Raw genomic sequence first — 115343 nt, 5'->3', positions numbered from 1 at the left:
GAGAACATTTTTTTAGGAGAAACTTATGCGAAAGTAAAGGACAACTCCTTAAAATTAGGTCTGGATTTAAAAGGTGGATTAGAAGCCATTCTTCAAGTGTCTGTTAGAGACATCTTAAAAGGATTAGCAAATAATTCAATGGATCCAACGTTTAATAAGGCTTTAGATGCTACCGATGAACTTCAAAAGAGTAGTCAAAATGATTATATCGATGATTTTTACGACGAATTTGATAAAATAAAAGGAGACAAAAAATTAGCTTCACCAGATATTTTTGCCACGCGCTCTTTATCTGAAGCTAAAATTGTTACCATAGGAATGTCTGATGACGAAGTAAAAGATGCGTTATCTAAAAAAATTGACGAATCAATTGTTTCAGCATTACAAGTATTACGTACCCGTATTGACCAATTTGGTGTAGCCTCACCAAACATTCAACGTTTAGGAACGTCTGGGAAAATTTTAGTTGAATTACCAGGGGTTAAAGATATTGAACGTGCAAAAGCTTTAATTACTGGCACAGCCGAATTAGAGTTTTGGTTTGGCTATGATTCAGCAAAATTAGGAGAATTTTTTCAAGCCCTTAACGAGTCACTAAAAGAAAAAGAGACGACTGAAGAAGCTACGGCGGAAACAGAAGAAGGTGAGGTCGCTGATGTAGATCAGGAAGAAGTGGCAGAAGCGTCAGATGTAATTTCTGAATTAACAGGAGAAGACAATGAAGTTGAGGTTGTCGTTAATCCGTTTTTAGATTTAATAAAAGGACCAGGTTTTGGTTCAACAGTGGGCACCTTTAATATCTCAGATACTAAGAAGGTATTAGCAATGTTGTCTTCTAAAGAGGCTAAAGCATTATTACCATCAGATGCTAAAAACGTAAAATTCTTATTTGGAAAGCCAGAAAAAGGAAGCGAGCAAGTTGCGTTATATTCATTAGAAGGGAACAGAGAAGATGTAGCGCCTTTAAAAGGAAGTATTGACGATGCAAGACAGGATTATGATTTAAAAAATGAGGTGATTGTAAACATGCAAATGGATGCACAAGGTGCAAAAATTTGGGAAGAAATGACAACAAGAGCTTTTAAAGAGCAAAACCAGATTGCGATTGTTTTAGATAGCTTGGTGTATTCTGCACCTGGTATTAATAATGGTCCAATTGCAGGTGGGAATTCTCAAATCTCTGGAAATTTCACAGTAAATGAAGCGGTCGATTTAGCGAACGTACTACGTGCAGGTAAGTTACCAGCAAAAGCAACCATTATTCAAAGTGATGAAGTAGGGCCAACATTAGGTCAAGAAGCTATAGATAGTGGTACTATGTCATTTTTAATTGCATTAGCATTAGTATTAATCTGGATGGTGTTTTATTACGGTAAAGCAGGTTTGTTTGCAGACATCGCGATGTTATTAAATATCTTATTAATTTTCGGTATTCTTGTAGGCGCATTTAAAGCGGTATTAACCTTACCTGGTATTGCCGGTATTGTATTAACTATCGGTATGTCTGTTGATGCAAACGTACTTATCTTTGAGAGAATTCGAGAGGAAATCGACAAAGGTAAAGATCAAAAAATAGCGATTAAAGATGGCTTTAGTAATGCATTATCTTCAATTTTAGATGCCAACATTACTACAGGTCTAACGGCATTAATCTTATTCTTATTTGGTACAGGACCCATAAAAGGTTTTGCAACCACTTTATTAATAGGTATTGCAACGTCTTTATTTACAGCAATCTTTATTACTAGATTATTAGTAGACTGGTATGTTGGAAGAGGAGGAAAATTAGAGTTCACTACAGGGATTACTAAAAACTTGTTTGTAAATATTGATATCGCTTTCCTTAAAAAGCGAAAAGTGGCTTTCATTATTTCAGGGATTTTAATTGTAGGAAGTTTGGTGTCATTAGCAACAAATGGTTTAGATGAAGGTGTGGATTTTGTTGGAGGTAGAACCTATCAAGTGCGTTTCGATCAGCCAGTAAGTGCCTCAGAGATTACAAAAACATTGTCAGACCCAGCAGTATTTGGTAGTGCAGATGCTAAAACGTTTGGTGAGGATAATCAGTTAAAAATTACAACGAAATATAGAATTAACGAAGCTTCAGAAGAAGCAGATGAGGCCATAAGACAAACCTTATTTGATGCTTTACAACCACATTTAAATGGTATGGATTATGCAGCCTTTATTGATAATACAGAAGGCAAATCAGCTGGATTAATGAAAAAATATAAGGTAAGTCCAACCATTGCAGATGATATTAAATCGGCGTCTTTCTGGGCGGTATTAGGGTCATTAATTGTTGTGTTCTTATACATTTTATTACGTTTTAAGAGATGGCAATTCTCACTTGGTGCGGTTGCAGCAGTTTTTCATGATGTATTAATCGTATTAGGTGTATTTTCTTTGACCTACAAATTTATGCCATTCTCTTTAGAAATCGATCAGGCTTTTATTGCCGCGATTCTAACAGTAATTGGTTACTCATTAAACGATACGGTGGTGGTCTTCGATAGAATTCGTGAATTCTTTAATGAGCACAGTTCATGGCCGTTTGATAAGGTTATCGACAAATCATTAAGCTCTACATTAAGTAGAACATTAAACACCTCTTTAACAACATTAATCGTGTTGTTAGCGATCTTTATTTTTGGTGGAGAATCAATTAGAGGATTCATGTTCGCTTTAATTGTAGGTGTTATTGTGGGTACTTACTCATCATTATTTATCGCAACACCAGTTATGTACGATACAGTGAAAAAAGGAGATGCTACACAGGCGCTTAAAAACAAAGTAAAAGAAGAAGAATCAGAAGAAGTGAAAGCTTAGTCTAAATCGTTTTAATATTTAAAAAGCCTTTCAGCTAATTAGCTGAAAGGCTTTTTTCTTTAGTAGAGTTACTCGAAAAAGGTTTAAGCATTGTCTCTTGGCTGGTGCACCTCCTTTTTATCCTTAATTTGGTGGTTAATTTCCTCACCGTCTGTTGGTACACCTTTTTTGTTGATTGCTTGCGCTTGTTTATCTTGCTTGTTTTGTTTTGGCATTTTATTTTTAGAATCCATAATGATATGTTTTAAATGAAGCCATAATTTACGAATCTCAATAAAAATAATAGCGTGCGATTAAATAAAATGGAAGTGTTATTAATTAAGATTTAATTCTAAAATAGTTTATGGGTTTTTGGACCTTACTTTTTCTTTAACCCTCATGTAGACCTACCAAAACTTGACGATACAATAAAATCTTACAAGAGAAAACGTTAGGCGTTTCCCGATGTCTATTGCAGAGAAAAGAGCGTACCATCATCATGCCTGTTTGTTCACAGCTAGGTGTAGCGCATTAGTCTAGGTGTGTTTCTCAATCCAATCTTCAGCAAGTTTCCAAAGTGAGGTTTTAAATCTTTTTCTAAAAAAGCCAAAGTGCTGTACATCGTCAATATTTAAGGCTTCTGGCTTAAGGTGTTGTCTGTCAACAGTAGCGTTTTCAAATCTGTCAGTTAACCAATCAACTGCCAGTTTAGGTGCAAATTGGTCTCTTGGAAAGCTTAATGATAATACATGGCACTTAACGTTCTTAAAATATAAATCACTTGTGTTAAATTCCGATAGCATATAATCAGGTTTTACGCCCCATTTGCGCCATTGGTAGGTCACGTGTTTTGGTAGATTTTCAAAAAGACCTAATATTTTAGCCGGAAAATAGCCAAATAAAGGCGTGGTGATTGGTATCATGACATTCCAAAAGGCATACATTCTTAAACGACTATACCCTTTAAAGAGTTTCCAGTAGCCACTTTGTGAACAGACCATAATTATGGCATCAGCCAACCCTATATTTGGATTGAGACCAATCAATTGTCCGCCAATACTGTGTGTTAAAAGAATTACTTTATGCTCAGGACATGTCGTTTTAGCGAAAGCTAATACTTCAGCCTGGTCTTTTGCCCAATCGTTTAAATTACAGGTATTCTTCTTAATAGTATGAGCTTCAGAGTTTCCAATACCAGAATAATCAAAAGTATATACCGTAAAACCTAAAATAGAAAAATGCGCAGCAAATTTGGTGTAATATTTTCGTATAACACCAGTAGCAGAAGATATGACAATACTTTTAGCGTTGGACCGTTGCGGTTCGAATTTTGAAACCGAAACACGCCTTTCGCCGTTTATCTCTATTTCAAAATAGTGAACAGACATACCTGTTAGTTTACAATCTTATACTCAAAGTAATCCATTTTATCACCAACTTCAAGGCGCCATTTTTCAGCTAAACCAGCATTAACCTCAAGTACAAATTGAGCTAAGGCATGAGATGGTAGTGAAGATTCGTTTAAAGGCTGAGCATTTTCTTGAAAACTAACGACCGTTTTGTTATGATCTAAAAAAATTAAATCTAAAGGAAAACGTGTGTTTTTCATATAAAAATTACGTTCTCTAATCTCATTAAAGACAAACAGCATGGCCTGATTGTCTTTCATTTTTTGCCTATACATCAAACCTGTTTGTATTTCAAAGTCGGTTTTAGCAAGTTCAATATCTAATTTTGTAATAACCGTATCTGTTATGGCTTTATACAAAGTGAGTTCTCCTTCTTTACTAAAGGTTATCTCAGGTTGTTCAATACTTTTCGGCGCATCTTTGCAAGAAGTAAAGCAAAGCATTGTAGCGCAAATAAGTGTAAAAAACAGACGTGTTATAACCCTCATTAGTTAACAGGTTTTTTTTGTTTGTATATAAACATAAAGTAAAGGCCAATCAATATAAATGGGATACTCAACCATTGTCCCGTTTTTAAACCAAACCAATCAATATATTCCTCGCCTTGAGGAATTTTTACAAACTCCACGAAGAAACGAACAGCCCATAATAAGACTAAAAATAAACCAAAGAGAAACCCAGGTTGATTTCCTTTATTCGTTTTTAAATAGAAAAACAACAATATTAAAAACACGAAAATATAACTGAATGCTTCGTATAATTGCGCGGGATGCCTATAAGGAACGGCTTCTAAAAGGTTTTGAAACTGCGGATTATTAGTCACGGCTTGATAAGCTTCTTTATAATCTGCAATACCTGTTTCCTTTACAATTCTATATTTATTGTAATAATCTTGAACAAAACGAACGCCAAAATCAGAATCTGTTATAACACCGTTAATTTCTGAGTTGATAAAATTTCCAATTCTAATAAATACGGCGCCAGAAGCTACAGGTATTACAATGCGGTCTAAAATCCACATCAGCGATTTATAATGGTATTTTTTACGGTAGAAATACATGGCGACAACAATACCAATAGCAGCACCATGACTCGCCAGACCTTGAAATCCAGTAAACTCAAACCCATTCTGAAAGCTAAAGGGTAAAAAGACACTAAAAAAGTCCTCTTTAAATAATTCTGGTTGATAAAAAATGACATGACCTAAACGTGCGCCAAGCATGGTTGCTAGAACAGTATAAATAAAAAGAGGGTCTAAGTATTCAATATTAACCTGTTCTCGTTTAAAAATACGTTTCATGATATTCCAGCCAATAATAAAAGCTAAAACCCACATTAAACTGTAAAAATGAATTTTGAAATTTCCAACGATGTCGATTCCTGTTAATGGATTCCAATCGAATTCTAAAAAGTGCATAGATTTGTTTTTATAACTGTAAATATAGTATAACCTTTGGAGACTACAATGATTATTTTAGAACGGAATTATTGATTGGTGCATCAAGCCTCTCTTTGGGCAGACAGGGTTGAGCGCTGTGTTTACTCTCTTTTATTACTATGTAAAACAGTGAGACTTGAGGGCCAAACTTTTTGCCAGCCTGAAAGGTGTCTTAAACCTGGCAGGGATTAAAAAAACCGACGAAAAATTATTTTAAAGAACTGGGTCGCATCCTTTACCTCCCCAAGGCGAAAGCGCGTTAGAAAATGTAAAGTGTACATTTATAGTGAATGTGCGAGTTGGAACGCTGGCTAGTTGTCATCCGTGTCGGGGACTGGATCGTATCCTTTACCTCCCCATGGCGACAGAGCGTTAGAAAATGTACGGTGTACATTTTTAGTGAATGTGCGAGCTGGCGTGCTGGCTAGTTGTCATCCGTGTCGGGAACTGGATCGTATCCTTTGCCTCCCCAAGGATGACAACTAAAAATTCGCTTAATGCTTAATTGCATTCCTTTTAAGAAACCGTGTTTTTCTAAAGCCTCTTTAGTGTAATGAGAACAGGTTGGTTGGTACCGGCATGTTGCGGGTGTAAAAGGCGAAATAAAGGTTTGGTAAACCTTTATTATAAATAGGAAAGGAGCGATTAATAGTTTTTTCATAATCCATAAGTCTGCGCCTTTGTAGCAGATTTAGGTAAGTCCTTAATTCGTTGAAAAAGTCGTGCCTTCTCGACCGTCATTTAATTGTATACCTACAGCCTCAAGCTCATCACGTATTTTGTCAGATAAAGCAAAGTCTTTGTTAGCTCTGGCTTCTTGTCTTAATTTAATAAGTAATGCAACAGCTCCAGATAATTTATCGGTACCAATTAAACTATCTTCAGCAGTACTTTTTAGCCCTAAAATATCAAAAACAAAAGTAGTAATGGTATTTTTAAAAATGTCTAAATCTTCTTTAGTGATGGTCGTACTACCCTCTTTTATAGCATTAATATGATTCACGGCTTCAAACAAATTCGCAATTAGAATTGGCGAATTAAAATCGTCGTTCATGGCATCATAGCATTTCTGTTTCCAATCTTGAATATCGAAAGAGGTCGTGTTAGCGGTGTTTAAGTTTTCTAAATCAGTAACGGCGTTCATTAAACGGTTAAACCCTTTTTCGCTGGCCAAAAGCCCATTATCTGTTAAATCCAAAACGCTTCTGTAGGCAGATTGCATCATGAAAAAACGGATAACACTTGGATTATAAGCTTTAGACATGATATCATTTTGGCCAGAAAGCAAGGCTCCTGGATTTATAATATTCCCTGTAGTTTTAGACATGCGTGCTCCGTTAAGCTCAAGCATATTAGCATGCATCCAGTAATTTACTGGATCTTTTCCTATAGCTGCTTGATTTTGTGCAATTTCACACTCGTGATGGGGGAATTTTAAATCCATTCCTCCGCCATGAATGTCAAATTGTTCTCCTAGATATTTTGTGCTCATCGCGGTACATTCTAAATGCCAACCAGGAAAACCATCACTCCATGGCGAAGGCCAACGCATGATGTGCTGTGGTTCGGCTTTCTTCCAGAGCGCAAAATCTTGTGGATTTTTTTTGTCACTTTGTCCGTCTAGAGCCCGTGTGTTATGGATTAAGTCTTCTAATTTTCGTTTGCTTAAAATGCCGTAATCATTGGTCTCATTATATTTATGCACATCAAAATAGACCGAGCCATTAACGGTGTAGGCAAAGCCATTCTCAATAATTGTTTTAATAAGTTCAATTTGTTCAATAATATGTCCAGTAGCCGTAGGCTCAATACTTGGAGGTAATAAATTGAACGTATTGATGACATTATGGAAATCTACAGTGTAACGCTGTACTACTTCCATTGGTTCAATCTCTTCCAACCGTGCTTTTTTTGTAATCTTATCTTCACCAACATCTGCGTCGTTCTCTAAATGCCCGGCATCTGTAATATTTCGAACATAGCGCACCTTATATCCTAAATGCTTCAAATAGCGAAATACCATATCAAAAGACATAAAGGTTCTTACATTGCCTAAATGTACATTGCTGTAAACCGTTGGGCCACAAACATACATGCCTACATAGCCCTCATGAATGGTTTTAAAGGCTTCCTTTTTTCCGCTTAGAGAATTATAGATTTGTATCTGCTGATTTTGGTAAAGCTGCATTGGTCTTTTTATTATAATGGTAATGACTGTAGTGTTGAAAATGGAAACTAAAGGACTAAAACTTAGTGTCTAAGTTAATGTAATCCAAAAACTCGCGTTTGGTTTCTTTATTTTTGAATTGCCCTCCAAATTCTGAAGTGACCGTACTACTTTCAATATCACGAATACCACGAGAATTTACACATAAGTGCTTGGCATCAATAACACAGGCAACATCTTCGGTGTTTAATACATTCTGAAGCTCCTTGACCACTTGAATCGTTAAGCGCTCTTGCACTTGAGGACGTTTTGCAAAATAGTCCACAATACGATTCATTTTAGATAAACCAACAACAGTACCGTTAGAAATATAAGCAATATGTGCTTTTCCAACAATAGGTAATAAATGGTGTTCGCAAGTAGAGTAAACCGTAATGTTTTTTTCTACAAGCATTTCTCCATATTGGTATTTGTTGTCAAATGTAGAAGCGCTAGGTTTTTTATCAGGATTTAATCCGCCAAATATCTCATTAACAAACATTTTGGCAACACGTTTAGGTGTTCCACTCAGGCTGTCATCTGTTAGGTCTAAGCCCAAAGTGTCCATAATACGACGCACATCCTCTTGAATGCTTTCAATTTTTTCTTTATCAGAAAGTTTAAAAGCATCAGCTTTCATAGGTGTTTGAGAAGATGTTCCCACATGATTTTCACCTAAATCATCGTGAATATTTTCTATATTTTCAATTTTCATATATTCAATAAAACATTAGTCCGCAAAGATAAGTAATAAAAAAATTAGAGTTTAGTATAGCAGTTTTTTAATTTCAACTGTTTTATTTGTCTGAGGACTATTTCTTAATAATTATTATTTCTTTTTATAAGTAGCCTTTTATTGCATTCATTTCTTGAATTTCATATATAATGATTCAGTTCTTACTTTTGACGTAAATTTTACAAAATGAATACCGGCTTTTGCTAATAGTAAAACACAGCATAGAAGTTGGTTAGTTGTTATAAAAAAGGCCTAAGTATACTTAGGCACTTATTCATTGTTTTATACTTAACAATCTTATAACTGAAATCCTAAAGTTAGTGTGATGTTAGAATGTATCGCATCAATTGTAGTGGCATCAGTTAAACCCGTACTGTAGAGTTGGTGATTATTAGTTTGTTGCGCCTGATCGTAAGTTAAATCTAGCTTTGTGTTTCCAAAATTATAGCCTAAGCCAAGAGAATAGCCATTTAAATCTCCAACTGTTGTGCCATTTTTGTAGGGGCTCTCTTCAAAACGATAGCCACCTCTAAAACTAAATTGATTGTATTTGTACTCGCCACCGAGTTTGTAGGTTGCAGCAGTCGTTAATTGATTAGAAATAATACTATTTTGTGCTGAAAAGTATCTGTCAGAGGTAGGTTTGAATTTTGTTTTACTAAAATCTCTTCTAGAATAATCAAAACTAATCAATCCGTCTGTTCCAAAGATATAGGCTAAGCTTCCAGTGACTTTTCCTGGTGATTGTAATCTATATTGTGGAAATAAGTTTACGATTTGTGGATCAACAACTTGTAATATGTTTTCGCCAGATTCAACGCGAACGGTTTCAATATATTGAGTGGTTTCTTCTTCTATAGTCATCCATGTTGGGGAATCATAAGTTAATCCAACTCTAAATGCCTCTGATAATTTAAAGATACTCCCTAATTGAAAAGAGAATCCGTTACCAAAAGTAGAAATATAATTTTCAAATCCAACTTCATTTACTACAGATGTTGCATTATCATTCTTTTCGTATAAAAATGTGGAGCGCTCATAGTTTAAAAAGTGAGAATTTAAATTCAAACCAAAATAGGCGTTTTCACCATATTGAGCACCAATATTAAATGCGATTTTTCCATTATAACCAGTTGCTGCATAGGAATATTCCTGATCAAAAGTTCCAGTTCCAATATTAGAACTATAGCTCGTATTATCATCGTCAAAAGTGTCTGGCTCTAAAATAAAAGAATCATAACCTAAATAGGCTTGTTGATGAACATACCCGTAAGTATTTCCAATTGCGGCATAGGCCTCAGAGGTAGATTCACCAGATATAGCAGAGATTTCACCTAAAGGCAAACCTTGCGCATTATTCAAAAAATAACTATCAATAGAATTCGTGTTTATTCCCCTTGAATACCAGTTATCCTCATAGTTTTTAGTGTTATCGTAGACAATACTTAAAGCAAATTTCTTCCAAGGAGAATTTTCATTTCTATTTTTAAAAACAAAAACACCTCCACCTTGATTTAAAGAGATGTCTGAGTCTGATGAGGCATTTGTTCCTCTGAAGTAAAAGGTTTGATTATCTGTACTTTCAGTGGCCAAAGATACAGAGGCAAAACTATTAGTAAAAACGGCTGAACTAGCAGGATTGGCATTAACAGCACTTAAATCACCACCTAAGGCTCCAAAAGCCCCGCTTAGTGCTCTATAACGCGCTGAGCCCATGATTTCTCCATTGCTGTATCGCAAGGCATCATTAATATTTTGAGCATTTAATGCAGTCATAGATAAGGCACCTATGAATAGTAATAGTAACGTTTTCATATTAGATTTTTTATATGTGTATTGCAATTTTATCCTCTTCTTCTTGAGCCTCCAGTTGATCTTGATGAAGATGAACCTGAACTCCTTGTAGAAGAACCAGAGCTTCTAGAAGAGCTATTCGATCGCGGTGTTGTTGCTCTGGAATTACTTCTTGGTGTTGATGTTCTGGTTCTAGGTGTTGTTGTTCTAGTTCTCGTTCGAGGTGTTGTTGTTCTCGTTCTCGTTCGAGGGGTTGTTGTTCTCGTTCTCGTTCTAGGGGTTGTTGTTCTCGTTCTTGGTGTATCAGACGCCTCTCTGGTTCTCGTTCTGGTTGACGAGTTTGTTCTAGGGGTAGTAGTCGTTCTTACCCGTGGCCTTGTAGATGTTCTGGTACGTGTTGACGTCGAATTACTTCTCATGCGATTAGCATCGATTCTTCTACTTAAAGCAGAAGTTCTTCCGTAAATAGCACCTCTTCTTGTAGAATTAAAAGCTAAACCGCGACGATAAAATCCGTTTCGACCATAATAACCATTATAGTAAGGATGTCCATATCCATAACCATACCCGTACCCGTAACCACCGAATCCGCCATAAGGAGAAACCCAGAAGGGATCATAGATGCCGCCATATCCATAGCCAGAATAGTAATTTCCAAATCCAAATCCTACATTCCAAAAAGGTCTGTTCCATCCCCAGTTATTCCAGCCATAAAATGGCGTATTCCAATAATTATTGAAACCAAATCCAGAATTATAAACATTTACAGAGACCTCTGTGCCGTTATCTCCCCAAGAACCATAGCCTTGCCCTTGTTCATTTTCGTTGGCATAAGTACTTTCATAAGAATCAATATCAACAAAAACCTCTTCTTCCTCTTCTTGGGTTTGGGTTAAAGCTTCCATCTCTATAGATTTTGCTTTGAAGTAGTCTTTATAATAATTATTATCAGTAGTTGTTTCTGGATTCTCTTGTTCAATAATTACAACTTGCTCATTATCTTCGCCATAGATACCATCAGTATCTTGTCCAACATACTGATATGAACCACAAGAAGTCATTGCTAATGCCAAACCTAGAACGGTTAGCGTTGGTAATTTTGTCTGTAAGTGTTTTTTTAATTTCATAACTGTTGTTTTTATTGTTGAACATAACAAAAATAGTTAGTTTTGTGCAACTATTTTCTTTATTTAACAGAGTCACAATATTTGTGCCAAAATACTAAGTATGAGCAAAAAACTAACGAGTAGAGCAGAAGATTACTCAAAATGGTACAACGAACTGGTTGTAAAGGCCGATTTAGCAGAAAACTCAGCGGTTAGAGGGTGCATGGTTATTAAACCATATGGCTATGCTATTTGGGAAAAAATGCAAGCCGAATTAGATCGCATGTTTAAAGAAACAGGCCATCAAAACGCTTATTTTCCGCTTTTCGTGCCAAAAAGTTTGTTTGAAGCTGAAGAAAAAAATGCTGAAGGTTTCGCAAAAGAGTGCGCGGTGGTTACTCATTATAGACTAGAAAGTGATCCGGATAATCCAGGAAAATTAAGAGTAGATCCAAACGCAAAGTTAGAGGAAGAGCTTGTTGTGAGACCAACGAGTGAAGCTATTATATGGAATACCTTTAAAGGCTGGGTTCAATCTTACAGGGATTTACCACTATTAATAAACCAATGGGCAAACGTGGTACGCTGGGAAATGCGTACACGTTTATTTTTGCGTACAGCGGAATTTTTATGGCAAGAAGGGCATACCGCTCATGAAACTAAGGCTGAAGCGTTAGCGGAAGCAAAAACAATGAATAACGTCTATGCAACTTTTGCCGAAAATTTTATGGCGATACCTGTTGTGCAAGGCGTAAAATCTGAAAGTGAGCGTTTTGCAGGAGCAGACGAAACCTATTGTATTGAAGCACTAATGCAAGACGGAAAAGCCTTGCAAGCTGGAACCTCGCATTTTTTAGGACAAAATTTTGCTAAAGCTTTTGATGTAAAATTCACCTCAAAAGAAGGTAAACAAGATTATGTTTGGGCGACTTCTTGGGGAGTATCGACTAGGTTAATGGGGGCTTTAATAATGACACACAGTGATGATCAAGGTTTGGTCTTGCCGCCTAATTTAGCGCCGAATCAAGTCGTTATCGTGCCAATATATAAGACTGATGAAGAACTAGGGGGAATCACAGCAGTCGTTGATGACATTATAAAAGAGTTGCGCGCAAAGCATATTACAGTAAAATTTGATAATAGAACAACGTATCGTCCTGGAGCAAAATTTGCACAGCACGAGTTGCAAGGCGTGCCTTTGCGTATCGCAATTGGAGCGAGAGATTTAGAAAATGGTACAGTAGAATTAGCGAGAAGAGACACCTTAACAAAAGAAGTCATTGCTTTAAATGCTTTAACGGATAGAGTAGAAGGGTTGATGACCGAAATTCAAGAGGCGCTATTTAAAAAAGCTTTAGACTATAGAAATTCTCATATTACTGAAGTTGGAACTTTTGAAGAATTTAAAACGGTTTTAAAACAAAAAGGAGGTTTTATATCTGCCCATTGGGATGGCACTGCAGAAACAGAAGATAAAATTAAAGAAATTACTAAAGCAACAATAAGATGCTTGCCTCTAGATGGACCCTTGGAAGATGGCGTTTGTGTGTATTCTGGAAAGCCTTCAAAACGTCGAGTATTGTTTGCTAAAGCATACTAATTAATTTTTTTTCAAAAAAAATTAATTAGTTCTTGCTAAAGTAGAAAATAGTTGTATTTTTGCCATCGCAATGGAGACGTTGTAAAGTTATTTGAAAAGTGTTGCAGGAATAAAATATATAGTATATATTTGCAAACTCAAAAATAAATGGCCCGTTCGTCTATCGGCTAGGACGCCAGGTTTTCATCCTGGTAAGAGGGGTTCGATTCCCCTACGGGCTACAATTTTTTAATATAAGAAAACAAGAACAAATGGCAAATCATAAGTCAGCGTTAAAAAGAATCAGACAAAACGAATCTAAGCGCGTAAGAAATAAATATCAGCACAAGACGACTCGTAATGTAATTAAGAAATTACGTGAGTTGACTGATAAGAAAGAAGCAGAAGCATTATTGCCTACGGTTTATACGTTGTTGGATAAATTAGCTAAGAAAAATATTATTCACGCTAATAAAGCAGCAAACCTAAAGTCTGGTTTAACTAAGCACGTAGCAGCTATATAATAAGCTTTAAAGTTATATAAATAAAGAGGAAAGCCTATCGATTATTTCGGTAGGCTTTTTTTTTGTTTTTATACTGTATTAGAGTGGGCTGCCTGCGATAAGGGATTATCGGGATTGTACTAAAAGTTTTGTTTATGCAAATCGTGAGGTTCATCTAAAGAAAAAAATGGAGCATTCCAAATTACTGTACTTGGAATCTAAAGCGTTGTTATTTATAGAAAATAAAAATCTTAAAAAAGTGTCTGTATTTGATTTCTAAAAATATAAATTTGCAATTATAAAAAGTTAACTACATACATAATCTTACTCCTTTGGAAAATACAAAAGCAATTAAATCAATCGATAAAATACTTAAGAATCTTGATGATACAGGTATTAATACAGACACACTCATTGACGATATTAAAGAATTACGAACTTATGCCTTAGAGGAAGAACAGCCGTTAGTGGTAAAGGTACTTAGGTATACTTATGAGCATATTGAGAAACACAAATCATTTCTTATTCCGCTTCTTGACGATGAAGCTATAGATGAAGAAAATGCTACTGCAGAAAACGAGGCAGCTTCTCCTGTAGAGAGTCTAAAATATTTAATAGCACTCACAGGAAACCTTAAAAATAAAGGTAATATTTCCGACTTAAAAGAGTATAAAGCGCTTTTAATAGCTTATTAATTATAGATACAACACTTTTGGTGTATAAAAAAAAGCCTTGACTTAGATAAGTCAAGGCTTTTTTATGTTTTATTTCTTGAAGAAATTTAGTCTGAACTTTAACCGTTCATAGAAATTAAAAACTCTTCGTTATTTCTGGTTTTTTTGAAACGATCGTTAATGAATTCCATAGCTTCTACAGGATTCATATCTGCAAGATACTTTCGCATTACCCACATACGTTGGATAGTTACATCATCTAATAAAATATCATCTCTACGGGTGCTTGAAGAGGTTAAATCGATAGCCGGGAATATACGACGGTTAGAAATCTTACGATCTAACTGAAGCTCCATATTACCAGTTCCTTTAAATTCCTCAAAAATTACTTCGTCCATTTTAGAACCTGTTTCTGTAAGCGCAGTAGCAATAATCGTTAGTGAACCACCATTTTCTATGTTACGGGCAGCACCAAAGAAACGTTTTGGTTTGTGCAAAGCATTTGCATCAACACCACCAGAAAGAATTTTTCCTGAAGCCGGCTGTACAGAGTTGTAAGCTCTTGCCAAACGTGTGATTGAATCTAGTAAAATAACAACATCATGACCACATTCGACTAATCGTTTTGCTTTCTCTAATACAATGTTAGCGATTTTTACATGTTCATGAGCTTCTTTATCAAAAGTAGAAGCAATAACTTCTCCACGAACATTACGTTGCATATCGGTTACCTCTTCAGGACGTTCATCGATTAATAAAATCATTTGATAAACTTCTGGGTGATTTGCTGCTATAGCATTCGCCACATCCTTTAAAAGCATGGTTTTACCTGTTTTAGGTTGCGATACAATCATACCACGTTGTCCTTTTCCTATTGGTGAAAACAAATCCATGATACGCGTTGAAATAGTGCTTTGCTTTTCTGCAATATTGAATTTCTCTTGAGGAAATAATGGTGTCAAGTGCTCAAAAGAGACGCGATCTCTAACGACATCTGGACTTTGTCCGTTAATTTTATTAACTCTAATAAGCGGGAAGTATTTTTCTCCTTCTTTAGGAGGTCTTACATTTCCTAAAACGGTATCTCCTACTTTTAATCCAAATAAGCGAATTTGAGATTGTGAGACATAAATATCATCTGGTGATGATAAATAGTTGTAGTCAGATGAGCGAAGAAAACCGTAACCATCCTGCATAATGTCTAATACGCCTTCACTTTCTATGATCGCATCAAATTCGAAATCTGGTTCACGGTAACGGTTACGACTGTCTTTATTTCCATTACTACTGTGCGTATTACCGTTTTTGTCCTGGCTTCTATTTTGATTTGACTTCGTGTTTTTCTGACGATTTTGATTAGGGTTATTACTAGTATTCTCGTCCTTTTTATGACTATGAACTGGTTTTTTATGCTGCGGTTTTGGTTGTTGTTGCTTTTTTTCAGGCTTTACCTCTTGCTTGGTCTCTGGCTTTCTTTCTTGTTTAGCCTGGGGTTTGCTATCTTGTTTAACTGGTGCTTTTTCCTCTTTATTATCTTTAAAAGCTAAGGTTTCTTGCTTAGTTTTAGGGTCCGTTTTAGGGTCAGTTTTTTTCTTAGCCGGACGTTGAACACGCTCCCTTTTTTGTTTTTGAGGTTCTGATTTGTCTGCTTTTGGAGCTTCTTTTTTGACTTCTGCAATAGCTTGAGGGTTGGCAGCTTGCTTATCTAAGATTTGGTAAACAAGGTCTAGTTTTTTTAATGTGCGAAACTTTGAGATGTTTAATTTTTTCGCCATTTCCTGCAACTCAGGAAGTTTCATTTCTTTTAATTGTGTGATTTCAAACATGTAATAAGTTGAATTGAATATTTTTTGTGAAATATATTTGTTGAAATTTTTCCGTAGAAAATAATAATGTAATTCTGAAGATTAACGTATTGCCAATGTGGTTGTTGCAAATGGTCATTGCAATAATACAACTTTATTTTAAGTTTTTCACTTAAAATTAATAAAAGAAGTTATATTTTTGTGCTATAATTTTTTGAAAGAATACATGATACAACGCATACAATCTATCTATTTACTTTTGGCGGCTGGCGTTTCTGGAGGACTGATATTTTTGTTTCCTTTATGGATTACTGAAAACGCTAAAGTATTTGCTCAAGACGAGTTGGTTTATTTTGGTTTGTTTTTAGCGTCTGCATGCTTGTCGTTGTTATCTATTTTTATGTTTAAAAACAGGAAGTCACAATTTGTATTGGGGCGACTTAACATCATATTAAACTTTATTTTACTAGGATTACTTGTATATCAATCTCTAAAGGTATCTGGAGAAATTAATTTTTCTGAGAAAGGTATTGGGATTTTTCTTCCTATTGTGTCTATCGTGTTATTAGTTTTAGCTAATAAGGCCATCAAAAAGGACGAAGATCTTGTAAAATCTGTAGACAGGTTGCGATAAGCCTAACATCTTAGTAGTATTAGTGCGTGAGCCCAAGGTGAAGATCTTGGGCTTTTTTTAATACCGCCTGGGGAATTCTATGACTTCTAAATTTTCAATTTTCTTACCATCAATAGTAAAACGCAGCATGGTTCTTACTTTATGAAAACCATGAGTACCCACAGCACCAGGATTCATATGAATAAGATTGAGTTTTTTATCAGGCATGACTTTGAGAATATGTGAATGACCGCATATAAAAATACGCGGTGGATTGTTATAGATTGCTTCACGAACCCGAGAATTATATTTGTTTGGATACCCGCCAATATGTGTGATCCAAACATCGACGTCTTCACACATGAAGCGATTGTGTTCTGGAAACTCTAACCGCGCTTTCGCATCATCAATATTGCCATAAACCCCTTTTAAAGGTTTTAGCTTTTTAATAGCATCCGTTACGCTTAAATCACCAATATCTCCAGCATGCCATACTTCATCTGCTCCTTTTACGTATTTTAAAATATCTTCATCAATATAGCTATGTGTGTCTGAAAGTAAGAGGATTTTTTTCATTGAATTTCTTTAAATTCATTCCCTTGAAAAAGGGAATCTATAGTGTTCATGACTTCCGTGAAGGCGGGAATCTTTTTCTAATGTTAGTATTCTTTATGACTTCCGCAAAAGTGGTGATCTCATTTGTATTTGTCTTTAAAAACCCTGATTTTTAATAGTAATTTAGGATTTCTTTAGAAAGAAAAACAATTATCTTTGTCAATCTTAAAACAAAAATACCACATTATTGCGCTATTTTATAGAATTATCTTACAATGGAAAGGCATACCACGGTTGGCAAATACAACCCAACGCTATTGCTGTGCAAGAAGTTTTAGAAAAAGCATTGTCTACTTTGCTGAAAGAAAAAATTGCTACTATGGGAGCAGGCAGAACAGATGCAGGAGTTCATGCTATGCAAATGTTTGCACATTTTGAGACGCATGTAATTTTTGAAATTGAAACCCTGATTTTTAAACTCAATTCTTTTTTACCAGAAGATATCGCAATTAAAGACCTCTTCAAGGTTAAGCCTGAGGCACATACTAGATTTGATGCTTTAAGTAGAACATATTTATATAGAATTGCTGTAGAGAAAAATCCCTTTAATACAAATCAGGCATTTTATGTAAAGCACAAAATTGATGCTGTTAAATTAAAAGAGGCGACCAAAATTCTATTGGAGTATAAAGATTTTCAATGCTTTTCTAAAAGTAATACAGATGTAAAAACGTATAATTGTAATATTATGAAAGCCGAATGGCTACTGGTTGAAAACGAATTACAATTTACTATTAAAGCAGATCGCTTTCTACGTAATATGGTGCGTGCTATTGTAGGAACACTTATTAATATAGGTTTAGGGAAACTAGAGGTAGCGGCATTACATGACATTATTAAGTCTAAAAATAGGAGTGAAGCTGGTTTTTCGGTGCCTGCGCATGCATTATATTTAACCGAAGTGGTTTACCCAGAGCATATAAAATTATAAAAAAACAATTAAAATGGCCTGTTTTTTCAGGAATCCAAGATGTCCAATAATAAAGAAAATATATTCGATTTAGACTTATTTAAACGTCTGTTTGAATATACAAAACCATACAGAAAGGTCTTTTATGGCGTGCTACTCTCAGTAATCATTATTGCGGGATTGAGTATCTCTGTGCCATATATTTTAAAAATTGCCATTGATAATAATATAAAGCTGCAAAAAAAAGACGGCTTCTTGTTTTATATTTTATTGATGATTGGCATGCTGCTTTTAGAAACCGTTTTTCAATTTCTATTTACCTTTTATGCTGCTTGGTTAGGACAAAGTGTGGTTAAAGATATTCGGGTAAAGCTCTTTAATCATATGCTAAAATTCAAAATGAAGTATTACGACACGTCTTCTGTTGGTGCACTTATTACGCGTGCTGTGACAGATATGGAGCGTATAGCCGATATTTTTGGGCAAGGTTTGTTTATGATTGCGCGCGATATAGCAGTAATGCTAGCGATTGCCGCGGTTATGTTTTTTACCAATATTAAACTCAGTTTAATCGTATTTGTAACCATGCCTATTGTTTTATACGCTACAAAAGTATTTCAACGTTATATGAAGAAAGCTTTTGAACAGGTACGTGCCGAAGTTTCAAACCTTAATTCTTTTGTACAGGAACGGGTAACTGGAATGAAAATTCTTCAGCTATTTACGCGTGAAGCCACCGAGTATAAAAACTTTAAAGCTATAAATGAACGGCATAAAAAAGGATGGTTAAAAACCATATGGTATAACTCGATATTCTTTCCAATTGCAGACTTTTTATCGTCAATAACCTCTGGTTTAGTTGCCTATGTTGGTGGGTTAATGGTTGTTTTATACGCTACAGCGAGTGTGAGTGAGTTATTTATGTTCATTATGCTTATACCAAAACTGTATAGACCTTTACGGCAAATTGCAGATAAGTTCAACACATTGCAAATGGGAATGGTAGCTGCTAAACGTGTATTTAAAATTATTGATACAGATTCTCAAATTGATGATTTAGGAACTTCGGAGGTCTCTCATTTTAAAGGCGATATAGATTTTAAGAATGTACATTTTAGTTATGTGGATGATGAGGAAGTACTTAAAGATGTTTCGTTTAGTGTGAAAACAGGACAAACCGTTGCGATTGTAGGTGCAACTGGAGCTGGAAAATCTACGATTATTAATTTATTAAATCGCTTTTATCAAATTAACAGTGGACGTATTTGTATTGATAACATAGATATTACAACGGTTAAATTAGCATCATTACGCAGCCATATAGCGGTTGTTTTACAGGATGTGTTTTTGTTTGCAGATACAGTTTTGAATAATATAACCCTTAATAATCCGAATATTACTGAAGAAGAGGTTATTCAGGCAGCTCAAGATATTGGTATTCATGATTTTATTATGAGCTTACCTAACGGTTACCACTATAATGTAAAAGAGCGCGGTGTGATGTTATCTTCCGGACAGCGACAATTGATTTCTTTTTTACGGGCTTATGTCACTAATCCTAGTATTTTAGTTCTGGATGAGGCCACATCTTCTGTCGATTCTTACTCAGAGCAACTCATTCAAAATGCAACCGATAAAATAACAAAAGACAGAACCTCTATAGTTATTGCTCACAGATTAGCTACGGTACAAAAAGCAGATAAGATTATCGTAATGGATGCAGGTAAAATTGTCGAGATTGGTACGCATAATGAATTGCTTAAAAAGAAAAATGGCTATTATAGAAATCTGTACGAAGTACAGTTTTTAAAGGCTGAAGTGGCTTAGTTTTGGGGTGCGAAATCTTTAAAAGACATGTCACTAAAGACAAAAAATAAAAGGACTATTGCCAAAGATATGCCTATGTAGAATAAGAAAGATAGGGGAATGAAAATAAGAATCTTTAGAAACAGTTGTTTTATGCTCAAGTTAAATAATCTTTTAAATAAAACGGCATGGTATATAAACAATAATAGATATTGAAGTAAACTTAAAGTCATAAAGTAACTGGTATCTATGGATAGAACAATTAAGCCTGTTACCATAGAAAGGATACTAAATAAGGACATACTATATAGGTAAACGATGATATGTTCAGTATAATTATATTTTTTATTGTAAAATACGATAATAGAGATTAGGGCTAAAATTGGTATTATAATTGAATTTACTAATGAACCATAATCATAGAAGATGGCCATTATGCTTTCTTGCAGTTTTACCTGCGCCTCGCCTTGTTGGCCTGACAAGGTTGCGAAGTTCATGGCATCGTTAAAGTATTTACGAAGAATGAGAATGTAAAGCCCCGAAAGGGTTAAGTTGATAGCGAAAAAACTAATAGGATTAACATAGGTTTTTCTAGTGCCTTCGACATAGCTATCTATTACTTTTTCCGGTGTTTTTAAAAGCGCTATGATCGTTTGCAAAAAGAGGTTGTCATAATTGAGAAAACGATAGGCAAAATCCTCAAACAGATTACGCATCGTTAATCTGTTTTTTATCACTTTTGCGCCACAGCCGTTACAGTAATTAATTTGCTGGGGTAATAATCTTTTACAGTTTTTGCAAATCATTAATCCAAATCATCTTTAATAATTTCAATCAACTCAGTAGAGTCTTTAAAATCTACAAAAGTTCCATTTTTAAAACAGGAAATTTGTCCGGTTTCTTCGCTTACGGCAATGGCAATGGCATCTGTACGTTCTGTAATACCAACAGCGGCTCTGTGACGTAAGCCAAAGCGTTGCGGGATAGTTTTTTCATTATTTACAGGTAAAATAACACGGGTAGCTTTTACGATATTGTCTGAAATAATAATAGCACCATCATGTAACGGACTATTTTTAAAGAAAATACTTTCTATAATAGGCTGTGTGACCTTGATGTTCATTTCGTCACCGGTTTGCACTAAAAAGTCCAGATTGTTATTGCGTTCTAAAACAATTAAAGCACCTGTTTTTGTGGTTGACATTTTATTGCAAGCGGCTATAATAGTATCAATATCTGTCAACGATTTGGTTATACCTTCTGTTTTTAAGAATTTTAAATGCTTAAGTACCCCGCGTTTAGAGGCGAAATTGGTAGAGCCAATCATTAATAAAAATTTTCGGACTTCCTGTTGAAAAACAACAATTAAAGCGATAAAACCAACACTAATAAAACCGCCTAAAATTTTAGTAAGTAATACCATTTGTAGCGCTTCAACTATTAAATAAATAAAGTAAAGCACTACGATGCCTATAAAAATATTAATGGCTACTGTACCACGAACAAGTCGGTAAGCATAGAATAAAAGTAAAGCGACTAAAAAGACATCTATAAAATCTTTTATTCCAAAATTAAATACGGTGTTAAAAATTTCCAATGGTTATGTGTTTGGGTAAATTTAGTAAAATATGATTAATCAAAAATGAATTCCATTGGACTTATTCTAAAATCATTATTAGACAAGTGTGATAGAATGGATTTGAATGTAATATAATCCTGAAATGATAATTGGTCATTAAATTCTAAGAATAGAATGGGGTTTTCTTCTTCTGAACTTTTGTTTTGAAATAAGTCTTTACCTAAATCTGAGATATTAGTTTTAATTAATTTTTCACGGTTGGTTGTAATCTGTATTTCATCTGGTGAGGTAAACAGGATATGAAAAGTAATTGTAGCAAGATCAACGTGGTCATCGACATAAACCACATCGGTAAAATCAATAAAGCCTAAATTTTTAATGCTGGTGTCATTACAAGTAAAGTAGTTTTTAGCATTTTCATTTTTATGCAGTGTAGCCTTTCGCTTTTTATCTTGTAATTTTATAATAGAAGGTAGTGCTTGTTTTAACGTTAAGCGCTTATCGACATTTACTAACCAGTTAGTAGAAATTATCAGGTTTTTTCTGTTCAATTCTACACTATCAGGTTTTGTTTCATCGTAAAAAATATAAGCAGGAGAAACATCTGTAATAGTGGTAATCTTTGCATTTTGTATTTCGGGTAACTGTATGACTTTTTCATTTCCGCAAGACAGCAGAAATAGAAATAAAAAAAGAACTCTCATATTAGGCATGTAATTGGTTGTAAAGTTTAACACATTCGACAGCTTCTTTTACATCATGTACACGTAAAATTTTTGCGCCTTTTTCTAAGGCAACCATGTTTAAAGCGGTGGTGCCGTTAAGTGCTTCGGATGAAGTCGTTTGTAATGTTTTGTAAATCATAGATTTTCTCGAAATCCCAGCTAACAAGGGTAGCTCGATTATTTTAAAACCTTCTAAACTATTTAGCAATTCAAAATTTTGTTCACGTGTTTTAGCAAATCCAAATCCAGGATCAATAATAATATCTACGATTCCTAAAGCTCTGGCTTTCGCTATTCTTTCAGAAAAATAAAACAGAATTTCTTTTAAAATAGATTTATAATTTGTCTGCTGTTGCATTGTTTCTGGGGTGCCTCTCATGTGCATCATAATATAAGGCACGTTTAAGTGGGCAACGGTTTCCATCATTTTATCATCTAAATGCCCAGCAGAAATATCATTCACTAAGGCAGCTCCTTTTTCAATACATTGTCTGGCAACTTCTGCACGAAAGGTGTCAACAGAAATCACGAGGTCAGGAAAGTGTTTCAGCAATAAATCAATAATTGGGAGTATGCGCTTTAGCTCATCCTCTTGAGAGACTTTATCTGCATTAGGTTTCGAGCTGTAGGCACCAACATCGATAAAAGTAGCTCCAGCTTCAAGCATTTTTTCTACTTGTTTTAAAATTAAAGAGGGGTCTTTGTAAAAGCCGCCATCGTAAAAAGAATCTGGCGTAACGTTTAAAATGCCCATTACTTTTGGTGCGGTTAAATCGATAAGTGATCCGTTACAATTAATCGTCATAGATAGCTTTATGTTTACTGTTTGTCAGGCATTTAGAAACTATAAACGCTAAACCTTGAATTTTAAACAATTTTATGCGAAATTTACACAAAATTCATTCAATTTATGCAAGATACTTCAAAACAATATGATGCTGTAATAGAAACGTGTCGTAGTTTGTTTATTAATAAAATGAGCGACTACGGAAGTGCTTGGCGTATATTAAGATTGCCATCGCTTACCGATCAGATTTTTATTAAAGCACAGCGCATTAGAAGTTTGCAGCAAAATGAGGTTAGGAAAATTGATGAAGGGGTGCAGAGCGAATTTATAGGCATTATCAATTATTGTATCATGGCACTTATTCAGTTAGAAAAAGGGGTGGTTGAACAACCCGATTTATCTCTTGAACAGGCCACCAAGCTTTACGATGATAAAGTCACTAGTACTAAACAGTTAATGCAAGATAAAAATCATGATTATGGTGAAGCCTGGAGAGAAATGCGTGTGAGTTCACTTACAGATTTAATCTTACAGAAACTGTTACGCGTTAAACAAATTGAAGATAATTTGGGTAAAACACTAGTAAGTGAAGGTATTGAAGCTAATTATCAAGACATGATTAATTATGCTATTTTTGCAATGATTCATCTGGCTAGTTCAAATTCCAAATAATAAAAACTAAATTCCAAAGCTATTGGGAGAAGAAAAAAACATATAATCTTGAACGACGCACTTTTGAATTCGCAAGAGACTGTAGATTTTTAGTTAAAGAATTAAAAAATACAATTTCAAATATAGAAGATGGTAAGCAGTTGGTTAGGTCTTCAGGCTCTGTTGGTGCAAACTACATTGAAGGAAATGAAAAGCTAGGTGATAAAGATTTATTGTTTAAATTGAGAATATCGAGAAAAGAAGCAAAGGAAAGTGAATATTGGTTAAAACTTCTGAAGGAATTAAATGAAAATGAATCAGAAAGAATTCATAAGCTACTGATTGAAGCAAACGAATTAAGAAAAATACTATCATCAATAGTAAATAAATTAAGATAATTTTAGAAATTTTAATTAAAAACTGAGGACCTTTTGGGATTTAGTTTTTGTGATTTAGAATTTTAAAATGTAAATAAAATTTTATGAAATACATAATACACATTTGCCGCTTTTTAGTTGGTGCATTATTCATCTTTTCAGGATTAATAAAACTAAACGACCCTATAGGTTTCTCTTATAAATTACAAGAATATTTTAGCGCAGATGTTTTAGATTTACCCGTTTTTATGCCTTACGCATTAGGAATTGCGGTGTTTGTAGTGGTTTTAGAAGTCGTTTTAGGTGTTTTTTTATTGATAGGGTATAAACCGAAATTTACCGTATGGAGCTTACTGGCCATGATTGTGTTCTTCACCTTTCTAACCTTTTATGCAGCCTATTTTGAGAAAGTTAAAGACTGTGGCTGTTTTGGTGATTTCTTAAAAATGGATCCTTGGGAAAGTTTCTTTAAAGATTTGATTCTTTTATTATTAATCCTCGTTTTAGTCTATGGTTTAAAACATATAAAACCCTTATTCGGAAGGTTCCCAAATACCCTTCTAGCCTTATTAGGTTTTATTGGAAGTCTTTGGTTTGGCTATCATGTACTAATGCATTTACCCGTTTGGGATTTTAGAGCCTATAAAGTGGGTGCAAATATAGCAGACGGTATGACTGTTCCTGAGAACGCGCCAAAAGCAATTCAGGAATTCACCTGGACCTTTAATGTAAATGGTGAAGAAAAAGTAATCGTAACAGACGGTAGCTACCCAACAGTAGAAGGTGGAGCATATGTAGGTGTAGAAACTGAAGTTGTTAGAGCGGGTTACGATCCGCCAATAAAAGATTTTTCCATAGAAACGGAAGATGAGAATCTTACCGATACATTTTTAGCAGAAGACCATCTCATTATGGTGGTGTCTTACAGTTTAGAAACGGCAAATGCTGAAGGCTTCAAGAATGTTAAAGACATTACAGATTTGGCAATAAGGAGAGGTTATACCGTAATAGGCTTAACCGCATCAGGAGCTGAAGCAAAAGCAAAAACAAAAGACATCTATAATTTGAATTTCGATTTTTATTTATGCGACGAAAAAGCATTAAAAACAGTTATTCGCTCCAATCCAGGAGTCTTAAAATTAGAAAAAGGAACGGTGGTACAAAAGGTGCATTTTAATGATGTGGATGATTTAGAATTGCCAGAAGTACCGCGTAAGCCAGAACCAATTGCCGAAGAGAAGATCACCTTGTATTTTATTGATGATGAGCCCGCGACGGAAGAAGAGGTTGAGGCTTTGGATCCTGATACTATAGAGCAAATGAATGTTATAAAAGATATCATTCAATTGAAAGAGCTAAACATGCAAAACAGTAGTGTTGTAAATGAAATTATAAAAATTAAATTAAAAGAAAACTAATCTGATAAGCTATCTTCTAAACAAAACGTTCTACGCATTACTTACATTATTTGGAGTTGTTACTCTTATATTTTTTTTATTTAATGTCTTGCCTGGTGATCCTGCATTAATGATGTTGGGGCAGAATGAAGACAGTGAGCAATTGGCAATCATAAAAAAAAAGTATGGCTTTGATAAGCCTATTGCAACGCAGTATTTATATTATTTAAACGATTTGTCGCCCCTTTCATTTCATTCTACTAAAAGAGGTAATTACACCTTTTTTCGCGACAATAAATATACGGGGACAACACTTTTTACTATTGGGGAAACCACTACTGTTGTAAAGTTCCCTTATTTAAGAGAGTCATTTACAAAACAAGGGAAGAAAGTAAGTCAGGTGTTAGGTGAAACCTTACCCAATACTTTTGTGCTAGCGGTAACAGCGATACTCATTGCTTTGTTATTGGGCATCAGCTTAGGTGTCGTTTCAGCCTTAAAAAAAGACACGTTTTTAGATAAGTCCATTCAGATATTAAGTACTATAGGCATGAGTGTGCCTTCCTTTTTTAGTGCCATCTTGTTCGCCTGGTTTTTTGGATTCGTACTCCATAAGTACACCAATTTAGAAATGACAGGTAGTCTTTATGAGTTAGACGATTTTGGTGAGAATATGAACATCAAATGGAAAAATTTAATACTACCAGCTATCGTTTTAGGTATTCGCCCATTAGCAGTAGTGATACAATTAATGCGAAATTCGTTATTGGAAGTTTTTAACCAAGATTACATTCGTACTGCGAGAGCTAAAGGCCTATCTGAGTTTCAAATCATAAAAAACCATGCGCTTAAAAACGCAATGAATCCAGTAGTCACGGCAATCTCTGGTTGGTTTGCCAGTATGCTAGCAGGCGCCGTATTTGTAGAGTATATTTTTGGTTGGAACGGCTTAGGAAAAGAAATTGTGAATGCGCTAAACACACTAGATTTACCAGTAATAATGGGTGCTGTTTTAATAATAGCCTTACTTTTTATTATCATTAATATTTTTGTGGATATTATTTATGGTTGGTTAGATCCTAAGGTAAAGTTCGAATAGATTTTTATCAAGGAAGGCATTTATTTATAAAAAAATAATTAGAGATTTAGTAATAATTTGAATGTAGATATAAATATTGTAAATAATAATTACTAATTTTTAGGTCTTAAAATCAGAACGTTAAAAAAACAAAGTATAAATTAAAAGATACCTGTGTTGGCAGGCATTAATTATGAGACAAAATATAGTGGCAGGAAACTGGAAGATGAATAACGATTTATCACAAACTGAAACCTTAATCACCGCATTAAAGAAGCAAAAGCACAGATCAGATGTCGAGGTAATGATTGCGCCAAGCTTTACTAATTTATGGAATGCTTTTGAGGCTTTAAGACAAAGCGATATAGAAGTTGTTGCGCAAAACATGCACTTTGCAGAAAACGGGGCATATACCGGAGAAGTAAGTGCGGCAATGTTAAAAAGTATTGGCATACAAACCGTTATTTTAGGGCATTCAGAGCGACGTGCTTATTTTAATGAAGATGATGCGCTTTTAGCAAAAAAAGTGGATGCTGCCTTAGCTAATGACATGCGTGTTGTTTTTTGCTTTGGTGAAGAATTAGCCGATAGAAAAGCAGGAAACGAAGAAGCTGTAGTTGAGAGTCAAATTAAAAATGCCTTATTTCATTTAGAGGCGTCAGCGTTTAAAAATATAGTATTGGCTTATGAGCCCGTTTGGGCGATTGGAACAGGTGAGACAGCGAGTCCGGAGCAAGCACAAGACATGCATAAATTCATAAGAGAAACGCTTAGTAATAAATACGGTAAGGCACTAGGCGATAACATGTCTATCCTTTATGGCGGCAGTGTTAAACCTGCAAATGCCAAAGAAATTTTCTCAAAACCCGATGTAGATGGCGGTTTAATAGGAGGAGCAGCTCTTAATGCAGCAGATTTCTATGCCATTGTGAATGCGTTTTAATTAAATAACCAGAAAGAGTAACTATTTTTTTAGAATGGCGTTACCACGAGGGTCGGGCTTTCAGTAGTCGCTCTCTGCGAGGAGCTCCAACAAATACTTCAATCCCTAACGCAAATTGAGCGTCTAAGGAAATTCGTAAATCAAAACATATAATTCGTAAATTAAAACATGTCAAATACTATATATTTAGGTTATTATTTTAAAGTCCAACCGTTACAACCAGGAACCGAAATTTTGATAGCCGAGCTCGGCTATGCAGGTTTTGAAAGCTTTGTCGAAACCGAAGACGGGGTGACTGCTTACATTCAAAAACACGAATGGTTTGAGGGTATTTTAGATGATATCTATGTGCTTACTAGTGATGAATTCAAAATCACCTACACGTTTGATGAAATCGAGCAAGTTAATTGGAATAGTGAATGGGAAAAGAATTTCAATCCTATCATTGTTGACGATTTGTGTTCAGTAAGAGCGCCTTTTCATGAAAAGCCAGATACGAAGTACGATATCATTATCGAACCTAAAATGAGTTTTGGAACAGGACATCACGAGACGACACACATGATGATTCAGCATATTTTGAAAAATGATTTTGAAGGAAAATCAGTTTTAGATATGGGCTGTGGTACTGGTGTTTTGGCAATTCTTACAGCGATGAAAGGCGCAAAAAGTATTGATGCCATAGATATTGATAATTGGTGCTATTTAAATAGTGTCGAAAATGCAGAACGTAATAATACGTCTCAAGTTAATGTTTACGAAGGTGACGCCAGTTTGTTAAAGGATAAAACCTATGATGTTATTATCGCAAATATTAATAGGAACATACTGTTACAAGATATTTCTGTCTATACGACTTGTTTAAATAAAAATGGAACCTTGTATTTGAGTGGGTTTTATAATAGTGATATTCCTTTCATACAAGATGAATGTACTAAAAACGGACTAACATTTCAATCAAAATTTGAAAGGAATAATTGGGTGGCGCTACAGTTTAAAAATTGATTATGTTTAATATTTTGCCTTAAAAGTTAATAATAATGTAATATTTTAATAAAAATTATGCATTTTACGGTTAAAACCGTAATTTTTTTAGTTTCTATTACTTACATTTGCCTCAGAAATAAATTTATTTTAAAAGTATAGTTTGTTAGTATTTAATTTAAATAACTGATGCATGTCAAGCTATGCCCATTGTTTACGTAGACCTTTAATTTATTATTAATTAATCACAATTACCCAAAACAAATGAAAAATTTTAGAATATTTTTAATGGCAATTATTTCATTATCGTTCTTTTTCCAATCTTGCCAAAAAGAAGATATTAACGAATCTCAACCAGAATCTAAAGTCCTTCCAGATTCAAATACTAACGATGTTCCGGAGGTTATCGTTAATAAGCTAGCAGAGTTTTATTTAAATACAGACGGCGTTAAGAAAGTAGATTTTATGTTGCCTGATGGCACAACAAAAGAAATGTATCAAGTCGAAGAAGACATCATTATGAGCGAGAAGCAAATAATGGAGTTGGAGATAGGTATGGGTGTTACAGACCGAAATTACCGCACCAACAATTTAGTGTCGCAAGGTCGAAACATCTCTATCATTGGTTATACTGGTGGCAGTCAAGGGCTATCAAGTAAAGAAAGAACCGCATTACAATGGGCTGTTGCTAATTACAATCGTTTGAGTGGTGTTTCTATTTCATTCACATTAACTTTTGGCACAGATTATCAAAACAAAGATATGGTGGTTTACCGTGGTAGCGGTGGAGGTGCAGGTGGATCTGCTGGTTTTCCAAGTGGAGGCTTTCCAAATAAGTATGTTCAAATCTATGGTTTAAACAACTATGATACAAATGTTATAGAGCATGTAATTACTCACGAAATTGGTCACTCCGTTGGATTTAGACATACAGATTGGGACACGAGAAGAAGTTGTGGTCAAAATGTTAACGAAGGAACAGCTGGTGTAGGAGCAATTGCTATCCCAGGTACATCTTCAGGATACAACGCTAATTCAATCATGGTGGCTTGCTTTAGCTCTGGTGAAAATGGTGAATTTGATAACGATGATATTATTGGTTTACAATATATGTACTAAATAAATATAACGAAAAGTTAAATTTTTTATAAAGGGCGCCAATTTTTGGCGTCCTTTTTATTTTTATTCATTAAAAAAAATTATTTTAGTTTAAAATATTGAAAATGAGTACCAAAGAAGAGGTATTAGAGCAGGTTGATACTGTAACTAAAGAAAAGAAGAACAACGAGATTGTTGTTTATAATGACGATGTTAACACATTTGATCATGTCATTGAGACCTTAATAAAAGCTTGTGATCATACTCCAGAACAGGCAGAACAATGTACTATTTTAGTTCATTACAAGGGTAAATGCACCGTAAAAACAGGAGATTTAAAAGATTTGAAACCAAGGTGTTCCAGGATTTTAGAAGCGGGTATAAGCGCAGAAATTATATAAAAATTACGTTTTTAGTTTTAATAGCGCTTAGGTTAAGTTTTCATTCCTGTTTAAGTTTTCATTCCTGTACTTATTTCAAAAAAGTACAAACGTAAATTTTATTTATTCGCGTTATTAAACGGGAAATGAATTGTTTTAATTAATTATAATGAAAAGAATAAAGTTAAAGGTTTCTGCTATGCAATGCTTAGGTATTACGACCTTAATTTTAATTACTGTGGTCTTCTTTGCTGCACTAAACATTGCTTTCACTTGGGTGTTTTACTTAATAGTAATAGGTCAAGGTTCATTAATATTTACGGTCTTTAAAGTCTTAAAAGATGATTATATTACAGCTAAAACATTTGAAGACTTTTATGAAGACAAACCAATTGCTAAAGCGTAATTTTTTCTTCTCTTTGCTCAAAATTTAATTCAGGCATATATGCTATCTAAAATAGCTTTTGGAGGAGGCTGTCATTGGTGTACAGAAGCCGTGTTTCAAGCACTCGTTGGTGTTGAGAAAGTAGAACAGGGTTTTGTCGCTTCAAATGGTGAGAACCGTTCGTTTTCTGAAGCTGTTATTGTCCATTTTAATCCTCAAATAATTACATGGACTTTGTTAATAAATGTTCATTTATTAACGCATAAAAGCACGTCACAACATGCCATGCGAAAAAAATATCGTTCAGCAGTGTATGTGTATACCCAAGAGGAAATGAACAAAGTAAAGACTATTCTAGAAAAATTTCAGAACCAATTCAATAAACCCATTATTACTAAAGTTTTATTTTTTAAAGCTTTTAAACCTTCACAGGAGTCCTTTAAAAATTATTATTTAAAGAATCCTGAAAAACCGTTTTGCAAAACATTTATTAAACCAAAATTAAAAGTGTTGCTACAGCAGTTTCCAAAGCATGTTGATACGATGCTGATAGGAGAGTGAGGTGTATTTCTTTTTAAATATAGTATTTGTAATACATTTTTACTCAAAACACCTTATAAAAAAGGGTTTGGCACCTGCTAATTTATGAGAATTTTAAGACCATTCATTTTATTAGAAATCTGGATGGTAGTATATTTAACTTTAATCATAAAAAATATTAACATGAAAACATTATATGAAGCAACTACTAGCGCTTTAGGAGGCAGGAAAGGACATGTAAAATCTGAAGATGGACCTATTGATATGAACCTATCGGTTCCAAAATCAATGGGAGGCGATGGCGGTACGGGTACCAATCCAGAACAACTTTTCGGAGCTGCATACGCTGCCTGTTTTGGAGGAGCCATACAGTCGGTAGCCAAAAACGAGGGGATTACTATTGATGAGGAAGCCTTAAATGTAACTGCTATCATAGGGTTTTGTAAAGATGAAGAGGGCTTCTTTTTAGAGGCAACCTTAGATTGTTACATTCCTGGAGTAGATATCAAAACAGGAGAAGATTTGGTAGAAAAAGCGCATGAAGTGTGCCCGTTTAGTAAGGCAACACGGGATAATATTACAGTAACATTAAATTTATTATTAGACGAGTAGATTCGTGTATTACTGTAAAATAGCTTAAAAATGGAAAAAAAAGCTCACCAATTGGTGAGCTTTTTTTTTTTTGACCGCAAATGGATTGAAACGTAGTCCTTCCCTTTGAGTCGCAACCAGGCACCCCTTAAGCCACATCTAGCATGCGTGTTTTAGGGGCTCTAAAATTTAAAAACAAGCGTAAAAGTAGCACATTATTTAAATAATATTGAAGACTAGAAATGAGTAGAAAATACACCTTCTAAAATTCAATAGTACCTTACTTTGTAAGTTTTACTAGCGTTATATCTCATTTTTTTTTAGAGGAATTCGTTCATCCGTCTCCCTTATGCACTGCTGTGCATTGGATTGGTGTATTTGTAGGGCAAGATATATTGTTTCTTCAAGGTTTTGTTACTAATCTCATTGCTTGAAGGTATAGAAGTGGTAGAAATTGTGCCGAATATGAAACAGTGCAAAAAAAAGATAATGAAGGGGTGCAGTTGAGAATGATGCAATGATGAAAGAATTAAGTCACTATATCAATTTCATAGGAACAGTCGACACGCTCGCGCTAGCAGGGGAGTTATTTGTTCATTTTAGTACAGAGGAATTGTTTAAAAAAAAAGTGATCCTATAAAAAAATCTCAAAATACATGACTTTATTTTCGGAAATACTGCAATTATCTACTTGTTATAAAGTCAATGGCACAAGCTATAAATCCTTGTAGCAAACGTCTTCGTTTAATGATTACTTTCACGATATCTTTTTACAAAACAGGTGTAAAGCCTTATTGTTTAGATCTTTTGGGTTAAACCTATTTGGTCAATTCTTGATTCTTATTAGAGGCATCCACAAAAGCGAATAGAGAAAAAACTTAATGTTTACTATATATTTTAACACGAGTATAGCATTTTTTTAATTATCGATTATTAACAATAAAAACCAACAAATTATGAAAAAATCCATTAATCTTTTAGTGATAGCAATGCTGTTATTTATGAGTTGTGAAACAGAAAATGTAACGTCTGATGATCCATTGGCTAATAAGGAACTAGACAGCGAAGCTGTTTTTAAAACCTTATTTTTCTATTTAGGAGAAGAGGCTAATTCTATTTCTACTTTTGATCAGCAAGTAGCATTGTTGAACAAAACAAAAGCAGAAGATAAAGCGTTTTTTGAACACTATAAAGCTTCTGCAGAGGCTTGCTTTAATATGGTAAAACAAAAGAATCCAGTTTTTATAGAGCGATTAACAGATGCTGTTCAGCACAAAGATTTTGAGCAAATAAAAGAAGAACTGGTTTATGGACGTAGCTTGCTAATGGCTATTGTTTCTATAGATATTTTAAAGGCAGCGACAGATAAAAATATATTAGAACAGCTAGAGAATCTTGATATTGATCACTATAACCTTTCTAGTAGTGAAACATTAGAAAAGTTAAATAGGGAGCTAGTAGTCATTATGGATGCATTTGAAGTAAGTAAAGAACAAGATGAAAATTCATTGAATCCTAACCAAAACAGGACAGATCCTAGTCCTCATCCTGATTTATTACGTTATCAATTAGCGTACAATTATAGCCTTAAATTGATTGAGGTGACTAACAATTTTGCAAGAGTACTTATTTACCCATATAATCCTACTTTTCCTTTTGCGTCACCTTTGGCTTTATCTAGTAATCATTTGTGTTTGCCTCGTGTTCACGTGAAAAAAGCGCCTATAACGCATTCAGATTATGAAAATTATTCCGGCGAAAAACTGATTAAAGAAATTGTCATGGCTTTTGAACAATAGCAGAAATACTTAAACCCCTTGAGCTTTAGTAATAGCTCAAGGGGTTATTTAAAAGCACTAGACAATTGTAAAAAAAATAATCTTATGAAACATGTACTTCTTTTGTTTGGATTTGTAATAGTATTTGGATACTTGCATATTAATTTCATTACCAGTTTAGGTGATAATGTCATGAATGTCTCTACAGCGGAAACAAAAACAATTCAGACCTTCTTTCCACAGGGTTGGGGTTTTTTTACCAGAGACCCTCGGGAGCCAAAATATAGACTGTACAAAATTGTGGCGGGAGAACTACACTTAGTAAACTTCCGTATTACTTCTTCAGATAATTACTTCGGACTCTCACGCAAAGGTAGCCGCATCGGGCTGGAAGTGCTTCGTATTAAAAATAAATTGCCTCAATCAGAGGCCTGGGAACCTTCTACTATTCCTCTTGAAAAAATGCCCCTGAAAAAAATGGCATATGAGTGTGTAGACCCCATATCCGGTTTATTATATATAGAAGAAGGAAATTATATACTCAAAGAATATCAAACCACGCCGTGGTCTTGGGCAAAGTATCAGGGACCCTATTCTAAAAACTATAAATACATTCCATTTCAATTGGTTAAATCATGATACAACACTATAAAAAAGCTTATAATACTATAAGTAATCACATGTTTTCTAATAATCCATTTACCTGGGTGTATGGATTATCCAGAACAATACTTGCATTGTGCGTCTTAATTATTCTTTCATTTAGTGATACACTTGTATTATTTGACCAAGGGATGTACAACGGTCAATTAGGAGAGAAATTATTTAGCAACTATAACTTATTTTATGTCTTTGGTTGGGAGAACTTAGGGTATTCCAAAGCGATAGCAATTGTCATTTTACTAATTGTTGCCTCTGGATGGCGCCCAAGATTTACTGGAATATTGCATTGGTGGGTTACAGCTAGTTTTTTTCACGCTTCCAGTTTGTTAGAGGGCGGAGATCAAATAGCAATGATTCTTACCTTGTTATTAATTCCTGTTACTCTATTAGATCATAGAAAGTGGCACTGGCAGGCAAGCGATAAGTTTTCTGAATATAAAAAGTTTGTCGGAAATTTGATGTTTGTATTGGTTGCCATTCAGATGTCACTCTTGTATCTCAATGCAGTAACAGATAAAATCTATGTGTCTGAGGAATGGAAGGTAGGCAGCGCATTTTACTATTATGTTAATGATGCCTTCTTTAGCTACCCAGAGTGGATGGACCCATTTATGATGAATTTATTAAACAGTTCCATATTTGTCTCAGCAGCGACTTGGGGGACCCTTTTGTTAGAACTCGTATTATTTGCTGTAATTTTTTCTAATAAAAAAACCAAACTTTTAGTCTTTCCTCTCGGCGTTATGTTTCATTTTTTTATTATCCTATTCTTGGGATTGGTTAGTTTTTTCTTTGCTATGTTAGGCGGACTCATTCTATATTTAATCCCTTCAGAGACACCCCCGCCGGTATTAAAATTAAAACCAATACCTTTTAGAATACGAAATGATAAAAGAGAAAACCAAGTACTTTCTTTTTTTAAGTGGAAAAACCATCTAGGAAAACAGGGCATAAAAACAAATGTTGCTGGAAAAGGATGATTGCAGATTAGAGGGATATCATTTAGTGTTCACGATTCTATTTAATATCGCAGAGAACTGGTAGAGATTATGGTTAATTATTCATTTTATTAGGGTGATTGTAATGACTGTTATAAAGGATAATACTTCATTAATGTTTACTCCAAATAAAGGCTAGCAACTCTACTTTAAGGGTTAAGTTACTCATTGGTTTTCTAGCGCTATGATGAAACGTTCTGCCTATTGAAGGCAAATAATTATGTACATATGAGTAATAAAAAAGTGGATTCATCTTTTCTTCATTTTCGTGTTATTATTAATGCGTTTTGAAACAGAATAGTGTGCGTCTGACGATTACTTAATAAAGCATTAGACAGTGAAGCTGTTTTTAAATCAATCTTTATCACGATTAGATAGCAATCGTTTCCCACAATAAAAGGGTCTGATTTTTTCTTTTTATTTATAGCTATTAGCGTTCTAAATTATGTCGTTTACCTTTTGCACTATGTTAAAAAAAACAGATATATTTATATGATTTATAGTTATTTAGTGTAAACTATGTCCTTAGTATTATATAAATTTTATAACTTAGTATGACACATACAAATCAACAAAAATGCTAAGGGCAATTATAGTAGACGATGAACAACTCTCCATTGATAGTTTAAAATGGGAGCTTAGCACACATTTTTCTGAAATCGAAGTTGTTTTTTCTACAAAAAGCAGCAACGAAGCTATAAAGGCCATAAATGTTTTTCAACCAAATTTACTTTTTATAGACATCCAAATGCCTGATATGGATGGATTTCAGTTATTAAATCAACTTGAATTTAGAGACTTTGACATTATTTTTATTACAGCTTTTGATAGGTACGCTATTAAGGCACTGAAAGTAAATGCTACAGATTATTTATTGAAACCCATCGACAAAGAAGAATTGGGTATTGCCATCAAAAAAGTTATTAAACACCAAAAAGAAGAAACGCTCGGAGAAAATTTAAAAGAAATATTAAGAAACACGAGAAGTAACAATGATGTAAAGCATTCCAAAATAGCCCTTCATATGGAGAAAAAAATAATCCTTGTGGAGCAAAAGGAAATACTGTATTGTAAATCTCAAGGAAGTTATACTTATGTTTTTATGCATAACGGGCCAAAACATCTTATCTCTAAAAACTTGAAACAGTTATTTTTAAGCCTTGACCATAATGAGTTTTTTAGGATTCATCAGTCGTATTTAGTGAATCGAAAATATATTGTAGAATATTATAGAGGTGATGGTGGAGAAATAATTTTAACCAATGGAAAAAATTTACCAGTGTCTAGAAGCAAGAAAAATGAATTATTGCAACACATTACAAATTAAATAAATCATTGGATTTTTTTAATGACAATTTTTATACGCTGTTTTATGGATGGACACTAGGAAGTATTTTTATACTTTCCTTAATTACATTCTTTATTTATCTTAAAATAAAAGAAAGAAGTTTTCTGTTCTATTCACTATATGCTTTTTGTTTAAATATTTACATTGGTATACGTGCCCTAGATGCAATATCACATAGTGCAAGTATTGCTGTAATGGAAATTAATCTGTATATCAACTGGCCGCTTCAATTTGTTTATTATACGCTATATCTTCTTTTTATACGTTCCTTTTTTAATTTTAAAATAACCCAACCTAAAGTTGATACACTTATCATTAAATTTCTTTGGATCTTAGGGTTCACGTGTTTTGGGTTTACCCTAATTAATGTCTTCGTTCTCTCCAATACTAATACAGATTTGCCTTACTATTTTAGTGAATTTATAATATATTTCTATATCCCTACATTTCTGCCTTTTGTGGTATATATTATCTATAAAATCCTACAAACAAAAAACCCAGCGAAATACTATATAATTTTAGGAGGCACCAGTTACGTCGTATCTGCACTTGTTTCTATGTATTACTCTGTAAATGATGGGTTTGATTTTCCAATCTTTTTTTTTATGATTGGAGTTCAGGTTGAATTTGTATTTTTTATTATTGCACTAGGTATAAAAGTTTATGGCATATTTAAGGAAAAAAATAAGTATCAAAAACAATTAATAAGCCAGTTAAAAGAAAATAAAAAACTTATTGAGTATAATAATGAGATCCTTTTAGAGCGTATTGAATTGTTTGCTGAAAAGGAAATAGAGCTTGAATTGAAACATAGTATCAGCGTATTAAAATCTAAGGTATTTAGAAGTCAGGCCCACTCTCATTTTATCTTTAACATTTTAAACTCTATTAAAGGGACAATAATCAATGATGAAAAAGAAAAATCAATTGAACAAATCAATAATTTTTCAAAGTTGATAAGAAGTATCCTTAATCATTCTTGGGAAGAAGAAATCTCTTTGGAAAAGGAAATTGAAATCACACAACTTTATTTTGCTTTAGAAAATCAAAGGTTTAACAATCAAATTACATTTAGCGTAACACTACACAATCGCATTAACTCGCCAGAGCTTATTATGGTGCCTCCGTTTATTATACAGCCTTTTATTGAAAATGCCATTTGGCACGGATTAGCCAATATGGAAGAAGATAGAAAGCTCGATCTTAGTATAGAAAAACAAGACCAGTATTTGTTAATTAAGGTAAGGGATAATGGTATTGGTATTTTAAAATCGTTGGAAATAAAGCGTAAAAGAAGTATCAATCACAAATCGATGGGGATTGATATCACTAGAGAAAGATTAAAACTTTTTGCTCAGAAGTGCAATGAAAACTATGATCTTTTTTTAGAAAATATTGGTGACGAACAGAACTCTAAAGGCACTCAAGTTACGATTCAAATTCCTTATAAAACGGTATAATTATTTGGTGTTTGTTAATGATTAAAAAGAAAATTGAAATTTTAGAAGTAAAACCAATAAATAATATAAATAGTTAAAGGATAAGTAAGTCCTAGGTGTTTGAAAACTAGAAAGTAGTCATTACTGTAGGCTTCCCCATAAATAGGACAGTTAATAATTCGAATGTACTAACTTTAAAGCTTAAAACACCCAAACCATCTTATACAAATACGTTGTTCATCATTCAAGAAAATCGTGAGATACAAATTATATTTTCAATTTTTAATTAATGATACAGACCAAACTATAATTTATCAATACTTCGTGTTCGCACTATTTGATTTGAAAACGCATTATTTGTTGATAGCTACTTCGTATTGGATTGCCATCTTCTTTCGCTGGTGAATGCATTTTAGGTATTAATGCTACTATTCTTTCTAATTCCTCAAATAACGTGGGAAATTGTTTACGTATTCTTGCGTTCTCATACCATTCCTCGGGCAAACTAGTAGTACCATCTGTTTCAATCAATATTCTAGGGCGTACATTAAATAAAGAACTTTTTTGACTTGCTTTTATTTCTTCTTCTATACCGTTAATTATCTGGTAATTAAAATTACTCGTAATGAATTTCTTTATTGATTTTTCAAAACAATTTATGTTTTTTTCTCGATTTGTTGCATTCGCACATCCTTCATAAACTGGAGGATTTTGAACAGTTAATTCAGAATAATCAACCCTTGTATTTTCCTGACTAATACCAAATGGGCATATTACGATACCAAAAATTAGGAATAGAATATTTTTCATCGATAAAAATTTTGTTAGAAAAAAGTGGATATAAGTCTTGAAAGATTATCAATTACAGACGTAAAAAAACACCTAATACAGGGTCTTTCAAACGAATCACAATTTTGGTGTTCTATATATTAGCTATATATTAGTTTTCTGATTCAAGTAAATTTGTGAAGCCAATAGTTAAATATTCAGTTTTAAAATTCAAACTATTATGAAAATCCTATTTATTGTTACCCTGTTTTTGTGCTCATTTTCCCTCTATGCTCAAGATACAACAGTGAGTTTTGCCACTGTAGAAAATTCACCTGTTTATCCCGGTTGCGAAAAAGAATATAGTAATGCTGCTCGTAAAAAGTGTATGGTTGAAAAAATCGATAGTTACTTTATAGAAAGTTTTGATAGAGAACTAGGAAGAGAGTTAGGCTTAAGTGGGATAATATCGATCAGAACAGAGTTTGAAATTGATAAAAGTGGTAAAGCTATAAATATTCTTACCAAAGCTCCACACCCTAGAATAGCTGAAGAAGCTAAAAATATATTAAAGTCTTTGCCCGATATGCGGCCTGCTACGCAAAGAGGGAAAGCAGTTGCGGTAAAACTTGCTAATCAATTTAGCGTCGAAATAATTGAAGTTGAAGAAATAAATGAAAGTATAAATAAAGTAGAAAAATATTATGATAACGGATTGCTATTTTCTGAAGGACAGGAGAATGAATACGGAAATAGAATAAGCTTGTGGAAGTTTTATGCCGAGGATGGGAGTTTAGCAATAACCGTCAATTATGATACAATGATTTCAGAAACTTTCATGGATGGAAGTGTTAAATCTAGAGGTAAAGTGGCGCCTGGATCTGGCATGGCAAAAATAGGCGTCTGGCAAAAATTTTACAACACTGGAGAACTCGAAAGTGTAGGTGAACATAATGGTTCTGTAGGTTTTTCCGATAAAAAAGGAGAATGGAAACATTATCATAAAAATGGACAATTAGCACAAATAGGCTATTATACGGATACAGAATCAAACCGTAAAGGTCAATGGAAATATTATCACGAAAATGGACAGTTGAGTGAAATAAGAAATTACAATAGTGTAAATGGGGAGCAATCTGGAGAATATAAATATTATTATGATAATGGACAGTTGGGAAAGATAGGCAAATATAACGGTGAGAATGGTGAGCGTATAGGTTTGTGGAAAGAATATTATGCTACTGGTCAACTAAAAAGTGTGGGCAAGTATGCGGGTGAAGGCGGAGGATTATTTGGTAAACCTATAATGATGGGTGTATGGAAAGAATATAACGAAGATGGTACTCTTAAATCTGAAAAAGAGTATTAAAAATTTCCATTCATTTATAAAAAAATAAAACAGTAATTAATTAAAATCACACTGCATAAATATGAAAACCATACTAATCACGATTGCAACTACCATTTTAATTTCCATTACAGGGATTGCCCAGTCTAAAACATTCATACCTTATTGGGCAAAAAGTTATGATGAGAGTGAGATTGAAGGAAATAGACCTTATAATAGTAGTGGGCAACCTACGGGCGAATGGGAATATTTTTATAATAGATTAGGATCCTACAGGTATGCCACATTTAATTATGATACTTACATCTATAAGGACTTAGATTATAATAAAGTTACCGAGATGATAGGAAAACTCGATAAGAACTTTAATAAAACAGGTATTTGGAAAATCTATCATAAGTATGGATCCGATAAAATAGCAGAAAGTGGTATGTATAGCAATGGATACAAAGAAGGTACCTGGACAGAATATGATTTAAGAGGCAATACTGTTGGTACAACAAATTATGTAAAAGGAAGTAGAGAAGGCACGCGTATTAAGCTAAAAAAGACTGATAGTGGAGCCACCATAAAAACTACAGAAGCTTGGTTAAACGATAAACAAACAGGTCCTTACAAAGAAGAATTTCTAATTGAGGATAAAGTAATACTTATGAAAACGGCAGACTATGAAAACCACCTTATAGTAGGCGATGAAATAACGTATTATGAAGATGGTAATATTGCTACAAAAACAACGTATAACGGCGCATATGATGCTAGTATTATAAAATATTATCATGAAAACGGAGAGATTAAGGCTATCGAAAACCTAAAAGAAGGCTATATGAGAGATGGTAAGTTCACTATTTATCATAAAAATGGTGAGGTATACACAATACAAGATTATAGTGATAATAAGCTACTTAACATTATTACCACAAATGACAGCAGTGGTAAAAGTCTCGATAAAGGAACTTTAAGCAATGGAAATGGAATTCAGTTCAATTATGACGCAGAAGGAAATTTAAGTGAGAAGTTGAAATTTGAAGATGGCCTTAAAACACATAGCTCTCAATTTCAAAATGGAGAACTAGTATATGAGGAATTTTATGACGATAAAGGAAACGTTATAAGATGGATTGGTTACCAAGATACTGTAAAAATGGTGGAGTTTAACATGGGAAAGAACTCTAATTTTTATACCAAGATTAGTTACTTAAATGGTAAAAAAAGTCAAGAGGAAACACTTACATCAAAAGGACTTATTTTTATTGATTATGAAGATGAGGTTGTCAAAGAAAAGCGATTTCATTTTAGGAGTAGAGATGTAGTTTCAAAAAAAGAAATTTATGAAAATGGAAAACTCATCGAAGAGATAAATTATGATAAAAACTAACCGTTTCTGTTTACAGCATAATTTTGAAAAAGCAGTTGTTAAAATTTAAGTAAGTTCATTTAGACGCTGCTTCCTTATTTCTATTTTCGAGTAAATTAGTTTAAAAAAGCAAGGTAAATGGATCTAATGTTTTCAAGCTGGTGTTATAATCCCATTATATTAAGTTTGGCTAAAAAAATTTTATAAATGAACGTATGAAATTGAGAAGACTATCAGTATTTAATTCTTTAAAACCATGTTGTATTAATAGATGTTCAATGAAAAATATACTATATATAATTTTTTTCTTCACCACCTCTGTAATGAGCAGCCAAGAAGTCAAATTAGTAGATTTTAAGTCGTCTAATTGTGACGAAGAAAAAGAAATTAAAAAGACAATATTGTCTAGAGACTATGAAAAGAATACCTTTAAAATAAAAATCGCTACAATAAGAAACTGTTGTAGCAGTGTTTCTCCTGAAGTAAATTTTAAAAAAAAGGTTTCTGAGGAAAAATATACTATACATAGAAAATACTGAATATTCAGATAATCCTTGCATGTGCTTGTGTTATTACGAATATGAATATACTATTACAGGTCTTGAAGATGATAATTTTCTACTATATATCAATAATAAAAAGATTGAATAGTTAAAACGTTAAACTATTATTGCTTGCAGGCTATGCGCAACTTTTTTAAAACGATATGCATTTTTAAAATATACAATTACAAACTGCATGAAATCTAGATGATATGAAATACTACGAAATAGCACTCTTTTTTCTGATAGCTTTGTCCGCAAAAGCGCAACAACTAATTATAAAAGACGGCCTTAAAGCGCAATATGTACAAGAAGCTATCTTACCGGTTTCAAACAACGCCTATGTAGTGTTAAAGGATAGCACCGCTTATCTTTATAATGTAGCTAATATACTGCCGTACAAAACACAGCAGCTTAAGGATAGCTATGTTTTAAATGTGATTGAAAATAGATTGTATAAGATAAGATTGCTGCCACAGTATTTCGATCAAATTGATGCAGATACCCAGGAGCTCATTACACTGGTAACCTATACCTATGAGACACATTATAGTGTTCTAGGTAGCAGTAAAACAAAGGCGTTCAGTGAGAAATATGGATACTTAATTCCGAAAAATGCAGTTTCAGAAGATTTGCCCTTTAATGAATCCTTTAATATCGAAGATAATTATACTGCTGCTATTTATGATGATTCGCACTTCATGCTACCTTCGAATTATATACGTGCTGATAAAACTAATATCATAGCAGTTCACAGAAATGGAGATCTTGTTCTCACAGCTGCCGAGAATCATAAAGTCACTAAAAAGAAGATATGGTCTCAATTTAACGGATCTCTAAGTCTGGTGAATTGCGTGAAAATTGGTGATGTGGCGCGTATCACTTTTCAAATAGATCCATCAGAAACAGATCAAATAGAGGCTTTCTGGAGCATTATAAATCTAAAAACACAAGCTTTTGTGCCAATAGATTTAAAAAAATTCAATGCTAATCTAGCTAACCTACAAGAACAGGACGCAGTATTACTTAATAGTGTCCCATTTTTTTATAAAGGGACAAACAATAGTAATATCAGGATGTTTGTACTACCCAACAAAAATTTTGTTTGGTTAGATGATGAATCATACTATTATGGTTCTGATGAATTGAACAATTATGCCACCATGCAAAAGGAAGATAAAAGCTTCAGCCTTAATGCACATGGGTATATCTATAACCATCCTTCGCGAATTTTAAGTGCGATTGCGCCACAAGAAAAAGATAGAATTAGAGCGATTGCAAAAATTTATGTCAAAAACAAATATAAAATAGAACTAGAGCGCTGCAATAAATAAACGTTATGCTTTATATCAAATTTGAAATACAAGATTCATCAAAGTTTGAAGATTTTCAAAAATTATACGACCATATGGTTAAAGTAAGACAACCTGGTTTTAAGTTTGATGAAGAAGGTCCTGAATTTGATTGGGATACTATGCCCGAGGAAGAAGTAGAAGCTGCATTAGAGGAATTAAATACTTTTTTAGACCAACAGGTAGAACCTGAAAAACATAGATGCAATGAATTACTGCCAATTTATGCAAAGGTATTTCTAGAAAGCTATTTGCAAAGCGAGAGTGAAAATTTAGAATCATTTGGTAGCCAAGATGTATTTTCCATATTTAATTATTTAGAATTCGGTTTCGAGGTGGATATGGATCATCTTAAAAAAATAAATGAACATGTTGGCATCGTTGAATTTTCCACGGGAAATTATCCCTTTGGTGGTATGGAGCGTTTTATCATGACATTGGCCGCCTATAATTTAAAACCCGTAGCGTGTTTTGACGGCTTCAATGAATGTGCATTTAATTGGACTTCTCCATTTGAATATGAAACTAGTATTATACCAAAAAAAAATATTTTGCAAATGATTAAAAAAGTGATTCGTAATAATTTCTTTAAAATATTTCTTTTTTTAATACTTATATTAATTTCAAATAATGCTGTAGCCCAAATTAGCAGTCCTGATTACCAATTGAAAAAAAACTTTAAATGAAAACAAATTAAGTGAGACATTAATTTTAGAAAAACCAGAATTCGTTTCACCAGAAAAAGAAACTTTATTTTTCTTTTCAGAAACCTATTTTTTCGATCTTCAAAATTATTATGGCAGCGTAAAAGAAGTTGAGAATACACATATTGTTTATGAACCTGATGAAACAATTATAAGTGCCGATACTTCAAAAATTGCATTTAAAAACCACTTAATTAGAAATGCAACAATAAGTAAAAAACCAATTTTAGATCTTATAGGCATTGATAGTATTTCAAAAAAAGGGAAGATGGTTCAACTATTTCATTTTGATGAAGAATCAAATTATATCTATCAAGCTTATAAAATAAAAAACGATCAAATTATAAGTGCAGTAGATAACACCAGTGTTCAGTTTTATAAAACAATGTACACCTATAATAACAACCACAGCTTACTAAAAGCTGAAACTACTGATGACTATGGTATTCACGCAATAGAGACAGCAACTTATAATAAAAATAACACAATCAGTTCTAAATAAAGATTTGATACAAGCGACGGAATAAACGTTACAACCACTGCCTATACATATGAAGATGATTTATTAATAAAAGTAGAAAAACGCAATATTCTTTATTTCGTTCCTTTAGATCAAGTTAAAAAACCACTAGACAAAATAGACTATTCAGAATACACAGATGAAGATACTTTTATAAACTTAAACACGGTGAATTTCACCTTTAATAATAAAAAAAAATTGATCAAAATAGAGGAAACTAGCAAGGGTTTTTCTGAAAATGAAGGGGTTAATTATGAAAACACTTTAATATTCACATTGCATCATAAACCAAATAAGCTAATTGTAGAAGCTCATTTGCCAGAAAAAAGAACCTACGAATATATTTTTGATGACTTAGGAAACCCAAAAGAAATAAATTCCTATGTTGTTGATACCAATAATACTTGGCTTCATAAAAAAACAACGTTTAATATTTTATATAATGAGTAATAATTGGTTTATAAAAAATTACATGAATATATATGGCTGTATATCAGAATGTAGCGAGTTTTAACTAAGAAAATATAGTAAGTGGCAGTTATTGCTACCACTATAATTTTTACCTACCTATTAACTGCCATTAAACTTACAATCAATTGGGAATAACTGAGATCAATAAAAAAAAACCACGTAATTCTTATGAATTACGTGGTTTTTTTTACTGTTTATAACAGCTTTTAGTGACCTCGACTGGATTATTTCATGATCCTGATAAAGCGCCGCTTTGAAAATAGTATAAACAAAAAAAACGCTCAAGCAAGCTTGGCGTTTTTCCTTATTTTACTATTTATTCGTGACCTCGACTGGATTCAAACCAGTAACCTCTTGAGCCGTAATCAAGTGCGCTATTCAGTTGCGCCACGAGGCCTTTTTTGTGGGTGCAAATATATTCTTTTTTTAGAAACTCTTCAAAATAAAAGCAGAAAATATATTAATCTAAGGCATTTTTAGTCACATATAGCTTCCAGCCAAATATAGCCATCTGTAGTTTTGTAGCTTTGCTTAGGTCTAAGCCTTGTTTGCTATAGCTAGGTAAAACTGATTTATTCAATTTAGCTAGTGTTTTAAATAGTTGTTTTTTCATTTATATTTTTCTTAAAGATGAAAACTTTAATCCTTAATACGATAATGACTCAAAATTATTGTTTTAATAATGGTTCGCCAAATTTAAGTTAGTGATTTAAAAATAGTAAAACTTATTCTAGACTAAGTTTTACTTTTTATGCTCACAACAATATCCATATAATGATATCGATAGTAATTTTGGCTAGTGCAATCATAGTATTGGTTTTAAAGGTTAATATTAGTAATCATTTTTAGAATTATTTTTTGAATATATATTTTTTGAATACTAACTACCAAGCAAAAACCCAAAAATCAATACGTTTGACTTTACTTATGTAAGTGAATAAATGCTTTGCATTTTGATTTTAACCACGTTGTCTTCAAGTAAGTTTTAATATGTAACTATTATTTATAGTTATGGTTTTATATTAATACAATTCTAGTGCCTTTTTAGACCTGTTTATTTTTACTAAGGGCTATTTCATTTAAAAAAGTAATTGATTTTAGGTTTTCATTGTTTTTAATCTTTAAAAGTTAATTGTTTGTCCAGAGAAATTTTAGCTTAGATTAAGTCGTATATTTGCAAAAAAAAAATAATAGTATGAAAAGCCTGCCTTTTATAGTTTCATTTCTTTTTGCCTCACTCTCTTGGTCTCAAACAGTTGTTATTAATGAATTAGATTGCGATACGCCGGGAATAGATGACAAAGAGTTTGTAGAGTTATTGTCTAGTATCCCTAATTTTCCATTAGACGGTTATGTTTTAGTATTTTTTAACGGTTCTGCTTCTGGAGGAGACTCAAGTTATTTTACTATAGATTTGGATGGTTATACTACAGATGTAAATGGCTTGTTGCTTATTGGAAGTAATACGGTTGTTCCTTTTCCACAGTTAATAATAGCGCCTAATGTGATACAGAATGGTGCAGATGCAGTGGCTATTTATCAAGGAAACGACACTGATTTTCCTGAGGGAACATTAGCAACGCAAACCAATCTTGTGGACGCCTTAGTGTATAGCACGGGAGATCCAGAGGATACCGTTTTAATGGCTTTACTTGGAGTGACGGAACAAATTGATGAAGGTGCTGGTAATAACACAAACTCAATTCAGCGTTTTGATGATGGTATGGGAAGTATAACCTTTACGTCTACTGTGCCAACACCCAGAGCTTTGAATGATGGGAGTGGTGTAACTTTAAATGGCATCTTAATAACGGTATCACAAAGCCAATATAATGAAGGGGCTATTTTTGACATTACGTTTACTACAGAGCAAAATGTAACTTCAGATTTGGATTTAAGTTTCACATTAAATAATGGCGGTTTTAATGCTTCAGATTTTACAGGAAATACAACCGTAACTATCCTAACAAACCAAAATACCGTTTCTTCAACCATAACTCTAATTGATGATACAGATGATGAAGGTGATGAAGAGTTGAAAATCAGTCTCTCTGCTACACCATCGGGTTATTTACTATTGAATAATAATGTAAAAATTAGAGTCGTCGATAATGATTTTACAGTAGCTCCCTTTGGAACACCTTTAAATCCTACCTTCGGTGTTGTTTCAAGTACGCAACCAACAGATTACTACAGTAGTATAGATGGATTGTCGGGGTTAGCGTTAGAGCAGGCCTTACAAGATATTGTCGCAGATCCTAATAGTGTAAGAGCTCAAACCTATAGCGATATAATTGATATATTGGAAGAAGCAGATCAAAACCCAGCGAATTCTAATCAAGTTTGGTTAGTGTACACCGAGCAAGGGCGTCCTAAATTAGATTTTCAAACCACCTCAAATAATACAGGGACTTGGAATAGAGAGCATACTTTTCCGCGTTCTCTTGCAGGATATCAAAGTATTGATTTGGATGATTTTAGAGATGGTAAAGAGGTGTTCTGGACCACTAATGCAGATTCCCTACGTCATGGAAATAGTGATGGTCATGCATTGCGTGCAGCAGATGGTCCAGAAAACAGCTCGAGAGGAAACCAGCACTATGGACAGTACAATGGGCCAACAGGAACCGCTGGAAGTTTTAAAGGCGATGTTGCTAGAAGTGTTTTGTATATGCAAATTAGATATACTGATTTAAGTATAGAAAATGGTTTTCCAAGCGTAACTGGGCAAATGGGAGATTTAGTGACCTTATTAGATTGGCATAGAAATGATCCGCCAGATGATTTTGAAATGAATAGGAACAATGTGGTCTATACCTGGCAATTTAATAGGAATCCACTAATTGATATGCCCGATTTAGTAGAATATATCTGGGGAAATAAAGTTGGTGATGTTTGGAATAACTCCTTAAGTACTGAATCGTTTCTAGCCGATACTATTAGGCTTTATCCTAATCCTGTGACGAATCGTCTATTTATTTCAGGTTTAAAGGAGTCATACACTTTAGAGATTTTCTCTTCTGAAGGACGAAAACTACAATCTAAAACAGTTGAACACAATAAGCCTATAAATTTACAGCTAGCGAGCGGCATGTATTTTGCGAAAATTTCGTCTGAGGGTAAAACGCAAACAAAAAAATTCCTTGTTAAATAGTATCTTCGCCAGTTAAAAATAAAGCATGAACTTTTTATTAATTGTTGCAGGACTCGTGGTATTAATTTTAGGGGGGAACTGGTTATTAAAAGCTGCCGTTGCCTTGTCTTTAAAATTAGAGATACCCAAAATTGTTATCGGTATGACGGTGGTGTCTTTTGCGACGTCGGCTCCAGAACTTATAGTGAGTGTTAATGCTGCTTTAAGTGGCGCTGCAGATTTAGCACTGGGGAATGTGATAGGTTCTAATATTGCTAATTTAGGATTAGTGTTAGCCATAACCTTAATGCTAACAAAAATAGATGTAGAAAAAAGTTTTTATAAAACAGACTGGCCAGTCATGATGATTGCCTCGGCGGTTCTGTATTTCTTTGTAGCAAGAGATCAAGTAATCTCTTTTTCTGAAGGGGTAATTTTATTTAGTTTACTCTTGTTTTTTCTAATTTACTTATTGCGTTTTCAAAAACCAGCAGTTGTTGTAGATGAGGTTCTTGAAGAAAAACCATTACCATTATGGAAGTCTGTCGCTTTTTTGACGCTTGGGGGATTGTGTTTATGGGGAGGGTCTGAATTTTTAATAACAGGCTCCGTTGCCGTTGCTCAAGATTTTGGTATTAGTGAGCGAATTATTGGGGTTACAATTATTTCAGTGGGCACTAGTATTCCTGAATTGGCAGCGTCTGTTATTGCAGTAATTAAAAAAGAAAAAGGGATTTCTTTAGGTAACTTAATAGGGTCGAATATTTTTAATATTCTGGCTGTTTTAGGAATTACCTCAATGATAACACCAGTATTGGTAACCGATCAAGGGTTGTTGACTAATGATATTTTTTGGATGTTAGGCTTTTCTTTTATTGTTTTACCCCTAGTCTTTATCCCTAGCAAGATGCGTTTGGATTGGAAGGATGGTCTAATATTAATAGTGGCTTATGGTGTGTTTGTATACTTCACCATTAAATAAAAAAAAAGCTTTCGATCCCGATATAACAGGTGAAAGCTTTTTTTTTGAATTTAACTAGTGTATAATTTAGTTAATATTAGCAGATTTTACAGTCTTTACAATACGGCCTGCAATTTTGTATGGGTCTCCGTTAGAAGCAGGTCTCCTGTCTTCTAGCCAACCTTTCCAGCCTTTTTCTACCGTTATAATTGGAATTCTAATAGAAGCACCACGATCAGATATTCCGTAGCTAAAGTCGTCTATAGAAGCGGTTTCGTGATCTCCAGTTAAACGTTGGTCGTTAAACTCACCATAAACTGCGATATGTTCTTTTACAACAGGTCTGAAGGCTTCACATATTTTTTCGTAAATTTCTCTAGAGCCACAAGTTCTTAATGTTGTGTTAGAAAAGTTGGCGTGCATACCAGAACCATTCCAATCCATGTCTTTTCCAAGTGGTTTAGGGTGGTATTCAATATAATAGCCATATTGTTCAGTTAAACGATCTAATAAATATCTGGCAACCCAAATTTCATCCCCAGCTTTTTTGGCACCTTTAGCAAACAGTTGAAATTCCCATTGTCCAGAAGCCACCTCTTGGTTAATGCCTTCAAAATTAAGTCCCGCAGCAATACATAAATCAGCATGTTCTTCAACTAAACCTCTTCCATGGGTGTGTCTTCCACCTACAGAACAGTAATACATGCCTTGCGGTGCAGGATAACCACCAATAGGAAAGCCTAATGGTAATTGTGTAGCGGTATCCATGATAAAGTATTCTTGCTCAAAACCAAACCAAAAATCATTATCCTCGTCTTCAATAGTCGCCCTACCGTTAGAGATATGTGGTGTGCCGTCTGCATTTAAAACTTCGGTCATTACTAAGTAGCCACCTTCTCTAGCAGGGTCTGGATAGATTGCAACAGGCTTTAGTAAACAATCTGAAGCACCTCCTTCGGCTTGCCTTGTAGAACTTCCGTCGAATGACCAAATAGGACAATCCTCTAATTTGCCACTAAAGTTTTCTTCAACTTTAGTTTTGCTTCTCATATTTTGTGTCGGTTTGTAGCCGTCCAGCCAAATATACTCTAGTTTAGATTTACTCATAAGTTTTAAATATTGATATTAATTTTAAGTTGCAAATATAAATCATTTTTAAAATAACCTATAAAAATTGATAGCAAAAAATTTTAATTTTATTAATATCGTGTTGATAACCCTATTTTTTTTAGGGTCTACCTGTTTTCAAATAAAATATCTGGCATAAATTATTATATTTGTAAAAAAAAATACATTTATGTCTACATTACGCTTTTTCGCTTTAAAAGAAACTTTAAATAGAAAACCAAAAAAGATTGTTGAAGAAAAAAGGCGCTCAGAATTATTCGGGCAAAACGTCTATAGTCTTTCAAAAATGCGGCAAACCCTTACATCAGATGCTTTTGAAAGTGTGACCAACGCTATTGAAAAAGGTGCTAAAATAGACAGAAACATAGCAGATCAAATTGCTTCAGGGATGAAAGATTGGGCGCTCTCTAAAGGGGTAACTCATTATACACATTGGTTTCAACCTTTAACTGGAGCGACTGCCGAAAAGCATGATGCTTTTTTTGAAACTATTGAAAACAACGGAGCTATAGAAAAATTTGGAGGAAGTCAATTAGTACAGCAGGAACCAGATGCTTCTAGTTTTCCAAGTGGTGGCATTAGAAATACATTTGAAGCAAGAGGTTATACGGCGTGGGATCCTACCTCTCCGGCTTTTATATACGGGACAACATTGTGTATTCCTACGGTTTTTGTATCCTATACAGGCGAGGCTTTAGATTATAAAACACCACTACTAAGAGCGTTGCAAGCGGTCGATAGCGCCGCCGTTGCTGTCTGTAAATATTTTGACAAAAATGTACGTAAAGTTAATGCTTCTTTAGGTTGGGAACAGGAATACTTTTTAATAGACAGCGCACTGGTATCTTCAAGACCAGACATTCAGTTAACAGGAAGAACACTGTTGGGGCATGCTCCAGCTAAAGGTCAGCAATTAGATGATCATTATTTTGGAACCATTCCAAACCGTGCCATGGCGTACATGCGTGATTTGGAAACTGAATCTATGTTATTAGGTATTCCTGTGAAAACAAGACATAATGAAGTTGCTCCCAATCAATTTGAATTGGCACCTATTTATGAAGAAGCAAATTTGGCAGTAGATCACAATTCTTTATTAATGGATGTGATGGATAGGGTTGCAGAGCGTCATAATTTTAAAGTCCTGTTTCATGAAAAACCATTCAAAGGAATTAATGGCTCTGGGAAACATAATAATTGGAGTTTAAGTACAGATACTGGTGTAAATTTATTAAGTCCAGGAAAAACGCCAATGAGTAACCTTCAGTTTTTAACCTTTTTTATTAATACCATTAAGGCCGTTTATGAATATGAAGAATTACTTCGAGCAGCCATAGCATCAGCAAGTAACGATCATAGATTAGGAGCAAATGAAGCGCCTCCAGCTATTATTTCAGTATTTATAGGAGAACAACTAACGCACGTTTTAAATGAGCTAGAAAATGTAACTGACGGAAAGTTGTCACCACAGGAAAAAACAGATTTGAAATTGAATGTTGTTGGGAAGATTCCGGAAATACTTTTAGATAACACAGATAGGAACAGGACCTCTCCTTTTGCCTTTACAGGAAATAAATTTGAATTTAGAGCAGTAGGTTCAAAAGCAAATTGTGCTAATCCAATGACGGTATTAAATTCAATCGTAGCAAAACAATTGATGGAGTTTAAAGTTGAAGTTGATAAACTTATAGAAAAGAAAGACCTTAAAAAGGATGAAGCAATTTTTAATGTGTTAAGGGAGTATATCAAGCAGTCAAAAAACATTTTATTTGAAGGTAATGGTTATGGTGAAGCATGGGAGAAAGAGGCGAAAAAACGTGGCTTGAGTAATAATAAAACAACGCCTGAAGCCTTAAAAGTAAAAATCTCGGAGAAAGCATTGGCTTTATATAAGGAGTTGGGGGTTATGAATGCAATAGAAGTTGAAGCACGCTACGAAATAGAAATGGAAGATTACATCATGCGCATTCAAATTGAAGGTCGTGTTTTAGGTGATTTAGCAAGAAACCATATCGTGCCTACTGCAGTAAAATATCAAAACATACTCATTGAGAATGTGAAGGGGTTAAAAGAAATCTATGGTGATGCATTTAAAAAAGTTGCTAAGGCCCAATTAGACTTAATTGAAGAGATTTCAACTCATATTGAAACCATAAATAATATGGTAACAAAAATGACAAATCATCGTAAAAAAGCAAATGAAATTGAAGAGGTTGAAGCAAAAGCAAATGCATACTGTACTAAAATAAAACCGATGTTGGAAGAGATAAGGTACCATTGCGATAAGTTAGAATTATTAGTTGACGATGAGCTGTGGCCACTTACTAAATATAGAGAATTGCTTTTTACTAAATAGTGAAGCATAAGGTTTCTATCTAAAAATCACTCAGAGAATCATGCGATATAAAATGTTGCTTTGTATGCTTTTCATGTCTAAATAGATTCAGTGATAGCTGTCTTAAGTTAGTCAAATGACAAAAGTAAAAAGGTGTCACTGCTGTTATTGCGCCATCGTCTTTTGGAAAAAGAACGACACAAGGTTTAGCATCTTATATTTGATGTTTTAGAGAAAGACAATCGTAATACACAATTTTTAATCAGTTCAGGAGCGATTTAAGCAAGTCGCTCCTTTTTTTTTTTTTTTTTTTTTTGGATAAACTGATGGTTTTTATCCCTATTTAAAATTTAGTTCTAGCATTGGAAGAGCCTGTGTTTGCTCAAAACTACGTAAATTTACGTAGTTTTCGTGAAGGGCGAAAAAAACAATTTATAATCTTTTTCTTACATGAAAATGCATTTCACCGAAGTTAGGTATGTGGTAATCGAAAATACTGTTAAAATGTTAAAATTTTAAGAATAATGAAAAATTGTGTTGAATAAATTCTTTATCTTTGAATTGCTATTAATCAATTTATATTTAACATGAAAAAATTATTTTTCGGTGCTGCGGCACTATTATTCACGGGCGCAGTATTCGCGCAAAACACATCAAATTCTACTCAATCTGGCGACGATCAGAGAGTGTATGTAAGACAAGCAGGAACAAACTTAGCATCTGATATTACGCAAGGTAATGGCAGTGGCTTAGGTTCACACCGTGCTATGGTATGGCAACGAGGAGATGGCAGTTCTTCTGCTATTGATCAAGAAGGGACTAACAACCAGGCCTATGTAGATCAATCTGCATTTACGCCTCCAACGAGTGCTTCCTCTACTATTAATCAAGGTAAAAACAATACGGCTAGTGCAGATAACAAAGCAAGCGTAAGACAACATGGAGGTACAGGTAGTGTTGCTACTTTAAATCAAGATGGAGATGAGAATGAAGCTTCTACACATCAAGATGGTACATCGGGTGTTGTAGATATTACTCAAGATGGTACTGCAAACAAATCGTTAGTGCTACAAAGTCTTCTTAATTATTCAGCTGTTGGTAATGTTGCTACGATCAACCAAACAGGAACAGATAACAAAAGTTGGGCATCACAAGATGGTGATAACAATGCCTTATCTGCTACACAGTCAGGAACTAGTAATAAAGTGGACCAATACCAACTTGGAAATGGTAACACTGCTAATTCAACTCAATCTGGAACCAATGGTAAAGTTAAGCAAGTCCAAGTCGGAGACAATAACATAAATAATCTTGTTTTCCAAACGGGTAATAATAATTATTCAGAGGATAACCAATATGGTAACGGAAACGAAATCTTCAAAGGTCAGCAAGGTTCTGATAACTATGGACGTATTGACCAAACAGGAGATGACAACTATACTTCTTTTGGACAGTATGGAACTAATAGCCTTGGTTACGTAAGACAAATTGGAGACAATAACAGTATGATTATGGGACAGTTTGCAGGAAATGGAAACATAGCTAGTAGCTACCAAGATGATAACAATACTGGTATTGTACAACAAACAGGTGATGACAATCAAGCATTGTTAGTTCAAAAATCTCAAGGTGGTGCAGGTCATAATGCTGGTATTTATCAATCTGGCAATGGTAACATGGCCGATGTATTACAATTAGGTCCAGGTGGTGATTTCTCTGCTGACGCTGAAAACTGTGATTTCCAAGAGAAAGTTGACTTAAATTGTCCAACTCCATTACCAGAAGTTGTAATAGGAGCTCCATGTCCAGCACCATGTATCTAATTTTAAGATATTAGTTAAGGACTAGAGTCGTATAGATTTTATAAAAATCATAATACATTAAATAAAAAAGAAGGAGGGTGACTATATAGCAAGCACGCTCCTTTTTTTTATTTTAATAAAAAAATGAAACACTAAATTGTATTCATTTTAATATTTAACAAAAACGAAAGATCATGAATCAAAAGAAAAATAAGCTTATATACTTATTAGTACTTTGCTTTTTAGTGACTCAGATAAGTTTAGGTCAGACTTATTCTTCTGAAGAGGGAAGTAATAACGAAGCAGTAACATTAAACGGTACAAATGTTTCGGAGGGAGTGTTTAATTCTTTTTTCGATACGAATACCGCACCAACACCAGTGCAAGGAAGCGCTGTGTTTTTAACACAAATAGGCGAAGAAAATCAAGCCAGAGTACGAGTTTCAGCTCAGGCTTCAGACATCAATATTCTGCAAAATGGGAATGATAATGATGTCAATTTGAAATATCAAGTAAAGTCTGTCTTTACAGATTTACAACAAAATGGGAATAATAATTATATCCTGGATTATTCCATTGAAACCAATCAGGACATTTCATTAAATTTAAAGCAAAATGGAGATAATTTAAATTTTGAAAGGTTTGGGACTAACGAAATATCAAAAAACATTAAATTTACTCAAACAGCAGCCTCTCCCACAATTATTATCAGGAGTTTTAAATAAAAAATGAAATCAAAACAAGCGTTACTTAGTATTCTACTTATGTTTTTGAGCAGCCATGTCTTTGCCCAAAAGTATTTTAATAATGAAGTTAAAGCGGTAATTAAAATAGATAAAACAAGTGAGTTTGTAACCTTCTCTGCAACAGTTGAGAATTTAACACTCTCAGATCTTAGCCTGCGTTATGAGTTTACGGTTTATAAGACAGATAGTAATGGTAATTCGTCTAATTCTAAACAAGAAAACCGATTTTTTTTAAAGGGGAGTGATAAGCAGGTATTAGCTTCATTTGACCTAAACACGAATGCAAAAGGGAAAATTATCATATTATTATTAGTGTATCCTATTAGTAATGACGAAACACAAGGAGCTATTGGAAAAGATCGTATTGAGGTAACGAGCAATGATAACGGAGCAGGGCTAAATATAAAATTAAGTAAAGAAAGAGAACAAGAAATAGAAGCGGAAAAAAATTCTCAAGACCAAGATACGGCTTCTAATGATGGTGTTTTTCTTGAAGGCTTGGTGATACAAAAAACATTAACAAAATCTGGAAGAGATTTTTATCGCTATTTTTATTCAGAATATTATAATAGACAAATTAGAACAACAAAAAATATTATAATTGAAGAAGTTCCAGGTCAAAGAAGAAGTACAAGGATAACTGTAAAAGTAGATGGACAAGTAGTTTGGCAATTTTTCTCAAGGCCTAAAAAAGAGTTTTTAAAAGAAATGGCATTAACCAGCATACAAAGAAGTCTACGCTATCTGCAACAATTAGAAAAACAAAAACAAACCTTAATACGCTATTAATAATGAAAATTAAATTATTTATATTGCTTTTTTTTATAACCACAACCGCCGTTATCGCGCAACAGTTTAGTTATAAACCTACTAATCCTGCATTTGGAGGAGATACTTTTAATTATAATTGGTTATTGAGTTCTGCTACCTCGCAAAATGGATTTAAAGAGCCTACAGCAGCTAGAACAACACAATCTGCCCTTGATAGATTTGGAGCAACTTTAAATCAACAGGTATTAAGTCAAATTTCGAGATCGCTATTAGCGCAACAATTAGAGAGCGTTGGGAATTTTAGCCAAGAAGGGTCATTTACCTTTGGATCTCTTAATGTTGAAATATTTGACTCGAATGAAGGTTTGGTAATTAATATCTTGGACACTTCTAATGGAGAAGAAACTCAAGTTATTGTTCCAAATCCTTAATAGAACTTTTGTTTATGAATAACCACCACAAATTTGCTGCCTACTTACTAATATGCTTATTTTTAAGTTCTTGTGGCACCTATTTTAATCAGCCATTTAGCCAAGAACCTGCTAGAATTGGAGAGCAAACTAAATCTACAAATATTCTTTTAGATTTGCCACCAGCCAAAGATCCAGTTGAAATTGCAGTATATAATTTTAGTGATCAAACAGGGCAATATAAAGCCGTTGAATCTGGAAGTACATTTAGTACAGCCGTGACTCAAGGCGCTACCACGATTTTAATAAAAGCCTTAGGAGATTCGGGGTGGTTTGTTCCCGTAGAACGAGAAAATTTTAATAATCTTTCTACTGAAAGAAATATTATTAGAAATACTAAGCAAGAATACGTAAAAGGACTAAATCCGAACGAACCACCGTTACCCCCGTTATTGTACGCAGGACTGATGCTGGAAGGAGGTATTATTTCTTATGATACAAATATAGTTACTGGAGGAGCAGGCGCGCGTTATTTTGGAGTTGGAGGTTCTGCAAAATATAGACAAGATAGAATTACAGTATACCTAAGAGCCGTGTCAACCAGTAGTGGAGAGATTTTAAAAACAATTTATGTCTCTAAAACTATATTATCTCAAGCGGTAGATGTGAGTTTATTCCGTTTCGTAAAATTTCAAAGATTACTGGAGGCAGAAACTGGATTTACCCAAAATGAGCCTGTGCAACTCGCTGTAAAAGATGCCGTTGAAAAAGCAGTACATGACCTAATTGTTGAAGGTATTAGAGACGGTTATTGGTCAACAAAGGACGGTGAAGAAAAAGATAAACAAATAGTAGATGACTATAACAGAGAAGAGGAAAGGGCCAACCTTACACATTTATATAATAGATTCACCTTTAAAAGGCGAACAGAGAATGTGATACATGGATCTTTAGGCGCGGCATTAATTAATGGAGATTATACAAATGCAGCCTATAAATTAAACACAAGGCTAGGCTATAAAAGGTACATTAATTCCCATTTTAATCTAAATTTAAATGTGAATAAATTTAATCTTGCTAACACAGATATTTTCAATAAAAGTTTTGTTTCAATAGATGCTAACCTAGAGTATAATGTTATACCATTCGATAAACTGTCTCCATATATTTATGCCGGTGGAGGAACAAGTATCTCCAACGACTTTAATAATATTAATCCAAAGATTCAGTTTGGTGCAGGGTTGGAGTATTTAATCACAGATCGGGTGGGAATTACTGTGTTTGGTGAAAACAATCTTGTTTTTAGTGATTTAGTAGATGGATTAGAAAGAGGAAAGAGAGACGACATGTATCTGCGCCTTGGTTTGGGGTTGAATTTTTACATTGGAAACTATAATACTAAAAAAGACTTGGAGCGTGCTGCTGAAAAGGAAAGAAAAAAAGAGCTTAAGAGAATTAAAAGAGAAAATATTGAAAAGGGATTGTATCGTTCAAAGTCTAGTCAAAATGAAGTGAAATCAAAAAATGATAGTCAGAATTAATAAAAAGGTGAAAAATGAAAACAATTAAAAATATACTCTTTCTTTCTATTACTATGCTATTGTTTACGACTTGTAGTGAAGACCAAATTGGTGGTGTTACCGTAGGGTCTATAAATGGTAAGGTGGTAAGCTCAGGTACAAATACAGCTTTAGAAAATGTTAAAATATCAACAAACCCTTCTTCTAGTACGGTTTTTACAGACGCTGAAGGTAATTTTGTTTTAAGTAATGTAGAAGTTCAAACTTATTCTGTTCAAGCAGAACTTAGTGGGTATGTCACCTCTTTTGAATCCGTAACAGTTATAGAAGATGCGGCAGCAACGGTCGCGTTTGAATTGATTACCTCTAATTCCAATAATCAACCACCTACCATGCCTAATTTAGTGTTCCCTGAAGATTTTTCAACGGGAGTCGCTCTAGATGTTGAATTTACATGGGAGGCATCAGATCCAGATTCTAACGATGAATTATCTTATGTTTTAGAATTGAGAAACGGAAACACTAATACAATAGAACGTTATGAAACTGCGCAGGACACCTTTTATCTCGCTACCAATTTACAATTATCTACCACTTATTTTTGGCAAGTAAAAGTGAGTGATAATATAAATGATGAAGTGGTTTCTTCGGTTAGCCAGTTTACAACCATAACAGCTCCAGATAACCCCTTGTTATTTGTTAGAGAGGAAAATGGGAATAGTGTTATTTATTCTGGTAAAGAAAGTTTTGATGATGGTGCTGGTATAACTATAGATGTCGATTTATTAAAGCTTACTAGTGTAAGTAATAACAGTTTTAGGCCAAGAGGCAGCGCAGTATTAAATAAAATAGCCTACTTAAGAAACCTTGGTGGTAATACGCATCTTTTTATAATGAATAGTGATGGTTCAAATAAAACACAAGTGACCACTTCCATTCCAGTCACAGGATTTAGAGCAGACCATCTAGATTTTTGTTGGGCACAAAATGCAAGCAAACTATACTATCCTAATTTTGATAAGTTATACCAAATCAATACAGATGGCAGTGGGGTTTCTCAAATTTATCAAACCACTGATGGTTCTTTTGTGTCAGAAGTGCAAGAAGTTCCATTTGATACAGATTTGTTACTGTTGAAAACCAATACCTCTAACGGTTATAATGCGCGAATATTTACTTATAGACTATCAACGGGATTAGAAGAAACAGTGGTGGCCGAAAATTTTTCAGGCGCCTTAGGCGGCATGGATATTACAGCTAATGGAAATCAAATTGTTTATACTAGAGATTTATCGGGTTCAGAGAATGTTGAGTATCGTCAATTTCAAAGTAGAATCTTTCTTTTTGATACAGTAAGTTTGGTGAGTACGCAGTTGCCAACTAATGTTATACTAGGGGAAAATGATCTAGATGTAACGTTTTCACCAGATGAAGGATCGGTAATATTTACAAGAGTGTCCAACAACCTATCTGCGACACCAAGAGTGATGACCTATCAATTTGGAGCGGTCACTGAAGAAAGTCCGCAATTTAGTGCAGCATCAATGCCAGATTGGGATTAAAACGCATAGTTGTAAACAGCATTAATTACAAAGAAGCGCGCAATAATATTTGTGTGCTTTTTTTTTACAGTTATCTTTGCAGCTCAATATATAATTATGAGCTCGGAAATAAGTAAACGATATAGTCAAAGAGGTGTTTCAGCATCAAAAGAAGATGTCCATAATGCTATAAAAACAATAGATAAGGGATTGTTTCCTAAAGCCTTTTGTAAAATAGTACCAGATTATTTGACGAATGATAGTGATTATTGTCTTGTCATGCATGCAGATGGAGCAGGTACAAAAAGTGCTTTAGCTTATATGTATTGGAAAGAAACAGGAGATGTTTCGGTATGGAAAGGTATAGCTCAGGATGCTTTAATTATGAATATTGACGATTTATTATGTGTTGGAGCAACTGATAATATTATGCTGTCTTCAACTATAGGGAGGAATAAAAACCTAATTACCGGAGAAGTTATTGCAGCAATAATTAATGGAACTGAAGAATTAATTTCCGATTTAAAAAAACACGGAGTCACTATTCACTCTACAGGTGGAGAGACCGCAGATGTTGGGGATTTAGTACGTACTATTATTGTAGATTCAACAGTGACTGCTAGAATGAAACGTAGCGATGTCATTGATAATGCAAATATAAAAGCAGGCGATGTTATTGTTGGTTTAGAAAGTTTTGGGCAGGCAACCTATGAAAAGGAATACAACGGTGGTATGGGGAGTAATGGATTGACTTCTGCGCGACATGATGTGTTTCATAAATATTTAGCTGAAAAGTATCCAGAGAGTTTTGATGCTGCTGTACCAGAAGATTTGGTGTATTCAGGTCAAATGAAATTAACAGATGCCGTTGAAAATAGTCCTATAAATGCAGGGAAATTAGTGTTGTCTCCAACAAGAACCTATGCCCCAATAATAAAAGAAATACTTTCAAAGTATTCGAGTGATGCCATTCATGGTATGGTACACTGTTCTGGTGGCGCTCAGACAAAAATTCTTCATTTTATTGATAATTTACACATAATAAAAGATAGCTTATTTCCAGTACCACCATTGTTTAAATTAATACAAGAACAATCAAAAACAGACTGGAAGGAAATGTATCAAGTGTTTAATTGCGGACACCGAATGGAGCTGTATGTTTCACCTGAAGTAGGAGAAGACATCATTGAAATATCAAAAAGTTATGATGTTAACGCTAAAATTGTAGGACGAGTAGAAGCTTCACAGACCAAAAAACTGACAATAAAAAGTGAATTTGGTATTTTTGAGTACTAATAAAAGCCTATAATTAATAGGTGCTTTAAATGTTGTTAATTCATGAGTTTTTTTAAACTTTTAATTACATGTTTTTTTTTATTATTTTTAATTTCAACAGACTCTTTTTCGAGCCTATAATAATAAACATTTCTTATTTTAATAGTATGAATAAAGTTGTATTGCTAATGGCTATTGCTTTTGCCCAATTGGTCTTAGCTCAATCTCCAATAGTTACTGTGAAAAATGATACAGTAAACCTAAAATCAAACGACTCTTTAAAAGTTACTTCTCCATGGAAACAAACCAATGTGGGGACTTTGGATATCAATGAAGTTACTTTTGTAAATTGGAATGCAGGAGGAAGTAATTCGATTTCAGCATTAACGGGTTTAGTCTCAAATTTAAAATACAAGTACAAGCAGTTAAAGTGGAATAATTTAATGCGTGTCCGTTATGGCATTAATAAGCAGGAAAACCAAAAAATAAGAAAAACTGAAGACGAGTTTGAGCTTAGTTCTACTTTAGGTTATAGAAAGGATACGATAACAAACTGGTATTATTCTGCTCGATTTAATTTTAAAACCCAGCTAACAAACGGTTATAGTTATCCAGATCGCGATAATGAAATTTCTAGACTAATGGCACCTGGTTATTTATTTGTTGGAGGAGGAGCAGAATATGGTAAAAATCTAGAAAAACTCTCTCTTTATTTGTCACCTTTAACCATTAAAGGGACATTTGTTTTAGATAAAACATTGTCTAACGCAGGAGCATTTGGTGTTGCACCAGCAGTGTATGATGCAGAAGGTAATGTGTTGCAAGATGGAGAGCGTGTAAGAACAGAAATGGGAATTTTGTTGACTAGTACTTTTGAAACAGAGTTGTTTGAAAATATTCAACTCCGAAATGTATTTAGTTCATATACTGACTACCTTAAAGATTTTGGTAATATAGATATAGATTGGGAATTGGTTTTAAACTTAAAAGTAAATCATTATGTTCGAGCCACTTTAGGCTCACATATAAAGTATGATAATGATATAAAAATACAGCAAGAAACAGTAGTGGAGGATGAATTTGTACAGCGTGGCGCAAAAATACAATGGAAACAGCTTTTAGGTGTTGGCGTAATTGTAGAGTTTAGTTAGCTAAAGCATAGTTTATAAGACCTTGTTTTTTTAGAGCATACATAGGTGTGTCTTAATGTTTTTTTAATCACTATGCCGCGTTAAACCTTAATTCAGCGAAATAAAAATTACGTAATAAGTTTTTGAGAATTAACTTTAATTTTACTACATTTAATTCGATTAACAGCTAAACCTACTATAGTGTTAAAAAAAGTACTTATTATTCTTACGGTAATACTAGTGCTTATTAATTTCTTAGTAATTACCAATTCTGGTTATTATGAAAGACGATTAATACGATTGATTTCAATAGGTTGCTATGGGCTTGTTTTTTTAATTTTTAAAGGATACAAAGACAAGAGAATAGCACTAATTTTTATTTTTTTAGCTCTTGTTGATTTTCTAGGCTTATTTTACGAGTATGGAATAATTGATATTATTGGGCCTGTAGTGAAGTTGACAGTTTATCTTCTAATAATCAGTGAGGTAATTAAAAAAGTTAAGATTAAGAACATAAATAAGCCTGTTACTTTATTTTTAGCAATAATAATTTTACTTAATATCTTTCTTATATTCCAAACAGTATGGGCCACGTTTATAAGACTCAATGATTACGCAGAAAGCGTCGTTTATCTCCTTTATGGTGCTGTAAATGTGGCCGCTTGTATTGTTGCTTTAAATTATAATTTCATCTATGGTACTAAGCACTCTATCTGTTATTTATATCTTGTTTTTAATTTAATTTTATCAGACGCCTCTTGGTTTATAGGGTACTATCTAAATTATAAAAGCGCATTTTATTTTGATGCATTATTCTATCTTTTTGCGTTATATTTCTTAATAATTTATGCTTTAGATACCGATAGAAATGAGGAGGTACTATTAGAAGAATAACGCAGTATATAGCGCCTTTAATCAAAAGCAGAACACTGTAAGTATAAAAGCGGTCTAAAAGAAAGCGTATCACCAATAACTTGAAATGAGAAACACCAATGGTGTTATAGAATCCTAGTTTTGTAAGAATGCCGCGATCACTAATCTTAATTAAAAATAAAGAAATTAAAAAAGCTTTGCTAAAAGCGCAGGTACAATTCCTACACTCAATGATGCTAATATAATTGTTGTTGTAAAAGACCATAATTCCAGCGTTCTATAATAAAATAGTATAGTGCGAAATTGGTTTAGTATGTATTTAACAACGCTAAAAAAGGCTGAATATTTTTCAGCTATTGAAACCGTGCAGAAACTATTGCATGTTCATAAATTATCGTATTTTTGTTCTACAATTTTTAAGAGAGATGTTAGAGAAATTACAAATAGTAAAACAGCGTTTTGATGAGGTAAGCGATTTAATCATTCAGCCAGATATTATTACAGATCAAAAGCGTTATGTTGAGCTAAATAGAGAATATAAAGATCTAAGAACGCTTATGGATAAGCGGGAGATTTACCTTGAGTTTACCAATAATTTAGCGGAAGCCGAAGAAATAATTGCAGATGGAAGCGATGCTGAAATGGTGGAGATGGCAAAAATGCAATATGAGGAAGCTAAAGAAGGGATTCCTAAATTGGAAGAAGAGATAAAAATGCTTTTAATCCCAAAAGACCCTCAAGACTCTAAAAATGCAGTAGTAGAATTACGTGCCGGAACCGGTGGTGACGAAGCGAGTATTTTTGCTGGTGATTTATTTAGAATGTATAGCAAATACTGTGAGAGTAGAGGTTGGAAAGTGGATACTGTCGATTACAGTGAAGGCACAAACGGCGGTTTCAAAGAAATTCAATTTGAAGTATCTGGTGACAATGTCTACGGGACTTTAAAGTTCGAAGCAGGGGTACACCGTGTACAGCGTGTGCCACAAACCGAAACACAAGGCCGTGTGCATACTAGTGCTGCAACAGTAATGGTGTTTCCTGAAGCTGAAGAGTTTGACGTGGAAATTAACCCCAAAGAGGTGAGAGTAGATTTCTTTTGTTCATCCGGGCCAGGAGGACAATCGGTTAACACAACCTATTCAGCAGTGCGATTAACACATATCCCAACAGGTTTAGTGGCGCAATGTCAAGATCAGAAATCGCAACATAAAAACAAAGAGAAGGCGTTTAAGGTCTTACGTTCGCGTTTGTATGATATGGAGTTAGCTAAAAAGATGGAAGAAGATTCAGCACTACGTGGAACTATGGTAACCAGTGGAGACCGAAGTGCGAAAATTAGAACCTATAACTATTCGCAAGGTCGTGTCACTGATCATAGAATTGGTTTAACATTATACGACTTGTCAAATATTGTAAATGGAGATATTCAAAGAATTATAGACGAATTAATGTTGGCTGATAATACAGAGAAGTTAAAGACTAATAGTGATATCATTTAAATAATTAGCCTCTTTTTGAGGCTTTTTTTATAACTATAATCAGAACATTTGTCATTCCGCGCTTGACGCGGAATCCATAACATAATCACATAACAGTTTCCTCCTGTTGGAGGATGAAGGCGGCAGAAATGACAACACAACAACTAACCAAACAAATAAAAAAAAAGAACTCTTTCCTTTGCATAGGCTTAGATGTCGATTTAAATAAAATACCAGAGCATCTGTTAACCCTTGAAGACCCTATCTTCGAATTTAATAAAGCGATTATTGATGCCACACACCATTTATGTGTAGCATACAAACCTAACACGGCTTTTTATGAAGCCTATGGTATTAAAGGCTGGAAAGCATTAGAAAAGACTATAAAATATTTAAACCAAAACCATCCAGAAATCTTCACTATCGCCGATGCTAAACGAGGCGACATAGGGAATACCAGTACCATGTATGCCAAAGCCTTTTTTGAAGATTTAGCATTCGACAGTGTCACGGTTGTACCCTACATGGGAAAAGATTCGGTAGAGCCTTTTTTAGCCTTTAAAGATAAACACACGATACTATTAGCATTAACCTCGAATGAAGGCGCTTTCGATTTTCAGACAAAAATTGTAGAGGGAAAAGAACTCTATAAACAGGTGCTAGAAACTTCTAAGACCTGGAAAAATTCAGAAAACTTGATGTACGTTGTTGGTGCGACAAAAGCGGAATACTTAACAGCTATTAGAAAAATTATTCCAAATAGTTTTCTATTAGTGCCTGGAGTTGGCGCACAAGGTGGAAACTTGCAGGAGGTTTGTAAATATGGCATGAGCGACAATATAGGGTTGCTTATTAATTCTTCAAGAGGAATCATTTACGCTTCAAAAGAAAAAGACTTTGCTGATGCAGCGGCTAATAAAGCTCAAGAGTTGCAACAACAAATGGAGTCTATATTAACTAATTAAGGTCATTGCGAGGAGCAAGCGACGCGACACTCTCTAAAAATGGTAGTTAAGGATCAAATAGGACGAAAGATTGAATTAATTTCAACACCTAAACGAATCGTTTCACTAGTCCCTTCTCAAACCGAACTACTCTACGATTTAGGTTTGGAAGATACTCTTGTTGGGATAACTAAATTCTGTGTACACCCGTTTCATTTTAAGAGTATAAAAACAGTTGTTGGAGGTACTAAGAGCATTAATATGGATAAATTAAAGGCGTTACAGCCAGATATTATCCTGTGTAATAAAGAGGAAAACACTAAGGCTATTGTTGAAGCCTGCGAACAAATCTGCCCAACACATGTTTCAGATATTTTCACTATAGCGGATTGTTTGGAGCTCATCATTCAATATGGCGTGTTATTTAACAAAAGAACAAATGCCAACAAAATCAGTAATAAAATTGAATTTAATTTAAAAGACTTTCAAGCGTATATCAAAGAAAAACCAGTATTGAAAGTGGCTTATTTTATTTGGAGAAAACCTTGGATGGCCGCTGGAAATACAACATTTATAAATCATTTGTTGCAACTTAATAAATTTGAAAATATCTACGCTAATAAAGAACGTTACCCAGAAGTAACTATTGAAAAAATACGACAAGAAGGCGATCCAGAAATCATACTGTTATCTAGCGAACCTTATCCATTCAAAGAAGCTCATGCTTTTGAGATAGGGAGGCATTCGCATCACGCAAAAACGATATTTGTAGATGGTGAGTATTTTTCTTGGTATGGCTCAAGATTAATTAAAGCCTTTAATTATTTTAAAACACTAAGAGATAGGTTGTGAGTTGTTGTCTCGGGATAAAAATTTTATCTGATTTAATTTGTGAAGTAATTTCATTGCTTTAAACTCAGAATCGTCACTAAGTGCATGATCTGTCTGGCTCAAATTATAGGCCTGCTCAACTAATTGTTTGTAACGTCTGTTGAGTTTTTGTTGGTGGTTTTGTAAAAGCTCTTTCCGACTCATCGTGCTGGTTTTAAGTCTTTTAAATGTACATTAAATATTAATAATTACAACCATAAAAATGTTAATTTTTGCTTTTTTAACTTCAATTGTGCTTTTTTCAATAAAAAAAACCAGCCTTTAAGTATTTAAAGATTGGTTTTTAGACTGTCATAAACTAAATCAAGTAATGTGAGAAAACGACTTGATTTGCAAAATTACAGTAACGATGGATTTTTAATGTTATGCTAGTATTAGCATTTAATCATATAATTTGTGTAACTTTAATTAAAGACCAATTGTTATGAAGTTTATTGTATTGTGTTTTACACTATTCATTTTTAGTACTATATCTGCTCAGAAATCGTGTAATTGCTGCACAGAGCAACATGCCGCGTTCGATTTTTGGATTGGCACTTGGGAGGTAACCAATTCTAATGGTACAACATTAGGGAGAAATAGAATAGAGAAAGTTCAAAACAATTGTGCTTTAAGTGAAAACTGGACAAGCGCAACAGGTAATTATACGGGAACCAGTACTAATTTTTACAATTATAAAACAAAACAGTGGGAGCAACTCTGGATTGATAACCAAGGTGAAAGTTTAAAACTAAAAGGCAATAGAACTGGGAATCAAATGATCTTACAAACCGATGAAGCTAGAAATAAAAAGGGAGACTCCTTTATTCATCGTATTACCTGGACGTTAAACACCGATGGTTCTGTACGCCAACTTTGGGAAACCATTACCAACGGAAAAGACAGCACTGTTGTTTTTGACGGCTGGTATAAAAAGATATAGATCCCTAAATCAATATATTAAAGCCTAACTCCATCTAGTCTCATTAATCCTGTAAAGCAAATACTTTTCGTAGTAAATCGGTAGTTCGAGCACTTACCCGTTCTCTAATTTGTAACTCCTCAACAGCAATCATCGTAAAAACCCCTTTTAAGGCTTCATTAGTTACATAATCGGTTAAGTCAGGGTTTACATTAGTCGTAAAGGGGATTGCATTATATCTATTAATTAAGTTCTCCCAAATTTGATCTGCACCAACTTTAGCAAAGCTGGTTTTAATTACAGGATTGAATTTATCGTATAATGCCGTTTGAGTTCTGTTACTCAGATACTGTGTTGCAGCATCGTTATTTCCTAATAAAATGGTCTTCGCATCATAAAAAGTGATGCCTTTTACAGCATCAATAAAAATAGGCGTTGCTTCACTTACCGCATCTTCGGCAGCGCGATTTAAGGCTTTTAAACCTTCGTCAGCTAAGCTTCCTAAACCGATGTCACGAAGTGCTTTATCTACTTTTTGTAATTCTTGAGGTAATAGAATTTTAACCAGTTCATTTTTATAAAATCCATCTTCTAAGGTCAATTTACTTACTTCTTTATCGATGCCTAAGTCTAATGCCTGTCGTAACCCATTGGCAATATCAAATTGAGAAACACCGCCACCTTGCGGTAATTGGTTAACAACCTCTTGTAACTCTGCACAAGCAGTGAACGTAAAAACAGTAAGAATTAGTAAGATTTTTTTCATAGTGTATATTTTTAAATGGGACATTTTGAGGTGTAAGATAGTGATAATTTGGTCGCGTTTTTTTTATATAAAAAAACCGTGCTATCTACTATATCTTTTTTGTGTATAAGTGCACATAAAAAAAGGATAAGCCTGCTCTGAGTAAAGTCGAAGGATTGCTATCGCTATCGCAGCAATGCATCATGAGAAAATTACCGTTTTATTATTAAAAACCATCACTTTTCTGGCAATATGTAGTTTTATGGCATTGGAGAGTACAATCTTTTCTAGATCTCGGCCTTTGGCAATTAGATCCTCAATAGCATGCGTATGCGAAACTCTTGCCACATCTTGCTCTATTATTGGTCCAGCATCAAGTTCTTCAGTGACGTAATGACTTGTTGCTCCAATAATTTTCACACCGCGTTTATAAGCCGAGTGGTAAGGTTTTGCGCCAACAAAAGCAGGTAAAAAAGAATGATGAATGTTAATCACTTTGTTTGGAAATTTGCTAATCACTTTGGCTGATACAATTTGCATGTAACGGGCTAAAACAATAAAATCTATCCCCTGTTCTTCGCAAAGCTTGAGCTGTTGTGCTTCCGCCTCAAATTTTGTGTCTTTGCTTACCGGAATATGATAAAATGGAATGTTAAAACGCTCTGCAATATGTTTTAAATCATTATGATTACTAATAATAAAAGGTATTTCAGCATACAGCTCACCAGAATTATAACGTCCTAGAATATCATACAAACAATGGTCGTATTTTGAAACAAATAAAGCCATTTTTGGTTTGTAATCAATATCATATATGCGCCATTTCATATTAAACTTTTCGGCTAATTTACTTTTAAAATTAGCTTTAAAAGCGTCCATAGAAAATGAACTAAATTCACTCTCTAAACGCATAAAGAAAATATTCTGTTCTCTGTCCACGTGCTGATCGATGTAGATAATATTTCCGTCACTACTAGCAATAAAGTTTGTGACTGCAGCTATAATTCCAGCTTGATCGTTGCAATGTATTAGTAAGGTGATTTTTTTCATGTGTACTTTCCGTGCAAACGAAGTCTTTTAATTAATATTCTTTTCAATTCCACAACCGAGGCTATTTCATGTTGCTATTAGTAGTTTAGCGTTAAATGTAAGCCATTTGAACGACACTTAATTTCACGAGTATTAACGTACACTAAGTTAAACTAAATGCTTAGCAAATTTTTAAGTGTTTAAACTTTTAGATAATTTAAGATAAATACGCTTAATTTTTGAATATTCCTTAAATTGCAAGCTCAAAAAAGACCACATTTTAAGAATGAAACAAGCAACACCTTATAAGCCAAAACATAAAGTTAGAATTGTAACAGCAGCAGCCTTGTTTGATGGGCATGATGCCTCAATAAATATTATGCGCCGTATTATCCAATCTACAGGAGTGGAAGTGATTCATTTAGGTCATGACCGTAGTGTAGATGAGGTTGTAAATACTGCCATTCAGGAAGATGCTAATGCCATTTGTTTAACTTCTTATCAAGGCGGTCACAATGAGTATTTTAAGTATATGTACGATTTGCTTAAAGAACGTGGCGCAGAACATATTAAAATCTTTGGTGGCGGAGGCGGTGTTATCTTGCCTTCAGAAATTGAGGAACTAATGGCGTATGGCATTTCGCGAATTTATTCGCCAGATGATGGTCGTGAAATGGGACTACAAGGCATGATTAATGACTTAGTAGAACAAGCAGATTTTGCTGTTGGCGATAAGTTAAATGGTGAAATAGATGCGTTACCATCAAAAAACCCAAAAGCCATTGCTAGAATTATTTCTTCAGCAGAGAACTTTCCGGAAGTAGCGAAAGAGACTTTAGCAAAAATTCACGCTAAAAATAAGAATTCTAAAACACCAGTCTTAGGAATTACTGGAACAGGTGGGTCTGGTAAATCATCATTAGTAGATGAATTGGTGCGTCGTTTTTTATTCGATTTTCCAGAGAAAACCATAGGTTTAGTCTCTGTCGATCCTTCAAAACGTAAAACAGGTGGGGCTTTATTAGGCGATCGTATTCGTATGAATGCTATTAATTCACCACGGGTTTACATGCGCAGTTTAGCAACACGCCAATCTAACCTAGCCTTATCAAAATATGTAAACGAAGCGGTTGAAGTGCTAAAAGCGGCTGAGTATGATATAATCATTTTAGAAACTTCCGGTATTGGGCAAAGTGATACCGAAATTATTGAACATAGTGATGTGTCGCTTTATGTTATGACTCCAGAATTTGGTGCAGCAACCCAACTGGAAAAAATAGACATGCTTGATTTTGCAGATTTAGTCGCGATTAATAAATTCGACAAGCGTGGTGCTTTAGATGCGTTGCGCGATGTGAAAAAACAATTCATGCGTAACAATAATTTATGGGACATACCTCAAGAAGAGTTACCTGTTTATGGTACTATTGCTTCTCAATTTAATGATCCAGGGATGAATACGCTGTATAAAGCCATTATGGACAAATTGGTGGAGAAAACGGATAGTGACTTAAAATCGACTTTCGAAATTTCTAAGGAAATGAGCGAAAAGATTTTTGTGATTCCACCAAGTAGAACACGTTATTTGTCTGAAATTGCAGAGAGTAATCGAGCGTATGATAAAACAGCAATGTCACAAGTTGAAGTGGCTCAAAAACTCTTCGGAATTTATAAAACAATAGAATCTGTACTTAATGTTATTTCGAGCGAAGCGAAGCAATCTCTTCTTGATAAACATGGATTAGACAGTGATTGGATCTTGCAACAAACCAAGGATGAGAATAAAGATTTTATTAAACTTTTAGTGGGTGAGTTCGATCGTGTAAAACTAAACTTAGATCCCTACAACTGGGAAGTGATTACGGGTTGGGATGAAAAAGTAAATAAATATAAAAACCCGATTTACTCGTTTAAAGTTAGAGATAAGGAAATTAAAATTGAAACCCATACAAAATCACTCTCTCAAACAGATATTCCTAAGGTAGCACTACCAAAGTATGAAGCTTGGGGAGACATTTTAAAATGGTGTCTACAGGAGAATGTGCCAGGAGAATTTCCATATACTTCAGGATTATATCCTTTTAAAAGAACAGGTGAAGATCCAGCACGTATGTTTGCAGGTGAAGGTGGGCCAGAACGTACAAACCGTCGTTTTCACTATGTGAGTGCAGGCTTGCCAGCGAAACGTTTATCTACGGCATTCGATAGTGTCACATTATACGGAAATGATCCAGATTACAGACCAGATATTTACGGAAAAATAGGAAATGCAGGGGTCTCTATTTGCTGTTTAGACGATGCTAAAAAACTGTATTCCGGATTTAACTTAGCACACGTATTAACGTCGGTAAGTATGACTATTAATGGTCCGGCACCAATGTTATTAGGCTTTTTTATGAATGCTGCTATCGATCAACAATGTGAGCTTTATATTAAAGAAAACGAACTAGAAAATGAAGTAGAAGCTAAAATAGCAAAACTTTATAAAGGACAGGAGCGTCCAAAATATAAAGGAGATCTGCCAGAAAGTAATGACGGTTTGGGCTTAATGTTATTGGGAGTTACTGGAGATCTAGTATTACCTAAAGAGGTATATGCTGAAATTAAAAAGAATACTATAGCCCAAGTTCGTGGTACCGTACAGGCAGATATTTTAAAGGAAGATCAAGCACAAAACACCTGTATTTTTTCTACTGAATTTGCCTTAAGATTAATGGGTGATGTACAGGAGTATTTTATTGAAAATGATGTACGTAACTTTTATTCAGTCTCTATTTCTGGATACCATATTGCAGAAGCAGGTGCTAATCCCATTACTCAGCTAGCGCTAACCTTGTCTAACGGATTTACTTATGTAGAGTATTATTTAAGTCGTGGTATGGACATTAATAAATTTGGTCCAAATTTATCGTTCTTTTTCTCTAACGGAATCGATCCAGAATATGCGGTTATTGGTCGTGTGGCTCGTAAGATCTGGGCAAAAGCGATGAAACACAAATATGGGGCGAATGCAAGAGCGCAGATGCTAAAGTATCACATTCAAACCTCTGGACGTAGTTTGCATGCACAGGAAATTGATTTTAATGACATTCGTACAACATTACAAGCCTTGTATGCCATTTACGACAACTGCAACTCGTTACATACTAATGCTTATGATGAAGCGATTACAACACCTACAGAAGAATCTGTGCGTCGAGCCATGGCCATTCAATTAATCATCAACAAAGAATTAGGATTAGCTAAAAATGAAAATCCAATTCAGGGCTCTTTTATTATCGAAGAATTAACCGATTTAGTAGAAGAAGCAGTATTATTGGAATTTGATAGAATAACAGAAAGAGGTGGTGTTTTAGGGGCTATGGAAACCATGTATCAAAGGTCTAAAATACAAGAAGAAAGCCTGTATTATGAAACTCTAAAGCATAATGGCGAATTCCCAATTATTGGTGTGAATACCTTCTTGAGTTCAAAAGGATCGCCAACGGTAATCCCTAAGGAAGTAATTCGTGCTACCGAGGAAGAAAAAGAATTTCAAATTAGAACACTGCAGAATTTACATAAGGCAAATGACACAAACGCCTTGTTAAAAAACCTTCAGCAAAGAGCTGTCAATAATGAAAACATCTTTGAGGCGTTAATGGAAGTTTGTAAAGTGTGCTCTTTAGGAGAAATTACAGCATCCTTATTTGAGGTTGGCGGACAGTATAGGAGAAATATGTAAGCAGAGAGCCACTTTTTGCTTTTTTGCAAAAAGTGTGCGAATCGCTTATCCCAAATTGATTTTGGGATCTTATAAAATAGAGTTTGTATTATAGAACATGTTTTAAAGCGCTTTGGTTTACATCATAATATAAAATGTGTGAAATAGATATAAACCGGTAATCATCTATATATTAATTCAATACATCTGGTTTTCTTTAATATTTAAATGATTACTATCACTTGTTAAATAGAAGGTTTTAAACAATCCACAATACAAGCATGGGAATCTAATATTATAATTTAAAGATAAGTAAGACCTCCATCGGTAGCCGTTTCAAAATGACTAAAAATGAAATATCTAAGTATGCTACAAAATCATAACTTTTTTGATAGCTAAAATAGAAGTGGCTTAACAATTTGGGAATGCTTATTGGTTTACTAAAACTTTTTTCAGAAAGGTAGAACTTACGAATCAGAAAAATTATTATACAGAATATACGAGTAATAAAAATAGTGTTAGGGCTGTAATTTTTGAAAAAATGAAAACATTTAGAATGCTTGGTAATTAATTTAATGTATAGCGTGAAGTTAAACTTAGAGAAGCTGTAATTGAATATTAGGTCATTTAAACTTTTTTATATTTAGTTTTTTTACATTATTTATGGTGTTTTAACATAAAAGCGAATTTATTTTTAAAAAAAAAGCCTAAAATAAATATTATTATGTATCTTTATATAAGTTAAAACCCTAAATCACAATTTAAAACCCTTATCACAATGATTAATCCTACTTATTACAGCCCCAAGAATTCATTTTTGTTATCCCTTTACTCCATAAAAGTATGATGTCATTTTTTTTTTTGTTTGTTACAAGTAATTAGTGCTATCTAATTCGTGAATAACAAGTAAAAAAAATAAGATTTCATTTATTAAAATTTGAGAGTAAATAGAATAATGATATTAGTTTAAAAAAAGAATAAACAATCTACAACATTCTTATTTTAAATAATATAAGCGCACAAATTAATAAAAATGCTCTTATATCAAACCTTCGTCATTAAAGTCAATTTACTGTTCCTAAAGGTGTATTATTAATTATACTACACCAAAAAACTCGCTATTAATTACAACTTTATTACTATTTAAATTATTAAATGGACAAGACAACTTGTGTTATTTAATAACTATTTAGTAGTGATGAATTATAATAATATAAACACAGATTTGTATAAAATAATAGTAAACAAACATAGACCTACTTAAAATATAATCCCTTAAAAAAATATCAATCATGAAAAAAAGCGTTTTATTACTAGTCACAGGCCTACTTAGCTTAATTAGCTACGGTCAAACGGGTTCAGAAATTTTAGAAGAAGCAAACTGGCTTGAAAATTGGACTAATTTTAATCCCGCAAAGGAAGAATATAAAAAAGCCGATAAAATACTCCTGGGATTAATTACGGACAATACGACATTGTCAAATAGACATACTTATTTATTAAAAGGTATTGTTTATGTAACAAATAATGCGACCTTAACAATAGAGCCAGGAACAGTGATAAGAGGCGACTATGAGACCTCTGGAACATTGGTAATTACTAAAGGCGCAAAAATAATTTCTGAAGGAACACATTTAAACCCTATTGTCTTTACATCCGATAAGGAACGTTCCCTTAAGAAGCCAGGAGATTGGGGAGGCATAATACTTTTGGGTGATGCGCCAATTAATACTTTTGGAGGTGTTGGTGGGGTGGATCTTGGTTTACAATCAAAATTTTCGATTTACGGTGGCGAAAATGCAGAGAGTTCATCTGGCATTCTAAAGTATGTAAGAATAGAATATAGCGGACGAAGTATGAGTTCAGATAAAAAATTAAGCGGTATTCTATTTGCAGGTGTTGGAAATAAAACAATTATAGAAAATATTCAGGTGAGTCATGCCGGTGATGATTCTTTTGAGTTTTATGGTGGTAATATAAAAGTGAACAACTTAGTGTCATACAAAGCTACAGATGATGATTTTGATTTCACTAAAGGAACTCAATCGATCATAAATAATAGTCTCGCTATTAGAAGTCCATATGCTTCAGGAAACGACTCACCTAGAGCTATTGAGATTGATAGTTATGATCAAATTAAAAATTTTGATCCTTCAAAAAATAAAACGAACGTAAAAGCAAATAATTTAACTTTGGTTAACATGCAGGATAATGATCAAGGCTTAGTTAAGGAGGCTATTTATCTAGAAAAAGACAGTTATTTAAATCTTATTAATGGCAATATATATGGCTTTAGAGATTTTATAGTCGTTAATGATATATTTATTTTAGAGGAGCTCGAAGAATTTGTGAAATTAAAGGACGTTAGAATAAGTCATTGTAAGAATGATTTTAGTCTCAATTTCGATAATGAAATACATGATTTACCAGTAGAGAATTATAATTATTCAATGCATAATGTGAGAGTTACAGATGATAAAATTGATGATTTTTTCATAAATCCAAAGTTGAAATATACTCCAGATTTTAGACATATTAGTGTAATGAATGATATTAATAATATAGTAGGTAGGTAATTAAGAACAGCTACTATTAATAAAAAAAGCAAAACCAATTATGGTTTTGCTTTTTTTATTCTAGGGGATTTTTTTAAAACTCAAATAATTCAAAAGAGATCACGTTTTATTAGCCTTTTTTTAAGTCATTGAATGGTAAGAGTAATAAATTCTTAACTCAGACTAAAATAAAAGTTTATAAAAAAAATTGGCATTACTACTTGCCCAAAAGTAAATATGAAGAATAATCTCTAGACTTAATTTGAATATGTTACAACTGTTTATTAGGATCTTATGTCTATTTTTTGAAACCTGACTTTAATTAGAGCGTCAATACCCAATTCCGCTTTATTCTATTGAATTTATTAAGCTCTTTTCTTAAAATAGGGAAATAATCTCTTCCATTACTTTTAGATTTTTCCAAACGGTTACAATTACGATGTAAGGCATTGGTTAAGCGTTCTAAAGTAGCAATGTGTTTTTGTTTCTTATGGTAGCAATGTTCAGATACTGCCCTAAGAATTTCAGGTGCCAAAGAGACTGACTGTTGGACAATATCTCCCGAAAAATAAATATGTTCATCTTCAGATCCATCAGATTTTAAATAGGCTAGATCTTGATTCAAATACGTGCAAATGCTTCGTGATAGCACAAAAATTTCCATAGCCTTTTTGTAGATAGGCAATTCAGAAAAAGGCGAAGACATATTTGCAGACATTTTATTTTAGGTTTTAACCAAAAGTAATGACAAGAAACGAGCTTCTTCTTTAAGTTTTAAAGTAAATATGTATATTTGCTTTAGATTTTGATTTTTTTAAACTGATTTTATTTTAAATGAACATAGATGCACTTAACTGGAAGATTTTAAGCTGTTTACAGGAAAATGCGAGGATGTCTAATACAGAAATTGGACGTAAAGTAGGTGTAAGTTCGCCTGCAGTTTCCGAACGTATAAAAAAGATGGAAGATTTAGGGGTGATAGAGAATTACCATACTACAATTTCGTCTTTTGAAGCTGGTTATCAACTAAAAGCACTAATTACCTTAAGGGCTTTTATGGGCAAACTAAAACCTTTTTTAGAAAAAGTAAAAACCTATGATGAAGTGGTTAACTGCTATCGCATTACAGGAAACGAAAATATCGTTATGGAAGTGGTATTAAAAAACCAAAAACATTTAGAAAATTTTATAGACCAATTAATAGTTTACGGCGAAACAAAAACACAAATTGTATTGTCTCATGTAGTTAAAAATAAAGCAATAAAAAAGCCTTAAAAGGCTTTCGTATTATCCTTAGATTAAAATGATTTAAGAGATCTAAGTACTAATTTTAATTATCTCAACAAAGCACTTGAATTAAAAAAGATAGCAGCCTCTAAATCAATAGCTGTATTTTAAATAATTTTACTAAATGTTCTACCATTTCGTAAATGACTTCCGCTGATATAAAAACAGGCAATTGTTCCCACTGGTCTTCCATATCAATCCTTGCGATTAAGAGCTATATGCTTCGTTTTTTTTAACGTATTCGGGAGTAGCTTACTAAGCTTAAAACTATCGCACTATAAAAAAACACAACGATTTTTTTCATAAGAAGGAAATAGACAATTGTTTTTGTAAATTTAGTCCGTCATAAACAATTAATTCTACTCATGAAAAACCTTTTTAAGTACGCCTTCATTTTAATATTGCTTTTAACTGCTTGCAAAAAAGACAAAAAAGTTGAAACTTCAGACATAAAAACAGAAACAGAAGAAAAAGAAACTTATGTTCAAGATCACTACAGGAAGCAGGAAGTCGCAATAACAATGCGTGATGGGATTAAGTTGCATACTACTATTTATTCTCCTAAAGACACCAGTGAAACGTATCCTATTTTAATGATGCGAACGCCATACAGCAGTCAGCCCTATGGCGAGAATGAATTTATGGAAAACATTGGGCCCAATAGTCACTTAATGAAAGAAGGTAACATTATCGTTTACCAAGATGTGCGTGGCCGTTGGTTGAGTGAAGGTGTTTACGATAATATGCGCGCTTACATTCCGAATAAAAAAGGGGATAAGGATATTGATGAGTCGTCAGACACTTATGATACCATAGAATGGTTGATTAATAATGTTGAAAATAATAATGGGCGTGTTGGTACCTGGGGCATTAGTTATCCCGGGTTTTATTCAACCTATTCCACAATAGATGCCCACCCAGCCTTAAAAGCAGCTTCGCCTCAAGCGTGTATTGGCGATTTCTTTTTTGATGACTTTCATCATAACGGCGCTTTTTTATTGAGTTATTTTAAAGTAATATCACTATTTGGAACGGAGAAAAATAAACCCACAGATTCTGTCTGGTATAAATCACCAGATTTAGGGACCGAAGATCAATACCAATTTTTTTTAGATGCAGGTCCTTTAAGCAATTTAAACAGCTATTTTCAGTACGAAAAACCAGACGATGTATCTGTTTCAAAATCTGATAAAATTGACGACGTGTTCTGGAAAGAAATAATAAATCACCCAAACTATGATAGTGTTTGGAAACCGAAAGGATTAATCCAGCATTTAAAAAATATAAAATCATCTGTTGCGACTATGATAGTTGGCGGGTTTTATGATGCGGAAGATTTATATGGCCCTTTGGAAACGTATAAAACCATTGAAAAAAATAACCCAGATAATTATAATACCATTGTATTTGGGCCTTGGGATCATGGACGTTGGGCAAAAACCGATGTTAAAAATTATGTTGGGAATTACTTTTTTGGAGATTCGATTTCATTAAAATTCCAAAGGGATGTGGAGACTAAATTTTTTAATCACTTTTTAAAAGGCGATGGTAGTCAAAATTCAGGATTACCAGAAGCGTACGTATTCGATTCAGGAAAAAAAACATGGCGTAGTTTTGAAGCTTGGCCACCAAGAGCGATTTCAAAACAAAAAATGTATTTAAATGCGAATCAGGAACTAGCCTTTTCTAAAAACGGAGCTACAAAAGAAGTTTTTGTGAGTGACTTAAAACGTCCTGTACCTTATTCTGAAGATATAAAAACGGTTTTTACACCTAGGAAATACATGACAGACGATCAGCGCTTTGCTGCAAGACGTCCAGATGTACTGGTTTTTGAAACCAATGTGTTAGAAAAAGATATGACTTTAGCTGGAGATATTTTGGCCCATTTAAATGTGGCAACCACAGGAACAGCTGCGGATTGGATTGTAAAAATCATTGATGTACATCCTTCAGCTATTGAAGAACAAGAAGATGGGATGCAAGATCATTTAAAGCTAAGTAATTATCATATGATGGTACGTAGTGAAGTCATGCGAGGGCGTTTTAGAAATAGTTTTGAAAAGCCAGAACCGTTTGTACCAAATAAGAAAACGGAGGTAACCATTAAGTTGCAAGATGTGTTTCATACCATTAAAGCAGGGCACAAATTGCAAGTACAAGTGCAGAGCACCTGGTTTCCACTAATTGATTTGAATCCACAAACATTTGTACCCAATATTTATAAAGCCAAAGAAAGTGACTTTAAAAATCAGACACATACGGTGTTTAATGATTCTAACATTGAGTTTTCTGTATTAAATTAAAGAGGAGGTATCTTAAAGCAAGAGACTTCAATCCAAATGCTGCCAGTAAAATAGACTAATAAGGAGAAGTATTCTTAAAAATAAATTTCCATGAGTTTTAAATGATACTATAGTATTTAGGTTAAAAAATACAGAAGAATTTAGGAGCTTATGTTTTGTGAACAAGGTTTTAAAGCCTATTGGCTATAGCTTGAGCAATTTTTTTTGCGTGTATTCTAGAGTTTTCAATAAACCATTTGTGTGTTTCTTGGCCTCCGCAAATAACACCGGCAAGGTATAAGCCATTGATATTGGATTCCATTGTTTCTGGAGTGTATTCAGGAATTCTTTTGTTATCCTTAGAGAGCTTAATACCACAATGTTGTAATAAATCGAAATCCGGAAGATATCCTGTAAGCGCAATGACGTAATCGTTTGAAAGTGTGATTTTTTTAGTGTTGGTTTTAATCACGACACTATCAGCATGTATTTCGCTGATTTCAGAATCAAAAAAGGCAGTTATACTTCCTTCTTTAATACGGTTAATGATATCTGGTCGTACCCAATATTTAACGCGCTCACCAATTTGTTTTCCTCTAATTACCATAGTTACTTTTCCGCCTTTACGCCATATTTCCAAAGCGGCGTCTACTGCCGAATTACTCGCACCAACGACAACCACATCTTGCAAGGCGTAGTTGTGTGCTTCTTTATAATAGTGTGTTACTTTTGGAAGCAGTTCTCCAGGAATATTTAATAAATTAGGGATGTCGTAAAAACCAGTGGCAATAATGACATATTTAGAGGTATATTCTATTTTGTTTGTTTTAATATGAAAGTGGTTTTCCTTTTTATCGATTTTTTTTACATTTTCGTATAATGATATGTTCAGAGCATTAGAGGTAACCACACGCCTATAATATTCTAAGGCTTCGTTTCTAGTGGGTTTTGGCTGATTACTAATAAAAGGAATGGCGTCAATCTCTAATTTTTCAGAAGTTGAAAAGAAGGTCATGTTTCTAGGGTAATTGAATAGTGAGTTGGTAAGTGCTCCTTTTTCTAAAACCTTGTAATCCCATTGTCTTTTCTCGCATTCTAAGGCACAAGTAATACCAATAGGTCCTGCTCCAATAATAATGATATCTTTATTCTGTTTCAATTTTTATTTTTTAAAAAGTTAAGATACTTATTTTAATTAGTATCTAATAGTTGGATGAACATGAGTTTTCAATTTCATGAAGTGAACATGTGATGTTCATATCTGGCCATTAAAAACGCGCCTGTTTTGCTAAAGCATCAATACTAACTGTCAAACTTAGTAAAACATAAAAGGCAACTGCTTTGATCGTGTTTACTATTGGTATAACTTAAGTCAAAGTCATCTAAAGACTATTTTTATTCATATATAATTTTAAACTAAATAGTAATAAAACACATAAACCAGCAAGCACCGTCATAATTGTCCAGGTATTATCAAAGCCTAAGTTTTCGGCTAATTGCAAACCAATATTATGGCCAAAAATACTACCCACAGAAAAAGCCATCGCATACATCGCCATAAACTCACCTTGTTTGCCGCGTTTTGCTCTATCTATTGCAAACCCATTTGCGAAAGGAAAAGCAATCATTTCTCCTATTGTCATTAATAACATACCAATAATTAAAATACCAGACCAGGGCGTTAGGTTGAGTACTAATAAACTCAAACCTGTTAATAAGGCTCCGAATAAAATAAGACCAATTTTTGTGTATTTTGTTTTCTCCAGCCATTTAATTAAAGGCATTTCAAACAGAAAAATAAAGAGTCCATTTCCACCTAGAATAAGCCCTACTTGCAACTCGCTTAATTGGTGTGCTTCTCGATAATAAATAGGCATTACAGAAAAGTATTGAAAAAATACAATCGCAAATAGAATCATAGCCACAAAAAAGATTAAAAAGGGTTTGTCTTTGTATGCCGATTCTGGATTTATGGCAATAAAAGCATCTTGTATTTTTGCTTTTTTGGGATTTAATACAAAAAATAAAACAAGAGTAGCCATCAGACAAGTAATACCATCAACCCAAAATAATCCGGCGTAACTTAAGTGCGTGATAATTAAGCCGCCAATAGCAGGTCCAGCTGAAAAACCAAGGTTTATAGCTAAACGAATGAGTGTCACGCTTCGTGTTTTGTTTTCGGGTTTACTATAAGCACTCATAGCAACAAAAGATGCAGGCCGAAACATATCGGCAACACACATGGTTAAAAAAACACCAATACAAAGCGATTTAAAGGTTGTTAAGTACTGTAAGCCAATAAATAGAAAGCCAGTAGCAAGTAAACTAAAGACCATGATTTTATAGTAGCCAACACTATCTGTTAGTTTTCCACCAAGCCAGGTACCAATTAATGAGCCAACACCAAAACAAGTCATGATCCAGCCAACATTTGACATAGAAATATCTAAATCTTCAGTTAAGTAAATCGATAAAAACGGAATAACCATCGTACCCGCACGATTTATTAAAGTAATTAGTGCGAGCCACCATATTTCTTTTGATAAGCCGTCAAAAGCATCAATATAGTTATTAAATAATTTTTTCATAAGGTTTCCGCAATAGCGGTAATGGTCTGGTTGGTTATATAAATGTAAAAAGTCCAACTACGAAGTTGGACTTTTTAATATTGTATTAGTTGATATTTTAGATCATCATAGAATATAAGAAGTCCATCTTGTAACTCTACAAGTGGTTTTTTGCTTATAATTTTTAATGACTGAATTCATGTTTTTCCTTTTGATGTCCCAAAGCTAAACAAAAAAAGTTTTAACTTGTGTTTTTGAAAGCGAATATTTTTAGTTAAATAAAAATAAGGCAGCTCTAAAAGTTCAATATCAGCTATTTATGTTAGACCAAAAACCAATTACAATTAAGGATTTAAAATCTCCAAAAAGGGCATTTTTATTAGGGCATTTGCCTCAGTTTAACACCTATAATAAACATCAAGTATTAGAGCGTTGGGTTGAAGAATCTGGTGATTTGTTTAAAATACATTTTGTAGGAAAGGAATTTATAGTCTCTGCCAATCCAGAGATTAATAATAAGATCTTGAGACAAAGACCAGAGACATTTATACGTTATTCTAAAATAGATGAAGTGCTAAGAGAAATTGGAATAGACGGTGTTTTTAATGCTGAAGGTGACCGGTGGAAACGTCATAGAAAACCAATAGCTGAAGCTTTGAATGTGAAAAATGTAAAATCGTTTTATCCCATTATTCAAGATAAAACAAGAAACATTCTTGCGAAATTTAAAGAGCATGCGGTAAAGGAAAATGTCGTAGATGTTCAAAAGGAGTTTATGGCATTTACTATTGATATTACTACTGAAATTGCTTTCGGACTCAAATTAGACACGATAAATAATCAGTCCAATGGCTTTCAAGAACATCTTGAAGTTATTTTCCCCATAATTAATGCACGATTGACTGCGCCTATACCTACTTGGCGGTTTTTTAAGAGTAAAAAGGATAGGTTGCTAGATCGTTCATTAAAGGCTATTGAAAAAATCATTTATGAAGGTATCGCTACTGCGAAACGTGAAATGGCAACAAGCTCTGGCTTAAACGAATCGCCCGCTCATTTTTTAGAAGCTTTACTTTTAGAAAATAAAGATGCAAGGTTTACTGATGACGAAATTTATGGAAATATTTTCACGCTCCTGTTGGCTGGAGAAGATACCACCTCAAATTCACTATCCTGGGCGATTTATTATTTAGTACAACACCCAGAAATTGTAAATAAAGTTAGAGCGGAAGCGCATGCTGTATACCCAAAAGACGAAGTGCCTAGTTATTACAGGCAATTGGAACTCTTAAAATATGCCGATGCAGTCGCTCAAGAAACCATGCGGCTAAAACCTACTACACCGCAAATGTATATGGAGTCGAATGCCGATGTGGTTATAAACAACCTATCTATTCCTAAAGGCACAAATATTATTCTTCAAAATAAGGTGCCACAAACTCAAGAAGACTATTTCTCAAATGCTCATATTTTCTCTCCAGAGCGCTGGCTGGTTAGTGAATGCCCAATGCATAAAAACCACTCGCCAAATGTGATGAGAGTCTTTGGAGGAGGTACGCGCTTTTGCCCTGGCATGTTTCTGGCTAAAAGTGAAATGGTAGTCCTCATCTCTGTTTTATGTAAGCATTTCGATTTTAAATTAGCATCGAATCTAAATGAGATTAAAGAACGCTTTGACTTCACCATGTATCCAGAAAATTTGAAAGTAACTTTTAAACGGGTTGAAGACGATTAAATTAGTATAAGTTGTATTTTTGAATCTAATAAAAACTAAAATGAAGAATATTTTCTGTCTGTTATTACTGTGTGCGTCACTATTAAGTTGTGCTCAAGATAAACAACCTTTATTAGGAGAAACAGAATTCCAAAGAGAGATAAATTCAGAATATAAAGATGCCACTAAATCACCTCTTAAGGCTAAAGACTTAAAGGATTTTGTAGGACTCGATTTTTTTAAGTTTGATTCTACTTTTGTAGTCAAGGCGAAGTTAGAAAGAACACCAAATACCGAATACTTTAAAATGAAAACAACAACAAGTAGAGTGTCTTTAGAAAGAATTTATGGTGTCTTAACTTTTAAGATAAAAGAGGTGACTTATAAACTAAATGTTTATCAGGGAAAAGAATTAATAGAACAGGAAGAATACAAAGACTATCTTTTTCTGCCATTTTTAGATGATACCAATGGAGATGGAAGTTATGCTGGTGGGCGTTATATTGATTTGAGAATTCCTAAAGATGATAGCCTAATTATAGACTTTAATACGGCATACAATCCCTATTGTGCGTATAATTATAAGTATTCTTGTCCTATAGTGCCAAGAGCTAATTATTTAGCAACAAGAATTGATGCAGGAGTTAAGGCTTTTGATAAGCACTAAAGCAATTCTATTTAGCCAAATACATACCTGCAAAAACAGCTAGAAAGCCAACAACAAAACTTGCAATGGTGTAAATAGCAAAGCTTGTAAAATCTCCAGCTTTTAAAAACACATGGTTTTCGTAAGCGAAGGTAGAAAAAGTTGTAAAACCACCGCAGAACCCAGTGGCTAATAACAGGGTGTGACTTTGCGTGAGGGCGTTGTTTTTTAAGGCCATTCCTAAAATAACACCAATTAACAAGCTCCCTATAATATTAGCAGCAAAAGTACCATACGGAATACCTGTTTCCGTACTATTTAAATATTTCCCAATAAGATAGCGAAGGACACTACCAAATCCACCACCAACGAACACCAATAAAAGGTTTTTCATACGTACTTAAGACTAGTTAAGGTTACAATATTATCTCTTTTTTTAATGGTATTCTATAAAAAACTTAGAATATCCACTTCAATTTTAACATTTTAAAAGTTGACTTTTCATCGCTAATTCATTAATACATTTAGTGAATGCTTTGTTTTTGAAGTATCACTTTGGCGAAAACCGAAAACCTAAAATAGAGTAGGTGGGCTATAAGACTCCTATATTAAGGATACAGGTTTAAATGTGAGGAAGTAGTATTACTATACCTGCATTCTTGTATACACTATAGAAAATAGGCTGTCTAAATGATGACAATTAATTTGAGATAATCTCATTAAAAAAGCAGTTCTATATTTAGAACTGCTTTTTGTTTAAGAATTGTTTTGACAAATTTATTTTACAGCAATATAAATCTCTGTTTTAAGATTTGCTGGATTTGGTGTTTCCATTGGGGTATTTAAATAGGCCTCAATCATTGGTCCGTCTTCATCTTGCTCTAAACTACTTTCTTTAATTGCTTCCATACCCATTTCCCAGGCTTCTTTTAAATTAGCATAGTCTCCAGTTAAAGTTACTTTTAGGGCCTTAAAAGGCTCAATTTGACCAGTAAGAATATCACTTCCAGTAGTAATTACACGAGATGCTGTAGGTATACAGCACGAAAACATTACGGCATTATTTGCTTCATCCCATTGGTGATAGAGCACAAAAGGTGCGCCAGCTATAGTGATGTTGTTTTTTTGTGCATAATTCATAACATCAGGAAGCATCTTTTCCATTTTAGATGGAAAATTTTCAAAAGTAGTTGCCGTAGAATTGTAGACATAAAAACCACCACTGTGCTGCGTTGGGGTTTTATCTACTATAATGCTGTATTTTCTCATATCAACTTGAACAACACTATCTAGTTTTTCTAAGCTATGCTCATATTCAGGACCAATTTGCTCTTCCATTGAGCCATTTAAAAGGGTTGATAGTTTAAATCCAAAAGGTAAATCTTCGCCAGAAATAGTTCTGGTGACATCGGTAGATCCATCTGCATTTGGATTGAATTTCCAGGTCACATTAGACTTAGGGTAATCATTAATTTGTATTTCCTGTTCTATTGTTTTATTTGGGTTTACTTCTATGGTTTTTATTGTGCTCACGCCATCAGCATCTTCCCAAGAAAAAGACCCTTCTAGTCCACTTGTATGCTCTGGAAGTGTAATTTTTATATTTGGATCTTTTTCTGACCAAGAGGACCAAGAGGCCCAATTTTTATAATCATTTACATTTTCATAAATCACAGCGGCAGGTGCTTTTATTGTTCTCGTTCGTGTCACGCTATAATCATTAGGTTGTACAGCAATATAAATAGCTATGGCTATGATGACAATAAGAAAAAGGAAGAAAATATATTTTAAGGCTTTCATTTGGTTATAGGTATTTATTAGTTTATCAAAGTTACTAAAATAATAGTATACAAGACTTAATACCTATTTTAAAAAGAGCTATTTAAAGAAGAATTTAATAGCAGCTATTAAAGCTATAAACCCAATAAAAGCTAAGAGTACCCAAACAGTGCCTTTATAATGTTGCTTATGAAGTTTTAAGTCTTTTCTATAAGTGTAAATGATAGCTATAATAAATACAACAGCGAAACAAATGGCGAATATTAATTGTCCTGTACTAAACATATATTTACTTTTAAATTTTTATAAAAATGACAACGTTTCAATACTTCAAAAATACTACTAAAATGCCAAATGCCATAATTTATGGAGCCACTTCTGGAATAGGAATAACGGTCATAAAATACTTAATTAAAGTCGGGTATGCTACTGCCATTAAAGGAAGAAGACAAGATGCTTGCTAATAGAAAAGCGTATTTTATGAAGGGATTGGTGTTTACATGCATAACGTGCAGCACATTAAAGCGTCATAAAGGATTTTTGAAATTATAGCTGTAGCGTTAAAACTGTAGCCCTGGTCATTTGTAGTTTTGGTATTGGTTGAAAAAAAAACAGATTTAGTATCTTAAAAAGAATACAATACGCATAAAACGAATGTGGTTGGAGCCACTTGCAGTTACAATTTGGTTTTTAAGCAGTTCGAAAAACAAAACGATGGCCGTGTAATAGCCATTTCTTCAGAAGTCAACTTTTGTGCGCCTGCCTATTTTGTCTACAATCCTATCAAATAAATTATTTAGAATCTTTATATTTGAAAACTAAAGAAATAAATTAGAGAAGATTTATATTACTGACATTAGACCTAGTTTTTTGGATACAAAAATGGGTCTTGGTGATGGGGTTTTATGGAGGATACCTCTAGAGAGAGTGGCGCGTTAGATTTATTCAACAATTAAAAACAAAAAGACTGATGTATATTTCTAAACGCTCGCATCTTATTGCATGGGAATAAAGGAGTGCCCCTTCTTGGTTGCTAAAGAAAGTAATTTAATTAGAAAAACAACATTGTTTTTTTCTCAAGTCTCAAGGCTTTAGTATTAGGACAATAAAATTATAAAAATTTAAATAAAAACAGGTTTCCGTTGTCACGGAAAAAAAATATATTTTCAATGAAAAACAAAATAGAAGCAGTAAAAGCTTTTCATACAGCATTTAAAATAGGACATTTAGAAGCGCCAAAGGCGCATTTAGGAAAAGCAAAGAATACATTGCGGTACAACTTAATGAAAGAAGAGAACGAGGAGTATTACGAAGCCGCAAATAATAATGATCTGGTTGAGGTTGCAGATGCATTGGGTGATATGTTATACATATTATGTGGCACTATTATAGAGCATGGCATGCAACATAAAATAGAAGAAGTGTTTAATGAAATACAGCGCAGTAATATGAGTAAGTTAGGCGAAAATGGAGAGCCTATTTACAGAAACGATGGAAAGGTATTAAAAGGACCCAATTACTTTAAACCAGATATCGCTAAAATTTTAAAATCTTAATTGTACTGAACCTTAAAAATATCGATTAAGACATCTGCGGGCACTATCATATTGGGAAAACCTTCCATTAAATACAATACTTTTGTAATCGATTCGTGATTAAGCCCCATTCTTAATCCATAATTATAGAGCTTTACAATTTCCGCTTTTGTGCGTTCTTTATCTATATGCATCAAAAGGACTAACCGATGAAATTGTACAATGCGCTCACTATGAGATTTTAAATTTACATAATTGATGGGATGCTCTATTAAATAATCGAAATCCTCACGGGAAACTTCCAATTGTTTGGCGACACCTATAAGAAAATGATATTCAATTTTCTTGATCTCCTTGTCTGTTTTAGCAAAAGCTATCATCTCTGATAATAAACTTAGCTTTTCTACTCTATTTGGCATACTGTGAGACGATTAAATTAGATGGTGTAAAATTAAGCATTAATCCTAATTAATAATCGTCGAAAGCGCGTCGCTTATCGAAAAAAGAGTAGCTTTACACCGAATTTAAATGCTTTTTGTCAAAAATTTGACAGCTGTAAATAAAAAACAAGAATTTAAATAGTTAATATTCAGTACCTTATATTATGACAAATAACGATATTTTTAAAAAGCTAAGAGTAGCACATAAGCTTCGAGATACAGACATAGTTGAGATATTAGCACTCGTAGATTTTAGAATAACCAAGACAGAATTAAGTGCTTTTTTTAGAAGAGAAGATCACCCTAATTATGTAGAGTGTGGAGATCAGATTTTACGAAACTTCTTGAATGCTCTAATTATTCATCTTCGAGGTCCAATGCCAAAGAAAGGAGAAACACCAGAAAAGCAAATTCCTGAAAAAGTAAAGCCTAAGAAGTTTGATGATAAGAAGAGTTTTAATAGACCTAAAAGCAAAAAAAAGAGCAACGATTAGTTGCTCTTTTTAGTTTATTTAGATTCTTCGCTTTGGCTCAGAATGATATGTTCATTGTTTAAGCTAATACGGCTTGTACCTTATCTGCTGCTTCTTGAAATTCAGTGGCACTCATAACATCTAATCCAGAGTTATCAATGAGTTCTTTAGCGATGTCTGCGTTAGTACCTTGCAGACGAACAATAATTGGAACGTTAATAGCGTCTCCCATGTTTTTATAGGCGTCTACAACCCCTTGTGCTACACGGTCGCAACGTACAATACCACCAAAAATATTAATTAAGATTGCTTTAACGCCTTTGTCTTTTAGAATAATTCTAAAAGCAGCTTCAACACGTTTAGCATCTGCAGTACCACCAACATCTAAAAAGTTTGCTGGTTCTCCACCTGCCTGCTTTATTAAATCCATCGTAGCCATCGCTAAACCAGCACCGTTAACCATACAACCAACGTTTCCATCAAGGTCTACATAGTTTAGGCCTAACTCTCCAGCTTCAACTTCTATTGGGCTTTCTTCACGTAAATCACGTAATTCGGCTAAGTCTTTATGTCTGTATAAGGCATTATCATCTAGTGTTACTTTTGCATCTACTGCCATTATTTTATCATCACTGGTTTTTAAAACCGGATTGATTTCAAATAAAGAGGCATCCGACTTATCATAAGCGGTATATAAAGCAGTAACAAATTTTGTCATGTCTTTAAAAGCAGCACCAGATAATCCTAAATTAAAAGCAATACGACGCGCCTGAAAAGGCAAAATACCCGTCGCAGGATCTATTTCTTCAGTAAAAATTAAGTGAGGAGTTTCTTCGGCTACGGTTTCAATATCCATACCACCTTCAGTAGAATACATAATCATATTACGTCCTGTACCACGATTTAATAAAACCGACATGTAAAATTCAGTAGGCTCAGAAGCGCCAGGGTAATATACATCTTCAGCAACTAAAACCTGGTGAACACGCTTCCCTTCGGCAGAAGTTTGAGGTGTTACTAAATCCATTCCTATAATTTGTTCTGCAATACTTTCAACTTCTTCTAGACTTTTAGCTAGCTTTACACCACCACCTTTTCCACGTCCACCTGCATGAACCTGTGCTTTTATAACATGCCATCCTGTTCCAGTTTCAGCAGTTAAGCGCTTTGCAGCAGTTACCGCCTCGGCAGCATTTTTAGCAACAATACCGCGTTGTATACGTACGCCAAATGTGCTTAATAATTCTTTTCCTTGATATTCGTGTAAATTCATCTTTGATAGATTTATTTTTTCTATTGCCTCAAAAGAGGTAATCTGTAAAATTTTAGAGCCACAAAAGTAAATAATCACAATAACTTACCCTAATATTTAATTGTGAAAATAGCGTCTAATATAGATACATGCGTTGTTAAATAATTAACAAAATGTTTAAAATGTGTATAATTATAGGTCATTTATTTTTTTGTACTTTGGATATAAGCAACTTTGTAAAAAATAATTTATGCAACACAACCAATTACTTAAAATAGCTAAAGACTTTGGAAGTCCCATTTATATCTATGATTCTGAAGTGATTTCTGGTCAATATAAGCGTTTAATGTCAGCGTTTAGTAACGTTAAACAGGTGAAAATCAACTATGCAGTTAAGGCTTTATCTAACATTTCAATCTTAAAATTAATGCGTACTCTTGGTGCGGGATTAGACACCGTATCCATACAAGAGGTAAAATTGGGCTTGACTGCAGGATTTCCAGCAGAAAAAATAATTTTCACTCCTAATGGCGTGTCACTAGAAGAAATTGAAACCGTTGCTAAATTAGGGTGTCAGATAAATATTGATAATCTGTCCATTTTAGAACAGTTTGGTACAAAGCATCCCGAAATACCAGTGTGTATTAGAATCAATCCTCATGTAATGGCCGGCGGTAATACGAATATTTCAGTCGGACATATTGATAGTAAATTTGGGATTTCAATTCACCAAATTCCTCACATTCTGAGAATCGTTGAGAATACTAGAATGCATATCAATGGTATTCATATGCATACGGGAAGTGATATTTTAGATATTGATGTTTTTTTATATGCTAGCGAGATATTATTTGAAACAGCCAAAAACTTCAAAACTCTTGATTTTATAGATTTTGGTTCTGGTTTTAAAGTCCCATATAAGGCTGGTGATATTGAAACGAATATTGAAGAATTTGGCGAAAAGTTAACCAAAAGGTTTAATGAATTTTGTGAAGAATACGGAAAAGACTTAACCATTGCATTTGAACCAGGAAAGTTTTTAGTGAGTGCAGCGGGTCAATTTTTAGCTAAAGTTAATGTTGTAAAACAGACTACTTCTACTGTTTTTGCACAAGTAGATTCTGGGTTTAATCATTTTATTAGACCCATGCTATATGGCTCGCAGCATGAAATTGAAAACCTATCAAATCCTAGTGGGCGAGAACGATTTTACAGTGTTGTAGGTTACATTTGTGAAACAGATACCTTCGCTAATAATAGGCGTATTGCTGAAATTAATGAAGGTGATATTCTAGCCTTTAAAAATGCCGGTGCGTATAGTTTTACAATGGCTAGTAATTATAATTCACGTTATCGCCCTGCTGAGGTGCTGTGGCATAATGGGGAAGCCCATTTAATTAGAAAGCGTGAAACTTTTGATGATATATTAAGAAATCAAATTGAAATAGATTTAAAACCAAAGAAAAAAAGCGTTAAGGCTTAAGCTAGTTGCATTTTCCCTATTAAAAGTACTCAAGAATTTTTATTTATGAGTGCTTTTTTGTGTCTAGTTTTTTTCAATGTCTCTTAGTTTGAATCATTTCAATAACTGCAGTTTAGGATTAACTACTCATACTATTCGTATTGGTTTAAAAGTTGTTTTTTTTTAAGTTTTAAATTTTGTTAATTGGTTATATTTTGGTGTAAATTTAACCACCAGCTAAAAAAATATACAAGTGGAAAAAATATCATCAATTCTTATTCGCCAAATTTTCATAATCGCACTTATCCTTCTGGTAGGGAGTCTTATCTTTAAAGAGATGTTGCCTTATCTTGGTGGCATCCTTGGAGCTGTTACATTGTATGTGCTTTTGCATAAATGGATGCTTAAAATGGTTGAGAATAGAAAATATAATACAAGTCTTTCTGCTATTCTTTTACTTCTATTTTCTTTTGTAGTTATTATTATTCCTGTCTTGGGCATTCTTTTGATGCTAGGGAACAAAATTAGTGGCTTCGTTGATAATAGTGAAAAGGTCATAAGAGCAATTAAAAGTCAATTAGAAAAAGTAGAGCAGTTTGTTGGTTATGATTTGAGTTCCCAAATAAATACAAGTAATATCACAGGATGGCTAAGCAAAAATTTAGAGAGTCTGGCAGGTGGTACTTTTAATCTTTTTATTTCTGTTGGTGTTATGTCTTTTATTTTATATTACATGCTCACGAATAGTAAGGTCATGAAGGAATCCCTTTTAAAATATGTCCCGTTAGCTGCTGATAATATGAGTGAAATAGGTAGCGAAATAAAATCTTTGGTAAGAGCGAATGCTCTGGGTATTCCGCTAGTTGCATTAGCACAAGGTGTCATTTCATTAATTGGTTTTTTTATTTTTGGAATAAAAGATCCGTTTTTCTGGTTTGTAATAGTCACTATTGGTTCTATGGTACCATTTATTGGTACCTTACTAGGTATTCTTCCTGTTTTTGTACTCACTTTATCCTCAGGGGATGATTTTCAGGCTTATGGAATTTTGCTTTATGGTCTTGTTATTGTGGGTTCAACAGATAATATTATAAGACTCTATGTCCTTCAAAAATTAGATAAAGTACATCCTTTGATAACACTAATAGGTGTGATTATTGGCGTGCCATTATTTGGTTTTATAGGCTTAATATTTGGACCCTTGCTTGTGAGTTTATTTATTATATTGGTGAAAATTTACAGAAAAGAATACGGAACGCATTCAAGAAAAACAGATAAAAAAATACTATAAATTTTGGTAAAATGTTAATTCGTTGTTATACAAATCGGAAACAGTAAATTCTCGCGTTTGCCACTCGGTTTCTTGTAGTTTAGTATTCTCACTGAACACTTCTTGATATTCGTATTCCTTATATAGATTTTCAATATGCTCAGTGACGATGCGCAATCTTGGTTTGTTAAACCCGACATCCCATGCTTTTGCATCATACCATTGTAGATGAATTTCTATACCATCACGACGAATACCTGCATAAGTTGGGTTTTTACTATCGTCTGCAAATGCGATAATAAAACCCAATTGTTTTACGTAATAGCTAAGTGCTTCTACTACATTTTGTACTGGCAGGATGGGGTGGATTTGATGTAAAATGGGTTTCATTAATTAATAATTTATAGGTTTCTATGCTATGTTTTATCAATAAACAAAAAAAAAGAGTCAGTGTGAAATCGAAAAATGATTTTATGTCTTATTAAACTATAGCAGATAAAGAGCTGTTGGCAAGAAAAAAAACGCAAATACGATAGATTATTTTCTAATGGTCCCCGAAAAGTGATTCACTTTGGGGTTAATCGGGTTGCCAGTTATTCTTCTAAATGAAGCTAATTGCCCGCAATGCCAAATAGCATCACTAATTGGACCATTAATAGTATTCCAATAAGGAATTTCATTAGTGCCAAAAATAATTTTATATTCTGAAATATTATCGCTGACTTTTAAAATGTCTGCGGCTTGCTTTAAATTCAGCAAGGTTTGTTTTCTTAATTCAGAAAAAGACATTTCTGCTCTTTCATTTTTAGAATTTGATTTTTTTAAAGTTGAATTAACAATCATAAGGGATAGGTCGTAAATATGTTGCACGGTTTCAAGAGACGTCCTTACAGAGTCATTTGGTTTATAGCCTAAATCCTTTTCAGTTAATCCTTCACTTGCCCAATAGAACCTAAAGCCCAAAGCTTCTACCTGCCTGGCAGCTACCGTACCAGCAGTATATTTTTCTGATGCTTCGGGAAGTTCATAATAAGGGAGTGTTTCTTCTGTTTCTTGGGCGAACATAAAAGAGGAGACTATTATTGCGAATACCGTTATGCTATTTTTCATTGAATGTTTTATACAACTCATGCTGAATTTAATTTTTTGTAAGTCAGAACGCCTTAGTAGAGGCATTAATAAATGGCCGTTTTTTTGAAATCCATGATTCTTTTAAAGTAGGCTTTCTACCTGTTTCTTCTACCTTAATTTTAAGGCTTTTGAAATTAATAGTAGTGCTGTAAAAAAAAACTACAGACTAGGATGCTCACTAATCTTTCAATTCTTTAGCGCTAACTAAAGGGTTTGTTCCATATTTATCAAATAAATAGACGAGACTCGTCATCGTTGCTGCGCCTAATTCTAATTCTCTTTTGTTAACAGCATCAAAGGTGTCATTACTGGCATGATGATAATCAAAATAACGCTGTGAATCTGGACGTAATCCCGCTAAAACGTTACTGTCATTTTTTAAAGGGCCAACATCTGCGCCACTGCCGCCTTTTTCAAAATAGTGAATCAAATAAGGTTTGAATAAGGGCTTCCAACTTAACACCTGTTCAAAATTGGCATCACTACAGTCGAAATTAAAACCTCTTGGTGTGAATCCGCCAGCATCACTTTCTAAAGCAAAAACGTGGGTTTCTTTGTTTTTTTCTGCTTCTTCAGCATATTTATTTCCACCTCTTAAGCCATTTTCTTCATTCATAAATAAAACGACACGAATGCTTCGTTTTGGTTTTATGCCGCTTTCCTTTAGGAGTCTTAAAACATCCATAGACTGAACAACTCCAGCACCGTCATCATGTGAGCCATCGCCTAAATCCCATGAGTCTAAATGACCACCAACAATCATATACTCGTTTGGAAATTCACTGCCTGTGATTTCACCAATAACATTGTATGACTTTACATCTTCTAATTGTTCACAGCTTTGTTTGAAGTAGAATTCCAAATTTTCATCTTTTTTTAAAGCATCAGATAGTTTTTCTGCATCATTAGTGCTTATTGCAGCAGAGGGAATGCGCTGGTCGTTTGGTAAATCGCCATAACTCATACTTCCTGTATGTGGAAAATCGTCTAATCGTAAATTCATAGAACGCACAATAACACCTGCTGCTTGGAATTTAGCAGCTTCCATCGCGCCAGCATAACGTTGGTTAACACAGCCACCATAAGCTGAAAAGGTGGTAATTAAGTCGGCCTGCATTGGGCGATTAAAAAATACAATTTTACCCTTAATTTTCTCTTTACCTAAAGTTGTTAGTTCTTCAAAATTTTGTACTTCGATAACTTTTGCCTTCAGACCTGAACTTGGAGTTGCGATAGAGCCACCAAGCGCACAAACATTTACAGGCGCTTGTGTTTCTGAATTAGTTTGAAAATAAGCCGACTCTTTTTCGCCTCTTATCCATTTTGGCACCATAACTTCTTGGAGCCAAACACTGTCTAAGCCCAGTTTTTCTAATTCAGTTTGACCCCAAACCACTGCTTTTTCAGCATTAGCTGAACCAGATAAGCGTCCGCCAATTTTATTAGATAAATAGTCTAGCCACTCGTATGATTTTCCGTTGGTTAAAGATTGTGTATAAATGGTTCTCAGCACCTCTTCATCTGTTTGAGCGAATGAAATAGAAGTAAAGATTGAGCATACTAGTAACAGTAGTTTTTTCATGTAAAAATGTATTTGTTGTTTTTGCGAGAGCAAATTTTTATTTAATTGTTGGATCTGGTCTATTGGTTATTCATTATTTAATTCCTGACGATACAAATCGATATTGGCTTTCGTTTTAGTATCTAATTCAGGTTCTTTAATATCCTTATATTCTTTAAGTGTGTCGTATAATATAGTAGCAACTGTTAAACGTGCTGCAGGTTTGTTATCTGCGGGTATATTATACCAAGGTGCGTGGTCTTTAGAAGTGCGATTTATAGCCTCTTCATAACAATCCATATAAGTACCCCAAAGTTTTCGCTCGACTAAATCACCTGCAGAAAATTTCCAGTTTTTTTCTTTCAAATTCAAGCGACGTAGTAATCTGTGTTTTTGCTCTTCTTTAGATAAATTCATGAAAAATTTAAAGATGATAGTCCCATTTTCAGCAAGATGTTTTTCAAAATTTAAAATTTGATTAAAGCGTTTCTCCCAAAATTCAGCGTTGATATCATCTACGGTTCTGATACTAGGCAAGTTTTCTCCTAAAATATAATTAGGGTGTACTCTGGTCACCAGAACATTTTCATAATGTGTTCTATTGTGCACACCAAATTTTCCGCGTGCAGGTAGCGCTAAATAATGACGCCATAAAAAATCATGCTTTAGCTCAAGCGCTGTAGGCACTTTGAAGCTCATCACTTCAACACCACGAGCATTGAAATCTTTAAAGACTTCACGTATTAAACTGTCTTTTCCAGAAGTATCCATACCTTGTAAGCAAACTAAAACGGAGTATTTTCCATGAGCATACATGGTATCTTGAAGTTTCCCCAACTGACGTCTTATTTTTCGTAATTCATCTTCTATAGTCTCTTTGTCTGCTTTTAAATCCACTAATGTTGGTAGTGTTTCAATTTTAATTTTTGAAGTTATTTTATAGTCTTTAATCTTTATTTTTTTCATTGTATCTTTCTTTCTGAATAAATATACATAATGTTATCAAATATTTTTATTAATAATCCTGAAGTATTAAATTTGCGCTTTAAATTTTGATTATATTGGCTAATAATGTTTTTTTTGATTAATCAACTAATAACTTCGGTAACGGTTGATGTTATTGGTGATTTCAGCAAAACTGCTGTTTTATTGAATTTGAAGACACTATTTGAAATGTTAAATTTTATGCATTTCATCGATTAAATGCATAAAAAAACGATGTAACGTATTTATTTTACTATATTAGATTAAAATTAATCAACAGAACTATCTTATTAATCAGAAATACTCTCATATTATGTCAAAAAACAACCTACTTTTATTCGTGTTCATTGTATTTATGCAATTTAGCATACAAGCACAAACAGGAGATTCAATCGCCGATGCTGTTGCCTATAATGACGAAAAAGATTTATCTGAACAGAAGCCAGCTGATTCAGCAGATAAAGTTCTAACTCCAGAAGAATTAGAAAATAAAGAACTATTAGAAAGAGAAGCTAAACTTTATGCTGCGAGACAAGCAGTCTTAAAAAAACTTAGTTTTATAGAAACCAATCAAAATGCGTTTACAGCTCAAGTAAACAACTTTAATGCTTCGCTAGAGGCGTGTAGATGTGGGAAAGAAATATCAGATCCTAATGATGAAAGAGAATTAGCCAAAATGACTGTTTTAGAAATAAGAGCTTATTTTATTGCTAAGAATATTAATATCACTAAAATATATATGACTAGTCTTAATAGTTGTAATAAATAAAAACTTTAAAATATTATTTGAGTTTTTCAGATGCTTATTAACCTTAAAAACCATCACAAGATAACTTTTGATGGTTTTTTCTTTGCTTATTGCTTATTTTTTAAAAGAGTATTTTTTATAGTTTACACTAAAAAATTATTGAGCGCTATGCTTTCTCTAAAAAATAAACAACGACTACTTTTTAGTCACAACAAGATTTTACAGTAAACACTAATGCTGATATTCAAACAGGTTTTGGTTTAAGTATTAGTTTACAAGACGCTTTAGTCGTAACGACATGTAAAATTTAGGCACTTATTTCTTCGGTTTAGAGACTACTATATTTAAAGAATCGCATGTTTCAGTGTTAAAATGCTAAAAATCGATGGATTTCATCGATTAAATATACTTTTACTCCGATTAAATGTATATTTTTTATACTTTTGTGTTTCGACTTAACATTTTAATATCCAAATCATGAAACAAGGTTACTTATTATTTTTTTTATTTACTTTCATTTTTAATGCGACTTATAGTCAACAGTCTAATACTAAAAACGTGCGTTTTAATCTTGGTGTAGTGAGTAAAAATGTAACTGCTGGTATAGAATCATATAATTTAGAAGATTTAAAATATCACGCTAGAATTTGTAAAGATGCAATAGAGGTCGTAGAAAAATTAGTTGTGGAAGAGCAATGCTTTAATACACTTGATTTATCAAATAGTATTGCTATTTATTTAGAAACAGCATTATTGGCAGAAGAATTAGTGACTGCCAGAACCTATCTAAGTAAAACAGAAAATTTGATCCTTAAAGCGTTTTACGAATATGATATTTGCACTACTAAAGAAGTGAGTTCAGAGCCCAGTAATTATGGAGAAAATGCTTTAAACGAATTGCAACAACAGCAGGCCGATTTAAAGGCACAGCAGGCTGAGTTAGAACAAAAAGCAAAAGACATTAAACTTCAATTGGCTGAACAGGAAAAAAAAGAATCTCTTTTAAAGAAGCAACAGTTTATTACTTCCAATGAAAGAGCGATTACTAGCAGTATAACGGCTTATAATGATTTATTGAAGTCATGTGATTGTCAGTCTACAATATCTTATTCTTCAGAAAGTGCCTCAGTTTTGACGGCTAAGAATTTACAGGAAATTAAAACGTATTACTTGGATATGAGTATTAGTATTTCTCAAGACTACACCAGTAAATTGAAGGCATGTAAAGAATAAAATAAACGATTCAATCTTTATAGATTAAGAGGCTCAATGATATAAAGTTGAGCCTCTTTTTTGTGCTATAATTATTTTTTCGAATATAATGCTGAGAACCACTCACTCTAATTATTTTTTATCATTAATGAATAGGTTTTGGTGACTGAGCAAAACTTTTAATTTTATACTCCTGTCTGTCTTATAAAGCAGTATAACCTTTTGTTGTTAAGCAAGGCCCTTGACAGCACTCGCTAAAATGCCATTAAAAAGAGCGCTTAATAATGAATAGAACGTTCTAATTGGGTGCTATTATTTACTCGCAAATAGTTTAACATCCGTTTCACTAACTTCTGTGCCACCTAAAATGATTAACCGCTCAACAACATTACGCAATTCACGAATATTACCAGTCCAATCATACTCCTGCAAAAGTTTTATAGCTTTTGCTGAGAAGTTTTTTTGTGCGGTTCCTTGTTCTTCAGATATTTTATTAGCAAAATGATTTACCAATAAAGGGATGTCATCTCGTCTATCGTTTAAAGCGGGAACCTTAATTAGGATTACTGCCAATCTATGATATAAATCTTCACGGAATTTACCTGCTTCAATTTCTTCTTTAAGATTCTTATTTGTGGCTGCTATTATGCGAACATCTACTTTAATGTCTTTATCACTGCCCACGCGTTGCACACGACTTTCTTGGAGTGCGCGTAACACTTTTGCTTGTGCAGATAAGCTCATGTCACCAATTTCATCTAAAAAAATGGTGCCTCCATTGGCGGCTTCAAATTTTCCAGCCCTGTCTTTAACCGCACTTGTAAAGGCTCCTTTTACGTGACCAAATAACTCACTCTCTATCAATTCGCTAGGTATGGCGGCACAGTTTACTTCAATCATTGGGCCTTTAGCACGTTCACTTTTTTCATGTAACCAATGGGCTACTAGTTCTTTACCAGTTCCATTAGGTCCTGTAATTAATACACGAGCATCAGTTGGTGCGACTTTGTCAATAATATCTTTAATTTGAGAAATGGCATCACCTTTGCCTATCATTTCATATTTTTTACTAACTTTTGTTTTAAGAATTTTATTCTCTACCACCAGTTCTTTTCGGTCTAAAGCATTACGAACCGTATTTAACAGGCGGTTTAAATCTGGTGGTTTGGATATATAATCAAAAGCACCCAAGCGCATAGTATTTACCGCAGTATCAAGGTCGCCATGACCAGAAATCATAACTATTGGTATTTCGGGTTTAATCTTTTTAACAGCCTCTAATACTTCAACACCATCCATTTTTGGCATTTTTATATCGCAAAGGATTAAATCGAAATCTTCTTTTTTGATTTTTTCTATTCCAGCTAGTCCATCTTCCGCTTCTTCCACTTCATATTTGTCATTCTCTTCAGAAAGAATTTTCACTAAAACCCTTCTAATCGCTGCTTCGTCTTCTATTACTAATATTTTTGGCATTATATTTTGAATTTAATTCCTGTTCTAAAATAGATTGTAGGTTGATCATCAATAGTATAAATGTCATTTCTTTCATTATCTCTCAACCTGAAATCATTTGAAATGGTATAGGCAATGTAACCGTAATATAACAAATGATCTGTGAAATAATGTTCGTAGCCTAAACCACCTAAAACAGTGGTCATAGAAATATTTTCAGCTAATTTTTCGTCTACAATTATATTTTTCTGAATGTTTCCAAAAAAGTTATCCAACGTAAGGAAAGCTTGTACATGATTGATCTCGTCAAACTTATAGCGCACATTTGTCTTTGGCACCCCTAAGGTATAGGTCCAATTTGGATGAAACTCTTTGTAATAGTTAATAATTGGAAGAGGGAAGTCTCTACCTGGAGTTGTTGAGTAGCTTAATCCTAAAATTAACCGGTTAGGTTTGCTGCCTTCTTTTGGGTTTTTAGTGCGATCTCGAATGGCATATGCATTAGTAATATAGATATAGTCATCTGAAACCATTTTACCAGTAAAATTCGAGGCTAATCTTAGCCCTCCGTTTGCTGCAAAAATCCAATCGCCCTGCGTTTTATGAGCATATCCTAGGGTAGCTTCAATGGTTTGGATAGTGCTAATATCTTCAGTTGAAAATGGTACATTTTGCCAATCAAAATTTACGCTTCTATAATCAGCTCCTAAAATAATAAAATTATTCTCTTTTATTTCTAGAGGTAATTGAAAAAAGACGCGAAAACGTTCAATATTATTTTTAGAGCTATTATTTGGAATATTTAAGTATTCTAATCTTAACAAATCAGAAGTTTGAGAAAAACTAACCATAGAAAGAAAGAGTGCTATGGTGGGGATTACTAATTTGGTAATGTTTTTTTCTATGTACATACGAAGTATACTAGTCGTTGGTGTTTAAATGTGAATTGTTCTTCATCTTTAATTGAATGTCTTGATCTGGTTTTTGAATGATATGAATGTCACGTTGAGGGAACGGAATGCTAATATTGTTTTCTCTGAATAACCTGTCTATAGCAAAGCGAATTTCACTTTTTGGTATTCTCGAGTTGAAACTATCTTCTACAGTAAAAGCAACTCTAAAATTTAGTGAACTCTCACCAAAATCATTAAATATAACGGTTGGTCCAGGTTGTTTAAAAACCAATTTACAAGACTCTGCAGCTTTAATTAATAGTTTTTTTACCAGCTCGATATCACTACCGTAAGCAACCCCAACATCAACAGTTTCTCTTGTCGAGGTGCCATTTTGTGTCCAATTGTATAAACTATTGGTTAAATACAAATGATTAGGAATCACTAATACTTTGTTATCAATAGTTACCGCTCTTGTGGTACGTAATTTAATTTCTACTACACGACCCACTTTGCCTTCAAGTTCTATAACATCTCCAACATGAACCGATTGATCTACGAGTATAAACACACCGGATATAATATCTTGAAACAAGGTTTGTAATGCCAGACCAATACCAATTAGTAACGCAGCAGATGCAGCAAAAACGGCAGTAACATCGATGCCTATAGAATCTATGACGATAATAAAAATGATGATGTATATCAGCCATCTAGCGAATGAGAATACTGTGGTAAATTTGGCAGCATCCTCAGCTGGCATTTTACGGGTTAATAATCTTTTTACCCATCTTAAGATGTAGGTTGTTACTATTAAAATAGCAATGACCAATAAAACATATTTTACTTTGATTACAGCTCCAGCGCCACCATCGTCATTAGTAAATTCATAGATTTTATAGTTTAAAAATTCTATGAACTTTCCCCACGCGTTAGTGTCAGTAATCACATCGCTTACTTTTCCAACTTCCTTTTCAATTTTATCTGTTACGTTATCTTGCATCATTAATATTTAATCCACTTAATTAATTCCCTATAACTTGGCTTTTTTCCATACATTAAAATTCCTACACGATATATTTTTGCAGCAAACCAGACAGTAAAGATAAATGTACCAATTAAAATTAACAACGATACCACCTGCTGCCATAACGGCACTCCAAATGGAATACGCATAAGCATAACCACAGGAGACGTTAAGGGTATAAACGAAAATATGGTTGAAATAGTACCATGAGGATCTTCTATCACCGTAAAAATACCAACATAAACAGCTAGTACTAAGGGCATGATTATAGGTAGCATAAATTGCTGTGTATCTGTTTCATTATCTACAGCCGCACCAATAGCTGCATAAAGCGAGCTGTATAGTAAATAGCCACTAATAAAAAAGAGTAAAAAAGCAATGATAAGATTTAGTAATGGTAAATTTTGAAAGGCTAAAATAATATTTTGAAGTTCCATGGTACCATCTTGATTCTGTATGGCCTGCTGCATCATTTCCTGTTGTGGTGTTTGCATGGTTGCAAAATCGATACCGAATAGAAGAGAGGCTATAATCATTAAAATACCACCCACAATTAGCCAAATTACAAATTGGGTGACACCAGCCAAAGAGGTGCCAATAATTTTACCCAACATTAATTGTATGGGTTTTACTGAAGATATAATGACCTCGATAATGCGACTCGTTTTTTCTTCAATAACCGAACGCATGATCATGTTTCCATAAATAATGATAAACATGAAGAGTAAATAGCCCGCAGCACCACCAAAAATAAGTTTTACTAAACTATCTAATTTCGAAGATTTTTTACCACTAAAATTCTCCTGATTAATAGCTATCGTTACTTGTGCATCGTTAATCATGGCAACATCAACATTTTTACTTTCTAGATTAAGATTGGTGAGCCGTTTTTCAATTTTAGATTCTAATGTTCCAATTATTGATAGTGATGGCGATTCTGAAGAATAAAAAGCTATGCCTTTTGCAGCATTAGCAATACTATCAAATTTTGAAATATGAAGTAAGCCGTAATTATTTTGCTCTTCAACACGTTTCTTAGCGGTCTCTAAAGTTACATTATTTAAAAAATTATAATGCAAAAATTCAGCGTTTTCAAAAGACTCGCTAAAAAAACCCGACTCGTCTAAAACCGAAATGGTTCGTTCTGTATTACTATTTATTTGTGACAAATAACCTACGACAGTGAAGAGTGCAATAAATATTAAGGGACTCACAAACGTCATTACGATAAAAGCCTTATTTCTCACTTTAGTAAGATATTCTCTTTTAATTATAAGTGGTAAATGATTCATAATTTAATGGTCCTTAATAGTTTGAATAAAAATATCACTAACACTTGGTATGACTTCCACAAAGTGAGACACTTGGCCTTGCGTGAGTAAATAACTTAATAAATTATTAGCAGTTTCATGATCTTGAAGTTTAATATTTAGTTTTAACTCGTTGTCTAAGGTTTTAAAATGTGCCGGAACTACCGAAAATTTATCAGCTAAAGTCTGTTGTAATGCTGAATGGTTTTCTGCAGAAATCCCTACTTCAAAGGTATTCGATTTATACTGTCGTTTAACAGTATTTAGATTTCCATCTAATATTTTATTCGACTTATGAATTAAGGCGATATGATCACACATTTCCTCAACAGATTCCATACGGTGCGTTGAAAAAATAACTGTGGCCCCTTCGTCACGTAATCTTAGGATTTCATTTTTTATAATATCAGCGTTTATTGGGTCGAAACCCGAAAAAGGTTCATCAAAAATCAACAATTTGGGTTGATGTAAAACGGTCACCACAAACTGAATTTTTTGAGCCATACCTTTAGATAATTCTTGGATTTTCTTATTCCACCAATCGCCAATTTCTAAACGCTCAAACCACATGAGTAGTCTTTTTTTAGCTTCGGCCTTTTCCAAACCTTTAAGTTGTGCCAGATATAATACTTGTTCACCAACTTTCATCGATTTATATAAACCACGTTCTTCTGGTAAATAGCCTATATTTTGAATATGATGTCGCAGTAATGGCTCGCCATCTAATATCACATGACCAGTATCTGGCATTGTAATTTGATTAATAACACGTATTAAGGTCGTTTTTCCGGCGCCGTTTGGCCCAAGAAGCCCAAAGATACTGCCTTTTTCAACGGCAATAGAGACATTGTTAAGTGCTGTAAAATCACCAAATTTTTTAGAAACTGAGTGTGCTTCTAATAGGTTGCTCATATATTTTGTGAAGTTTAAATGATATTAGTGACGTAAATATAGAAAATGTTAAAACAGTACTAGGATGCTTTACATTTATTTTAACGATTCATAAAATAAATAATTAAGTAAATAGCAGTTATAGTATTATAGGTCTATAAATGAGATGCTAACTATAGTGTTTTCTTGCAGGGAATTTAGATTGGTTTATTTTAAAATAAGGAAAATAAAGAGGCCCATAAAATTAAATAGTTTTCCGGTCATATGCTTAAGATAATGAGACCTTTAAATAAATGTGTTTAACAGGAACAAAAAAAACAGAAATGAAAAACAGTTTTCCGAAAATTAGATTTTTAGGTAGTGATTGTTTTATAACCTTATTGCCAATACTGCTTGAGTGCATGAAAACAGTAGGCCATTAAAAAACAAAACCCACCCTTAACGCAAATTAAGGATGGGAAAAAATTGCTATGAAAAAGAAAAATTACCACTGGCTTACGCCAATGATAAGTCAAATATACTATTTTTTGTTTAACTAAGGTATAAAACAGTAAATTACTTGTGTTTTTAACATAAAAAAAGCCCGTTTTAGTAAACGGACTTTATGTAGTATTTGTTCAATTATTAAGAGAACATATCTTTAACTTTTTCAAAGAAAGACTTGTCACTTTTTTCTGGTTTTGGAGCAAAATGTTCGTCATCCTTCATCTCTTCAAAGAATTCTTTTTGAGTTTTGCTTAAGGTTTTTGGTGTCCAGACATTTACATGAACTAATAAGTCACCTTTACCGTAACCATTAATACTCGGAATCCCTTTTCCGCGTAAGCGTAAAATCTTTCCAGACTGCATTCCTGCATCTATTTTAATACGTACTTTACCGGTAACCGTATCAATTTCTTTTGAAGTACCTAACACGGCATCACTTATACTTACATACAAGTCATAATGTAAATTATCACCTTCACGTTGTAAGGTCTCATGATCCAGTTCTTCAATGGCAACCAATAAATCGCCTGGAATACCATTTCCTGGGGCATCATTACCTTTTCCAGAAACTTTAAGTTGCATTCCGTCAACAACACCTGCTGGAATTTTAACCGAAATGGTTTCGTCTTTGTTAACTAAGCCTTGATCATCTGCATCGGCTGGTTTTTTATCAATGCTTTGTCCCGCTCCACCACATGTAGTACAGGTAGATGCTGTTTGCATGCGGCCCAAAATGGTATTAGTAATTCGTGTTACTTGTCCAGAGCCATTGCAGGTTGCACAGGTTTTATAAGTAGTACCTTCAGCTTGAACTTTACGTTTTACTTTAATTTTCTTTTCTACCCCGTTAGCAATTTCCTCTAGTGTTAATTTAACGCGAATACGTAAATTACTACCTTTTACGCGACGTTGCTGGCCACCGCCAAATCCGCCGCTAAATCCTGAAAAGCCACCATTACCACCAAAAGCACCACCAAATATGTCTCCAAACTGGCTGAAGATATCATCCATATTCATGCCGCCACCGCCAAATCCACCGCCGCCTTCGAAGGCTTGATGACCAAACTGGTCATAGCGTGCTTTTTTATTGGCATCGCTTAGTACTTCATAAGCTTCAGCAGCCTCTTTAAATTTAGCTTCAGCATCTTTGTCATCAGGATTTTTATCAGGATGGAATGCTATCGCCTTTTTTCGATATGCTTTTTTGATTTCTGCGGCATTTGCATTTTTGCTAAGCCCTAGTATTTCGTAATAATCTGTTTTTGCCATTCTCCGTCCTTGACCTTCCCAAAAGGGAAGGAGATTGTTAATTTATATTTTTATTGACCAATAACCACTTTTGGGAAACGAATTACTGTATCTCCAAGTTTGTAGCCCTTTTCTAAAACGTCAATAATTTTACCTTTTAGATCATCAGTAGGTGCGGGCGTTTGGGTGATTGCCTGATGAATTTCAGCATCAAAAACATCGCCTTGTTCTACTTCCATTTTTGATAATCCTTTTTGTTCTAAAGTATTTAAAAGCTTTTGGTAAATTAATACCACACCTTTTCTCAATTCTTCTGCTTCTTTGTCATCTTCAATGTGCATTAAAGCACGCTCAAAATCGTCTAAAATAGGCAGCATAGAAATCATGACATCTTTATTAGCCGTTTTAAAAAGCTCTATGCGCTCTTTAGATGTTCTTTTTTTATAGTTTTCAAACTCTGCGAACAGGCGTAAAAACTTATCTTTTTCCTGGCTTAACTCTCCTTTTAGTTGGTCTTCGATAGATAATTCCTCCACGTCAACGGTTTGTTGCGTTTCGTTTGATTCTACCTGATCTTCTATAGTGGTTTCTTTTTTATCTTTTGCTTTACTCATTTCTGTATTTTTTTAATACGATTAAAGTTTGGCAAAAGTATTGCCATTAATGTAAAAGTGTCAAAATGTCATCAATTTTTTTTAAGAAACATTTAAGTATTTTCCTAGGAATATTTATTTACCTTTGTTACTTAACCAAAAATAAAAACTTATAATGAAAACAATAGTATTAAATATTTTAACGGTAGTGGCTTTAGGTGCAGCAGTAACCGGATGTAAAAATGGAGCAGAGGAAGCAAAAACAGGAGACGCAGAAGTAGTAAAAGAAGTGATGGTAGAGGCTAGCTATAAAGCCATTCCAGAAGAGTCAATGATTATGTGGACCGCTAATAAGGTTGTAGGTGGTCACTCAGGAACTATTAACGTTGCTAACGGAGTTGCGCAAACAAAAGGGAATGAATTAGTAGGAGGTAATTTTATTTTTGACATCTCTACATTAGAAAATACAGATATTGAAGATGCTGAAGAAAAAGCCAAATTAGAAGGACATTTAAAGAGTGCTGATTTTTTTGATGCTGAAACATTTCCAAATGCTACTTTTGAAATCACTAATGTTGATGGAAATATGGTAAGTGGAAACTTAAAGATGAAAGGTATTGAGAAGAATGTTACTTTTCCTGCACAAATAGGTATGAATGGCGACATGATGACCATTATAAGTGACACCTTTACTATTGACAGAACGGAATGGGATATCAAGTATAACTCTGGTAAATTTGCAGATCCTGCAAAATTAGGAGATTATATGATTAAAGATGACGTCGAATTAAAAGTGTCTATCAAAGCTAAGAAAGCTTAATTAAGATTTTTAAAATATAGTCAAAGGCCATATCGAAAGATGTGGCTTTTTTTCATGGTTTTTATTAGAAATCCTAAATCAAAGTAATTCCTCTAAAGCTTTATCCAAGGTGACATACTCAAAAAAGAAACCAGTATTCTCAATCTTTTTAGAGCTCACACGTTGGCTTTCAAATAAAATAATATGCATCTCACCTAAAACTAATTTCAAAGCAAATTGTGGCACATTAGGCAGAAAAAGTGGCATATTTAATTTGGTAGCAGCAGCTTTTGTAAGCTCTTTATTAGTGACAGGGTTAGGGGAGACGCCGTTATAAACACCTTCAAGATTTTTTTCTATAACATGGAGAAAAAGTCTTGCCAAATCGTCAAGGTGAATCCAACTCATCCACTGTTCTCCCGTTCCTAAAGGTGCACCAGCACCATATTTTATTGGCTGTATAATTTTTGGGAAAGCACCACCTTTTTCTGAGAATACCAAGCCAATACGTACTTTCGATACGCTAATATTTAAAGTTGTAAAGGCATCTACAACGCGTTCCCAAGATTCGACTACCTGTCCTAAAAAAGAACTACTAACTTGAGTTTGATCTTCTGTATAATAATTAGTGAGTGAGTCTGGGTAAAAACCAACAGCACTGGCAGAAACGATTTGTGTAATGTTATTAGGATTGTTTTTTACTGTTTCGTGAAGTAATGCGGTAGTTTTAAGTCGGCTATCCATTATAGCCTGCTTGTGCTTTTTTGTCCAACGTTTAGAAATGCTTGCACCCACTAAATGAATGATCGCATCGACGTCTTTAACGCAGTTAGTATCTATTTCATTTTCATTGGGATTCCAATAAAAGCCTTTGTAATTATCTTCATTTGAGAGTTTAGATTTACTTGTGGTTAGATAATTAACATCTATCGCTTTGGTATGACATAGTTTTACGATGGCACTTCCCACTAAACCTGTAGCTCCTGTAATTAATACGCGCATCTTGTTTTTTTATAAAAATACGACTTGATTTAGTCAATTGGAATGGCTTTAAGTAAGGTTTAACACAAATAACAATGGTATCGTATTAAAAAAATCTGAGATTTTGACAACGACAAGCGTGACTATTTTTTTATTGCCCTTGCTCTTAGCATATGGCGTTTTCCAGGTGGGCCATTCACTCTTTCCACTGTAAAACCAGCGGTCATCATGGCGCGTCTTGCATTACCTTGAGCGCAATAAGTAACTAAAACACCATTTGGTTTTAGTGCCTTGAACATGGCATTAAATATGGTTTCCGTCCATAATTCTGGTTGTACTCGTGGCCCAAAAGCATCAAAATAAAGAATGTCGAATTGGTTTGTATCGTCAATTTCAGAAAACTGTTTGCGTTGTTTTTTTAGCTGGAAACCTTCTGAAATGTTACAGAATTTCTCCCAATCACAATTGTGGAGTTTTTGAAACAATGCGTTACTGTTCTTAATGGTAACAGCTTCTCCATAATTGAGTTGATCAATTTCTGAATGAGAAACAGGAAAGCCTTCAACACCAGTATAATTGATTTTTATTTGTTGTTTTTCGGCTTCAGCTAAAGTTAATAACGCATTTAAGCCTGTGCCAAAACCAATTTCTAAAATGGATATAGGCTGAGCCCCTTTATAAAAGCTTTCTGAGTCTAAAAAAAACGCTAAACCTTCTTTTAAGTAAACGTGTAGCGCTTCTTGAATTGCTCCGTGAGTGGAATGGTAGTGTTCATTCCACTCAAGAACATGTATGGTTTTTGAACCATCATGAGTGGTGATGATTTCGCGTTTCAAATTATTGCTTTAATAACACGCCATCAGCCTCAAAAGAGTAGGTGCGTTTTGGTGCTGTAATCGCTGCAATTTCTTCTTGAGTAGCACCTTTGTCTTCAGCATAATGTCTTTGATCATCGACAGAAACCTCTTCGATGTATGCATTTCCATTAATAATCACTTCTTTACCATCAATGTCTTTTGGCATGAAAAAGGCATAATCTTTAAATTTCACCATGACTTCTTCTCCATTTTCTAAATCTAATGTCATCCAGCACCCTTTGGCTTTACACACTTCGCTAACCTTGGCAATCATTTTAGACGGAATACTATCGCCAACCTGCATATTCTTATAGTGCTCAGCCATCGATTTAGCTGCTATGGCATCGTCTGCTATAATTTTATCTCCAAAAGATTGGTACTCAACTTGCGTTATTTCGCTTGTGGTATCTGCTTCAAGAGGTGCTTTTTTTTCTTCTTTACAAGCGAAAACAGTAATTGCTAATGCAATGGTCAGAATGTAATTTTTCATGTTTATCATTATTGATTTCTATAAGTCAAAGATAGTTTTTTATGGTTAATTTAATATTTTCTAATGCTTAATTCTGTATTTTTACAGCCTAAAGTTAACCAGATTTTATGAAAACCACTACGAAAAGCGATATCAAAATAACTAAAACCAACCATTCTAAAATTCAAGATACTGATTTTGATAACCTAGCATTTGGGCAGGTCTTTTCAGATCATATGTTGGTGTGTGATTATAAGGACGGGAAGTGGCATGCGCCAGAAATTGTACCTTATGGACCAATTACGTTAGATCCGGCAGCTAAGATTTTCCATTATGGTCAGTCAATTTTTGAAGGGATGAAAGCCTATAAAGACGCTAGTGGTGGTGTGTTTTTGTTTAGACCTATGGAGAACATCAGACGCTTAAATATTTCTGCTAAACGATTAGCAATTCCTGAAGTGCCAGAAGATTATTTTTTTGAAGGTTTAAAGACCTTATTAAAGGTTGAAAAGGACTGGATTCCTACTGCTGAGGGAAGTTCTTTGTACATAAGACCCTATGTTTTTGCAACTGGTGCTGGTTTTCATGCTTCTCCAGCAAATGCCTATAAGTTTATTATTGCTTGTGCACCATCTGGTGCTTATTTCTCTGGAAAAGTAAACGTTTTAATAGAAGAAAAGTATTCACGTTCTGCTAATGGTGGTGTTGGTTTTGCTAAAGCGGGAGGTAATTATGCAGGGCAGTTTTATCCTACACAATTAGCTAAAGATAAAGGCTACCAGCAAGTGATTTGGACAGATGATACCTCTCATGAATATATAGAAGAAGCTGGTGCAATGAATATTTTTGCTCGAATTAATGACACGTTAATTACTGCGCCTATAAGTGATCGTATTTTAGATGGTGTTACAAGAAAAAGTATTTTGGACATCGCAAAAGCGGAAGGCATAAAAACAGAGGTAAGAAAAATTAGTGTTAACGAATTGATTGAAGCTTCTAAAGATGGAAGTTTGAAAGAATTATTTGGCGCTGGAACTGCTGCAGTGATTTCACCTATTTCTGGTTTTGGATTTAGAGACGAGGATTTTGAATTACCAATATTAGAGCATACGTATGCTGAAAAATTAAAGAAACTCATTATTGATATTCAAACTAATAAAGCAGAAGATCCTTTTGGTTGGAGAGTAGAGGTGATGTAGTTTTGTCATAAGTTAGATATTGTATGACGGGCGTTTTTAATTTTTTACCGAGAACAGCAACTGGCCAATAATTACACTTTCAATGCTTCCAGTTTACCTTGATAGGCTTTAATTTCATCACGTAATCTTGCAGCAACAATAAAGTCAAGTTGCTTAGCGGCTTGTTCCATTATCTTCCGTTTTTCACGGATTTTCTTTTCTAACTCAGCTTTGCTTAAATAGTCACTTTCAGGTTCTGCAGCTCTTGCGGCTTCCAATTCGTAACTGTAAGTACTCACTGAATTTTTACTCAAGGCATTATTTAAACTCTTATTTAAAGCGGTTGGCGTAATGTTGTTTTCGGTGTTGTAAGTAATTTGTTTTTCACGTCTGTATTCCGTGTCATCAATCGTTTTTTGCATGCTATTTGTTATTTTATCCGCATACATAATCGCTTTTCCATTTAAATGTCGAGCAGCACGACCTACAGTTTGTGTTAGCGAGCGGTTTGAACGTAAAAAACCTTCTTTATCTGCATCTAAAATAGCGACCAGAGAGACTTCAGGTAAATCTAAACCTTCACGCAGTAAGTTTACACCCACTAAGACATCAAAAATACCAGCACGTAAATCCTGCATGATTTGTACCCGTTCTAAAGTATCAACATCACTATGAATGTAACGGACGCGTATACTAATACGACTGAGGTATTTTGTCAATTCTTCAGCCATTCGTTTGGTTAATGTCGTGACTAGAGTCCGTTCATCTTTTTCGGTACGCACTTGAATTTCTTCAATTAAATCATCAATCTGATTTAAACTCGGTCGTACTTCAATTACAGGGTCTAATAAACCCGTAGGACGAATCACTTGCTCGACATAAACGCCATCTGTTTTTTGTAATTCGTAATCTGCCGGTGTTGCACTTACGTATACCACTTGATTTTGAAGGGCTTCAAACTCTTCAAACTTTAAGGGTCTGTTATCCATGGCGGCAGGCAAGCGAAAGCCATATTCTACTAGGTTTTCTTTTCGGCTTCTATCACCGCCGTACATAGCATGCACTTGCGAAATGGTCACGTGACTTTCATCTACAACCATTAAATAATCCTCTGGAAAATAATCTAATAAACAAAATGGTCTTGTACCTGGTAATCTGCCGTCTAAGTAACGCGAATAGTTTTCAATGCCAGAACAGTAACCTAATTCACGAATCATCTCAAGATCAAATTCTGTGCGTTCTTTTAAGCGTTTTGCTTCTAAATGCTTTCCTATATCTTTAAAATAATCGTGTTGTTTGACTAAATCATCCTGAATTTCTTTAATGGCACCTTGAAGCACATCTGGCGATGTCACAAACATATTCGCAGGGTAGATGTTGAGGCGATCATAGTCTTCAATGACTTTATTGGTTTGAATGTTGAATTGCTCAATGGTTTCAATTTCATCTCCAAAAAAGTGAATGCGGAAGGCATCATCAGCATAACTCGGGAAAATATCTACAGTATCTCCTTTTATGCGGAAATTACCGTGTTTAAAATCGGCTTCCGTACGGGAATACAAACTTTGTACTAATTGATGTAATAACTTGGTTCTGGAAATCTGCTGATCTCGTTTTATCGAAATCACATTTTTTTGAAACTCTACAGGATTTCCAATACCATATAAACAAGATACCGAAGCCACCACCAATACGTCACGACGCCCAGAGAGTAGAGAAGAGGTGGTGCTTAAACGCATCTTCTCGATTTCTTCATTAATAGATAAATCTTTTTCTATGTAAACGCCAGACGATGGGATGTAGGCTTCTGGTTGATAATAATCATAATAAGACACAAAATACTCCACGGCGTTCTCTGGAAAGAACTGTTTAAATTCTGAGTACAATTGAGCAGCCAAGGTTTTATTATGTGCTAAAACTAAGGTAGGTTTCTGAACACTTTCTATAACGTTCGCCATGGTAAAAGTCTTACCAGAGCCTGTAACACCAAGTAAGGTTTGGTATTTTTCACTAGCGTTTAGACCATTAACCAATTGTTTTATTGCTGAAGGTTGGTCTCCTGTAGGACTAAATTCTGATTCAATCTTGAATTTCATATAGCTAAATTAAGGAATAACCAGCAGTTATTATTCGAAAGAAAAGTTAAGGTTTTTTGAATGTTGTTTCTTCTCAAAAATTAGCAGGTATTATAAATGATCAACCCACCAAAAAGAAAAGCAAAAGGAGCAATGAGTCTGAAATAGCAGGGTTTCAATAGGTCGGCACTCTTCATTGAAAAACGATGGTGCGTTTTTCTTGGAATTACATAAAGTATCAAAGAGGTTGTGAGCATAATCCACCCGAAGAGTTTGAATGCTTCAGGAATTCTGGAGGCCTCTGAATATATAATTAATGCAACCGCAGGAATTAATCGCAGTGTTATTTCTGTGTAATTTATAAGGTTTGTGCTTCCTGCCTTCCTTAAAATTGTTCTTGCTTTATTAGGACTAAAAAGCATAAGAAATCCCACTAGAATTATGAATACTCCAAATACTATGACGGTCCATTTTGCAATGACTAGTTTCATAATTATAAAAGATATTGATAAAAGGATGGTTTACTGTTCTTTAAGTTAATGCACTAATTTAACTAAAGAAAACCAATCACGGGACAATTTGTGGGGTTTTCCAGTGCAGCACAAAGAAAGTCAGATTAAGAAGGGTTATAAAGAGCAAAGTTGTAAGCTATTAAGGCTATAGCGCGTGAGGGTCTCTGGGTAAGGTGACTTTATTTAGCTAGTTGTATTAATATTCCAAACAGGCTTATTATCAAACACAAGGGTGAAAATAATTTGGTGTCTCGTTTTCCAAATTCGGTGTGTTTTATACGTTTAAAAAATCCGACATATTTAAATTCGCCTATGGCGCGTAAAAGGAAGATAGTTGGAATAATCCAACCCACATATTCTATGACCTGTTCAGGTAAATTAACCGGAATTACCCCTGCATTTATAAGGTAGAAAAGGCCGAATGTTGTTAGTCCAAGTCCTACAATAGCACTATCCATTTTTTTAGGATTTAATACGCGTTTGCCATTTTCATTAGTAGGCAAAGATTCTGTAAACCAAAATGTTCCTCCAAAAACCCAACTAAAATGAATGATCCCAAGAGCAATTAGAATTAAGCTTAGTAAAATGGATAGAACCATCATTTAGTTTTTTAAGAAGTTAATCATGAATTGCGTATGTATAAATGTATGCAATATTCTGAGTTGTTTTCTCGATAAGAATAAATCAAGAACCAGTTAAAATACGAATAAATGAGAGCATTGGATTAAAAGTTTATCGCACCAAAGCAAAATGCCCTTTGTATTGCTCTCCATTGGGACGATTTATAAGAAACCAATAATCATCACCTGGTAATGCCGAGCCATTAAAAGTGCCATTCCATCCTACAAGTGGATTAACTTGCGCTAATAATTTTCCATAGCGATTAAAAATCAGAATTTTCAAATCCTTATTGAAACGTTCATTAGTCCCAAAGGGTTTCCAGATATCATTAAAAGTATCACCATTTGGCGTAAAATATTTCGGGAAGCCTAATATTGAAAATTCTATTGAAGCGCTACCACAACCATTTTTATCTCTTACAAAAAGCGTGTAAAAACCAGGTACCAAACCTGAAAAGGTATTGTCATCCTGATAAAATCCTGATGCATTATCAATGGCAAACTCATAATTACCTTCACCAGAAACACTAACTGTTGCTGTATTGTTTGTTGTTAATTCTGTTAACTCTAAATTATCAATAGTTGGTGCATTTGAAGGATTTAAAGTTAGGTCACGCGTGTTCGAACAGCCGTTGGAGTTTGTTACAATTACCGTGTAGACTCCAATTTCATTAGCCTCTAAAGTAGGTGTTGTAATACCAGTATCTGTGTCGTTAAAGAACCATTGATAATTGAAATTGTTTGGTATACCGGTAGTGATTCCGCCTTCTAAAGCCACTGTTTCTGGATAGCTGTTTAAACAATATAGCAGTGATTCATCTGGCAAAAGCTGAGGCGTAATCAATACATTTAAAGTAATATCTGAAATGGCGTAACATTGATTAGTGTTTGTAGTCACTTTTACAACAATCGTTTGAGAATCTTGAATGGTATTACTAAAACTACCAGCTATACTATTAGTTTCAGAGAAGGCGTCATTTATAGTGGTATAAAAAGTGACGTTGTAATTTGCAGGAACCTGAGATTCGATTTGAGTGCGAATAGCATTTAAATTAAAGGTCGTATAACCATCTACTGTTTCATCATCACAGGTATCAAAATCCTGAAGATTTAAGGTGTTTGTTGAAATATCTAAAACGATTTCAGCAAGCGCAGAACATTCTGTATTGAGGTCGATAACTTCAGCGAAAATGGTTTGCATTGGACTAGTGTTATCAAAAAATTCAGGGTTTTGAATGCCATTAATTTGCATTTCAGCATCTGTAAAACTGGTGTAGAAACCAATAATTCCTAAATCCGAATTATTTTGTGTAACTGCATCTGAAGCTTCAAACAGATTATAGGTCGTTAAACCATCTTGATTACTGTCACATTCAATGAGTGTGGTATTTGCCACCACTGGAATAGGTGCGTATTCTATGATAATTTCTCCGTAAGATATGCAGCCGTTACTTAAGGTGACTTCAACAGTATAGGTACCACTATCAGTAACATGAAAAGTACTGCTAACCTGCGTGGTTTGGGCAATGCCATTTCTAAACCATCTATAAGTATTCATACCTGGCTGGGAAGCATCTAAAATTAAAATGTCGTTTTCGCAGGCACTAGTGTTCGTTGCAATTAATCTATCTTCACCTAAATCTGTAGTCAATTCAAAACTACCGGCTTCCAAAAACACGGCAGAATCAAATCTAAAGTTTTGCTCATCGGCAATCACTAATTTCACATGATAGGTTGCATTGGGAATGGTGTTTGCGGTCGCTGTTAATATGGTGGTTTGACCATTAAAGTTAATGGGTGCAGAGGGACCATTAAAACTTTCAAAATAAGCTTCATTTTCTGCAGCACAGCCATTGGGGATTTCTGGATGAACCGTCGTTACTTTTACAGGTGTTTGTGTTCCTGGTACTAAAGCAATATTTTCATACGCTGTATCATTTATAGGACGGATTAGAAAACCAAATAAATCTGAAAACTCACAGGTATTTGGGTCACCTTCCTGGTATTCCTCCGAAGCAAAAATATATCTAAAACTTATTTGATTGGCGACTGTGGTAAAATCGAATTCAATGATGGTTGCGTTTAAAGTGTTCGATTCCTGAAGAGCTGTTTCTAAATCGGAATCACCAATCCAGTTTGGTGCATCATCATCACTTAATGAGGTGTTTGGACCTTGTACATTCGTTAACCTGCCCGTACTTAATACAATACCAGACTGAAAGGGAAACGTGGTACCCGTAGCGTCAAAAAAGCCATAGCTTTGGTCCGCGCCATTAAAATTGCCTCCAAGCGTATTAGTTACTGTGACATTAGAAATGCAATTACTATCGATTAAAACATTTTCAATAAGCTGTTGAGGCGTGTAGGTCTGACTATCTACAGTTATGTTTTGCGATTGTATAGACAGCGCAAAAAGGAACGATAATAATATGAGGAGTTTTCTTATCATAGCAACAGCTGGCAAAGATAGATAAGAAGTCAGATAATTAAAATAAAAATAATGTTAAACCTGAATTTTAAGCCTATAATTTTGTCTCCTTAAAGCAAAATTATCTTTTACTGGAAATTCAATGTTGCCTTTTAAAACATTTGTAACAAACCAATAATCTGCCTTGGCATTAGGTATGATCAATTTTGGAACTCTATCATTGTGATTTCCTTTGTAGTGGAGCAAAATTTATTCAGAGTGATAATCGTTGGCGAGCTGGGCCTGGAGATATAAATCCTGATTAAGTAGGATTAAAGGTTTGAAAAGTAATGATGCTTGCTTAAAACACCTTTTTAGGATTAGTAGTTTAAATACACCCAACCGGTAATATTTACGTAATTTTTGTCATTTAGCGCTAAGACATAAAAATAGGTGCCCACTGGGACTAATTTTCCCTTATTAATACCTTGATTTGAAATACCATCCCATTTCGTGT

At 33.9% G+C, this 115343-nt stretch carries 109 protein-coding genes and 2 tRNA genes (2 of these 111 only partly in view); 62 read left to right on the top strand and 49 right to left on the bottom strand.

The features are described from left to right. Nucleotides 1–2829, top strand: partial view of a protein translocase subunit SecDF gene (gene secDF / locus GQ46_RS06205; protein ID WP_044399312.1) — the 3' portion only. Its footprint begins 207 nt before the window's first position; the window shows 2829 of its 3036 coding nt (coding positions 208–3036); its start codon lies beyond the left edge, outside the window; the stop codon is at nucleotides 2827–2829. Nucleotides 2830–2912: 83 nt separating this feature from the next. Here the strand turns inward: secDF and GQ46_RS17575 are convergent, their stop codons facing one another. The 9 genes from GQ46_RS17575 to GQ46_RS06165 form a co-directional block, all read right to left on the bottom strand. Next, nucleotides 2913–3062 (bottom strand): hypothetical protein, encoded by a 150-nt coding sequence (locus tag GQ46_RS17575; RefSeq protein ID WP_156133110.1) that lies wholly within the window; start codon nucleotides 3060–3062, stop codon nucleotides 2913–2915. A 282-nt stretch (nucleotides 3063–3344) separates the two neighbouring features. Beyond that, on the bottom strand, nucleotides 3345–4196 hold the full coding sequence (locus tag GQ46_RS06200) for an alpha/beta fold hydrolase (RefSeq protein WP_044399310.1): 852 nt from the start codon (nucleotides 4194–4196) through the stop codon (nucleotides 3345–3347). A 5-nt stretch (nucleotides 4197–4201) separates the two neighbouring features. Next, a complete protein-coding gene (locus GQ46_RS06195; RefSeq protein ID WP_044399307.1) occupies nucleotides 4202–4705 on the bottom strand; it encodes a DUF192 domain-containing protein in 504 nt (167 codons plus the stop codon). Continuing rightward, nucleotides 4705–5634: a prolipoprotein diacylglyceryl transferase gene (gene lgt, locus GQ46_RS06190; protein WP_044399305.1), complete on the bottom strand. Its 930-nt coding sequence runs from the start codon at nucleotides 5632–5634 to the stop codon at nucleotides 4705–4707. Before lgt ends, GQ46_RS06195 begins: the two co-directional genes overlap by 1 nt. Nucleotides 5635–6079: 445 nt before the next feature. Beyond that, complete coding sequence (yidD, locus tag GQ46_RS06185; protein ID WP_044399303.1) at nucleotides 6080–6316, bottom strand: membrane protein insertion efficiency factor YidD; 237 nt, start codon at nucleotides 6314–6316, stop codon at nucleotides 6080–6082. Between the two features lie 42 nt (nucleotides 6317–6358). Further along, entirely contained in the window at nucleotides 6359–7843 is a 1485-nt protein-coding gene (gene cysS, locus GQ46_RS06180; protein ID WP_044399302.1) for a cysteine--tRNA ligase, read from the bottom strand. A gap of 55 nt (nucleotides 7844–7898) precedes the next feature. Further along, nucleotides 7899–8576 (bottom strand): GTP cyclohydrolase I FolE, encoded by a 678-nt coding sequence (gene folE, locus GQ46_RS06175; RefSeq protein WP_044399301.1) that lies wholly within the window; start codon nucleotides 8574–8576, stop codon nucleotides 7899–7901. 318 nt (nucleotides 8577–8894) lie between these two features. Continuing rightward, entirely contained in the window at nucleotides 8895–10412 is a 1518-nt protein-coding gene (locus tag GQ46_RS06170) for an OmpP1/FadL family transporter (protein ID WP_044399300.1), read from the bottom strand. Between the two features lie 29 nt (nucleotides 10413–10441). Next, a complete protein-coding gene (locus GQ46_RS06165; protein ID WP_044399298.1) occupies nucleotides 10442–11518 on the bottom strand; it encodes a hypothetical protein in 1077 nt (358 codons plus the stop codon). Between the two features lie 100 nt (nucleotides 11519–11618). Here GQ46_RS06165 and proS point away from each other — a divergent pair, with 100 nt between their 5' ends. The 4 genes from proS to GQ46_RS06145 all read left to right on the top strand — a co-directional run bounded on the left by proS (nucleotide 11619) and on the right by GQ46_RS06145 (nucleotide 14274). Beyond that, nucleotides 11619–13097 (top strand): proline--tRNA ligase, encoded by a 1479-nt coding sequence (gene proS / locus GQ46_RS06160; protein WP_044399296.1) that lies wholly within the window; start codon nucleotides 11619–11621, stop codon nucleotides 13095–13097. A 149-nt stretch (nucleotides 13098–13246) separates the two neighbouring features. After that, nucleotides 13247–13318 (top strand) — tRNA-Glu (locus GQ46_RS06155). Nucleotides 13319–13348: 30 nt separating this feature from the next. After that, on the top strand, nucleotides 13349–13600 hold the full coding sequence (gene rpsT / locus GQ46_RS06150) for a 30S ribosomal protein S20 (protein ID WP_044404648.1): 252 nt from the start codon (nucleotides 13349–13351) through the stop codon (nucleotides 13598–13600). 311 nt (nucleotides 13601–13911) lie between these two features. Beyond that, a complete protein-coding gene (locus tag GQ46_RS06145; RefSeq protein WP_044399294.1) occupies nucleotides 13912–14274 on the top strand; it encodes a hypothetical protein in 363 nt (120 codons plus the stop codon). Nucleotides 14275–14372: 98 nt separating this feature from the next. Here GQ46_RS06145 and rho read toward each other — a convergent pair whose 3' ends face one another. Then, complete coding sequence (gene rho / locus GQ46_RS06140; RefSeq protein ID WP_044399291.1) at nucleotides 14373–16079, bottom strand: transcription termination factor Rho; 1707 nt, start codon at nucleotides 16077–16079, stop codon at nucleotides 14373–14375. Nucleotides 16080–16284: 205 nt separating this feature from the next. On the opposite strand from rho, the gene GQ46_RS06135 reads away from it, so the two are divergent. Further along, nucleotides 16285–16692, top strand: coding sequence for a DUF4293 domain-containing protein (locus GQ46_RS06135; RefSeq protein WP_044399289.1), 408 nt, complete (start codon nucleotides 16285–16287; stop codon nucleotides 16690–16692). Nucleotides 16693–16749: 57 nt separating this feature from the next. Here the strand turns inward: GQ46_RS06135 and GQ46_RS06130 are convergent, their stop codons facing one another. Beyond that, nucleotides 16750–17247 carry a metallophosphoesterase gene (locus GQ46_RS06130; protein ID WP_044399287.1) on the bottom strand — a complete coding sequence of 166 codons (498 nt, stop codon included), beginning with the start codon at nucleotides 17245–17247 and terminating at the stop codon, nucleotides 16750–16752. Nucleotides 17248–17473: 226 nt separating this feature from the next. Here GQ46_RS06130 and truA point away from each other — a divergent pair, with 226 nt between their 5' ends. Next, nucleotides 17474–18217: a tRNA pseudouridine(38-40) synthase TruA gene (truA, locus tag GQ46_RS06125; protein ID WP_044399286.1), complete on the top strand. Its 744-nt coding sequence runs from the start codon at nucleotides 17474–17476 to the stop codon at nucleotides 18215–18217. A 39-nt stretch (nucleotides 18218–18256) separates the two neighbouring features. Then, nucleotides 18257–20023, top strand: a complete 1767-nt coding sequence (locus tag GQ46_RS06120; protein WP_044399285.1) for an ABC transporter ATP-binding protein — start codon at nucleotides 18257–18259, stop codon at nucleotides 20021–20023. On the opposite strand, the gene GQ46_RS06115 is transcribed toward GQ46_RS06120, so the two are convergent. The 4 genes from GQ46_RS06115 to folP form a co-directional block, all read right to left on the bottom strand. Beyond that, complete coding sequence (locus tag GQ46_RS06115; protein WP_197077340.1) at nucleotides 20020–20718, bottom strand: DUF3667 domain-containing protein; 699 nt, start codon at nucleotides 20716–20718, stop codon at nucleotides 20020–20022. The two genes, GQ46_RS06120 and GQ46_RS06115, sit on opposite strands and share 4 nt — an antisense overlap. A gap of 89 nt (nucleotides 20719–20807) precedes the next feature. Beyond that, nucleotides 20808–21599 (bottom strand): diadenylate cyclase CdaA, encoded by a 792-nt coding sequence (gene cdaA / locus GQ46_RS06110; RefSeq protein ID WP_044399283.1) that lies wholly within the window; start codon nucleotides 21597–21599, stop codon nucleotides 20808–20810. Nucleotides 21600–21634: 35 nt separating this feature from the next. Then, complete coding sequence (locus tag GQ46_RS17105) at nucleotides 21635–22285, bottom strand: hypothetical protein (protein WP_052503420.1); 651 nt, start codon at nucleotides 22283–22285, stop codon at nucleotides 21635–21637. A gap of 1 nt (nucleotide 22286) precedes the next feature. Next, complete coding sequence (gene folP, locus GQ46_RS06100) at nucleotides 22287–23111, bottom strand: dihydropteroate synthase (protein ID WP_044399281.1); 825 nt, start codon at nucleotides 23109–23111, stop codon at nucleotides 22287–22289. A 105-nt stretch (nucleotides 23112–23216) separates the two neighbouring features. Between folP and GQ46_RS06095 the strand changes: the two genes are divergently transcribed. The 16 genes from GQ46_RS06095 to GQ46_RS18050 all read left to right on the top strand — a co-directional run bounded on the left by GQ46_RS06095 (nucleotide 23217) and on the right by GQ46_RS18050 (nucleotide 37764). After that, nucleotides 23217–23765 (top strand): DUF1599 domain-containing protein, encoded by a 549-nt coding sequence (locus GQ46_RS06095; RefSeq protein ID WP_044399279.1) that lies wholly within the window; start codon nucleotides 23217–23219, stop codon nucleotides 23763–23765. Then, nucleotides 23762–24142, top strand: coding sequence for a four helix bundle protein (locus GQ46_RS06090; RefSeq protein ID WP_369793455.1), 381 nt, complete (start codon nucleotides 23762–23764; stop codon nucleotides 24140–24142). The genes GQ46_RS06095 and GQ46_RS06090 overlap by 4 nt, the downstream gene beginning before the upstream one ends. A gap of 83 nt (nucleotides 24143–24225) precedes the next feature. Continuing rightward, nucleotides 24226–25539 carry a BT_3928 family protein gene (locus GQ46_RS06085; RefSeq protein WP_044399275.1) on the top strand — a complete coding sequence of 438 codons (1314 nt, stop codon included), beginning with the start codon at nucleotides 24226–24228 and terminating at the stop codon, nucleotides 25537–25539. A 1-nt stretch (nucleotide 25540) separates the two neighbouring features. Continuing rightward, complete coding sequence (locus tag GQ46_RS06080; protein ID WP_044399273.1) at nucleotides 25541–26617, top strand: ABC transporter permease; 1077 nt, start codon at nucleotides 25541–25543, stop codon at nucleotides 26615–26617. A gap of 172 nt (nucleotides 26618–26789) precedes the next feature. After that, nucleotides 26790–27539, top strand: a complete 750-nt coding sequence (tpiA, locus tag GQ46_RS06075; protein WP_044399271.1) for a triose-phosphate isomerase — start codon at nucleotides 26790–26792, stop codon at nucleotides 27537–27539. A 168-nt stretch (nucleotides 27540–27707) separates the two neighbouring features. Continuing rightward, a complete protein-coding gene (gene prmA, locus GQ46_RS06070; protein WP_044399269.1) occupies nucleotides 27708–28544 on the top strand; it encodes a 50S ribosomal protein L11 methyltransferase in 837 nt (278 codons plus the stop codon). Between the two features lie 243 nt (nucleotides 28545–28787). Next, nucleotides 28788–29642 carry a M57 family metalloprotease gene (locus tag GQ46_RS06065; RefSeq protein WP_044399268.1) on the top strand — a complete coding sequence of 285 codons (855 nt, stop codon included), beginning with the start codon at nucleotides 28788–28790 and terminating at the stop codon, nucleotides 29640–29642. 104 nt (nucleotides 29643–29746) lie between these two features. Continuing rightward, nucleotides 29747–30022, top strand: a complete 276-nt coding sequence (locus GQ46_RS06060) for an ATP-dependent Clp protease adaptor ClpS (protein ID WP_044399266.1) — start codon at nucleotides 29747–29749, stop codon at nucleotides 30020–30022. 148 nt (nucleotides 30023–30170) lie between these two features. After that, nucleotides 30171–30407, top strand: coding sequence for a hypothetical protein (locus tag GQ46_RS06055; RefSeq protein WP_231567330.1), 237 nt, complete (start codon nucleotides 30171–30173; stop codon nucleotides 30405–30407). A gap of 39 nt (nucleotides 30408–30446) precedes the next feature. Further along, nucleotides 30447–30947 (top strand): peptide-methionine (S)-S-oxide reductase, encoded by a 501-nt coding sequence (locus GQ46_RS06050; protein ID WP_044399264.1) that lies wholly within the window; start codon nucleotides 30447–30449, stop codon nucleotides 30945–30947. A gap of 162 nt (nucleotides 30948–31109) precedes the next feature. Further along, on the top strand, nucleotides 31110–31538 hold the full coding sequence (locus GQ46_RS06045) for an organic hydroperoxide resistance protein (RefSeq protein ID WP_044404640.1): 429 nt from the start codon (nucleotides 31110–31112) through the stop codon (nucleotides 31536–31538). A 935-nt stretch (nucleotides 31539–32473) separates the two neighbouring features. Next, nucleotides 32474–33316: a hypothetical protein gene (locus tag GQ46_RS06040; protein ID WP_044399262.1), complete on the top strand. Its 843-nt coding sequence runs from the start codon at nucleotides 32474–32476 to the stop codon at nucleotides 33314–33316. Nucleotides 33317–33400: 84 nt separating this feature from the next. Next, entirely contained in the window at nucleotides 33401–33934 is a 534-nt protein-coding gene (locus GQ46_RS06035) for an SdpA family antimicrobial peptide system protein (RefSeq protein ID WP_156133109.1), read from the top strand. Beyond that, entirely contained in the window at nucleotides 33931–34938 is a 1008-nt protein-coding gene (locus tag GQ46_RS06030; protein WP_052503419.1) for a sporulation-delaying protein SdpB family protein, read from the top strand. The genes GQ46_RS06035 and GQ46_RS06030 overlap by 4 nt, the downstream gene beginning before the upstream one ends. 595 nt (nucleotides 34939–35533) lie before the next feature. Then, entirely contained in the window at nucleotides 35534–36283 is a 750-nt protein-coding gene (locus GQ46_RS06025) for a LytTR family DNA-binding domain-containing protein (RefSeq protein WP_044399260.1), read from the top strand. An 8-nt stretch (nucleotides 36284–36291) separates the two neighbouring features. After that, entirely contained in the window at nucleotides 36292–37764 is a 1473-nt protein-coding gene (locus tag GQ46_RS18050; protein ID WP_052503418.1) for a sensor histidine kinase, read from the top strand. 312 nt (nucleotides 37765–38076) lie between these two features. Here the strand turns inward: GQ46_RS18050 and GQ46_RS06015 are convergent, their stop codons facing one another. Then, the gene (locus GQ46_RS06015) at nucleotides 38077–38553 is read right to left on the bottom strand and encodes a hypothetical protein (RefSeq protein ID WP_044399259.1); all 477 of its coding nucleotides are present in this window, start codon (nucleotides 38551–38553) and stop codon (nucleotides 38077–38079) included. Between the two features lie 199 nt (nucleotides 38554–38752). Here GQ46_RS06015 and GQ46_RS17095 point away from each other — a divergent pair, with 199 nt between their 5' ends. The 7 genes from GQ46_RS17095 to GQ46_RS17945 all read left to right on the top strand — a co-directional run bounded on the left by GQ46_RS17095 (nucleotide 38753) and on the right by GQ46_RS17945 (nucleotide 44784). Continuing rightward, entirely contained in the window at nucleotides 38753–39880 is a 1128-nt protein-coding gene (locus tag GQ46_RS17095; protein WP_082041713.1) for a toxin-antitoxin system YwqK family antitoxin, read from the top strand. Between the two features lie 61 nt (nucleotides 39881–39941). Beyond that, nucleotides 39942–41237 (top strand): hypothetical protein, encoded by a 1296-nt coding sequence (locus GQ46_RS06005; protein WP_044399258.1) that lies wholly within the window; start codon nucleotides 39942–39944, stop codon nucleotides 41235–41237. Between the two features lie 257 nt (nucleotides 41238–41494). After that, nucleotides 41495–41755: a hypothetical protein gene (locus GQ46_RS06000; RefSeq protein ID WP_044399257.1), complete on the top strand. Its 261-nt coding sequence runs from the start codon at nucleotides 41495–41497 to the stop codon at nucleotides 41753–41755. A 215-nt stretch (nucleotides 41756–41970) separates the two neighbouring features. Next, entirely contained in the window at nucleotides 41971–43092 is a 1122-nt protein-coding gene (locus GQ46_RS05995; RefSeq protein ID WP_044399256.1) for a hypothetical protein, read from the top strand. Between the two features lie 5 nt (nucleotides 43093–43097). Further along, on the top strand, nucleotides 43098–43796 hold the full coding sequence (locus GQ46_RS17955) for a hypothetical protein (protein WP_231567328.1): 699 nt from the start codon (nucleotides 43098–43100) through the stop codon (nucleotides 43794–43796). A gap of 286 nt (nucleotides 43797–44082) precedes the next feature. Further along, a complete protein-coding gene (locus tag GQ46_RS17950) occupies nucleotides 44083–44316 on the top strand; it encodes a hypothetical protein (protein ID WP_044399254.1) in 234 nt (77 codons plus the stop codon). A 216-nt stretch (nucleotides 44317–44532) separates the two neighbouring features. Then, a complete protein-coding gene (locus GQ46_RS17945; protein WP_231567327.1) occupies nucleotides 44533–44784 on the top strand; it encodes a hypothetical protein in 252 nt (83 codons plus the stop codon). 344 nt (nucleotides 44785–45128) lie between these two features. Here the strand turns inward: GQ46_RS17945 and GQ46_RS05975 are convergent. Beyond that, a tRNA-Arg gene (locus tag GQ46_RS05975) sits at nucleotides 45129–45202 on the bottom strand. Nucleotides 45203–45265: 63 nt separating this feature from the next. Next, the gene (locus GQ46_RS05970) at nucleotides 45266–45418 is read right to left on the bottom strand and encodes a hypothetical protein (RefSeq protein WP_044399252.1); all 153 of its coding nucleotides are present in this window, start codon (nucleotides 45416–45418) and stop codon (nucleotides 45266–45268) included. 582 nt (nucleotides 45419–46000) lie between these two features. Here GQ46_RS05970 and GQ46_RS05965 point away from each other — a divergent pair. Together GQ46_RS05965 and GQ46_RS05960 are read left to right on the top strand one after the other, a co-directional pair. After that, on the top strand, nucleotides 46001–47959 hold the full coding sequence (locus tag GQ46_RS05965; RefSeq protein WP_044399251.1) for an endonuclease: 1959 nt from the start codon (nucleotides 46001–46003) through the stop codon (nucleotides 47957–47959). Between the two features lie 25 nt (nucleotides 47960–47984). Beyond that, nucleotides 47985–48920, top strand: a complete 936-nt coding sequence (locus GQ46_RS05960; RefSeq protein WP_044399250.1) for a sodium:calcium antiporter — start codon at nucleotides 47985–47987, stop codon at nucleotides 48918–48920. Between the two features lie 66 nt (nucleotides 48921–48986). Here GQ46_RS05960 and GQ46_RS05955 read toward each other — a convergent pair whose 3' ends face one another. Then, entirely contained in the window at nucleotides 48987–50006 is a 1020-nt protein-coding gene (locus tag GQ46_RS05955; RefSeq protein WP_044399248.1) for a glutamine synthetase beta-grasp domain-containing protein, read from the bottom strand. A 190-nt stretch (nucleotides 50007–50196) separates the two neighbouring features. On the opposite strand from GQ46_RS05955, the gene GQ46_RS05950 reads away from it, so the two are divergent. From GQ46_RS05950 to GQ46_RS05890, 13 genes are all read left to right on the top strand, one after another. Next, the gene (locus GQ46_RS05950; RefSeq protein ID WP_044399246.1) at nucleotides 50197–52383 is read left to right on the top strand and encodes a glutamine synthetase III; all 2187 of its coding nucleotides are present in this window, start codon (nucleotides 50197–50199) and stop codon (nucleotides 52381–52383) included. A 566-nt stretch (nucleotides 52384–52949) separates the two neighbouring features. Beyond that, entirely contained in the window at nucleotides 52950–54185 is a 1236-nt protein-coding gene (locus GQ46_RS05945) for a hypothetical protein (protein WP_044399244.1), read from the top strand. A 173-nt stretch (nucleotides 54186–54358) separates the two neighbouring features. Further along, nucleotides 54359–54889, top strand: coding sequence for a hypothetical protein (locus GQ46_RS05940; RefSeq protein WP_044399242.1), 531 nt, complete (start codon nucleotides 54359–54361; stop codon nucleotides 54887–54889). A gap of 3 nt (nucleotides 54890–54892) precedes the next feature. Further along, complete coding sequence (locus GQ46_RS05935; protein ID WP_044399240.1) at nucleotides 54893–55699, top strand: CsgE family curli-type amyloid fiber assembly protein; 807 nt, start codon at nucleotides 54893–54895, stop codon at nucleotides 55697–55699. A 2-nt stretch (nucleotides 55700–55701) separates the two neighbouring features. Continuing rightward, the gene (locus tag GQ46_RS05930; RefSeq protein ID WP_044399238.1) at nucleotides 55702–56112 is read left to right on the top strand and encodes a curli production assembly/transport component CsgF; all 411 of its coding nucleotides are present in this window, start codon (nucleotides 55702–55704) and stop codon (nucleotides 56110–56112) included. A gap of 14 nt (nucleotides 56113–56126) precedes the next feature. Further along, the gene (locus GQ46_RS05925) at nucleotides 56127–57632 is read left to right on the top strand and encodes a CsgG/HfaB family protein (protein WP_044399236.1); all 1506 of its coding nucleotides are present in this window, start codon (nucleotides 56127–56129) and stop codon (nucleotides 57630–57632) included. Nucleotides 57633–57646: 14 nt separating this feature from the next. Further along, nucleotides 57647–59173, top strand: coding sequence for a carboxypeptidase regulatory-like domain-containing protein (locus GQ46_RS05920; RefSeq protein WP_044399234.1), 1527 nt, complete (start codon nucleotides 57647–57649; stop codon nucleotides 59171–59173). A gap of 96 nt (nucleotides 59174–59269) precedes the next feature. After that, nucleotides 59270–60448 (top strand): AIR synthase related protein, encoded by a 1179-nt coding sequence (locus tag GQ46_RS05915; protein WP_044399232.1) that lies wholly within the window; start codon nucleotides 59270–59272, stop codon nucleotides 60446–60448. A 146-nt stretch (nucleotides 60449–60594) separates the two neighbouring features. Further along, complete coding sequence (locus GQ46_RS05910) at nucleotides 60595–61578, top strand: DUF3078 domain-containing protein (RefSeq protein WP_044404628.1); 984 nt, start codon at nucleotides 60595–60597, stop codon at nucleotides 61576–61578. A gap of 180 nt (nucleotides 61579–61758) precedes the next feature. Next, nucleotides 61759–62451, top strand: a complete 693-nt coding sequence (locus GQ46_RS05905; RefSeq protein ID WP_044399230.1) for a hypothetical protein — start codon at nucleotides 61759–61761, stop codon at nucleotides 62449–62451. A 404-nt stretch (nucleotides 62452–62855) separates the two neighbouring features. Further along, the gene (gene prfA / locus GQ46_RS05900) at nucleotides 62856–63932 is read left to right on the top strand and encodes a peptide chain release factor 1 (RefSeq protein WP_044404626.1); all 1077 of its coding nucleotides are present in this window, start codon (nucleotides 62856–62858) and stop codon (nucleotides 63930–63932) included. A gap of 128 nt (nucleotides 63933–64060) precedes the next feature. Further along, nucleotides 64061–64876: an orotidine-5'-phosphate decarboxylase gene (pyrF, locus tag GQ46_RS05895; protein WP_044404623.1), complete on the top strand. Its 816-nt coding sequence runs from the start codon at nucleotides 64061–64063 to the stop codon at nucleotides 64874–64876. A 39-nt stretch (nucleotides 64877–64915) separates the two neighbouring features. Continuing rightward, nucleotides 64916–65707: an ABC transporter substrate-binding protein gene (locus GQ46_RS05890; protein ID WP_044399228.1), complete on the top strand. Its 792-nt coding sequence runs from the start codon at nucleotides 64916–64918 to the stop codon at nucleotides 65705–65707. On the opposite strand, the gene GQ46_RS05885 is transcribed toward GQ46_RS05890, so the two are convergent. Further along, a complete protein-coding gene (locus GQ46_RS05885; protein ID WP_044399226.1) occupies nucleotides 65690–65890 on the bottom strand; it encodes a Lacal_2735 family protein in 201 nt (66 codons plus the stop codon). The genes GQ46_RS05890 and GQ46_RS05885 overlap by 18 nt on opposite strands. A gap of 280 nt (nucleotides 65891–66170) precedes the next feature. Between GQ46_RS05885 and GQ46_RS05880 the strand changes: the two genes are divergently transcribed. Then, entirely contained in the window at nucleotides 66171–66668 is a 498-nt protein-coding gene (locus tag GQ46_RS05880; protein WP_044399224.1) for a hypothetical protein, read from the top strand. Between the two features lie 43 nt (nucleotides 66669–66711). Here GQ46_RS05880 and GQ46_RS05875 read toward each other — a convergent pair whose 3' ends face one another. Continuing rightward, on the bottom strand, nucleotides 66712–67413 hold the full coding sequence (locus GQ46_RS05875) for a DUF4197 domain-containing protein (protein ID WP_044399222.1): 702 nt from the start codon (nucleotides 67411–67413) through the stop codon (nucleotides 66712–66714). A 180-nt stretch (nucleotides 67414–67593) separates the two neighbouring features. Continuing rightward, nucleotides 67594–68442 carry a formyltetrahydrofolate deformylase gene (gene purU, locus GQ46_RS05870; RefSeq protein ID WP_044399220.1) on the bottom strand — a complete coding sequence of 283 codons (849 nt, stop codon included), beginning with the start codon at nucleotides 68440–68442 and terminating at the stop codon, nucleotides 67594–67596. Between the two features lie 265 nt (nucleotides 68443–68707). Here purU and GQ46_RS05865 point away from each other — a divergent pair, with 265 nt between their 5' ends. Beyond that, nucleotides 68708–72145: a methylmalonyl-CoA mutase family protein gene (locus GQ46_RS05865; protein WP_044399218.1), complete on the top strand. Its 3438-nt coding sequence runs from the start codon at nucleotides 68708–68710 to the stop codon at nucleotides 72143–72145. Between the two features lie 1271 nt (nucleotides 72146–73416). Beyond that, nucleotides 73417–74700: a hypothetical protein gene (locus tag GQ46_RS05860; protein ID WP_044399217.1), complete on the top strand. Its 1284-nt coding sequence runs from the start codon at nucleotides 73417–73419 to the stop codon at nucleotides 74698–74700. A gap of 301 nt (nucleotides 74701–75001) precedes the next feature. Here GQ46_RS05860 and GQ46_RS05855 read toward each other — a convergent pair whose 3' ends face one another. After that, on the bottom strand, nucleotides 75002–75397 hold the full coding sequence (locus GQ46_RS05855) for a hypothetical protein (protein ID WP_044399216.1): 396 nt from the start codon (nucleotides 75395–75397) through the stop codon (nucleotides 75002–75004). Nucleotides 75398–75513: 116 nt separating this feature from the next. Between GQ46_RS05855 and GQ46_RS05850 the strand changes: the two genes are divergently transcribed. Both GQ46_RS05850 and GQ46_RS05845 read left to right on the top strand, forming a co-directional pair. Beyond that, on the top strand, nucleotides 75514–75954 hold the full coding sequence (locus GQ46_RS05850; protein WP_044399215.1) for an Lrp/AsnC family transcriptional regulator: 441 nt from the start codon (nucleotides 75514–75516) through the stop codon (nucleotides 75952–75954). 377 nt (nucleotides 75955–76331) lie between these two features. Then, nucleotides 76332–78272: a CocE/NonD family hydrolase gene (locus GQ46_RS05845; RefSeq protein ID WP_082041712.1), complete on the top strand. Its 1941-nt coding sequence runs from the start codon at nucleotides 76332–76334 to the stop codon at nucleotides 78270–78272. A gap of 169 nt (nucleotides 78273–78441) precedes the next feature. On the opposite strand, the gene GQ46_RS05840 is transcribed toward GQ46_RS05845, so the two are convergent. Together GQ46_RS05840 and GQ46_RS05835 are read right to left on the bottom strand one after the other, a co-directional pair. Beyond that, nucleotides 78442–79410 (bottom strand): YpdA family putative bacillithiol disulfide reductase, encoded by a 969-nt coding sequence (locus GQ46_RS05840; RefSeq protein WP_044399213.1) that lies wholly within the window; start codon nucleotides 79408–79410, stop codon nucleotides 78442–78444. A 223-nt stretch (nucleotides 79411–79633) separates the two neighbouring features. Continuing rightward, nucleotides 79634–80839: an MFS transporter gene (locus GQ46_RS05835; RefSeq protein WP_044399211.1), complete on the bottom strand. Its 1206-nt coding sequence runs from the start codon at nucleotides 80837–80839 to the stop codon at nucleotides 79634–79636. Between the two features lie 298 nt (nucleotides 80840–81137). Between GQ46_RS05835 and GQ46_RS05830 the strand changes: the two genes are divergently transcribed. Beyond that, nucleotides 81138–82553 (top strand): cytochrome P450, encoded by a 1416-nt coding sequence (locus GQ46_RS05830; protein WP_044399209.1) that lies wholly within the window; start codon nucleotides 81138–81140, stop codon nucleotides 82551–82553. Between the two features lie 40 nt (nucleotides 82554–82593). Next, nucleotides 82594–83199 (top strand): DUF1684 domain-containing protein, encoded by a 606-nt coding sequence (locus GQ46_RS05825; protein ID WP_044399207.1) that lies wholly within the window; start codon nucleotides 82594–82596, stop codon nucleotides 83197–83199. 7 nt (nucleotides 83200–83206) lie between these two features. On the opposite strand, the gene crcB is transcribed toward GQ46_RS05825, so the two are convergent. From crcB to GQ46_RS05810, 3 genes are all read right to left on the bottom strand, one after another. Further along, nucleotides 83207–83572 (bottom strand): fluoride efflux transporter CrcB, encoded by a 366-nt coding sequence (crcB, locus tag GQ46_RS05820; RefSeq protein WP_044399205.1) that lies wholly within the window; start codon nucleotides 83570–83572, stop codon nucleotides 83207–83209. A 383-nt stretch (nucleotides 83573–83955) separates the two neighbouring features. Continuing rightward, nucleotides 83956–84978, bottom strand: coding sequence for an SRPBCC family protein (locus GQ46_RS05815; protein WP_044399203.1), 1023 nt, complete (start codon nucleotides 84976–84978; stop codon nucleotides 83956–83958). Nucleotides 84979–85056: 78 nt separating this feature from the next. Then, entirely contained in the window at nucleotides 85057–85242 is a 186-nt protein-coding gene (locus GQ46_RS05810; RefSeq protein ID WP_044399201.1) for a hypothetical protein, read from the bottom strand. 26 nt (nucleotides 85243–85268) lie between these two features. On the opposite strand from GQ46_RS05810, the gene GQ46_RS17860 reads away from it, so the two are divergent. Both GQ46_RS17860 and GQ46_RS05805 read left to right on the top strand, forming a co-directional pair. Then, a complete protein-coding gene (locus GQ46_RS17860) occupies nucleotides 85269–85421 on the top strand; it encodes a hypothetical protein (RefSeq protein ID WP_197077339.1) in 153 nt (50 codons plus the stop codon). A gap of 705 nt (nucleotides 85422–86126) precedes the next feature. Next, entirely contained in the window at nucleotides 86127–86513 is a 387-nt protein-coding gene (locus GQ46_RS05805; protein WP_044399199.1) for a nucleoside triphosphate pyrophosphohydrolase family protein, read from the top strand. On the opposite strand, the gene GQ46_RS05800 is transcribed toward GQ46_RS05805, so the two are convergent. Next, nucleotides 86510–86911, bottom strand: a complete 402-nt coding sequence (locus GQ46_RS05800; protein ID WP_044399197.1) for a hypothetical protein — start codon at nucleotides 86909–86911, stop codon at nucleotides 86510–86512. The genes GQ46_RS05805 and GQ46_RS05800 overlap by 4 nt on opposite strands. Nucleotides 86912–87096: 185 nt before the next feature. Here GQ46_RS05800 and GQ46_RS05795 point away from each other — a divergent pair, with 185 nt between their 5' ends. After that, a complete protein-coding gene (locus GQ46_RS05795) occupies nucleotides 87097–87426 on the top strand; it encodes a DUF1456 family protein (RefSeq protein WP_044399195.1) in 330 nt (109 codons plus the stop codon). Between the two features lie 58 nt (nucleotides 87427–87484). Here the strand turns inward: GQ46_RS05795 and sucC are convergent, their stop codons facing one another. Then, the gene (gene sucC, locus GQ46_RS05790) at nucleotides 87485–88678 is read right to left on the bottom strand and encodes an ADP-forming succinate--CoA ligase subunit beta (protein ID WP_044404617.1); all 1194 of its coding nucleotides are present in this window, start codon (nucleotides 88676–88678) and stop codon (nucleotides 87485–87487) included. A 229-nt stretch (nucleotides 88679–88907) separates the two neighbouring features. Between sucC and lysA the strand changes: the two genes are divergently transcribed. Both lysA and GQ46_RS05780 read left to right on the top strand, forming a co-directional pair. Beyond that, nucleotides 88908–90140 (top strand): diaminopimelate decarboxylase, encoded by a 1233-nt coding sequence (lysA, locus tag GQ46_RS05785; protein WP_044399193.1) that lies wholly within the window; start codon nucleotides 88908–88910, stop codon nucleotides 90138–90140. A 232-nt stretch (nucleotides 90141–90372) separates the two neighbouring features. Beyond that, nucleotides 90373–91410: an AI-2E family transporter gene (locus GQ46_RS05780; RefSeq protein ID WP_044399191.1), complete on the top strand. Its 1038-nt coding sequence runs from the start codon at nucleotides 90373–90375 to the stop codon at nucleotides 91408–91410. Here GQ46_RS05780 and GQ46_RS05775 read toward each other — a convergent pair. The 4 genes from GQ46_RS05775 to GQ46_RS05760 form a co-directional block, all read right to left on the bottom strand. Continuing rightward, entirely contained in the window at nucleotides 91405–91779 is a 375-nt protein-coding gene (locus tag GQ46_RS05775) for a glyoxalase/bleomycin resistance/extradiol dioxygenase family protein (protein ID WP_044399190.1), read from the bottom strand. The two genes, GQ46_RS05780 and GQ46_RS05775, sit on opposite strands and share 6 nt — an antisense overlap. Nucleotides 91780–91926: 147 nt before the next feature. Next, nucleotides 91927–92499, bottom strand: a complete 573-nt coding sequence (locus GQ46_RS05770) for a hypothetical protein (RefSeq protein ID WP_044399187.1) — start codon at nucleotides 92497–92499, stop codon at nucleotides 91927–91929. Nucleotides 92500–92698: 199 nt separating this feature from the next. Then, on the bottom strand, nucleotides 92699–94102 hold the full coding sequence (locus GQ46_RS05765; RefSeq protein ID WP_044399185.1) for a M20/M25/M40 family metallo-hydrolase: 1404 nt from the start codon (nucleotides 94100–94102) through the stop codon (nucleotides 92699–92701). Between the two features lie 66 nt (nucleotides 94103–94168). Beyond that, entirely contained in the window at nucleotides 94169–95047 is an 879-nt protein-coding gene (locus GQ46_RS05760; RefSeq protein WP_044399183.1) for a phosphate--nucleotide phosphotransferase, read from the bottom strand. A 331-nt stretch (nucleotides 95048–95378) separates the two neighbouring features. Here GQ46_RS05760 and GQ46_RS05755 point away from each other — a divergent pair, with 331 nt between their 5' ends. Together GQ46_RS05755 and GQ46_RS05750 are read left to right on the top strand one after the other, a co-directional pair. After that, the gene (locus GQ46_RS05755; protein ID WP_156133107.1) at nucleotides 95379–95834 is read left to right on the top strand and encodes a hypothetical protein; all 456 of its coding nucleotides are present in this window, start codon (nucleotides 95379–95381) and stop codon (nucleotides 95832–95834) included. Between the two features lie 456 nt (nucleotides 95835–96290). Continuing rightward, nucleotides 96291–97046 (top strand): hypothetical protein, encoded by a 756-nt coding sequence (locus tag GQ46_RS05750; protein ID WP_044399180.1) that lies wholly within the window; start codon nucleotides 96291–96293, stop codon nucleotides 97044–97046. 291 nt (nucleotides 97047–97337) lie between these two features. Here the strand turns inward: GQ46_RS05750 and GQ46_RS05745 are convergent, their stop codons facing one another. From GQ46_RS05745 to GQ46_RS05715, 7 genes are all read right to left on the bottom strand, one after another. After that, nucleotides 97338–98501 carry a sigma-54 dependent transcriptional regulator gene (locus tag GQ46_RS05745; protein WP_044399178.1) on the bottom strand — a complete coding sequence of 388 codons (1164 nt, stop codon included), beginning with the start codon at nucleotides 98499–98501 and terminating at the stop codon, nucleotides 97338–97340. After that, nucleotides 98501–99391 (bottom strand): hypothetical protein, encoded by an 891-nt coding sequence (locus GQ46_RS05740; protein WP_044399175.1) that lies wholly within the window; start codon nucleotides 99389–99391, stop codon nucleotides 98501–98503. Before GQ46_RS05740 ends, GQ46_RS05745 begins: the two co-directional genes overlap by 1 nt. A 10-nt stretch (nucleotides 99392–99401) precedes the next feature. Continuing rightward, a complete protein-coding gene (locus GQ46_RS05735) occupies nucleotides 99402–100376 on the bottom strand; it encodes a mechanosensitive ion channel family protein (protein WP_052503526.1) in 975 nt (324 codons plus the stop codon). Nucleotides 100377–100378: 2 nt separating this feature from the next. Beyond that, complete coding sequence (locus tag GQ46_RS05730; RefSeq protein WP_044399172.1) at nucleotides 100379–101692, bottom strand: ABC transporter permease; 1314 nt, start codon at nucleotides 101690–101692, stop codon at nucleotides 100379–100381. A gap of 3 nt (nucleotides 101693–101695) precedes the next feature. Beyond that, a complete protein-coding gene (locus GQ46_RS05725; protein ID WP_044399171.1) occupies nucleotides 101696–102622 on the bottom strand; it encodes an ABC transporter ATP-binding protein in 927 nt (308 codons plus the stop codon). 603 nt (nucleotides 102623–103225) lie between these two features. After that, nucleotides 103226–104356 carry a molecular chaperone DnaJ gene (dnaJ, locus tag GQ46_RS05720; RefSeq protein WP_044399169.1) on the bottom strand — a complete coding sequence of 377 codons (1131 nt, stop codon included), beginning with the start codon at nucleotides 104354–104356 and terminating at the stop codon, nucleotides 103226–103228. Nucleotides 104357–104406: 50 nt separating this feature from the next. Further along, complete coding sequence (locus tag GQ46_RS05715) at nucleotides 104407–104949, bottom strand: nucleotide exchange factor GrpE (RefSeq protein WP_044399167.1); 543 nt, start codon at nucleotides 104947–104949, stop codon at nucleotides 104407–104409. Between the two features lie 154 nt (nucleotides 104950–105103). Between GQ46_RS05715 and GQ46_RS05710 the strand changes: the two genes are divergently transcribed. Further along, nucleotides 105104–105748 (top strand): YceI family protein, encoded by a 645-nt coding sequence (locus tag GQ46_RS05710; RefSeq protein ID WP_044399166.1) that lies wholly within the window; start codon nucleotides 105104–105106, stop codon nucleotides 105746–105748. Nucleotides 105749–105826: 78 nt separating this feature from the next. Here the strand turns inward: GQ46_RS05710 and GQ46_RS05705 are convergent, their stop codons facing one another. The 3 genes from GQ46_RS05705 to GQ46_RS05695 form a co-directional block, all read right to left on the bottom strand. Then, nucleotides 105827–106729: a TIGR01777 family oxidoreductase gene (locus GQ46_RS05705; RefSeq protein WP_044399165.1), complete on the bottom strand. Its 903-nt coding sequence runs from the start codon at nucleotides 106727–106729 to the stop codon at nucleotides 105827–105829. 122 nt (nucleotides 106730–106851) lie between these two features. Beyond that, complete coding sequence (gene mnmD / locus GQ46_RS05700) at nucleotides 106852–107544, bottom strand: tRNA (5-methylaminomethyl-2-thiouridine)(34)-methyltransferase MnmD (protein ID WP_044399164.1); 693 nt, start codon at nucleotides 107542–107544, stop codon at nucleotides 106852–106854. A 1-nt stretch (nucleotide 107545) separates the two neighbouring features. Then, nucleotides 107546–108055: a DUF4920 domain-containing protein gene (locus GQ46_RS05695; RefSeq protein WP_044399163.1), complete on the bottom strand. Its 510-nt coding sequence runs from the start codon at nucleotides 108053–108055 to the stop codon at nucleotides 107546–107548. A 107-nt stretch (nucleotides 108056–108162) separates the two neighbouring features. Here GQ46_RS05695 and GQ46_RS05690 point away from each other — a divergent pair, with 107 nt between their 5' ends. Further along, nucleotides 108163–109233 carry a branched-chain amino acid aminotransferase gene (locus tag GQ46_RS05690; protein WP_044399162.1) on the top strand — a complete coding sequence of 357 codons (1071 nt, stop codon included), beginning with the start codon at nucleotides 108163–108165 and terminating at the stop codon, nucleotides 109231–109233. 71 nt (nucleotides 109234–109304) lie between these two features. Here GQ46_RS05690 and uvrB read toward each other — a convergent pair whose 3' ends face one another. The 5 genes from uvrB to GQ46_RS05665 all read right to left on the bottom strand — a co-directional run. Then, nucleotides 109305–111308: an excinuclease ABC subunit UvrB gene (gene uvrB, locus GQ46_RS05685; protein WP_044399161.1), complete on the bottom strand. Its 2004-nt coding sequence runs from the start codon at nucleotides 111306–111308 to the stop codon at nucleotides 109305–109307. An 80-nt stretch (nucleotides 111309–111388) separates the two neighbouring features. Next, the gene (locus GQ46_RS05680) at nucleotides 111389–111778 is read right to left on the bottom strand and encodes a hypothetical protein (RefSeq protein ID WP_044399159.1); all 390 of its coding nucleotides are present in this window, start codon (nucleotides 111776–111778) and stop codon (nucleotides 111389–111391) included. A 200-nt stretch (nucleotides 111779–111978) separates the two neighbouring features. After that, nucleotides 111979–112401: a DUF3995 domain-containing protein gene (locus GQ46_RS05675; protein ID WP_231567326.1), complete on the bottom strand. Its 423-nt coding sequence runs from the start codon at nucleotides 112399–112401 to the stop codon at nucleotides 111979–111981. A gap of 130 nt (nucleotides 112402–112531) precedes the next feature. Next, a complete protein-coding gene (locus tag GQ46_RS05670; protein WP_044404610.1) occupies nucleotides 112532–114868 on the bottom strand; it encodes a T9SS type B sorting domain-containing protein in 2337 nt (778 codons plus the stop codon). Between the two features lie 338 nt (nucleotides 114869–115206). After that, nucleotides 115207–115343 carry the end of a gliding motility-associated C-terminal domain-containing protein gene (locus GQ46_RS05665; protein WP_044399155.1) on the bottom strand. 1708 nt of this gene lie beyond the right edge of the window, so only the last 137 of its 1845 coding nucleotides appear in the window; the start codon falls outside the window, past its right edge — the gene reads right to left on this strand; it ends in the stop codon at nucleotides 115207–115209.

This window comes from Lacinutrix sp. Hel_I_90 (assembly GCF_000934685.1).
Lineage (GTDB): Bacteria > Bacteroidota > Bacteroidia > Flavobacteriales > Flavobacteriaceae > Lacinutrix.
The sequence above is the reverse complement of the archived record's forward strand: the minus strand, read 5'-3'. Positions and strand labels throughout refer to the sequence as shown.

Coding starts and splice junctions, on each gene's coding strand:
- GQ46_RS06170 (WP_044399300.1), bottom strand. CDS start 10,412: ATGAAAACGTTACTATTACTATTCATAGGTGCCTTATCTATGACTGCA.
- GQ46_RS05755 (WP_156133107.1), top strand. CDS start 95,379: ATGTCAAAAAACAACCTACTTTTATTCGTGTTCATTGTATTTATGCAA.
- GQ46_RS17860 (WP_197077339.1), top strand. CDS start 85,269: ATGACAACGTTTCAATACTTCAAAAATACTACTAAAATGCCAAATGCC.
- GQ46_RS05765 (WP_044399185.1), bottom strand. CDS start 94,102: ATGAAAAAACTACTGTTACTAGTATGCTCAATCTTTACTTCTATTTCA.
- GQ46_RS05675 (WP_231567326.1), bottom strand. CDS start 112,401: ATGATGGTTCTATCCATTTTACTAAGCTTAATTCTAATTGCTCTTGGG.
- GQ46_RS06000 (WP_044399257.1), top strand. CDS start 41,495: ATGAAAAATATACTATATATAATTTTTTTCTTCACCACCTCTGTAATG.
- GQ46_RS05730 (WP_044399172.1), bottom strand. CDS start 101,692: ATGAATCATTTACCACTTATAATTAAAAGAGAATATCTTACTAAAGTG.
- GQ46_RS06055 (WP_231567330.1), top strand. CDS start 30,171: ATGAAAAGAATAAAGTTAAAGGTTTCTGCTATGCAATGCTTAGGTATT.
- GQ46_RS06130 (WP_044399287.1), bottom strand. CDS start 17,247: ATGAAAAAAATCCTCTTACTTTCAGACACACATAGCTATATTGATGAA.
- GQ46_RS06200 (WP_044399310.1), bottom strand. CDS start 4,196: ATGTCTGTTCACTATTTTGAAATAGAGATAAACGGCGAAAGGCGTGTT.
- GQ46_RS06050 (WP_044399264.1), top strand. CDS start 30,447: ATGCTATCTAAAATAGCTTTTGGAGGAGGCTGTCATTGGTGTACAGAA.
- GQ46_RS17575 (WP_156133110.1), bottom strand. CDS start 3,062: ATGGATTCTAAAAATAAAATGCCAAAACAAAACAAGCAAGATAAACAA.
- GQ46_RS05725 (WP_044399171.1), bottom strand. CDS start 102,622: ATGAGCAACCTATTAGAAGCACACTCAGTTTCTAAAAAATTTGGTGAT.
- GQ46_RS05950 (WP_044399246.1), top strand. CDS start 50,197: ATGTCTACATTACGCTTTTTCGCTTTAAAAGAAACTTTAAATAGAAAA.
- GQ46_RS05735 (WP_052503526.1), bottom strand. CDS start 100,376: ATGCAAGATAACGTAACAGATAAAATTGAAAAGGAAGTTGGAAAAGTA.
- folP (WP_044399281.1), bottom strand. CDS start 23,111: ATGACGATTAATTGTAACGGATCACTTATCGATTTAACCGCACCAAAA.
- GQ46_RS05760 (WP_044399183.1), bottom strand. CDS start 95,047: ATGAAAAAAATAAAGATTAAAGACTATAAAATAACTTCAAAAATTAAA.
- GQ46_RS05965 (WP_044399251.1), top strand. CDS start 46,001: ATGAAAAGCCTGCCTTTTATAGTTTCATTTCTTTTTGCCTCACTCTCT.
- proS (WP_044399296.1), top strand. CDS start 11,619: ATGAGCAAAAAACTAACGAGTAGAGCAGAAGATTACTCAAAATGGTAC.
- GQ46_RS05815 (WP_044399203.1), bottom strand. CDS start 84,978: ATGAAAGCCTTAAAATATATTTTCTTCCTTTTTCTTATTGTCATCATA.
- GQ46_RS17105 (WP_052503420.1), bottom strand. CDS start 22,285: ATGAGAGTTCTTTTTTTATTTCTATTTCTGCTGTCTTGCGGAAATGAA.
- GQ46_RS06045 (WP_044404640.1), top strand. CDS start 31,110: ATGAAAACATTATATGAAGCAACTACTAGCGCTTTAGGAGGCAGGAAA.
- GQ46_RS05910 (WP_044404628.1), top strand. CDS start 60,595: ATGAATAAAGTTGTATTGCTAATGGCTATTGCTTTTGCCCAATTGGTC.
- lgt (WP_044399305.1), bottom strand. CDS start 5,634: ATGCACTTTTTAGAATTCGATTGGAATCCATTAACAGGAATCGACATC.
- GQ46_RS05960 (WP_044399250.1), top strand. CDS start 47,985: ATGAACTTTTTATTAATTGTTGCAGGACTCGTGGTATTAATTTTAGGG.
- uvrB (WP_044399161.1), bottom strand. CDS start 111,308: ATGAAATTCAAGATTGAATCAGAATTTAGTCCTACAGGAGACCAACCT.
- GQ46_RS05690 (WP_044399162.1), top strand. CDS start 108,163: ATGAAAACCACTACGAAAAGCGATATCAAAATAACTAAAACCAACCAT.
- GQ46_RS05915 (WP_044399232.1), top strand. CDS start 59,270: ATGAGCTCGGAAATAAGTAAACGATATAGTCAAAGAGGTGTTTCAGCA.
- GQ46_RS05845 (WP_082041712.1), top strand. CDS start 76,332: ATGAAAAACCTTTTTAAGTACGCCTTCATTTTAATATTGCTTTTAACT.
- GQ46_RS05970 (WP_044399252.1), bottom strand. CDS start 45,418: ATGAAAAAACAACTATTTAAAACACTAGCTAAATTGAATAAATCAGTT.
- GQ46_RS05810 (WP_044399201.1), bottom strand. CDS start 85,242: ATGTTTAGTACAGGACAATTAATATTCGCCATTTGTTTCGCTGTTGTA.
- GQ46_RS06115 (WP_197077340.1), bottom strand. CDS start 20,718: ATGCGTAATCTGTTTGAGGATTTTGCCTATCGTTTTCTCAATTATGAC.
- GQ46_RS06095 (WP_044399279.1), top strand. CDS start 23,217: ATGCAAGATACTTCAAAACAATATGATGCTGTAATAGAAACGTGTCGT.
- GQ46_RS17955 (WP_231567328.1), top strand. CDS start 43,098: ATGCTTTATATCAAATTTGAAATACAAGATTCATCAAAGTTTGAAGAT.
- GQ46_RS05805 (WP_044399199.1), top strand. CDS start 86,127: ATGAAAAACAAAATAGAAGCAGTAAAAGCTTTTCATACAGCATTTAAA.
- GQ46_RS06135 (WP_044399289.1), top strand. CDS start 16,285: ATGATACAACGCATACAATCTATCTATTTACTTTTGGCGGCTGGCGTT.
- GQ46_RS05945 (WP_044399244.1), top strand. CDS start 52,950: ATGAAAAAATTATTTTTCGGTGCTGCGGCACTATTATTCACGGGCGCA.
- GQ46_RS05890 (WP_044399228.1), top strand. CDS start 64,916: ATGGTAGTTAAGGATCAAATAGGACGAAAGATTGAATTAATTTCAACA.
- GQ46_RS05715 (WP_044399167.1), bottom strand. CDS start 104,949: ATGAGTAAAGCAAAAGATAAAAAAGAAACCACTATAGAAGATCAGGTA.
- GQ46_RS05710 (WP_044399166.1), top strand. CDS start 105,104: ATGAAAACAATAGTATTAAATATTTTAACGGTAGTGGCTTTAGGTGCA.
- GQ46_RS05745 (WP_044399178.1), bottom strand. CDS start 98,501: ATGCCAAAAATATTAGTAATAGAAGACGAAGCAGCGATTAGAAGGGTT.
- purU (WP_044399220.1), bottom strand. CDS start 68,442: ATGAAAAAAATCACCTTACTAATACATTGCAACGATCAAGCTGGAATT.
- GQ46_RS05825 (WP_044399207.1), top strand. CDS start 82,594: ATGAAGAATATTTTCTGTCTGTTATTACTGTGTGCGTCACTATTAAGT.
- dnaJ (WP_044399169.1), bottom strand. CDS start 104,356: ATGGCAAAAACAGATTATTACGAAATACTAGGGCTTAGCAAAAATGCA.
- GQ46_RS05875 (WP_044399222.1), bottom strand. CDS start 67,413: ATGAAAAAAATCTTACTAATTCTTACTGTTTTTACGTTCACTGCTTGT.
- rho (WP_044399291.1), bottom strand. CDS start 16,079: ATGTTTGAAATCACACAATTAAAAGAAATGAAACTTCCTGAGTTGCAG.
- GQ46_RS05835 (WP_044399211.1), bottom strand. CDS start 80,839: ATGAAAAAATTATTTAATAACTATATTGATGCTTTTGACGGCTTATCA.
- sucC (WP_044404617.1), bottom strand. CDS start 88,678: ATGAATTTACACGAATATCAAGGAAAAGAATTATTAAGCACATTTGGC.
- GQ46_RS06030 (WP_052503419.1), top strand. CDS start 33,931: ATGATACAACACTATAAAAAAGCTTATAATACTATAAGTAATCACATG.
- GQ46_RS05750 (WP_044399180.1), top strand. CDS start 96,291: ATGAAACAAGGTTACTTATTATTTTTTTTATTTACTTTCATTTTTAAT.
- GQ46_RS06065 (WP_044399268.1), top strand. CDS start 28,788: ATGAAAAATTTTAGAATATTTTTAATGGCAATTATTTCATTATCGTTC.
- GQ46_RS06005 (WP_044399258.1), top strand. CDS start 39,942: ATGAAAACCATACTAATCACGATTGCAACTACCATTTTAATTTCCATT.
- GQ46_RS05800 (WP_044399197.1), bottom strand. CDS start 86,911: ATGCCAAATAGAGTAGAAAAGCTAAGTTTATTATCAGAGATGATAGCT.
- GQ46_RS06120 (WP_044399285.1), top strand. CDS start 18,257: ATGTCCAATAATAAAGAAAATATATTCGATTTAGACTTATTTAAACGT.
- GQ46_RS17095 (WP_082041713.1), top strand. CDS start 38,753: ATGAAAATCCTATTTATTGTTACCCTGTTTTTGTGCTCATTTTCCCTC.
- GQ46_RS06015 (WP_044399259.1), bottom strand. CDS start 38,553: ATGAAAAATATTCTATTCCTAATTTTTGGTATCGTAATATGCCCATTT.
- GQ46_RS06085 (WP_044399275.1), top strand. CDS start 24,226: ATGAAATACATAATACACATTTGCCGCTTTTTAGTTGGTGCATTATTC.
- GQ46_RS05955 (WP_044399248.1), bottom strand. CDS start 50,006: ATGAGTAAATCTAAACTAGAGTATATTTGGCTGGACGGCTACAAACCG.
- crcB (WP_044399205.1), bottom strand. CDS start 83,572: ATGAAAAACCTTTTATTGGTGTTCGTTGGTGGTGGATTTGGTAGTGTC.
- rpsT (WP_044404648.1), top strand. CDS start 13,349: ATGGCAAATCATAAGTCAGCGTTAAAAAGAATCAGACAAAACGAATCT.
- GQ46_RS06035 (WP_156133109.1), top strand. CDS start 33,401: ATGAAACATGTACTTCTTTTGTTTGGATTTGTAATAGTATTTGGATAC.
- prfA (WP_044404626.1), top strand. CDS start 62,856: ATGTTAGAGAAATTACAAATAGTAAAACAGCGTTTTGATGAGGTAAGC.
- GQ46_RS05775 (WP_044399190.1), bottom strand. CDS start 91,779: ATGAAACCCATTTTACATCAAATCCACCCCATCCTGCCAGTACAAAAT.
- GQ46_RS05705 (WP_044399165.1), bottom strand. CDS start 106,729: ATGCGCGTATTAATTACAGGAGCTACAGGTTTAGTGGGAAGTGCCATC.
- GQ46_RS06025 (WP_044399260.1), top strand. CDS start 35,534: ATGCTAAGGGCAATTATAGTAGACGATGAACAACTCTCCATTGATAGT.
- GQ46_RS05935 (WP_044399240.1), top strand. CDS start 54,893: ATGAAATCAAAACAAGCGTTACTTAGTATTCTACTTATGTTTTTGAGC.
- GQ46_RS05670 (WP_044404610.1), bottom strand. CDS start 114,868: ATGATAAGAAAACTCCTCATATTATTATCGTTCCTTTTTGCGCTGTCT.
- GQ46_RS05920 (WP_044399234.1), top strand. CDS start 57,647: ATGAAAACAATTAAAAATATACTCTTTCTTTCTATTACTATGCTATTG.
- GQ46_RS05880 (WP_044399224.1), top strand. CDS start 66,171: ATGAAGTTTATTGTATTGTGTTTTACACTATTCATTTTTAGTACTATA.
- GQ46_RS05680 (WP_044399159.1), bottom strand. CDS start 111,778: ATGAAACTAGTCATTGCAAAATGGACCGTCATAGTATTTGGAGTATTC.
- lysA (WP_044399193.1), top strand. CDS start 88,908: ATGCAACACAACCAATTACTTAAAATAGCTAAAGACTTTGGAAGTCCC.
- GQ46_RS17950 (WP_044399254.1), top strand. CDS start 44,083: ATGGTTCAACTATTTCATTTTGATGAAGAATCAAATTATATCTATCAA.
- GQ46_RS05830 (WP_044399209.1), top strand. CDS start 81,138: ATGTTAGACCAAAAACCAATTACAATTAAGGATTTAAAATCTCCAAAA.
- GQ46_RS05795 (WP_044399195.1), top strand. CDS start 87,097: ATGACAAATAACGATATTTTTAAAAAGCTAAGAGTAGCACATAAGCTT.
- GQ46_RS05860 (WP_044399217.1), top strand. CDS start 73,417: ATGAAAAAAAGCGTTTTATTACTAGTCACAGGCCTACTTAGCTTAATT.
- GQ46_RS05855 (WP_044399216.1), bottom strand. CDS start 75,397: ATGTCTGCAAATATGTCTTCGCCTTTTTCTGAATTGCCTATCTACAAA.
- GQ46_RS06195 (WP_044399307.1), bottom strand. CDS start 4,705: ATGAGGGTTATAACACGTCTGTTTTTTACACTTATTTGCGCTACAATG.
- folE (WP_044399301.1), bottom strand. CDS start 8,576: ATGAAAATTGAAAATATAGAAAATATTCACGATGATTTAGGTGAAAAT.
- GQ46_RS05770 (WP_044399187.1), bottom strand. CDS start 92,499: ATGAAAAATAGCATAACGGTATTCGCAATAATAGTCTCCTCTTTTATG.
- GQ46_RS06165 (WP_044399298.1), bottom strand. CDS start 11,518: ATGAAATTAAAAAAACACTTACAGACAAAATTACCAACGCTAACCGTT.
- GQ46_RS05925 (WP_044399236.1), top strand. CDS start 56,127: ATGAATAACCACCACAAATTTGCTGCCTACTTACTAATATGCTTATTT.
- GQ46_RS05850 (WP_044399215.1), top strand. CDS start 75,514: ATGAACATAGATGCACTTAACTGGAAGATTTTAAGCTGTTTACAGGAA.
- GQ46_RS06060 (WP_044399266.1), top strand. CDS start 29,747: ATGAGTACCAAAGAAGAGGTATTAGAGCAGGTTGATACTGTAACTAAA.
- GQ46_RS06040 (WP_044399262.1), top strand. CDS start 32,474: ATGAAAAAATCCATTAATCTTTTAGTGATAGCAATGCTGTTATTTATG.
- GQ46_RS05885 (WP_044399226.1), bottom strand. CDS start 65,890: ATGAGTCGGAAAGAGCTTTTACAAAACCACCAACAAAAACTCAACAGA.
- GQ46_RS05930 (WP_044399238.1), top strand. CDS start 55,702: ATGAAAATTAAATTATTTATATTGCTTTTTTTTATAACCACAACCGCC.
- cysS (WP_044399302.1), bottom strand. CDS start 7,843: ATGCAGCTTTACCAAAATCAGCAGATACAAATCTATAATTCTCTAAGC.
- yidD (WP_044399303.1), bottom strand. CDS start 6,316: ATGAAAAAACTATTAATCGCTCCTTTCCTATTTATAATAAAGGTTTAC.
- tpiA (WP_044399271.1), top strand. CDS start 26,790: ATGAGACAAAATATAGTGGCAGGAAACTGGAAGATGAATAACGATTTA.
- pyrF (WP_044404623.1), top strand. CDS start 64,061: ATGACAACACAACAACTAACCAAACAAATAAAAAAAAAGAACTCTTTC.
- GQ46_RS05995 (WP_044399256.1), top strand. CDS start 41,971: ATGAAATACTACGAAATAGCACTCTTTTTTCTGATAGCTTTGTCCGCA.
- GQ46_RS05695 (WP_044399163.1), bottom strand. CDS start 108,055: ATGAAAAATTACATTCTGACCATTGCATTAGCAATTACTGTTTTCGCT.
- GQ46_RS05940 (WP_044399242.1), top strand. CDS start 54,359: ATGAATCAAAAGAAAAATAAGCTTATATACTTATTAGTACTTTGCTTT.
- prmA (WP_044399269.1), top strand. CDS start 27,708: ATGTCAAATACTATATATTTAGGTTATTATTTTAAAGTCCAACCGTTA.
- GQ46_RS05865 (WP_044399218.1), top strand. CDS start 68,708: ATGAAACAAGCAACACCTTATAAGCCAAAACATAAAGTTAGAATTGTA.
- GQ46_RS05740 (WP_044399175.1), bottom strand. CDS start 99,391: ATGTACATAGAAAAAAACATTACCAAATTAGTAATCCCCACCATAGCA.